A 115343-nucleotide genomic window follows, 5' to 3' on the forward strand; every position below is an offset into this window, starting at 1 on the left:
GGCTTGATCTAGAGTAACAAATCTAACTTGGCTCATTTTGCCAACTCTTTAAGAGCGTTACGATAGCGATTAGAAATTCCTTTAGCAGCTTCCATTACCTCGGCAAATTCTGGGTCATAAGGAGTTATTAGAACCCCTTCGGGAGTTTTTGTAACGTACAAACAGTCTCCTTCGGTAACATTTAACTGATCGAGAAGCTCTTTGGGTATACTCGCACCCAGCGAATTACCTATTCGGCGAATGTTTAATTTCATTATTTACGCTTGTAACTACTTTCGTAACTACAATAGTATCATAATCTACATCGTACTTTAATCATGCAACACCACATTTCATCAATGCGATCGATAATTCCATCTACAGTAAGATGTATTTTTGGTTAAATATCTACAAAATAGAGACGCAGTAAAAAAAGACTTATTTTATCTTAATGAACGACCAAAAACATCAAAAACGTGCTGTAGGGACATTTGCTACCAGCCAAGATGCCGAAGCAGCCTTAATAGAGCTTAGAGATGCAGGTTTTAATATGGATCGAATATCGGCGATCGCTCAAAACCCAGATAAAAAGGAAAAATTAGCCGATGTGGAAGTCAAAGCAACATCCCAAAGAGTCAAGGGAAGTGCGGAAACAGGAGCTTTTATGGGAGCGACAACAGGGGGGATATTAGGCTTAATTGGGAGCTTAGGTATTTTAGCGATACCTGGCGTAGGAGTGGCTACAGAGGTTGCCGTATTGTTGGGTAATGCTCTTTTGGGCAGCGGTATTGGTGCAGCAGGAGGAAGTTTAGTTGGTGCGCTAATTGGCTGGGGAATTCCTGAAGAGCAAGCAGTTTACTACGATCAGCTTTTATCCCAGGGAATTTATCTGGTTTTAGTAGAAGGTACGGAAGCAGAAATAAACGGTGCAGAAGCTATTTTGCTTAATCGTCAAATCAGCAACTGGTATATTTATAATGCTCCTCGCAACAGTGGCGTATTAGGAGTTTGAGAACTGTTTCATGCTTGAATTTATTGTTAATAGTATAAATTCTCTTGGTTACGTAGGAATTGCTTTCTTGATGGCGTTGGAAAACATAATACCGCCTATTCCTTCAGAACTAATTATGCCTTTAGCTGGGTTTGCCGTAACTCAGGGCAAGCTAAACTTAATTAGCGTAATTATAGCAGGGACTATAGGTTCAGTAGCAGGAGCAATTCCCTGGTATTTTCTGGGAAAATATTGGGGCTTAAAACGCACCAAAGCGATCGCTGACAAATATGGCAAATGGTTGAGCGTTTCTGGCGCAGATGTAGAGCAGGCTAAAAACTGGTTTGATAGAAGAGGCTATATTGCAACAGCTATTGGTCGTCTTATACCAGGCATTAGAACTTATATATCTATTCCCGCAGGCATTAGCAAGATGTCTTTACTACCTTTTTTGGCTTATTCAACGGCAGGATCGGTTGTTTGGGTTAGCTTGTTGACTTATGCTGGCTATATTTTGGGGGAAAACTACGAATTGGTAGGAACTTATCTCAAGCCCATAAGCATTTTAGTTGCTATTGCTGTAATTTCTTTAGTGATCTACTGGGTTATAAAAAGAAAAAAACACCACATTTAACTGAAGTTAATCAATTTTCAAAACCCAATCAAAGCGAGAATCGCTACAGCCTAGGTCAATTGATTGGAATGGCTATAAAGTTGCTAACTGTTAGTCTGTTACCTAAGACCGTTTTGATGAAGGATTGCGCCTTCCCTCGGTAACAACTAAGCAGAGGAAGCGATAAAAACTCTGCACCTAGTTAGCTTAACTTCAATTATTACTGTCCAAGAATCTGGCGATCGCTCTCCTTCGATTCTCAGCAATGGGTCACAACGGTACAACCCCCATCCAGTAAAATTTGTTTTTAGTTACATCAATTATATTAAGCGAAATTTAGGCTGGTGGATTCGGTCATAAGTTATACTCTTTCTCTAAACCTTTTACAAAATAAGTAACTTTTGGATTATATCTTTTTAAATACGTAGAAACTCTTAGATTCATTAGGTACAAATTTTTACCCTTTACCTAAACGAAATTAGAGTGTACTTCATCAATACAAAAAGTGCTATCTAAATCTTTTCAAGTCAGCGCAGACACCGCCATCCATAATCAAAATATTAAACTAAGAACAATTGATTAAAATGAGAATTACTAACTACTAACAGTAGCATTTTAGATTTCATTATACTTCTTGCATGAATATATTTTTTCAATACTGGTTTTAAATTCCTGACCTCTGACCTCATTCTCAACTGATATTTCTGACTCGTGCAAGAGGTCTATTTATTAGCTATATTTTGTATCAATGTCTAATAAATTGCTTCTAACTTCTTTTCAAACTTGGCTACCTCACCAAATATCAAATTCTTCTGATGACTTACTAGAAACAATCCAAAAGCGGCGATTTGCTGAGGATTCTTTATTCTTTCTTAGAAAGCTACCTGTTGATATAGAATTAGCTTCTGGGCAAGTTATCGAAAAGATTAAAGCTATCAAGCCTACAGCCATTGTTTGCTGCGGAATGGCAGAATCAAGAGAAAAACTGACGGTAGAGTCTAATGCTGTTTGCAGAGAAAACTGTATTTTTACTATGGTCGATCTCAATAAAATGATTACTTGTTTGGCAGATACTGAGGTAAGTCATAATGCAGGCAAGTTTGTTTGCGAGGGCTTGTATTATGCAATTCTCAAATATACTCAAGCAAATGCTCTGAACATCCCCTGTATTTTTATTCATGTTCCTGTGCTTAACGCTAGAAACATAGATGTTGTTCAAGAAGACCTTACCGCCATTATTAATTTCTTGCTTTGAAGATCTCCTGCATAAATGACGAGGGATTTCTCCACGCACTTCCCTATCAAAGCAAAACTAACAAGTCACGGCTGTTTGTCCATACAAAAATAAAGCCGACATGGACATATTCTTGGCTCGGCGATCGCACTTCAATTAGCAAAAAGCAGTCACAGATTAATCCGCCTCAAGACGACGGAATAATCTGCGACTCTAAAGTAAAAAATTATTCTTTAAATTTAGATTAACCTTCTCTTTGATCTTTTTCAGTCTGAATAAAGAGAATAAGCAAGAAGACAGTAGGAACCAAAACAAATAGGATAGTAGCTACAAATCCCAGGTCATTAACTTCCATATAATAGCAGCCCCTAAATAAGTGATTATAAAAATGATATTCTTATTCTAGAATATCATTACTTAGGCGAATTAGGTGCATCGACCCATGCTTATTTTTTCTTAGAAGGCTTTGGTTTGGTAATAATTTTCACCGGTCCATTAACCATAGTTTGGCAAGCTAATCGGTAATTATCAGGTTTTTTCTTTAGTCTGCGTTTTTCAAAATCCGTTTTAGGAGATAAATTTTCCATTCCTTCGGCAACTTCAACAACACAGGTGGAACATTGACCAGAACCACCGCAGTTTCTTAGTTTTCCTCCAAGGGTATAAATATCAACTCGATTTTGGATCGCTTTTTCGCGCAAATTAGAACCCATTGCTGCGATCACTTCCGTATTTTCCTTTTCAAAGGAAATTGTCGTCATAGAAAATTCCTCTTCTTAAATTCTATTTACTATAATTTTAAGAAATCATAAGAGATCATACATTGATTTCCAAGTTTACTATGTTTTGAAGTGTATACCTAAGCAAATAAGATGCTTCTTTAATTAAACAATAGTCGGACACAGACTATGATGCCAATTCCAGCAATCAACTTGTTGCTGATTAATTTTGGTTTTTATCGCTATGGCTGCAACATAATTAGCTACAGGGAGATAAGAATACATTGACCAATTTGCCGTTGCTTGTTTGTTTCCATGAATGGCTTGTAAGCAGGAACCATTCTGGTCAAGACATATATTTACATCAGCCAATGAGCCTGTTAAACCGATACCAGTCGCTTTTAAATAAGCCTCTTTAGCAGTCCACAACTGAAAAAATGCTTTATGTTGTTCTGTACCATTTAAACTGGCGATCGATTGAGATTCTTGAGCAGAAAAAAAACGCTGGGCAATTTTGGCTACATCTTCCATTGACCGCAGATATTCTAGATCTACTCCAAGAGGATAATCGTAAGTAAAGCCATACAGAGCATATTCGTGAGAATGGGAGATATTGAACTGTAGTGAACTATTGGAAAATGGTATTGCCAAGCTTGGTTTACCGCGATCGCCATAGTTAAAATTTACAGCAACAGGGCTTATTTGCAGATAATTTCCTAATAAATGTCTTAATATGCCTCTGGCTACAGTAAAGCGTCTTTTGTGTCGAGGGAATCGAAATTTGTTTGCTCTTGCTACTTCATCTTTAGATAAAAAACTGGCTAATTGTTCAACTACTGTTGATGATAAATCCAAATTGGCACGCCATAAATGAACGCGATCGCAGTTTAATGGAGGATGATACGGTGGATTTTTCCAGACTGAATTGTTGTTCTGGCTCATTCTTAGGAGATAAAATAGAAATTAATGATTTTGTCTAGGGCATTGCCCTGAAGCATTATCTTAATTTTGTTTACACCTGCGTTTGCGAAGTGAACACAAGACAGAGTTCAATTATCTTCGTTTGCAGTATTGCCAGTGCTTCGGCACCTTGTTTAAGGCTATATTCAAGCTCTAGCAGTAAGGGGGATACTGCTAAAAGTTGCTGGGTACTTACACTGCTAATTTCTTGATTGATAAAATAAAGACGGTTAGGATTATTAATACCCGCAGCAGTTGCAATTACTTTATTATCTTTTTCCCCCGTTGACTGCATCAGCTTAACTATTGTCCAGATGCGAAACTGCCCAACTAAAGTAGCAACTATCTTTAAGGCTGGTTCATTGCGGTTGATTAAATCTGTAACCAGTCCTAAAGAGCGATCGATATCCCCGTCTTTAATGGCTGCTGCTAACTTGAGACTGTTTTGAGTATTGCAGAGAACTAAAGCCGATACGGTGTTTTCATCTAAAACTCGATCGCTATCCCCTTGATAGATTTTTAATTTTTCTAATTCATTCCATAGTTGTCTGGTGTCATTGCCGACGGATTCTGCTAAGGTTGCGATCGCTTTTGGGGTTAATTTAAGCTTTTTTGATTGAGCTACTTGCTTAACTTGAGCAGCAATAAGATCGCTTTTCCAAGGGGGAATTAAACTAAAGTCTTTTACTTGAGCAACTTTTTGAATTAGCTTAGTTGAGCCTAATCTTTTATCCAGTTTTTTATCAGTAGTTAACAGTAAATGAGCGGTGTCGGGAATTACTTCTAAAGTACGTTTTAATTCTGATAAAATCTCTTCAGTCGGTTTTTGATGACAAAGATTGGTATCTGCTAGCCAAACCAAACGTTCTCCCATACCAAATACTGGGGTCATCGCTTGATTTAAACCTTCGATAATTGCTTGGGGACTGTCTGCTGCAATTTTATGGTAGTTAAACTGAAGCCAAGCAGGGTCGAGGACTTGAGCCTGTAGTTTCTTGACTGAATTGGCGATCGCAAAATCATCTTCGCCCCAATATAAATATACAGGCATGATCGTTAAAGCTATGACAAAATGTAACCAAAAAACAATTCTAATCACACTTCTATCTTAATGGTTAGTTCAATTTTTTCCCTAAAACTTATTGGCTGCAAAGCTTCTAGTCAATTATGGGTAGATATCCCTAAACTCAGTGTAACTAGGCAAATGGTAGAATTATTAAAAGTTATTAATATAGCTATCCAACTGGGCAATTAAGACTTAAAAAGCAAATATTAGACAGATAGAAATACGGGTTATTCATAAAAAAATACTATGTTCAAGAAACTGCTAGGCGATCCCAACGCACGTAAACTAAAGAAATTTCAACCGTTGGTGGCAGAAGTCAACCTCATTGAAGAGGATATTAAGGATTTATCTGACGAAGAGTTGAGAGCTAAAACAGCAGAATTTCGCCAGCAAATCAACAAAGCTACTAACGACGAAGAAATTAAAGATATTCTTGATGATATTTTGCCCGAAGCTTTCGCTGTAGTTAGGGAAGCAGCAATTCGCGTTTTGGGAATGCGCCATTATGATGTGCAGATACTTGGAGGCATAGTATTACATAAAGGGCAAATTGCCGAAATGAAAACTGGGGAAGGTAAAACCCTAGTGTGTACTTTGCCTGCATATCTTAATGGTTTGACAGGCAAAGGAGTTCACGTTGTTACGGTCAACGATTACCTAGCCCGCAGAGACGCGGAATGGATGGGGCAGGTTCACCGTTTTCTTGGCTTAAGCGTAGGCTTAATTCAGGCAGGAATGAGTCCAGCAGAAAGAAGAAAAAACTATGCCTGCGATCTTACCTATACCACTAACAGTGAGTTGGGCTTTGATTATCTACGGGATAATATGGCTGTGTCTATGGAAGAAGTTGTCCAGCGTCCTTTCAACTACTGTGTAATTGACGAGGTAGATTCTGTGCTGGTTGATGAAGCCAGAACACCTTTGATCATCTCAGGACAGGTAGAACGCCCAACAGAAAAGTATCTTCAGGCTTCCCAGGTAGCAGCGCAACTAGTCAAGCAAGTAGAAAATTATGACGAAGAGGTCAATGGTGACGAAGGCATTGGTGATTACGAGGTAGACGAAAAAGCCCGTAATATTCTCATGACCGACGAAGGTTTTGCTCATGCAGAAGAAATTATCGGCGTAACGGATTTATACGACCCTGATAACCCTTGGGCGCACTATGTCTCCAATGCTGTTAAAGCTAAAGAACTCTTTACTAAAGACGTTCACTATTTGGTACGCAATGACGAGATTGTAATCGTCGATGAGTTTACTGGACGTGTACTAGCAGGAAGACGCTGGAGTGACGGCCTGCACCAAGCAATTGAAGCCAAAGAAGGTGTACAAATCCAAAAAGAAACACAAACCTTAGCCAGTATTACTTATCAAAACTTTTTCTTGCTTTATCCGACCCTAGCAGGGATGACGGGGACAGCGAAAACCGAGGAAACTGAGTTTGAAAAGGTTTACAATCTTCAGGTAACAATCATTCCTACTAACTTATCTTCAAGAAGAGCCGACCTTTCCGATGTAGTCTTTAAAAAAGAGCTTGGTAAGTGGCAAGCTGTTGCCGAAGACTGCGCTAATATGCACTCTTTAGGTCGTCCTGTTTTAGTCGGTACTACTAGCGTTGAAAAATCAGAAACAATTTCTCAATTGCTACAGCAAAAGGGTATTGAACATAATCTGCTCAATGCCAAACCTGAAAACGTCGAGAGAGAGTCAGAAATCGTGGCTCAAGCTGGTCGTAAAACTGCCGTAACTATCGCGACCAATATGGCTGGTAGAGGAACGGACATTATCTTAGGTGGTAACGCTGACTACATGGCAAGGCTTAAAGTTAGAGAATATTTAATGCCTAAAATAGTTGCCCCTGAAGATGATGATTTTATGGCATCAGTTCCAGGGATAAATATGAGCAAAAATGGTGCTAAGGGTTTTGGTGCTAACGCCAATGGCAAGAAAGCAAAAACCTGGAAAGCATCTCCCCAAATTTTTCCCACAGAACTATCAATAGAAGCGGAAAAGATGCTCAAGGAAACGGTTAAGTTTGCCGTGCAGCAATATGGCGAACAAAGTTTACCTGAGCTTGAAGTAGAAGAAAAAATTGCTGTAGCAGCAGAAAATGCTCCTGTAGATGACCCTGTACTGCAAAAACTGCGGTCAGCTTACCAAGTTATTCGTAAAGAGTACGATAAGTTTACCGATGCAGAGCATAAAGAGGTAATTGCTAACGGTGGGCTACACGTAGTTGGCACAGAACGCCATGATTCTCGTCGGGTAGATAATCAGTTGCGAGGCAGGGCAGGAAGACAGGGTGACCCTGGTTCAACCAGATTTTTCCTTAGTTTAGATGATAACCTGTTGCGGATCTTTGGTGGCGATCGCGTTGAAAAACTGATGAATATGATGCGCGTTGAAGACGATATGCCCATTGAGTCTAAAATGCTGACCAACTCTTTAGAAGGAGCGCAAAAGAAAGTGGAAACTTTCTATTATGATACCCGCAAGCAGGTCTTTGAATATGATGAGGTGATGAATAATCAGCGTCGTGCTATTTATGCCGAACGCCGCCGTGTATTAGAGGGTTTCGACCTCAAAGAACAAGTGATTCAGTATGCAGAGAAAACCATGGGGGAAATTGTCGATGCTTATGTTAACCCCGAATTACCTCCTGAAGAATGGAAACTAGATAAGATGGTGGATAAAGCCAAAGAGTTTATCTATCTGCTCGAAGATGTCGAACCTGCTCATATAGAAGACATGACCGTTAATGAAATGAAAAATTTCTTATGTGAAGAGGTTCGTAAAGCCTATGACATTAAAGAACATCAAATTGACAGTATGCAGCCAGGGTTAATGCGCCAAGCAGAAAGATTTTTTATTCTGCAACAGATTGATACTCTATGGCGGGAACACTTACAGGCGATGGACGCTCTGCGGGAATCTATCGGTTTACGAGGTTATGGACAAAAAGATCCTCTGATTGAATACAAACAAGAGGGCTACGAAATGTTCTTGGAAATGATGATTGATATTCGTCGTAATGTTGTTTATTCTCTCTTCCAATTCCAACCGCAAACTCAGCCTCCTCAGCAAGCAGAAGTACAAGCAGTTTAAGAAAATCCTCACTAGAAATTAAAAAGCCAGCAATATTGCTGGCTTTTTAATTTTTACTATAATCCTTGATACATTTACGCGACGCAATAGGAGAATAGAAAAGGTAGTAACCCCATAACAATTGAAGACTTTAGCGATCGCTAAAGTCTTCAATTTACACCCAAAAAGTATGAAGAGATAAAAAGTACGATCAAGACGTAAAAGTTTACTGTGCCGAAGAATCTTTCTATCAAGCAGATTTTGCTATCTGCATACTTCCTTTTTCTGTACTACGTCAGATCGCGATCAATCCACCTTTAGAAGCAGAACAAAAAGAAGCAGTAGAACAACTTCCCAGTTAGGATTACTAAGAAGCTATGGGAAGTTACCTGATTTTGAACAAGCTTTTTGGTAAAAAGTAAGTAGTGAGCGTAATTCCTAAAAAAATGAATTATATTTTACCTGGGACTCCTTGGTTAATTGCTCACAAGTCAATGTTGGGCATGAATCGACCCAACAAAATTACGCTGAATGGAAGAGACTATGTTTTATGGCAGAACTCAAAAGGAGAAGTTTTTGCTCTCGATAACATTTGTCCTCATATGCAAGCACCTCTTCATGAAGGTTGGGTGTGTGCGGAGCGAGATACGATTACTTGCCCCTTTCATGCACTAGAATTTGATGGTAAGGGAAGGTATCTAGATAGTAATCGGTCTCTATCAACCCTAACCCATCCTTTGGAACTTACCATAATAGACGATTGTGTTTGGACTTATGGCGGGTGCGAGGCTAAACTGCCCATTCCCGATACGATTGAGAGGAGATCTCAAGGATTTCGCTTTGTGGGAGTGACTGGACACCACAGCGTAAGGGGAGATTTTCTAAGTAATCTTTTAATTAATTACGACTACAACCATATTAAAGGAACTCATCGTGAGTTGTTTAAGATTGAAGCTAATGAGATTACTAATTATCAAACAAATGATTACCAAATCAAGCTTGACCAGAAAATTATTAGAGCCAGAAATTCGTTTAAAGAGCTATTAATAAATCCGATCCTGGGACTTTTACCTCAGATTTACCTAAATCGGTTTGAATACTCTTTTCCCTCGTTAAACACTTTGGTAGGGGAATTTCCCGTCGGTAAGGTTCTACAGGTTATTGCGATCTATCCAGAAACCGAAAATCAGACCAAAACTTTTACTTTAGTCTATGCCCAATCGAATCCCGTATTGCTTGCTTTGTCAAAGCCTTTTCTACTGCGTTCAGCAGCCGAAATAGTTAAGCAAGATATCATGGCTGTGGAGAGTCTATATCCAAGGCACCCCCCAAAAATTAAACTGCCTGATGAAAAAATAATGTTTCATGCAGAAAAGCTTTACCGAAACTGGGGGCAATAGCGATAAAACTAAACAAAGTCCGATTCGTTAAGCTGTAGCTAAAGTCAATTAGATTCTTAATAACCATGACTGTTGAAACCAATCTTCAAGACAACCTAGATAATCAAACCGCGCCATTTTTACAGGAAGCGGAATCAACTTTTCAATGGACGAAGCAATGGTATCCAGTAGCCGTAGCTGAATTTCTCGATTCATCACGTCCCCATGCCATACAGTTATTAGGCAAAGATTTAGTGTTATGGCAAGACAATTCTGGTCAATGGCATTGTTTTGAAGATTTTTGTCCTCATAGATTAGCTCCCCTCTCAGAAGGGCGTATAGAATCAGATGGGACGCTATTATGTGCCTATCATGCTTGGCGTTTTGATCGCCTGGGCAACTGCGTTAATATTCCTCAATCTAAAGACAAAGAAACTGAGGCGAGAAACTGCGCTAACCAAAAATCTCGTGCTGTTGTTTATCCCACCCAAAAACTGCAAGATTTAATTTGGGTATGGGCGGAATCTGGTACCGAAGCAGAAGTTGAAAGTCAATTGAGACAACCACGCACTGTTTCAGAACTGGACGATCCTTCAAGTCGAATTGTAAAACCATTTTGGAATATCAGAGATTTACCCTATGGTTGGGATTTCTTTATGGAAAATGTTGCCGATCCTGCCCATGTGCCAGTTTCCCATCATGGAATTATGGGAAGTCGTTATGAAGATACAAAATATTACGATATGCCTCGTCTAAGAGAAATGTCTACTCAAGAAGGCTTTGCGTTTGAAGTTACACCCACTGCGTCTAATATCAAACAAACAATTCATGATTTTCAACCACCCTGTCACATGAGAATTGTTACCAGCTTTGAAGATGGAGGTCAATTAATCTTGGTTTTATATGCTATTCCAACTCGCCCTGGTTGGTGTCGTCATATTGGTAGACAGATTTTAATTAAAAGTGATGCTGGTAAAACACCTCCAGGTTTAGGTTTTTTTGCCCTACCGATGCCGAAATGGTTAAATCATATCTTGGCTTCTTTATTTTTGCACCAAGATTTAATCTTTCTGCACTATCAAGAAAAGATCATAGCTAAACGAGGTAAAAACAAATGGTTGGGTGAAGTTTATACCCCTAATCCTCAAGATAAAGCGGTCATTGCTTTTCGTCAGTGGTTGGCAAAGAGAGCGGGAGGTGGTGTACCTTGGGATGCAGGCTGTAATCTTCAGCTTCTTAATAAGGAAACAGATTCAGAAAAACTATTTGATGTTTGGACAACTCACACTAAAGATTGTCAGGTTTGCCAAGATGCTTTAAAAAATATAAATCGTCTTACAGTATTGAGTTATGCAGGAGCGATCGCCTGTCTATTCTTAGCTTTATTTCTAGATGGACGTTATGTTGCTATGCAAGCCCTCACCGAACCAGCAAGTATATCAATGTGGAATACTTTGCCTCCCTTAGGATTTGGAGTTGCGATCGCAGGTGCTATTATTTTGGCAATAACAGGTTATTTATTGAAAAAACTGAGTCAGCTATTCTATGTTTACAAGTTTAGTCATGCTGATAATAACTAAACTAAATTCTCAAAAAAATAAAGTTTTATTGACGATGATATATATCTTAATAAATCGTATTAAAAGTAATAGTTTTTTGAGTATAAATAAAGCGGAAATAATAACCTGCGTTAGCTATTAGCCTGAATGCAAAAAGGAGACTGCAAAATGCTAGTCTCCTTTTTTACTTTAGTAAGATGTTAAAATACATTTTACCTACTTAAATATGGGATTTTTAACTTCATGGTTTGGCTATTAACGAGTTGCTGTCGTTGCAGCAGCTTTGCTATTATCCCATTCCTGAAGTTCAATAGATTGCAAGCTAGGAAAGAGGAAATGATTTTCTTCTACATATTGCGCTCCAAACAATCCTTTTTCAGCCCAGAAATATCTATCTGTGGTGTGTTCGTTTCTCTTGACCACCAAGACTGCTGGAGGTTGAATACCCATGTTTGCTATATGATTGCGGGCTGCGGTTACTGGTTTTTCTTCGCCACTTTCAATATGATACTGTGAGACCAATTCTAATATTTTGCGACCTTCTTGACGACGACGGCTTTTACGTTTGCGTTTCCTTGCCAACCTTTTTACCTCCTAATATTCACTAAGCGAATATTGTGTCATTAGTTACTTATTATGAGCCAATTGTATCGTAATGAACAATAAAAATCAACTAGCTAGAAAAGATCTTATTAAAAAGATATTTAAATAGAAATACTAAATAAAAAATGTCTTGTTTGGTAATTTATTATGGAAAAAGATAAAGCTATAAAATTAAAATTAGATATACATAGCTTAAGCTGACGGCAATTGTTCTTTAGCTAACATCTAGATTTACCGCAATTTCTGTCTTGGGAGCATTAATGACGAACAACTATTTTTCCAGTACTGAATTTGTCGCTTTGTGTCAGTCCCAGATGACAATACTGTCTAAAAGTTTGGGAGCGGTATGGAGTGTGATTTATTTGACAGAGGAAATGAGCGAAGATGGACAGGCGCAGTTGTTTCCTTTGGCAATTTATCCTCAAAGCAAAAATGAAAATGTTATAAAACTTCCTACTGTTAAATTATCTGAGTTTTGGCAACAGTTGCAGTCTCATTCGGTTGCTCAGTTACTACCTGCTAATTTGACCAACAAAAATACTAAAAATCAATCAACATCTAATCTAAAACCTGGCTCAGAAGAGAGAAAACAGTTAATAGTACCTTTGATTCATCAAGACACTTTTTTTGGTTTGCTAGTGACTGGAAGAGAGGATCGAGAATGGCAATCAACTGAGTTAGAGCAGATTGAAGAAATTACGCGAACTATTGCGATCGCTCGTTTTTTAGAGCTTCAATGCCACTGGACTAAAGAAGAATTAACCGTTCAAAAAAATCTGCAACTTCTTGAGCGCGATCGCCTAGACGATCTGTTACATCAGCTACGTAACCCTTTAACTGCACTGCGGACATTTGGTAAATTATTGATTAAACGCTTGCTGCCAGGAGATAACAATCGTAAAATTGCTCAGAGTATCTTAGAACAAAGCGATCGTTTTCAACAGCTTCTAGAACAGTTTGAAACCGAGTCAAACACCATAGATTCAATTAATCCCCAAGATTTTGAGCGGAGAAAGACCCCTGTATTAGAAGCTAGCGATCTTACGGTGGCACCAAGTAACTTTTTGTTACCAAGCTCTAACAAAGAATTAGATTCTCTAGATTTGCAGCAAATTCTTGAACCTCTCTTAAATGCAGCCAAGGCGATTGCTACAGACAGAAATATTCAGCTAATTACCAACATTCCCTCAATCATCCCCAAGGTGAGAGGAGATATGTCTGCTTTGAGAGAAATCTTCAATAACTTAATTGATAATGCTTTAAAGTATACTCCTGCTGGGGGTAAGATACATCTCGAGCTAAAAACAAAGCAGTTGGCAACTGAGCCGAAAATGTTAGGCATAGCAATTAATGATACTGGTTATGGTATTCCCATAGCCGAACAAGAGCGTATTTTTGAGCGACATTATCGGGGAATACAGGCACAAAGCGATATTCCTGGCACTGGTTTAGGACTGGCGATCGCTCAAGAACTTATTGTCAAAATGCAGGGGGAAATTGAGTTAATTAGTCCCAACAATTTGTCAAAAGATAGTCCTGGTACTACCTTTGTAGTCTGGCTACCTGTTTTCAGTTAACATTGAGCATTAATAAATGTTTAAGGTTAACTGATAAATGTTTAAGGTTAACTGATGCGGAAATTATATTTTTTATTACCAGGGACAACGGGAAAGTTTGGCGGAGGCGGATTATGGGCAGAATTAAAAACCTGTGCTTTGGCAAAGCAAATATGTGCTGCTGAAGTAGTTACCTATCGACAACGAGAAAAAGACTGCGCTTTTTTAACTGATATCTTGCCAATGACTGATGCTCAATCCTCTATTTTTGTTATTGGTTGGGGTTTTGATGTTCCTCAGTTAGTTGCTAAACTTCAGGGGCAAAACCCAAATATTGTCTATCATGCTCATAGTGCAGGCTATGGTTTCGATCTACCGCCAGAAATTCCCATTATTACCGTCAGTCGCAACACGATGGGTTATTGGGGTCAAAAAGCTGCAAACGGCTTGATTTATTATCTTCCTAATCAAATTAGTGATGAATTTTATAATGCAAATCAACCACGAGACATTGAGATAGTGGTGCAGACACGTAAGTCTTCACAATATCTGCTGCAACAATTAATTCCTGCTTTAAAAAACCGTTATCGGGTTGAAGTTATTGACAGTTATGTAGAAGATTTAGCCCGATTGTTTAATCGTAGCCAAGTTTATCTCTATGACTCTGCTGAATACTGGGCTACAAGTGGGGTAAGCGAGGGATTTGGTTTACCACCATTAGAAGCTTTAGCCTGTGGCTGTACAGTTTTTTCTAGCGTTAATCACGGACTGTCAGATTTTTTAGATCCTGGATTTAACTGTCATAAGATTGCGGGATATAGCCTAGAATATGACCTACATCGAATTGCTCAAGCGTTGCAGCAATCACCAGATTTTAAGTTAATCGATTCACTGTTAGCAGAATATCGACAAGAGAATTTGTTAGCTAGATTTAAAGTAATTCTGGCTGAGATTAATGATTTTTTCGAGATGCGATCGCATGAGCTATCCGAAGAATCCCAGCTTGCAACCACTATTAATAGCTTAAATACTAAACGTATCAACAGGTTAAAAATACAGAGAATCTTAGCTAAGTTACAGCAAAGGCTAACCAGAAAATAGGTCTAAAGAATTTGTGATGACGGAAAAGACTCTATTGTAGATGTAGCATGGTCTTTAGTCTTACCAGAAAGTACCAAAATATGCTAGAATTTATTTATAAAATGCGATTATATTGGGCTTTATTGGCTATAAAAGAGAAGTAAGCAGAGTTTATTAGCCATTAATCCAAATTATTGCATATATTTGGAGTTTTTCACAGTATGACCACTTCCCAGGAACGGATTATCCCTATCGATCTGAGTAACGAAATGTCTCGCTCCTATTTGGAGTATGCCATGAGCGTAATTGTCGGCAGGGCATTGCCAGACGCTAGGGATGGTCTAAAACCAGTCCATCGTCGTATTCTTTACGCCATGTACGAATTAGGACTAACCCCAGACCGTCCGTTTCGTAAATGCGCCCGTGTCGTGGGGGAAGTATTAGGTAAATATCATCCCCATGGTGATACCGCCGTTTATGAAGCTTTGGTGCGGATGGCGCAGGATTTCTCCATGAGAAACCCCTTAATCAACGGACACGGTAATTTTGGGTCAATAGATAACGATCCTCCCGCAGCCATGCGTTATACCGAGTGTCGTTTACAGGCACTGGCAACCGATTCACTACTGCAAGATATTGAAGCCGAAACAGTAGACTTCGCCGATAACTTTGACGGTTCAGAGCAAGAACCAGTGGTGCTTCCGGCCAGGATTCCTCAGCTTTTGCTCAACGGTTCATCGGGTATTGCCGTGGGCATGGCAACTAATATTCCTCCTCATAACTTAGGAGAAGTAATTGAAGGTACGATCGCCTTGATTCACAATCCCGAACTTACCGATCTCGAATTGATGCAGTACATCCAAGGTCCTGATTTTCCCACAGGGGGACAAATCATTGGCAGAGCAGGCATTAAAGAGGCATACACTACAGGTCGAGGCTCAATCACTATGCGAGGGGTAGCCGAGATCGAAACCCTACAGCAGCGTGGTAGAGCCAACAAAGAAGCAATCATTATTACCCAACTGCCCTACCAAACCAATAAAGCCTCTTTAATTGAAAAGATTGCCGATTTGGTTAACGATCAAAAAATAGACGGGATTTCTGATATCCGCGACGAGAGCGATCGCACAGGAATGCGGGTAGTCATTGAGCTTAAACGAGATGCCTATCCTCGTGTTGTGCTTAACAACCTTTTTAAGCAAACTGCGGTACAGGCTAACTTTGGGGCAAATATGTTGGCATTGGTCAACAACGATCCTCAGCTACTGACTATTCGCCAGTTTCTCAAGGTCTTTATCGAATTTCGCATTGAGGCAATCACTAGGCGAACCCGCTATCACTTACGCAAAGCTGAAGCCAGAGATCATCTGTTGCAGGGGTTATTAATTGCTCTAGAGAACATTGATGCAATTATCCAGCTATTACGTGGGGCTGCTGATGCTACCACCGCTAAAAATGAATTGGTTGAAAGATTTGGTTTATCTCAAGTCCAGGCTGATGCTATCTTGCAAATGCAGTTGCGTCGTCTAACTGCCTTAGAAGCAGAAAAAATTCAGGCAGAACATGAAGATTTACAGACGCAAATTGCCGACTTAAACGATATTTTAGCGCGCCAAGAACGAATTGAAGAAATCATTGAGTCGGAACTAACTACAATCAAGAATGCTCATGCTACTCCTCGTAAAACTGAGATTGTTCAAGGAGAAGGGGAACTATTAGATAAAGACCTAATTGCCAATGAGCAGTCGGTGATTCTGCTGACTGAGCAAGGATATATCAAGCGGATGCCCGTAAGTACCTTTGAAGCTCAAAGTAGAGCAACTAGAGGCAAGGCTGCTGCCAAAATGAGGGAAAACGACGGCATAGAACACTTCATGACCTGTTGCGATCATGATAAAGTTCTGTTCTTTAGCGATCGCGGGGTGGTATATTCTTTTCATGCCTATCAAATTCCTGCTACCTCGCGCACGGCTAGAGGAATTCCTTTGGTGCAGATGTTGCCCATTTCTCAAGCAGAAAAAATTACCTCGCTGATTGCAGTAAGCGAGTTTACTGAAGATGAATATTTAATCATGCTCACCCGCAAGGGCAATATCAAAAAAACTGCTCTCTCAGCTTTTGCTAATATTCGCTCTAATGGTTTAATCGCTATTTCCCTCCAGCCAGAAGATGAACTACGTTGGGTACGTTTAGCGACGGACGAAGACAGCGTAATCATTGGTACACGGCAAGGAAAAGCAATTCACTTCAAAACTAATAAACAGCAGTTGCGTCCTTTAGGCAGATCCACCAAAGGGGTCAAGTCGATGAAGCTTAGGGGCAAAGATGAATTAATCAGCATGGATATTATTCCTGCACAGATCGTTGCCACTATAGCTGAGACAGGAGATGAAGAAGATGAAGACAACGGCGAAGATCTGATTATTAATGAAGAGATAGATCAAGGGCCTTGGTTACTAGCTATTACCAATAACGGCTATGGCAAAAGAGTTCCTATTGCTAAATTCCGCCTGCAAAATCGTGCGGGTATGGGAGTACGAGCTATTAAATTCAAATCAAAAGATGATTGCCTAGTAGCAATTGATATTGTTAATCCAGATGATGAACTAATGATCGTTACCAATCGAGGTATCATGATTCGTCAGGCGGTAAAAGCAATATCTTTACAGTCTCGTAATGCTACTGGAGTTAGAGTCCAAAGACTAGATAAAGACGATGCGATCGCTGCTGTTGCGCCCGTACCACCTTTAGAAGAGGGGGAAGAAGAATTGTAAAAAGATAATGGATAAGAAATTAAGCTTCTTTACTAATTATTATTTACGTAATGCTTAAAATTGGGAAGACTAAACTAGTACCTTATCAACTTTGAATTGATGGAAGTATTGCAGGTAGAAAGGGTGGAGGAGTATATAACTCCACTACGATCCTACCCCACTACCCCAATTACTCCTCAAAACAATTTTGACGAATTACTAGCTGCCATTTAAACAATTGCGTCGATGGATAACAATCTCGTAGGACAAATTATTCAGGGACGTTATTACGTCGTCAAACAACTGGGAAGAGGTGGTGTTGGAATCACTTTTTTGGCACAAGATCGACAGTGTTTCAATAGCCCTTGCGTAGTCAAGCAGCTAAAACCAAAATTAGCCAATGCTAAAACTTTAGAAATAGCTCGACGGCTGTTTAATCGCGAAGCAGACATCATGAATTGCTTAGGAGACTGCGATCGCATTCCGCGCTTGCTAGCTTATTTTGAACACAACCAGGATTTTTTTCTGGTTCAGGAGCTAGTTGAAGGGCATGATCTAAGTCAGGAAATAATTGCTGGTCAACCTTGGTCAGCAGACAAAGCGATCGCTTTGCTTAAGGATATTCTGGAAGTTTTGCTGTTTGTTCAGCAAAACAATGTCATTCATCGTGATTTAAAGCCCTCAAATTTGATGCGTCGCGATCGAGATCAAAAAATCATCTTGATCGATTTTGGCTCAGTCAAACAAATAAGTACGCAAATTGTTAATCCAGCAGGACAAGTTAATCCTACTGTAGCAGTTGGGACTAGATCCTATATGCCCATAGAGCAAATGACTGGTCATCCTGGGTTTTATAGCGATATTTATGCTGTTGGGATTATTATTATCCAAGCTTTAACAGGAGTTCATCCTCGAAATTTGACTGTTGATGAAGATAATGAAATCATCTGGCGTAATAAACTCGATCATCAGGTAAATTATCAACCACGATTTTTAGAAATTTTAGATACTATGGTGCGCCGTCTTCACCAACAAAGATATACTTCGGCGCAAGCTGTGCTATCAGATTTAGAACAGTTAGACGCACTAACAAACAACGATAAAGCAACAATTTTGGCTGCTAATTCCACTTCATCTCATTCATCGATAAAAGTTCAGGCTGTTCCAAAAATTGAGAGCGAAACAAAAACCACTAGCAGCCAAAGCAATAAATATCAAAATGCCCCTCGCAGTTTACCTACAGGGGCTAAGTCTAAAAAATCAAGGTTTAAAATAATTCTGGCGATCGCCTTTGTTCTGACGTTGCTAGCTGCTGTCTTAGGAAGATGGGTACTGTTCCAAAAATTTAATTCACAGCCAAAGTTTCAACTATCTGTGTATAAAAACATTGACCAGGGTTTTCAAGTAAATTATCCTGAACCATGGCTAAAGCAGAATCGAGACGATTTTTTTGCTACAGGAGTTGTCTTTTTGGCACCTTTAAATGGCGATCGCGATAAATTTAAAGAGCGAGTTAGTGTCTCGGTAGAAAACTTGTCTGGAAAAACTTCTTTAGCAGAATACACCGATGAATCGATCGCCGAAATAAAGAAACTCTCCGATCCTAACGTCAGCAAGGCTCAAGCAGTTAGATTAGGAGGTCGTCAAGGACGACAAGTTATCTATCACGGAGAAGAAAACGGTTATTCCGTAGAGAGAATGCAAGCTTGGTTGGTAAAAGATAATCAGGCTTATATATTTACCTATACGGCTCAACCAGAAAACTACGATAGCTATTTACCTACAGTTGAGAAAATGATTGAATCTTTCGCCATTATTAGCAATTGACAATTTGACCGCGGAAGGCAGTGAACGCAGTAAATAGCTGTAGATATTGGAATGTTAATTTTAATAGCTCAGTTTTGTTGACAATCTCCGAGATGAATATGTTACTATTATTGAGCAAATCTGGGTCATTAGCTCAACTGGATAGAGCAACGCCCTTCTAAGGCGTAGGTTTCAGGTTCGAGTCCTGAATGGCCTGCTGAACTAATATTTATTAAGATACAAGAATTTATTAGATCCGAGAATGATATTTTCATTACTCTTTTGTATCTTTATGTTCTCGATTATATATTTGCAGCAAAAAGTTGATTCTCGAAAAATATTCTTTTCAATTTGAGAGTTATCATAAATTTTCTCTTCATATAAACCTTTCAGTTCAAAAATATGCACACAAATCAATTGCTGTAAAGGATTATTATCACACTTTAACTACCTTTCGCGATCGCAGTTTGTTTTAAACATCAATGCAACTCTTAAAAGAGTTTCTAATGATTTAAAATTATGCTGTTTAAGAAAATATTAGCCATATCAACTTTAGTGATTTTAAGCTGTGGATATTCTCAGGTAGCCCAAGCTTGCCAAGATAGATTGACCCGTGCTGCTTTTGGCAGTCTTGAAAAAGAAAATTTAGACGAATTAAAGAGACAATCTCGTAGTACGTCAGTGAGATTTGAACGTGACAACATTTTAGATCTTGGGGATGTTCAAAGTATCTTAGGATTTTTAGGTGAGCAAACAAAAACTACTAATAATGGCAGAGTTGAACATCGAATTTGGATCGATTACGAAAACTGTAATCGCCAAATTAAAGCATCATTTAGCGATCGCGAATTAGTCAAAATACAAAGTTATGGTTTTTAATTAATTTGCAATTTAAAAATATTTAGTCAGGGCATGAAATAATTTTGTTCTCACGGTATTTGAGATGTGAATCTTTGCGGTTAATTACTATTTCAATTAATAATTAGCCGTCAATATACAGATTGAATTTGTTCCAATACTTGCTCAATATTAGTTGCTGGTTCAAGACAAGACGAACCCTGGCAAACTAAAGCAACTGAATCTTTGGGTAACTCAGTCTCTACTCGAAAGACAGTGGTGGGTAAGTAATAAGAATTTAGTTGGTGTATATCTTCTAGGCTAGTTTTAACGCTTGTGCCATGTAAAAACCAATCTAATGCCGTAAATAAACTAGGACAGGCGGTAGGAGATTTTTCCATCACGGAACTAAAAGCCTGTAGTCCCTTTTGAGCCTGTTCTAGATATTTCAAGTCGTCAGTTAAAAGTGAAAGACGAACTAAGTTAGCGATCGCCACTCCGTTAGCAGATGGTGTAGCATTATCCATGTAGCTACGTTCTCGTATTAGTAACTCTTTTCCCGCATCTGTGGAGTTATTATAATATCCGCCTACTTCAATACTCCAAAGTAATTCATCAAATTCGTTTTGAATTTTGATAGCGTGTTCTAACCACTGTGGATCATCTGGACAAGCAGCCTGTAGGTCTAACAAGGCTTTGATTAAAAAAGCATAGTCTTCTGACTGTGCTGGTACTGTTGCCACTCCATCATAGTTGAGTCGCTGCAATCTACCCTCTAGCCACTGGTTTTGCAGTATAAACTGAATTGCATTAGTGGCTAGGTCTAAATAAGATTGCTCTTTAAATACAGCATAAGCCCTAGCTAATCCTGAAATTGCTAAACTATTCCAGGCTGCGATCGCTTTTGTATCGGTCACAGGGGGAATGCGTCCCAACCAGTTTTTAGTTTTGGCTTCTTGGTTGTTTTTAGCGGGGGCAAAAGTAGCTATGTCCGTTGCAGATTTTCCGTAGCGGATTGTAAATAGCTTATTTAGGGCTTGTTCTAAGTTCGATGATAATATGTCGCTTCCTAAACGCTGTAAAACATTTTTGCCTTCAAAATTGCCTTGAGGTGTAACTACAAATTCTTGCTGTAATTCGGCTAATTCTGTCGCCTTGAGTATAGATTCTAATTCTGCATAACTCCAAACATAAAAATCACCTTCTTCTGGCTCAATTTCCTCGGCAGTAGTAAAGTTATCTGCATCCTGTGCAGCATAGAAATAGCCTTGAGGGCTAATCATTTCCCGTTGTAGCCATTTTACTGTACCTGCGATCGCTCTTTTGATAGCGGGTTGCTGTACGCCATTACTCCATAAATTAGCTAAATATTCTAAAATTTGCCCATTATCATAGAGCATTTTTTCAAAATGGGGTACTGTCCAAGTATGATCTACGGTATAGCGATGGAATCCTCCTCCTACATGATCATAGATGCCACCCAAAGCTAAATCTAATCCGCGCTGTTGAGATAGTGCTTGAGGATCGTATTTAGACTCTTGTTCAAATCTACTAGCCTGCAAAGCGACAATAGAGTAGGGAATCATCGGGAAACTAGGACGACCAGGCTCATCAAACTGTAGCACTGCCGTATTAACATTGATTCCCTGGTGCAGTAGCTCTTTAGTTAAAGTATTTACCTGATTAACTGGCAACAAAGCCGATTGCTGGAGATTACCTAAAATTTCCGTCTTAAAAGCCGCTAATTTCTCTGGTTCATGGTCATAAAAACGCCGTATTGCCTTAAGAATTTCTAGAAACCCAGGACGACCATATTTAGGTTCAACAGGGAAATAAGTCCCACCATAAAACGGCACTAAATCTTCAGGATTGAGAAAAATATTAAGAGGCCAACCACCCTGTCCAGTCATCATCTGTAATGCCTGCATATAGATGCTGTCGATGTCTGGTCTTTCTTCTCTATCTACCTTGATTGGCAGAAAATTAGCGTTTAGGTAATCGGCGATCGCACTATCTGAAAACGCTTCTCCTTCCATTACCGTACACCAGTGGCAGCTTGAGTAACCAATCGAGAGAAATATAGGCTTATTCTCTTGTTTTGCCTCAGCTAATGCCGAGTCACACCAATACCACCAGTTAATCGGATTTTCAACGTGTTTTTGTAAATAAAGGCTTTGAGTTGATTGGAGATGGTTAGCCATAAATAATTAATAATTGATAATTAAGGTTTATTCATTTTGTTATTCTCTTAAAAGCTCTTTGGCTTTATCGTAGATAGATTTTTGTTCTGGAGTTGCAGCAGCCAGACATTCAGCGTGTATTTGTTCTAGACAGGCAATATAATCTTGATTTTTACTCAGAACAGCATTAGCTTTAGATGAAGTTATAGTAACTAACTGCGCTCTTAGGGGGAGTTTACCAAAGACTGCTAAACGTTGTTCAATTGATGCCATAAATTTAAGTAAGTAAGCCAAATTGTGCGTTGGCAAAGTTTATCCAAAAAGCGATCGCCAGATATAAATATAATTTGATTGATAATTAACTTTATTGCTAATAACTTGTGCGGATTTAATGATTTAAGTTTATTATCGCTACAGTAAGATTTAATCATCATTAAATCAAATAAGTTATTCTTACCATGAGGGTCAAAAATGTATGTTTTGCTCTAACTATCAATTTAGTAGCTTGGCTTAAGCCTAGTTTATGTTTTGCTTTACCCCCAGCCCAAGACATTCCCGAAGAAATATTGCGTACAGAAATTATCTTAGAAGGGCGATCGCCAGTAGACGGAAAACCTCTGTCTGCGGCTGAATACGAAGAATTACAGGCACGGTTAGCTCAAAGTGCTTTTCCCCCCGAAATTGCCCCAGATCTTCGCGAACTAATATTTTTGTTACAGCTCAGAAAATTTATTAAAACTATAATTCCTTTTTATTAGTCCTTTTTGTCTAAAAATCAATAAACTTTTTGTATATTGCTTATAAATAGTTAAAGTATGTATACAAATGTTTTAAAAAAAACAACAAAATAAACTCGGCTGTTTTGATTAGCGTCATCTGTCGTCTAGACAACAGACTTTTTTAACAATCTCACTGCTAGTAAATATTTGGATCTTGCTACTTTAATGTCTTCAATCATTGCTCCCGAACAAGTCAATCAGATCGTCCACAATCTTCATAATAATCCTTTTGAAATATTAGGTCGCCATCCTAATGAACAAAACGGCAAAGTAGAAAGTTGGGTGATTCGAGCTTATCTGCCTGATGCTAGTGCTGCTTGGGTAGTTTGTCCAGAAGAAAGAACAGAATATCCCATGGAGTCTATGCACCATCCTCACTTCTTTGTGTGTGTGGTGCAAAATCCGAACCTAGCTAATTATCAGCTACGCATAAAAGAAGGAGAAAACGAAAGAGTTATTTATGATCCTTATGCTTTTTCTTCCCCTAGAGTTACTGATTTAGATATTCATTTGTTTGCTGAAGGCAATCATCATCGTATTTACGAAAAGTTAGGCGCACATCACACCAAAATTGAAGGAGTTGAAGGCGTATATTTTGCCCTCTGGGCTCCCAATGCTCGTAATGCCTCTGTGCTGGGTGATTTTAATAGCTGGGACGGCAGAAAACACCAGATGCGCAAGGGAAGCAGTGGTATTTGGGAATTATTTGTCCCGGAACTGACTATCGGTACGGCATATAAATATGAGGTAAAAAACTGGGATGGACATATTTACGAAAAGTCTGACCCCTATGGCTTTCAACAAGAAGTTAGACCCAAAACCGCTTCTATTGTTGCCGATCTTGATAGCTACAACTGGAATGACGCAGAGTGGATGGAGAAGCGTCGCCATAGTGTGCCATTAGATCAGCCTATTTCTGTCTATGAGCTTCATCTTGGTTCTTGGATGCACGCTTCTGCGGATGAACCCACAAAATTACTATCGGGTACATCAGAAGCTGTAACTGCTTCAGAATCGAAGCAAGGCGCTCGTTTTCTAAGTTATTTTGAATTAGTTGATAAATTGATTCCCTATGTTAAAGATTTAGGCTACACCCATGTTGAGGTTTTGCCGATCGCTGAACATCCTTTTGACGGTTCGTGGGGATATCAGGTTACGGGTTACTATGCTCCTACCTCTCGCTATGGTAATCCCGAAGATTTGATGTATTTTATCGATCAGTGTCACAAAAACGACATTGGAGTAATTGTAGACTGGGTTCCTGGTCATTTCCCCAAAGATGGTCATGGTTTAGCATTTTTTGATGGTACTCATCTTTATGAACACGGAGATCCTCGCAAGGGAGAACATAAAGGCTGGGGAACGCTTGTTTTTAACTACGGTCGTAACGAAGTCCGTAATTTTTTAGTTGCTAATGCTTTATTTTGGTTCGATAAATATCATATCGACGGTATTAGAGTAGACGCTGTGGCTTCCATGCTTTACCTCAATTACTGCCGTGAAGATGGAGAATGGGTTGCTAACGACTACGGCGGTTGTGAAAATATTGAAGCTGCTGAGTTTTTACGTCAGGTTAATAGCCTGTTATTTAGTTATTTCCCTGGAGTACTTTCAATCGCCGAAGAATCAACCTCTTGGCCGATGGTATCTTGGCCTACCTATACTGGCGGTCTAGGCTTCAACATGAAGTGGAATATGGGTTGGATGCACGATATGTTGGATTATTTCCACATGGATCCTTGGTTTCGTCAATTTCATCAAAATAATCTGACCTTCAGTATGTGGTATCACCATACTGAGAACTATATGCTGGCACTGTCTCACGATGAGATTGTTCACGGCAAGAGTAATATTATTGGCAAAATACCAGGGGATGAATGGCAAAAGTTTGCTAACGTCCGTTGTCTATTTGGCTATATGTTTGCTCACCCAGGTAAAAAGACCATGTTCATGAGCATGGAGTTTGGTCAGTGGACTGAGTGGCATGACTGGGTAGATTTAGACTGGGATTTATTACAGTACAGTTCTCATAAAGCCTTAAAACAATTTTTGAGTGACCTCAATAGAATCTACAAGAGCGAACCCGCTTTATATAGTCTCGATTTTGAAGAAGAGGGTTTTAAATGGATCGACTGTAGCGATAATCGTCATAGCGTCGTGGCATTTATTCGTCGTGGCAAAGACGATAACGAGTTTGTAATTGCGGTGTGCAATTTTACTCCTCAACCTCATAGCCACTATCGTATTGGCGTTCCTGAAAAAGGTTTTTATACCGAAATGTTGAACAGCGATGCGGGTAAGTATGGCGGTAGCAACATGGGTAACTATGGTGGTAAGTGGACTGATGACTGGTCTTGTCACAACTATCCCTATTCTTTAGATGTTTGTTTACCTCCTTTGGGTGTTTTGCTCTTTAAGCTAGATCGCCAGAAGACTCAAGCAGCTTTGAAAGGTAATTAGATCCGTAAAATGAATTAATAAAGAATCGTGTTTGGGTAAGGGCGATTCACGAATCGCCCTTACAGGATGTGTCGCCTTCTTTTTTCTATTTGGTATAGAATAGCTATTCGACGATCGCTTTACGCCTTGCACGGATGGATTTGGCTTCAATAAAGATGTTTTGAATTTCTGTGTGTTGCTGACGAATCGAAGTTTCCAGGCGTTCAACGGCGATCGCTAATTCTTCTGTCTCTAAATCTTTGGCAAATTCTATTTCTAGGTTAAGCAATATTTCTTGAGGACCAAAATGCAGAGTCAAAATTTTAATCACTCTATCTACCGCAGGATCTTCATTAGTAATTTTCCTGATGCTGGCTACTGTCTCAGCACTTGCACCTTCGCCAATTAACAAACCCTTGCTTTCAGAAGCCAATAAAATTGATACCCCACATAAAATAACGCCGATCACAATTGAAGCAACTCCGTCTAAATAGACGTTGCCCAGCAAGTGTCCACTCAAGACACCAACAAAAGCAACAAACAAACCAATCAAAGCAGCAGTATCTTCAAATAGAATCGTAAAAACCGTAGGATCCTTACTGGCGCGAATTGCTGTCCAAAAGTTGTCTTCGTTTTTACTGGCTAAAAATGCTTGTAAAGCCACATTCCAGGAATAGCCTTCAAAAATCACCGCTAACCCTAATACTACATAATTCCAAAAAGGATTGGTTAATGGTTCAGGATAGCGAACATGATTTATTCCTTCATAAATCGACATTCCACCACCAATGGCAAAAATAAACAAGGCAACAATCAATGTCCAGAAATAAAGCTCTTGTCCGTAACCAAAGGGGTGACTGTCATCTGCTGGCTTCTTACTAAGGCGAATACCTAATAGCAGCAAAAGTTCATTACCCGTATCAACTACCGAGTGAATCCCTTCAGAGAGCATGGCAGAACTACCTGTAATAGAGGCGGCAATGAATTTGATAATTGCGATCGCAAAATTCGCAGCCATTGCTGCATAGATTGTTTTTTTAGCCGAACCAGACATTTGTTTTTTAAATACTTATTTAAGAATAGAGCTTGCAACTATCTTAAGCCGAAACCCCACAGATATTAATGGGACTTAAACAATTATAAGAGTCTAAATAGGGTAAATTTCTTATAGCTAGTGTTTACGTCACTTGCACAAGCGATCGCCAGCAGAAGAGAAACAACTCTATTAGTCATCTATTTATTGTGTAACGTCATTGTAATACAATAATCGCTCAAAGAATTTTCTAGGAAACCTGTTTACTTGCTCAGTTAATCTCTCTATTCTGTCCTTCATCTTGTTTAATAAAGTGGACTTACTTAAAAAGGAAGTCTAACCACATCAGCAAAAAGGCTTTGTAATCGTTGCAATTGTGCGCCAAACTGATAAAGTAAATCTCCTTTTCCTAATAGATAAGCTCCTTCTGTTTGGTTACCACCTAAAATAATTTTAGAATCAGCTTCGCTAGCTGTACTCAAGGCAATTCTTCCTGGTAAATTAGAACGAATAATAGGAGTCACTACCTTAGCTTCGGGTCGCTGGGTAGCAACAATCAAATGGATGCCCGCCGCTCTTGCCATTGCACCTAAGCGTTTGATACTTTGCTCAAGCGCGTTACGAGTTTCTTTTTCTGTCATAAAGTCTGCATATTCATCAAAAATACAAACAATACGGGGTAAATAATTTTTAGTTGATGTTTGTTTTTGATTGTAGGCATCAAGGTGGGGACATCCTGCTGTTTCAAATAGTTGGTAACGCTTGTCCATTTCTCTAACTAATTCTTCCATTAAAGCGATCGCTTGCTCACTATCTTTAACTACAGGAGAAAACAACCAGGGTTTGGATTCAAATTCAGGAAAAGTAACTCGTTTGGGATCGACTAGGGCAATTTTGAGTTGTTGAGGAGAATAACGGTAAATAAGACTGAGAAGGAGCGATCGCAAAAATTCACTTTTACCGCTTCCTGTAGTTCCTCCTACTAAAAAATGACAGGTATTAGGATCGGATAAATCGGCTTCAATTAATTTTCCTTCTAAGTCTATTCCGAGCGCAATTTTGACAGCAGTATTTATAGAGTCGTGTTCTTGTTTGATATAATCGTAGAAATTGACTATTTGCCTATCTTTACGAGGCACATCGACACTGACATAGCCAGCTTGCGTAGCAATCAATGGAGGTGCGGAGATTCCCAAGTGTACTTTTAAATCTTCTGAACGATTAGCAATAGAGACTACTTTAACTCCTAAGTCTGGTTTTAACTTGATGCGGATAAATGCTGAACCTACTGCTGCACCTTGATAACTAACATTAAGACTATAAGATTGCAGAATCTTTACTAGCCGTTGTCCAATTTTATCTGCATCAATAGAAGGTTGAGGTTGAGGTTGAGGATTAGGTTCTGTTAGCAGTTCGATCTTTATGGGTGGAATGGGTTTGTGTTTCTCGTCAGCCACTTTAAAAAAACTTTGACATTTTTTTTGCTGAGGACAAATTTCACAAAGATTGGAATTACTTGTTGGCGGTGGTGCATCTGGTTGTGATGGTTGCCATTGCAGCCATTTTTGCATCTGTTGTAATTTAAAGGGAATTACTTGATGCACATTGGTTTCGAGTTCTGACCAAGCATAAAAATATTCCTTGAACTCTGGTAGAACACAATAGACAGCGGAGTCCACAGGTACTTTTTTAGTTTTATGAATCATATAGCTATATAGAGCAACCTGTGCCAACTGTGCGGAAGGATCGACAGGAGCATAAGTTTTCAATTCAACGACACGAAGGCTATTTTGGCTGTAATCGTAAATTAAACAATCTAATTTTCCAGCTATCGGCTGTTGTGTACCATTGGGTAAATTAAAATCATGTTGCAATTTGTATTCTGAAGAGATGAAAGTGCGATCAAACAGCTTATCTGCGTCGCAATAGGCGCGATTGTTAATTAATAATTCAGCCCACTTTTTAATTAAATTTCTAATTCCTTGCCAAACTCGATCTAGTGCAGGAGCTAAATTAGGTTTAGTTTGAATTGTTGGCTGTAGATAGTGAGGGAAAAAAACCAGACTGTAGAAGATATTTTGCATCTGAGAAGCGATCGCCTCTACTTTCAATTGTTTGGCTGATGGCTCAAATAAAGCTTTGAATTGAGATTCTTGTTTAATTGTGGTGATAAAATCATTAGCTAGCTTATGAAAAGTATTACCAATACCAAAAGTGCCAGATTTTGGCACAAATAAAGTTTTGCCACCAAAATGCTTACTCACATAAAATAATCGCGGACACTCAAAAGCAACCCGAACATCGGTAACGCTAAAAGAATCTGGTTGTAGTAAAAGCATATTTGGCTTAAATTCTAATAAACGATGATGAACCTTGGCTAAATAAACTGTGTCCATCTTGGCATACTTGATTTGTTCTCTACTAAGAGGTCTTTTTCCCCAGTCGCTTCCCTGTTCATTGGCGATTTCTGCTTGAGGAAAGTTACACAGTTCGACAGCAAGGGTTTTTAGTTTGAGATTGCTAGTTCTCAAAACTTTTTTAGAGATTTGTTGCGCGATTTTATAGGTACAAGTAATATTTTTGGCTTGTTCTTTTCCGCCAAGATATCTTAAATCGAAGCTAGCATTGTGAAAAACTTTTTCAATGCGAACATTGGTCATAATTTGATTGATAAATTCTGACGCTATTTCTGGCTTGTCTAAAACATCAAGGATATAAGTTGATTCTCCTGTCAGATCTTGGGGATCGGCTAATACTTGAATTAAAGATAATCGGGGATGTCTAGTCTGCCAGTCAGCTATTTCCGTATCCAGCCATAAAGTTTCAAAAGCTTTAATGTGGGTAATGAAGGCGCGAATTTCTTCGGCTGTCTCTAGATAGCATGAATTTGCCGAGTCCGAAATAGATTCATCATCTTCTTCATAAACATAAAATTCCATTTCTGCTACTTCGGGGTCAAAATCATCAGGAAATTCTGTGTCTTCGTCGTAGATAGCACCTTCAAACTTTGTACCTTCAAGATTTGCACCTCGTAAATCGGCTTCAATTAGACAAGAATCCCTGAGATCGGCTTCAGCTAAGTTAGCTCTAGTTAGGTTTGCACCTCGCAAGTCCGCAGCAACTAAGCAAGCATGACTGAGATTAATACCCTGTAAATCGGCTTCAAAGAGGTTAGCCTTACTCAAATCTTCTTTACGAAAATTCCTTTCCCCTGCTTCATACTGCTTCAGCAAGTGGATAATTTTAAATCCTCTTCTGCTAGGATGCTTTAGACTCACGGGGTCATTATCTCCAATAATCTCCCAATTGAGAACAGAGCAAGCTTGAATATCTTCTAGCCACAAACGCAGAATTTCTTTGGCTTCTGAGTCGGTTTGAGGCAAAGGAAACCACGATCTGTTGCCATTACATGACCACTCTAACTGGAAGCCACCTGCGGGATAAAAACAAGTATCCCACATCCCTTGAATGTAGTCTTTAGTTTCACTATCTTGGAGGATAAAATACCCTGTAAAACGACTAACCCCTTCTTGGATAATATATTGAGCTTCTTGATACAGTTCATCAATTACTCGTTCGAGATCGGCAATACTAGGATCGCTAATAGTTTCTTCATCGGCAGACTTGGGACGATATATTAAGCTTAATTCTCTGTCTGTATTCTCTTCATCCTCAGTATATATCTCTGTTGCTAATGCAACAGCCACTTCAATTGCTATCTGGGCGTTTTCCCGATCGCCCTGTCTCTCAAATAGTATGGCTGCTTGTTCGTAATCCTTATAAGCAGCTAAAGTTTCCCCTAATTCTCGATATGCCTCTCCTCGCATAAAATAAATAAAAGGATGAGCCGAGTTTTCTTCTTCAATCGCCTCATTTAAGTAAGCGATCGCCTGTTGATAGTCTTTTTGTGCGATCGCTTCTGTTGCGTTTTTAAGATGTTTTTGTGCTTGGGTGAAAGCTGCTGATTCCCTATCTTTGCCCAAAAAGTTACCTAATTTTTTTCCTATTCCTCCTAACCAGGAATTATCTCGCTCTTCTAATAAATTTGATTGATTTTTGGCTGATTCTGCTTCAATTAAATTCAACAGTACTGCCTTAATGGTATTTGCAGATATATCGTCTCGATCTTGAAGAAGTTTTATTCCTTGTTGCCAATCAGCGATCGCCTTATCGCTTTGTTTTATTTCCGAATATGCTTTACCTCGATTTTGGTAGATGGCAATTATTTCGGGATCTAGTTGTATTGCTTCGGTATAATCGGCGATCGCGCTGTCGAGTTTGCCTATTTTAATGTAAGTATTGCCTCGATTTGCATAAGCCTCTAGATACTCAGGTATGAGGCGAATTGCTTCAGTGTAATCTTTGATTGCTTGTTGTTGATCGTCTAGTTTGGCATGAGTATATCCTCGCTCGAAAAAATACTCGCCATCGCTAGAATCAAGCTTGATCGCTAGATTAAAATCAGCTAGTGCGCTTTGATAGTTTTCTAACTGCTGCTTTGCCAAACCTCGTAGAAAATACAGGTATGGTAACTCAGAATCTAAATCGAGTGCCTTGGTATAGTTAGCGATCGCTTCTGAATAATTATTTAAAATCCAATGATAGTAACCTCTGCCAAAATAAATTTCAACCGTTTGGCAACCCAAACTAATAGCGATATTGCAATCAGAAATTGCTCCTTGATAGTTGTTTAACTTGGCTTTAACTTGGCTTCTTAAATCATAGTATTCCGCATCTTCAGAATCAAGCTCGATCGCTCGATCTAAATTTGTCAGTGCTTCGGGGTATAGTTCCAGTTGTCTCAAAGCTTCTCCCCGCAGATAGTAAGCAGCTGCACAATCTGGTTTTAATTCAATAACAGAAGTCAGAGATTCAAAAGCATTGTGGTATTCTTCTTGTTCTAAATAAGATACGCTTTTTTGCATCAGCAGAACAAACTGGATCATTTTTTACCTCCTGCTACTGCTTGAGGAATTAAGCAAATCAATCGCTCTTGTGGTTTGGCGTTAGGATTAACAAAGGATATTTTCTGTTCTTGAGATAACTCTTGAATCAGACGTTCTATTTTTACTTCTTCTATCTCAGTAAACTGACTTTTGGCTTGTTGAATTAATGTTTGTTGTCCTAGTAAAAGATGATGTTTTACTAGATTAAGCAGAAATTTCTTTACTTCTAGCTCTTTTCCTGTTTCTGGATCTAGTTTGATAATAGGAATGGTGGGGACAATTTCTAAATCTTGTAATAAACTACATTGATGTAAAACTTTGGTTTCGCGAACTAATTTTTCTAAATCGGTTAAGCTTAAAGGCTTAAAATTTAAAACCAAATCCCCAGAAACAGCATCGTTTTTTAACTTTTGATAGGTTTTTAAATAATGAACAGATTCTAAACTGAATTTGATGTGAGAGTTTGAGCTATTATTAAATATCTTTTGATAGATTTTATATCCTTGATTATTCTTTTTGCCCAATGATTCGGCTCTAATCATAATTAATGTACTATTTTTATTTGAGCTAATTGCTTTCTCGCAGGCTTTCATAGCATAAGAAAAGCTTTTTAAATTAGAATCTTCATTCCACAATACACCGACCTGTTTAGATTGATTTAAGGGCTGATAACTAAAAGAATAACTAGAATATTTACCGTTTAAAAATCGGGGTTTTATTTGTTGAATTCCCAAAACACTTATGGCTGAAATCAACATTTCAATTAGTTCTTGAGAAGATGATTGACGAATGTGAGAAATTTTATCTTTAGTTTTATTTAATTCATCTTGCCAAAGAAGCTTAAAAGCTGCCAAAGGATCTGATGTTGGTTGTGTTTTATCACCTATTCCTGGTATTTCTCTAGAACTTGTAGATTTATACTTTTCATACAGTATTCCGCCAAAACTGAGAGAGTACCGTAAATTGGCTTTTCCTCCAGGATATTTGACTTCTAATTGTTGCTTATCTAAAGGTGCAATAGATGAATTTGGTTTGGGCTTTGCTTGGAAGTGGATCGGATAAAGGCGGTTTTCCCAAAGAGCTTTTACTTGTTCTAAATTAATTTGTTTTAAAATAATTTCTCGATCAATTCTAGCCAGATCGGACTGAAAAATTGTGTTTTGACAAATTCTCCATTGGTCTTGAGTAATACTAATAATTACTAAAAAGTTTTTTAAATTATTGTTGTGAAAAGCAGTATTAACATTAAAAATTGAACTAATATCTAAAGAACCATCTAAAGATTTAGGAGAAAGTTCTACCTGATCGAAACATAGAGCGATGGGTTTATTATCAGCAGAAATTCGCCCAAAATTGGCAATAACACCTTTAGCAGCCTCCTCTGTATCAATCATGCTGCTGACTCCCAAAAGCTCTAGTTCATCTTCGCTAATACTATAACCCCGTAACCAGTCACAAGCAGAGAAATATAAATCTGGGTTAGCCAACTCATATAAAACAGTAAAAAAGTCTTTAGGCTGATAAATACCCGTTGGATAAATGCTTCTTAGTTCGTGAATAAAGTGATTTTTCGCACCGAGAATCCTTTTTTTGATCCCACCATCACTATAAGCAGATAAACCTTTTAACCACAGAAGCAGTTGAGACTCTTTTTCCCCTTCAGGAATGTGCATCAAACCATCAACAGTATGGCTCAGAGTGTGTCGCCAAATATAATCTTGAGCTAGACAAGGCTCGATATAAGCAAAAAAAGCTCTATTATTTAGGTTTTTTTTGAGACGACTCAATAAATAGCTTTTACCACAACCAGAATCCCCCGTAAGCAAAATACTACGAGTACGACGATCTCGAATAACGTGTTGAAGAGTATCTCGGATTTGAATTATCGCTTCTTGATGAATTGATTCAACCGTTGCGCTTGAGGGTTGTTGGTTTTCTGTCCAAAAGTTACCCGTTCTAAATGTTACCGAATCAAAGGGATTAACTTCCCGTTGAATAATTTCGTTCAAAGTTGCCACACTAATACCTCTATTATCTGTATTTAAAATTGTTTTAAGGTATCGCCCTAATTAACCATGAGGAAAAATAACGAACCACCGACATCTTGAGGAATACCTGCTTCGACTTGTTCTTTGGTGTAGTGAACGGCTTCTACTAGTGAACTAAATTCCAATTTATCTCCTCTTTGCAAACGATATAGCGCATCGTCTAATTCTTTTCTAGACAGAGGTGGTTGTAGTTTATTGCGGAGATGAAAAATTGGTAGGTAATTATCTGTACCTAATTCGCGATCTAGTCCAATAATTGTTTGTAAAATCTCTTCATCAGTAGGCTTTTTACCATTGCTGGTATCTTGTCCGTTTGTCTTTATTTGAGGCTTTTTACCATTACCGTTAACCTCTTTGTTTACTGTAATTTGGGATTGAGATGAACCCGAACAGAGATTTTTACGTAAAAAACGAACATAATTATCTAGTAAATCAAGACTTAAAACTGAACCTGTACCTTTAGCATTGTATTCTTCTAACAGAGTTTTCTTTCCTCTTTCTGTTAGCCTAACTTGTTCTATTTTGGTGGCGGTGGCAGTAATTAAACCCTGTTTGACTAACTTAGTTATTAGTTCTTCTCTTTTCTCGGCAGGAGTAACTTTAGTTTTACCAGGAGTAATTACTTCAGTAGAGCAAGCTTTGAGGATTTTCAGTTCATCGGTAGTGACTGGTAAATTATTTGCATCTAGATTAAGTAATGCTTTACCAGCAGAGTTAATCTTTATTTTGGTAACTGTTTGGCTACAGGCTACCAATTCGCGATCGCACAAGTTCCGACAGATACTTTGTGTCTCTGAAATCTTAGTTTTACTATTCGGCTTGAGTTCGCTTATCTTTCCACAATAATTATTCTTACCAATAAGCTTAAAAAGAAACTTTAATTCTTTGACTTCCATGCTTCGCAGTTTAGGTTCTTCTGTTCCAGCTTATTCTCATAACTTTTGCGATTACACTGATAGAAATACGGATTTTTCTTAATTTAACGTGAGTTCGGGTTAAGCAGAAACAGAGAGAATAAAGTCATCTATTGCTATTGATAGCTTTTTATTATCATGGTTCTTCGGGTTCGGGCGCGTTCCCAAGTGCGGGAAACCCGCACTTGGGAACGCGCCCTCTCAATAGGCGACCAAACCAGCTAATAAATTAACTACAACGGCTCGATTGGTCAGGCAAGCCCCGTCGTTTTACGGCGGGGCTTGTCTGACCGTTGGTCAAAAGTCGCGAAACCGCAGCGTCCCTCTCGCCCAAAATTAGCAGGTGAATGATGACGCGAGTGTTATATCTGACAAAGAATGTTTTAGCTGTTCAATGACAGATTCAACAATGGCTCTTTTACGTAGTAGTTGCGAAACTAATAACTAATAACTAATAACTAATAACTAATAACTAACCGAAGGTTCAACGGAGAACGAGCGATAAAATTAAAAGGAAATATAAATTAAATTGATTTTATGGCGATCGCTTTAAAAAATAAGCAAAAATCCCGTGTGGTAGTTGTGGGTGCAGGTATTGGTGGTTTGACCACAGGGGCATTATTAGCCAAGGATGGTCATCAGGTAACTATTTATGACCAAGCGATCGTTCCAGGTGGATGTGCTTCTACTTTCAAGCGTCGTGGCTTTACTTTTGACGTGGGGGCAACTCAGGTGGCAGGGTTAGAGCCTGGAGGCATACACCACCGCATTTTTCAAGAGTTGGGCATTGAGCTACCTAAAACTACTTACTGCGATCCTGCCTGTGCTGTATTTTTACCAGGAGAAACCGAACCAATCAATGTTTGGCGAGACGCTGCTAAATGGCAAGCAGAAAGACAAAGACAGTTTCCTGGTAGTGAACCATTTTGGCAGCTATTAAATAAACTATTCAAGGCTAGCTGGCGATTTCAAGGCAGAGATCCCGTGTTACCTCCCCGCAATATTTGGGATTTATGGCAGTTAGTCTCGGCAGTTAGACCAGATACTTTAATTACCGTACCCTTTGCTCTGATGACGGTGGCTGATGCCCTCAAGCTATACGGCTTATATGGTGACAAACGGCTAAAGACTTTTCTCGATCTCCAGCTAAAACTTTATTCTCAGGTAGATACAGATGAAACCGCTTTATTATATGCAGCTACAGCCTTAGCGGTTTCCCAAGCACCTCAAGGACTGTTCCATCTTCAGGGCAGTATGCAGGTACTAAGCGATCGCCTGGTGGCAGGTTTAGAAAAATATCAAGGAAGGTTATTGATGCGCCATAGCGTCGAACAAATCCATACTACTTCGGGTAAAGTGACGGGAATAACTGTCCGCAATCAAAAGACTGGTGAAACCTGGATTGAAGAGGCAGATGAGGTGGTGGCAAACGTTACCGCCCAGAATTTAGTTAAGCTAACTTCAGATAAATCCTTGAGCAATTACCAACGACGGCTGGAGAAACTCCCTCAGCCATCAGGGGCATTCGTAGTTTATTTAGGAGTTGAGCGAAAAGCAATTCCCCCAAACTGTTCTCCTCATCTACAGTTTCTTTACAACCAAGATGAAGTAATTGGCGAAAATAACTCCCTTTTTGTTTCCGTAAGCAAGCCTGGAGATGGACGCGCACCTGATGGACAAGCAACCATCATTGCCTCCTCATTTACTGATGCTGATTTATGGTGGCAAGGAGAGGAGAAAGACTATGCACGCATCAAACAACATTATACAGAAGAAGCGATCGCTCGCCTCGGAGGATATTTTCAACTCACCCCTGAAAATATTATTCACACCGAAGCAGCAACCCCCAGAACTTTTGCTCACTATACCGCCAGAGAAAAAGGTACTGTTGGCGGATTGGGACAGCGTTTGGCTAATTTTGGTCCATTTGGCTTTGCCAACCGTACTCCCATCAAACATCTTTGGTTAGTAGGAGATTCAACCCATCCAGGGGAGGGGACGGCAGGAGTCAGCTATTCTGCCTTGACCGTAGTTAGACAAATAGCAGCAGGCTTTATGTTAGACTAAGCCAGGTTGTCACCAACCCGACTCGTCAAATGAACGCAGCATGAGACTTTAACCTCACTGCGCTCCTCTCTTTTCAGACTCATACGTGAGTACCCAATTACAGTAAGGTAGGAATATCGTTGACCCATAGCCAGTCCAAGTTATTGAACCATTTTTGAGTCTTCTCTCCTGACTTTTTCGCTTGATGGAGCTTTATAACCAATTGGTCACTGTACGTTTTGGCATCATGGCAATGTTTGTGTAGTAGCTGGAGATTATCTCTACTATTGCTACCACCCGCCTTTTTGGGGATGATATGGTCAGTTTCTATCAAATCTCCATCAAGGAAGTTAAGATTACACCAATTACATAAACCCATTTGTTTTTTCAACAATTTAGCTGTTGAAGGCTTCAATTCAGGATGCGAACCCTTTCTTTTTGCCCAGTAAATGGTGTCTCCGTCATAGGGGGTTTTATTTCCTCTAACTTTGACATGGCGTACAATTGCTGTTTTAGTATGTCTTTCTAAGGTAATAAAATCATCCTTATATTCCTTACCAAAAACCCAATTATCTTCTCCTATAGTTACCCAGTATTTATCTCCCACCCAGTATTTACTTTTGTTGGGATGTCTTCTATCCGCCCATCTACGTAGCCTTTTGTGAGTTAAATGACCAACTTTTGAGTAAGTTTCTTGACTACACACTGTTCTGTAATAGTTACACCATCCTCTAATAATCGGATTCAACTCACTGATGATTTTTTCTTGGGGTGCAGCTTTTAACCTTCCGATTTTAAGGGAAAGTTTTTCATAGTGCCTCCTAACACTATCGGATGATGGTCTTATAATTGTTTTGAACCCCAATAATTTACCCTGTCCGTTCTTCCCTGACTGGTATTTGCCAACTTTATATTGGCGTATATTGAATCCCAGAAAATCGAATCCTGGTTGATGTTTATCCAGTTCAAGTTGAGTGTGAACAACTTTGGTTTTGCTAAATTTTAATTCAAGGTCGTAGTGGGATAACCATTCACTTATGACATTTTGACAAACCTTGAGAGTATCCAAATTTTTATAAAAGATTACGAAATCGTCAGCATATCTGATTAAAGATGCACCCTTAATTTGTTTAATCCTATTTTCCATTCCGTGTAGGGCTATATTGCTTAAAAGCGGGGAAATTACGCCTCCCTGTGGCGTTCCCTGACGGTTTGGAGTCTTTTGATTCTTCTCAAAGTCACAAATGTCGGCTCTCAACCAGGCTCGGATTTGTCTCCTAATGGTAGGAAATGTATTGAGCTTGGCTAGGAGGTGATGGTGGTTAATTCGGTCAAAACATTTCGCTATATCTGCATCCAACACAAATTTTGATTTATATCTAATCTGGTTGAAGATGGCTTCCACAGCGTCATGTGCGCTTCTTCCAGGTCGAAAGCCATAAGAATTATTTTCAAATCTTGACTCCCATTCTGGTTCTAGAGCAGCTTTAACTAAAGCTTGTGTTGCTCTGTCGCGCATCACAGGAATACCTAGAGGTCGCTTTTCGTTTCTTCCAGGCTTGGGAATCCAAACTCTTCTAATGGGTTGGGATTTATCCTCTAGTTTTAAACCGTTTGCGAGTTGAAATCGCTGCTTTGGGGTCAAGGATTTCACCTGATCCACTCCCGCAGTTTTCTTTCCTGAATTATCCTGTGTGACCAGTCTTACGGATAAAAGTCGGTTGTAATAGGATTTGATGAGGGTTTTTTGTAGCCTTCTTCCTTGTTTGACATCACCATTGATGTAGGCTCGGTAGATTCTCTTTTGCAACTTCCAAACAGCCTTCTGGATTTTACGCCAATCAAGCTGTTTCCATTCCACAGTATTCTGATTTGAATCTGTTTTAGACATATCTATTGCTACTTAATCACTACTTGACTGAAAACAGTGAGGACGTGGGCATATCTTATTCATTACAAATAAGCCTTAGCTTTTTCCTCAATCCTTCGCCCTCTATAGCCTCCTGATATCGGAGAGTTTACGTCTTGGTTGATTACTCAGGTATTTCGACCAATAGCCTGAGAGCTATAGAGGGATTTCCTCGTTCCGAATATTTCGTTGGTATGAATCTTTAGGATGTGTCTGTCCACCGAGCGCGGTTAGTGTTGTGATTGTCATATTCACACTGACAATTAACCAGATGCGCTGATGCCTTTTGGCACAGGGCGAATGCCCAGATCGTCGTCTAACGACGACTGGCGACGCTACCGCGTCGCGTGCCTGTCAGACCTGATTTGGCTGTTTACCCTTAACGATGGTTATGACGGGAAGATTATTCCTTTTACTTCAGAATTAATCTTATCCATAGACTTCTTGCTAGCAGAGAACCAGTTCAGACTACCAGTTAGAGCTACATTTAACCCCGCTTTACGGATTGATGACCAGTCGCTACCGTAGGGGTTATGCTTTTACTCCCAACACCGAGAGAGTAGGACTTGATGATTTGAGCTTTTGTTAATATTTAGCACCTTATTACAGGCTCTCTCACCTACACGAAATATTCAGTTGTCATGGTTCAGATACTCATGATTGAGTCTTATCCAAGCTAGTCATACCAAGGGTTTTTACTCCTTGTTTCAACTAAACGAGTCGCACTTAAATATAGGGTTCGTGTCAACTACTCTTAATAAAAATGCGATCGCCAATATCAATTTTCAACTCTAGTTTTTCTAGCTGTAGATATAATATTGTCAATTCGCTCTGCAATTATTTGAGCTAAGTCTGCTTGAGACAAAATACTAGCGTGATCGCCTGGAATTTCATAGGTGTCAACACCTCCTAAAGCCATACCTTTCCAGCCACCATCAGCATCAAAATAAGCCTTTGCATCTCTAATTTTGGCACGAAATAAAGTTAATTTACCTCCATAAGTTTGAGGAGTGTATTTCCTAAGTATTTGATAATTTAGGTTGTTAATTTTAAACGCAAGCTTTTGTTGAGGAGATAAAAACAATTCAACAAATTTAAAGTATCTTTGTTGAGTCGAGCGGAGAACTTTTGCTTTTAGTCGATATTTGATTTTTGATTTAACATAATCTAATGCTTGAAATGTTGATAGCTGGGTAAAATTGCTAAAATGAATGTATGTTTTCTGCAAGGCATTTTTATCAGTAATTTTGGGTCCTAAACAATCAAATAAAGCTAAAAGTGCAATACTTTCTCCTTGCTGCTCAAGTTGACAAGCTATTTCGTAAGCTACAAAACCGCCAAAGGAATGTCCGCCTAAATAATATGGCCCTTGTGGCTGAACCAATCTAATTTCTTGAAGATAGTCGGCAGCCATTTCTTCTAAGCAAATTAATAATGGTTCTCTGCCGTCCCAGCCTCGTGATTGTAAACCATAAAATGGCTGCTCGTTTCCTAAAGCTTTGGCTAAAGAATAATAAGTTAGCACATTACCGCCAACAGGGTGGATACAGAACAAAGGAGGCTTCGTACCATGAGGTTGAATATTAACCAGTGAAGAACGGCGTGATGCTGACCAGCCTCGATCGAGAATAATGCTGGCTAGTTGAGAGATGGTTGGTGCTTCAAATAAAGTTGCTAAAGGTAAATTAGCCCCAAAAGATTTATGGATTCGTTCAAATAAACGCAACGCCAACAGGGAATTACCGCCAAGGGAGAAAAAATCATCATCTCTGGCAATTGGTTGAACATTTAAAACCTCTGACCAAATCTGGCTTAATTTAAATTCTAAAGGGCTTTGTAGTGGCAAAGACTTGCTCATTATCGATGCTCTTTTGGTCGGAGTAGTTAGTAACGCCTTAAGGTCTACCTTGCCGTTGGGAGTTAAAGGAAAAGCATCTGTAAAGATAAAATCAGCAGGAATTGCATACTCAGGCAATTGAGTTGCCAGAAAGCTCCGCAATTGTTGGCTAGTCAGGGCCGAGTTGGGTTTTAAAATCGAGTAAGCGACCAAACTTTTTTGCTCTGCATTAGGATCGTTAACGCTAACTAACGTTTCTTGAATTTCTGGACATTGCAATAGGGCGGTTTCAATTTCTCCTAGTTCAATTCTGATACCACGAATTTTGACCTGGTTGTCAATACGACCTAAAAATTCTATATTACCGTCTTCAAGATAGCGTCCTAAATCTCCTGTTTTGTAAAGACGGGCGGTAGGGTCGCTACTAAAAGGATCGACAATAAATCTGGCGGTGGTTAATTCTGGACGATGAAGATAGCCTCTAGCTACACCAACTCCGCCTATGTAAAGTTCCCCCGTAACACCGATGGGTGCTAACTGTTGTTGAGAGTCTAAAATATAGAAGGATTGATTATGGAGAGGACGACCATAGGGAATAGCTTTGTCAGCAGTCCATTTTGAGGCGATAGGATAACAAATAGACCAAATTGAGGCTTCAGTTGCTCCTCCTAAACTAACAATCTGTAGCTGCGGGTTTAAGTTTTGCAGTTGAATTACCAAATTAGGATTAAGGCGATCGCCACTGAGCATAACTAAACGTAGTGATGATGGTAATTGTCGCTCAAAGCCAACGATATAATTAACTAGCAACTCTAAAAGAGCGGGGGCTGAGTTCCAGATAGTGACTTGTTCTTGGGCTATCAATTCCAGCCATTGTTCGGGATTAGGGCGAGTGGTACTAGGGGGCAAAATCGCTGTTCCCCCAGAACCCAAACTGCCGAAGATATCATAAACCGATAGATCGAAGCTCAAGGAAGAAACAGCCAATACACGGTCTTGAGGCTGCACCGCAAAACGCTGCTCGATATCCCATAAGGTGTTGACCGCACTATGGTGTTCTATGGCTACCCCTTTCGGATTTCCCGTTGAACCAGAAGTATAGATTACATAAGCTAGGTTATGGCTGTTTACTTGGCTTAGGGGATTTGTATTCTGTAAATTAGGTAGTTCCCCATCTCGATCGAGACAGATAATTTGAGTAGCAGTTTTGGGTAATCGCTCAAGCTGCTTTGTTTGAGTTAGCAGTATATTTAAACTAGCATCTTCAAGGATATAGCTAAGTCTAGCGGGAGGATAATTGGGGTCGATCGGTAAGTATGCTCCTCCTGCTTTGAGAATAGCAAATAAGGCGATCGCCATTTCTAAAGAGCGTTCTAAACAAATACCAACTAAACTTTCTGGCTGCACTCCTAGCTGCTGTAGATGATTCGCCAGCTTGTTGGCTTGCCGATTTAATTCACCTCTAGTCAAAGACTGACCTTGATAGACAACGGCGATCGCCTCACTATCTTCTATTACTCTAGCTTCAAATAATTGATGCAGACATAAATCCGCTCGATAGTTCGTGGTAGTTTGATTCCAAGCCAACAGCCGTTTTTTTTCTGAGTCAGAGATTAAAGGCAGGTGGGCGATGGGGTAGTTGGGATTTTGGCTGACAATTCCTGCTGTTAGAGTTTGCCATTGCTCTAACATAGTGGCAATTAATTCCTCAGAGAAGACATTAACGTTATACAACCAATAGTATTCTGCTGATTCGATACTTAACGTTAAATGACCAGAAGGATGCTCTACGTTTTGCCCCACACTTACCGTAAAATCATCTAGTTTGTTGGCTAATTGCGGAGATCTAGCGATTAAATCCGTGGCATAGCTTTGATATTTTTGATTGAGTTTTCGCCTTTTAGTAACTGTGGCGATCGCTGTGGCTAAATTATCTTCAGAGGAAATTCTTAAATTTGCAGGTACACAAGTAGCAAACCAAGGAGCGATCGCGCCATTTTCAGTAAATCCTTCAAATCCCAAAGTGATTTGTTGGTTGACGCTTAAACGAGCGATGTAAATGGCGAAGATAGCCATGACCACATCTGAAGCGTTTGTCATCCCATAGGTCTGCTGAATGAAATCAATAACTATATTGCTTAAAGGTAATTTAACCCGTCGATAACTATTGGCAGCAACAAAGGTTGCTAATTTTTTGATTCTAGGCAGGGTTAGAGGTTCCCACTTGATTAACTGCTTGCGCCAATAGCCTTCTGCTGGTGATAGTTTCGTTGCTAAGGTGGTTATTTTAGAGCTTAATTCTGAATCAATCTGAGGCAACTGTTGTTTATACTCAAGCTGATAATCTGTAACCAATTTTTCAATTGAGCTTGCTTTCCCCTGCTTAGTGGTAACATCCTGTAGCGCAATGTCTTGACTAGCCGTGGTCACAATTAATCGATCGCTTTCAATTCTGACAATTGTGCCTGGTGTGTATTGAGATTTAGCTGTAAGTTTGGCTACCCGATTAATAATTACGTAGTCTAAATTATCACTGGAGTTTAATATTAGTTTGGCTGTGGTTAAAGAATTTGTATAATTCCCAAAGCTCAATCCCCGCACTAGATTATCAATCACTGCTGCTGGCTGATTAAAATCAATAATGCCTAATGCTTGAGGTTTTTGATGACGAGGGTAGTAGCTTCGCTGCTGTAAATCTTGGAAAGTTGAATTTACTCGATCGCTAGCAAGTTCTTTGATTAATTCGCTAAAAGCGGCGATCGCTGCCTGATAGCATTTAGTATTTAGGGTTAAAGTAGTTTCTGAAGCTTCTAAGTCTATTTTGACCTGCTTGAGTATATTACCTGTATCAATTTCTGCTGTAATCTCGTGCCAGGTAATACCGTGTCGCACTTCGCCATTGATAATTGCCCAAGCTGTTGCGTTTACTCCAGCATAGCTTGGTAGTAAAGCGTCGTGGTAATTAATTGCTTGACTAACTTGAGCAATAGTTTCAGGAAGCAAAATAGCGTGATTAACAATGCTAAAAAGATAATCACACTGATCTGCTTTTAACAGTTTAAGTAACTGTTGCTGATCTTTTAAGTTAATAATTTTGTTAGTATCTGCCCACCGTTTAACGATTAAATCTGGAGATACAATACCTTTGATTCGATACTTTTGTTGCAGCAGCAGTTCGGCACACTTTATTAATAGACTTCCTTCTCCGATTAAATAACAATCAAATGAATAGTTTTTGGGGAGAACTTCTTGATTATTTTTAGACTGTGAAGTATCCAACTTATGTACTTAAATAAAATCTAAAACATATTTTCTTTAATATAATAATATCCTCTTAAGTGTATTTCGCTCTGCCTTTTAGCGTATCTTTACTGACAAACCCTCTAAATTGAGTTGCTAGAAAATATTAATATCTACACAGTGTTCTTAAAATATTTGTAATTTCATCCCATGAGCGATATTCCCCAAGTTGGACAAGCAGCACCTGATTTTATTGCTCAAGATCAAAATGGCGATCGCCTTAGCCTAAATGACAAAAAGGAGCGCTGGGTAATAAGGTATTGCAGGAGTTGAAAGTGGGTTAACTGAGACTATGCCAAATATCGTCGTTAAATTCTGCGAGAGATTTTAAGATGGTATCGGCGATCGCAAATTTAGGATTATCATATTCTAATGGTTCAGGAATAGCAATACACTTCATTTGAGCAGCCTTGGCAGCTAGCACTCCATTGAGAGAATCTTCTAAAGCCAAACATTCTGAAGGAGAGACGTTTAGTTTGTTAGCGGTAGTCAAATATACTCCTGGATGGGGTTTGCCTAAAACTTCCGATTCTGCCGAATAAACTTCAGCAAATACATTTGTCAATTCCAGCTTTTGTAATACAGCCTGAATAATCTTAGATGCAGAAGAAGAAGCCAGAGCAATTTTGACTTGTTTTTGCTGAACAAAAGATATGGCTCGATCTACTCCTGGTAAAGGTTCGCCTCGAAGATGAATCAACTCAATTACTTTAGCGATAATCAACTCCTCAACTTTCTGTTTAGCCAGATTTGTCCAAGGATGCCTTTGATACCAATAATCCACAACTTCATCGATTCTTAAGCCTTTTGTTTGCAGACATAGCTCAGAAGTGAGAAGAATATTAACCTGTTTAAAAATAAGTATTTCTGCCTCTTGCCAGAGAGGCTCGGAATCGATCAGCAACCCATCCATATCGAAAATTACAGCTTTAATCACCATGTAGTTTTAGTTATTGATTAATATTTAACTTTTCTTTTATTTCGGCTTCAGAAGCTTGAGCGCCAACTAATACCGCCTGATTATCTTTAACAAACAATGGTCGCTTAAGCAGCATAGCATTCTGTGAAAAAGCATCAATCCACTGACTTTGATTGACATTGCTTGTATTGTTGATTGCTATCGGCATTTCATACTTTGCTCAAAATAAGATACGTTACTAATCATTGCTTTGACTATTAACTTCAATTTCGTCCAACTACTTAATATATAGATGGTTTGTCAAATTTGCCCCAAAAACCCAGGCTAGAAAATAAGTTAGGTCTGGCTTTAAATTTAAAATATCATTCCTTGAGGAAGATAGTTAAGGGTAAAAAAGCCATCCTAGGCATACTATTCAAAGCAACAAGAAAGTTGTATCGTGAATTAGTTGAACAACTAAGCGCGTAGATAGAACATACACCTTAGTAAATCTGGTTCGTTTTATATTCGCGCCTCAATCAAACTAAAATTTATGAACACTAAAAAAAATATACTTTTTAAATGGTTTCAGTCTTGGTCAACTAAGTTAGTTTTGAGCAGCGTCCTAACTTTCACTGTTTTTGGTGCTAGCTTAATGGGCTGGCAACCTGAAGCATCGGCTATTTTGGCTCAGGGAGATGCAGTAACCGATCCTCAAGCTATTCTTCGCTATTCCTTACCGATAGAAAATGATTCTGTACGCAAACTGCAAAAAAGTTTGGAAGATATTTCTAATCAACTACGAGCTAAGCGTTGGAGTAATATTAGTCGGGATCTTAAAGATGCTAGCCGTGTATTATCGGCTCGTCGCGACAAGCTTTTGGCAACTATTCCTGAAGAACGCCAACCCCAAGCGAAATCTGTGATCGAGCAGTTGGCTAGTGGAACAGAAGAATTAAAAGAAATTGTGGCAGCCAAAGATCGTGAAGGAACTTACCTTAAAAGAAGGGAGTTACTCGACCTTGTTACTGATTTAGAGCAGTCGATGGTAGTAGGCTATCCTTTTGAAGTCCCAGAAGAATATGCTAACCTGCCACAGCTTTTGGGTCGTGCCACTGTAGAGATGGAAACTAACAAAGGTAATTTGAAAGTTGTAGTTGATGGCTATAGTGCGCCTGTAAACGGTGGAAACTTCATCGATTTGGTCGAGCGTGGATTTTATGATGGTTTAGACTTTAACCGCGCCGAAGATTTCTATATCCTCCAGGCAGGCGATCCACCTGGAGATGCTGATGGTTTTATCGATCCCAAAACAAATGAGTACCGCGCTATTCCGATGGAGGTATTGGTAAAGGGAGATGAATTACCTGTTTACGGGGATACTTTAGAAGAGTTAGGACGTTATTTAGATCAGCCAGCAATTCCTTTTAATGCTTATGGCGCGATCGCTTTGGCTCGTCCTGCTAATGACCCTAACGGTGGCTCTTCACAGTTTTTCTTCTTTAAGTTTGATACTGAAATTACTCCTCCTGGTTACAACCTGATGGATGGACGTTATTCTGTCTTTGGTTATTTGGTAGAAGGTAAAGAAGTCCTAGAAGAACTAACCGAAGGAGATAAAATTATTTCTGCCAAGGTTATTGATGGTATTGATAACTTGAAAGAACCAGTTTAGTGATTAATATTTTAGTTAGGGGCGAACGGCCGTTCGCCCGTACTTGGGTGGAGCGAAAGCGAAACCCAACAAAACTAAACAACATTTAATAATCAACAATCAAGGAAAATGATTGATGAACCGCTACTAGTTAAAGATTTAGGTGAGCATGGTTTATTAAAAAAGCTTCAGAGTTATTGTCCCAGGGAGATCATCGGCGATGATGGGGCAGTTTTAGGGATTACTCCTGGTAAATCTTTGGTGGTGACTACGGATGTTTTAGTAGATGGGGTTCATTTTAGCGATCGCACTACCACCGCTTTTGATGTGGGTTGGCGTGCTGCTGCTGCTAATTTGTCGGATTTGGCAGCTATGGGAGCAAATCCTCTGGGAATTACCGTTGGCTTGTCTTTACCAGGCGAGAAAGCTGTAGATTGGGTGGAAAAGCTCTATCAGGGAATGAAGGCTTGTTTAGAAGTTTATGGAACTTCTATAGTGGGGGGAGATATTTGTCGTTCTGCCGTGACTAGTATTGCCATTACTGCTTTTGGTGAAGTTCTTCCTACTAGGATAATTCGTCGTTCTAACGCCAAGCCAGGAGACGTTATTGTAATTACTGGTTTGCACGGACTTTCCAGAGGCGGACTAGAAATACTGCTCGATTCAAGTAAAAGTAAAAATCTCGAATTTCAAGAGCGAGAAAGATTAATTGAGGCTCATCAAAGACCAAAGCCAAGACTAGATGTTTTGCCGTATTTAGCCCAAATTCCTGAAAATATTGCGATCTCAGGTATGGACAGCAGCGATGGGCTAGCAGATGCGATTAAGCAAATTTGTAGCTATAGTGGTGTTGGAGCGACCATTAACGGGGAAAATCTGCACATTTTTTCAGGATTAACTAAGTTGGCAGGATTAGCAAAAGCTGGAGAATGGCTGCTTTATGGCGGAGAAGATTTTGAATTGGTTTTATCTCTTCCTTTGAATTTTGCTCTTAGCTTGGTAGAAAATCTTAGTTTTGATGCAGCAATCATTGGTGAAATTACTCAAGGGTGCGAAATTAAAATAATTAACGGCAAAAGCCATAGTTTTCAATTAACTTTAAATGAAGCTCAAGGATTTCAACATTTTTAGATATAGTAGTTCTAATGTACTAAAGTGTTGGCTATATTTTTCAGACAAGAAAAGCACAACATATTTTAAGAAAAATAGTTACCCTGGTATAAATTTCCTCGAAATGGGAATGTTAATTTTGTGAAGGAAAGTCATGGGCTGTATTATTAATTCTCATCTCTATTCAGAGGATAAATTAAGTGAGATCTAAGATAGGATAGTCAACCCAATCGACAATCATAAAAATTATTATCCTGTGTATCACACCTGATTATGGAGCAGCGAGATTTGCCTAAAACTATGCAGCAAGCATCAGGGATCGATCATATTGTCAGTAATATTTTCCAATTTATTCAAGCAAGCTTAAATAGTCCGAATATTCTGTCAAATTTGGCTGGTAAATTTGCTAATTTGCTGCTTGTCGAAACCTGTATTGTAGTCTCTATTGATGCTTATGGCAGCACTAACCAAGTAGGTTATTGGCAAAAAGATCATCTTTTGTTGACAACTCAAAAAATTACTCAGCTACTATCTAGTTTGTCTCTGGCTCAGAGTGATTTTACTCCATCCCAAGTGCTAATCCAAAAAGATTCCCATCTATTTAAAACGATCGATCATTTAGTCAAAGAAGTTCTGCCTGGAAAATCTTGGCTAGGTATAATCACTCGATATCAACAAAAGGTTAACGGTTTAGTTTTACTTTTTAAGCCAGACTCTTGTAAATGGAGTAGCTCAGAGCAGAAACTATTGCCAGAAATTTCCGACTCAATGGCGATCGCAATTTCTCAAATACAGCTTCAGCAACAGGTTCACACTAAAGCTCAATATCAATCCTTATTCAAAAAGATCAGCAGAGAAATTAGCCAAAGTTCCCATCTTCAATCACTATTTAATACCTGTTTAGCAGAACTATGCACCACTTTGGAGGCAGATCGAGGCATAATTTTGATGTTGAAGTATCAAAATCCTTTAAAAGCCAAAAATCGACAACATAATTCAGTCAAAGGAACAGTCAGAATTACTTCTCACTGGAGTGACTCAGATCGAGGCAAATCCTCTGAAGATGAACCATTTTTTAGTCTAAGTGATTCGGACTTATGCCAAAAAGCTTGGCGTAATGCTCCAAAATATTTGTGTTTTCCAGCAGATACTCCTTTTCCTGATTTAGCCCCAGAATCAGCTATTGATTCTTTTGCCACCGATGGTTCTGCTTTATTGATGATGCCTTTAATGGGTAAAAAAAGTAGCGGTACAGACTCAGCAGGAGTTCTTGGTTTTTTGGTACTGCAATATAACGAAAAACATCATTGGTTGGAAGATCAATTAGATTTAATTGATTGGGTGTGTGTACAGCTTAGTACGGCTCTAGTTCATCATCAAACTTTAAATCAGGTACAGTCCATTGTTGAAGAACGTACCGCTAAACTTAAATGGAGTTCAGATGTTCAGGCAAAACTATCAGCAAAAATGCGCCAGCACATCGATCAGCTACAAAAGTTAAATCAGTTAAAAGATGACTTTATGAACAGCATGAGTCATGAGCTAAAAACGCCTTTAACCAGCATGAAAATAGCAATTAAGATGCTGCGCCACACGGAATTATCTCCTGAAATGCACGAAAAATATCTTAATATCTTAGAGCAAGAATGGGATCGAGAATATAGCTTAATTAAAGATTTGCTGACTTTACAGCAGGTAGAGTCAGGCAAACTAACCTATAGCCCTCAAGAGCTTAATTTAACCCAAGCGATTGCTAATTTGGCTCAGTCTTTTAATACCAAGTGGCAAATGGAAAAGGGTCTTGAACTGAAGATAAATGTATCTAAACCCGATCTTAAAATTAATACTGATGTTGAAAGCCTAGAGCATATTTTAAGCGAACTATTGTTAAATGCAGCCAAATACAGTGATGAAAATACGGTGGTAGAATTGTTGGCACAAAGCCAAACTACCCTCAAAGGCAAAGACATAGTAATTTCTGTCGCCAATAGTGGTGCGGAAATTACCCCTGAAGAATTGCCCTATATCTTTGATAAATTTAGACGGGGTAAAGGGGTAACTGACCGTGCAGTGCCTGGAACAGGCTTAGGGCTTACTCTGGTACAGTATTTAGTTGAACATCTAAACGGTACGATTGAAGTTACCAATGAGCCGACAAAATGCGATCGCGAAAGCTCATTTCTGACTACCTTTGTGCTTAAATTACCTCAATTTCAACCATCTATTAGCTAGGTTAGTAAGAGATTATTTAAGATTTAAAGAATAACTATAGTCGATCGCCTTTAATTATATCTCAACTCTAAATCGGTCGATTGTCAGAAATTCCTATGAAATGGCACAGAAGTAAAAAGCTCACCAATCCAAAACTATCCCGCTTGTCTTTAGGAACTTATCCTTATTCACCATTTTTTCGCCAGATCAAAATTTTCGGCATCGCTACTAAACTTTTATTTTCTCTGTGGTGGAACAAAGTAACGGGCAATAATTCTTCTGGGCGTAGATATCGTTTGGCACAGTGGTTAGTCAAAAATATTCTGGAATTAGGACCAACCTTTATCAAAATTGGGCAGGCTTTATCAACTCGTGCAGATCTAATTCCCATTGAATATATTCAGGAATTTAGCCAACTACAGGATCGAGTACCACCCTTTAGTTCTGATTTGGCGATCGCTGTAATTGAACAGGAATTAGGCAAATCAGTTTCTGTATTGTTTGCCGAGTTTAACCCTACTCCCCTAGCTGCTGCTAGTTTGGGACAGGTACACAAAGCCAGACTCTACACGGGGGAAGACGTAGTAGTCAAGGTGCAGCGTCCTGGTTTAGCAAAATTATTTAACTTAGATTTTGAAATTCTGCATCGCTTAGTAAGATGGATGAATCGTTTAATTAAAAATTCCCGAAAATTTAATTTAGAAGCAGTTTATCGTGAATTTTTTGAGCTTCTTTACATGGAAATTGACTATGTTCACGAAGGTAAAAATGCCGATCGCTTTCGAGCCAATTTTCAAGGCTATCATCGAGTGGCAGTACCGCAGGTTTATTGGCAATATACTACTCCTAAAATTTTAACTTTAGAATATTTACCTGGCATTAAAATAGACGACCGCCTAGCTTTAGAAGCTAATCGAATTGATACACAAGAAGTAATTCAACTGGGCATCACCTGCTATTTAAAACAGCTTTTAGAAGACGGTTTTTTTCAGTCCGATCCTCACCCTGGCAACATGGCAGTTAGCCAACGGGGAGATATTATTTTTTATGATTTTGGCACCATGGCAGAAGTAAAAACCATTGCCAAAGATCAGATGGTTAAAACTTTTTTTGCCGTCTTAAAAAAGGATACGGATGAGGTAGTAGAAACTCTAATCTATATGGGTTTAATTGAGCCTGTAGCGGATATGACTCCTGTTAAACGGATGATTGCCTTTATGATCGAAGAGTTTCGCGATAAGCCCGTTGACGTGAGAGCTTTTGAACAAATAACCGAAGAAGTCTACTCAATTTTTGAGCAGCAGCCATTTCGGTTACCGCCCCAGATGACTTTTATTGTTAAGTCTTTAACTACTTTAGATGGTATTGCTCGCGCCCTCGATCCTCAATATAATTTACTGGCAGCAGCCCAACCCTTTTTAAAACAGGTGGCATTTTCCCAACAACAGGGCAGTATGTTGAGTATTTTAGCCAGACAAACCAAAGACTTTATTCAATATAAATTTAGGCAGCCAAACCGTACTCAACTATCAATCATGCGCTTAGAATCTCGCCTGGATTTAGGAGAGTTACAGGTAAAGGTCAAGAGCATAGAAAGTGAACGATCCCTTAAGCAAATTCAGTTAGGAATCAAAAGCTTAATTTATACCTGCTTTTCGGGATTTTGCTTATTATCTGGTTCAGTATTGTTGGTCGGTCACTTAAAAGGAATGGCGATCGCTTTATTCTGTTTTGCTACCTTTTGGTTTATTTTACTCATGCGATCGATGATGAGCATGGCAATGAAGGAGAAAATGTATCGCATGGCTCAGAAGTAACTAATCTAAAATCTTTAGTTGCTAATTCAATTGATTTTTGATGATGGCAAATAAATAATTTTAGATTGAGAATTAGTGGAGTGATAATTTGCTAGGCACAAAACTAGTAATAATCTACACATTAACATCATATTTTATTTGGAATATTTTCGGAGATAAACAGAAACAAGTGCTTTTTTGTGGGAGCTGATTGTTTTCCGATGCTATCATGTAGGCTACAGCTTTAGCATTTTACGACTTCAATCAATACTGATTTTTTTATGGATAGTCCAGATACTCCTCAATGCAGTCAATTCAATGATCATCTTTTAACAGCTAGATTAAAAAGAGTTTCGCAAAAAAACCTTGAAAACTTTTATAAAGATGCAGTTAATAAAGATAGTGAGCCAAAGAACAAAGCAAAATTAGTCGAAGAAATAGTTGTTCACTACAAAATAATGCTAAACAATTCTGAATTTCAAGAGAAATTAGGTGTTTTTATTAGGGACTATGTACTTAGTGCCAGGGAATCAGAATATTTAATTGAAATTAACGATAAACAAGCTTTTATCAAATGGGTAGCTAATTGGTCAAACAACGCTTATGTTGGTAATAATTTTAACTTTTACAAACATATTTATTTTGAATTGCCAGAACAACATCTATGTTTGAATAAATTAGATGCTTTAAAAACTACTATCCAATCAGAAAATAAGAAAGAAGACTATAGTTGCTTATCCTTTCCTAATAAAGTTTTTTTACTAGTTGCATATAGAAAAGAAAAAAATTAATTTTTAGTCGCAATCAATTGTTGACTATTCATGATACACGCGAGTTTGAAATTGTTTTTAGAGCGAATAGTTCTTTAGTTAGCGTCAGAGGAGAAAATTCAGTTGTTCGAGATTTTTTTAATTCTATAGTGGAAAATGCCAATCAGCAATTATCTTCAATAAGATCACTTTTTATTGGTGACGAACAAGGAAAAAGCTATAGACCTATAGTAAAACCAAGAGTGTTCATTAAAATTGAGAATTTGAAACAATCTTTTAATGGTACATATCTTGATATTGATGCCCCAGTTACAGGAGATCAAGCTACGAGAATAAAAATATCTCTAAAAGGAATGCAAAATGTTGCAGAAGAGACTCACCCCATACTAGCCGCCGCTGTAGCGGAAGTTTGGAGAGAACAAGAAAAAAGCCGTATCGCTTTCTTGTATAATAACAATACTTATTCTTTCACTGTGACCAACAATGGAGGATTGTACTTTAAACAGTATGCTCCTGAAGAAGTAGTAACTTATGTTCTATTAAAAATTCTTCTTCTGCAAAATTGCGATAATGGATACTCAAGCAATTAAATGTATAAGAAAATACATTGAAGATAAATATATTGGAGGCGGTGTCGTTAAAGTCTCTGATGTATCAGCTTACTGCGGGTGTTCAGATGGAATTATTCTTAAAGGATTAGTACGGCTTGAGGAATTAGGTGAAGTAAAAATTGAAAAAAGATATTCTTGTCCTGATTTTCACTACATAAGAGAGAATGAATTTCCTTTTTGTTCTGAATGCGATCAAAAATATCCTGAAGAGCTAATCAATGTCTACTTTTACTTTAAGCCTCTAGCCACAGTCAGAATGTGAGTAAGAAGAAACGCGAGGCTATTGATCCTATATACAAAGAAAAGTTCATTGAAGATTTAAATAGGTTCATCAGCAAAGTTCAGTCAGCAGAAATTAATAATCCTACTACTTGTGCAACTATATTTAGTAACTCTGACCAGTATGCAGATGAAAAAGCATATCTTGAAGAGTTAGCAACAGAAAATTTTTCAACTGCAAAAGATAGAGGTGATGCTCTAGAGAAGTTGATTATAAAAATATTCAACAGAATAGATTTATTAGATGGTATTTCTATAACTCGAAAGGAAACTGTCTTAGGTCAACTCGATTTGCAACTCGTTACTGTTAGAGATTTTATATATGACGTATGGGGCATGACTAGAGATAAGCCAACTGTTGAATATATGATTGGTGAGTGTAAAAATTATACTAATCCTGTTGGAAGACCAGAAATTGAACGTATATGCTGGCGTGCAACCAAAGGAGCTTGTTTGGCTTTTTTCATAGCAACTGAATATACTAAAGATGCACTAGATGAAATAGCATATTTCAATCAAAACAAACAAAATCTTCTGCTCAATTCCAATGGAGTTTATGTTATTCCTATTTCAATTTCAATGATAGAAGCTATTGTTAATAATAATATAAACTTTTGTTATTTCATTAAGTGGGCAATAAAAAACTCTAAAATAATGAGTATAGTCAATTACTTAAAACTTACTTAAATAGTTGAAATAAATGCTAACTTCTATTTTTTGAACACTTTTCAAGGTATTAAGGCGATCGCTTTATTCTGTTTTGCTACTTTTTGGTTTATTTTACTAATGCGATCGATGATGAGTATGGCAATGAAGAAGAAAATGTATCGCCTGGCGCAAAAGTAAATCATTGAGCATTTAACATCTAATGATGACATATCATGAAAACCAGGAAAGAGAAGCCTTTGAACCTCTTCGCCTTAAGGCTGAACAATTACTATCGGCAGCACTAGACAACAAAATTCACATTAATAAGGTTGAATGCCTAACCGAGAAGGGAAGACGGAATTTGCTGCTGCGATGCTTTATTAATCCAGTTGGCGATTTACCCTCAAGCTTCATTATTTAAAAGGTGGAAACAGAAAACTATAACCCTGATGATGCTGACTCTAAAGATACAAGGCGTTTATTCAATGATTGGACGGGTTCTCAATTTTTAAACACCATACCCAGCAAGTTTAAACATAGTCCTGAATTTTATGGAGGCGATCGCCATTTAGGTATGATTGTTTTGGAAGATGTGCAGCATCTTCACAGTTTAGTTGAACCATTGCTAGGAAGCGATCGCTCTCATGCGGAATGGGCATTACTTCAATATGCAACTTGTTTGAGTCAACTAAATACGGATACCCTTGGTAAAGAAGCACAATTCCAGGAACTATACAAGACTCTCTCAACCGATATGAAATTTACCAGAACAGGTGTGAATATTCCCCAGCATCAGTCTCGGTTAGAGAACCTAAAGATTTATCCTGAAAGCGTTTGGTTACGTGACTTAGAAGCTATTAATAAAACAGTGACTCATCCTGGTAAATTTCTAGCATATATTCATACCGATGCTTGTCCAGATAACGTTTTGGATACAGGTAAAGAGTTACGATTAATAGACTTTGAAACGGGTTCTTTTGGTCATGCCTTTATTGATGCTGCTTGTGGCAGAATGATGTTTCCTAGCTGTTGGTGTTCTAAACGCTTACCTCCGACTATGGTTCAGCAAATGGAGGATACTTATCGGTCAATACTTATTCAATATTGTCCAATTGCAGAAGATGATGAGATCTTTGAGACAGCTTTGGTCAATAGTTGTGGCTTTTGGCTTTTGTACACATTATCGCGACATTTTGAAGCTGCTTTAGTTAAAGATTTAGATTTTGGAATTTCTACCATTCGTCAGCGCATCATAGCTCGGCTGGAGGCTTTTATTGCCATATCGCAAGAATTTAATCAGCTTCGGGGTTTGCGAGATACTTCTAGTCGGCTTTTAGATTTGTTGCGCCAGCGTTGGTCAGATGCCCCTGAACTGCCACTTTACCCAGCATTTAACATTTATTATTAATCATTGGGATTACTAATCTGACTTATTTTTCAGACTTAAAATAATCTGGAAGACTGATTATACTTGCTTTTTGTCCTTCAAAAATGACTATAGGGATTACTTTATTCAGTACAGCGTTAGTAATACCATCTCGCATTTGTTTAAAGAATTTGTTGTCAGGTAATTTATCGGTAAATTCCTCAACCGTACTTACTTTATGAACGTAGTCTCCGCTATTGTCTTTGACGGTAATAATCGCGTTTGAGCCACTACCCGCAATAGTTTTACACTGTTCTGTAATTGATTCCTGGTTGAGACTTAAATATTCTTCAGCTTTCATTTTATGACGAGAAGTTTTCCTTCTAATTGTACGGTAAGCTAATTTAGCTTACAATTGCGATCGCTATTAATAAAATACATTGGTTGCTAATAAATAGGGAAGTTACTGAGAAATTGTATAAAATGGCGCATAAATAGCTATGTACTTAGCACTTTTGCTTAAGAAAAATAGGAAAAAATCCAAAACGTTGTATAAAGCAAAGATGCTTCCATTAAACTTACAGGTAGAATTCGCGCTGAGGTAAAAACTTATGGACAAACTTGCACTTTGGCAACGCTATCAAGACTGGCTTTATTACAACGAAGATTTAGAATTGTATTTAGATATTAGTCGTATTACCTTTGATGATGCCCTAATCAAAGAACTAGAACCCAAATTTGCTAAAGCATTTAAAGACATTGAAGCTTTAGAAGGTGGCGCGATCGCCAATCCTGATGAAAACCGCATGGTTGGTCATTATTGGCTCAGAGATCCCGATCTTGCTCCTACTGATGAATTAAGACAGGATATCATCGACACCAATAACAGAATACTTGACTTTCAAAAGAAAGTTCACAGCGGTGAGATTCATCCTCCCCAAGGTGGCAAATTTACCGATATTCTCTCTATTGGTATAGGTGGTTCGGCTTTAGGCCCGCAATTTGTAGCTCAGGCTTTAGCACCTGCTGATGCACCTTTAGATATTCACTTCATTGATAATACCGATCCTGCGGGTATTGATAAAGTCCTAGCAAGTATTGGCAATCGCTTAGAAACTACCTTAGTTTCGGTTATCTCCAAGTCTGGGGGGACTCCTGAGACTCGTAACGGCATGATTGAGGTGAAAAAATTCTATCAAGATTGTAATCTCGATTTTGCTGCTCACGCCTTTGCCATTACAGGCAAAAGCAGTAAACTAGAGGCGATCGCCGAACGGGAAGGCTGGTTAGCTATCTTCCCGATGCGTGATTGGGTTGGCGGACGTACTTCAGAATTATCTCCCGTGGGTTTAGTCGCTGCTGCTCTCCAGGGAATCGACATCAAAGCTATGCTAGAAGGGGCAAAAACTATGGATGCCCTAACTCGCAAACCTAATCTCAAGGAAAATCCCGCAGCATTATTAGCAATGGGCTGGTATTGTGCTGGTCATGGTAGAGGCGAAAAAGATATGGTAATTCTCCCTTACAAAGATAGTCTCTTGCTTTTTAGTCGCTATCTTCAACAGCTAATCATGGAATCTTTAGGTAAAGAAAAAGATTTAGATGGCAAAGTAGTCAACCAGGGTATTGCAGTTTATGGCAACAAAGGGTCAACTGACCAACACGCCTATGTTCAACAGCTACGGGAAGGGGTAAATAACTTTTTTCTTACCTTTATTGAAGTCCTAGAGGATAGAACCAGAGATTTTGTCGAAATTGAACCAGGTATTACTTCTGGTGATTATCTCAAAGGATTTTTGCTAGGAACTCGTACAGCTTTAAACGATAAGCAAAGAGATTCGATTACTATCACTATCCCTAAAGTAAATGAGCGTCTTGTTGGTGCTTTGATTGCCCTTTACGAACGGGGAGTTAGTATTTATGCGTCTTTAGTTAATATCAATGCTTATCATCAGCCTGGTGTGGAAGCAGGTAAAAAAGCTGCTGCATCAGTTTTAGATCTGCAAAAAAAGGTAGTAGAAGCTTTGAAACAAAGTTCATCTCCTTTATCTCTGGCAGAATTAGCAGATCAAGCTCATGTAAGTGACGAGATTGAAACCGTTTACCAAATTCTGCGTCATTTAAATGCTAATAAGCGGGGTGTTGTGATAGTTGAAGGCAATATTGGTCAACCAGACACCATTAAAGTTGCTTTGCAGGCTTAAGCTTATAAAAGTTAAGTACTGAGTCATGTTAACAAGAAGCGTTATTTGTTTTAACAACAGGTAACGCTTTTTGTGTACGTAAGCATAAAATGAATTCGAGTTGGTGTTTGTATGTTGCTTTGACTCTCTATCAGCATCGAACTGTTTCGGGTGTAAATCTTGATCGCTATACTAAACTCATCATTGAACAGTATGTCAGGCAACTAATACAGTTAGTGATTACTAATCTACTATTCAAAATATGGCTACTTTCCACACTAGGTTGGCAGCCATTTGCTAACTATTGAAGAAAGTTTCCTTCAATAGTTAGCGATTTGTTTTCCTGCAAATTTAGATTGAGCTTGATTACCTGAGATAGCTTTATTCATGAGATGCTGGAAGTTATGGGTCTAATTCGGATGTTTTACCAGCAAAATACTCGACTAACTTCTCTGGTGCTAAAGCAGTGGTGTATTGTTGTGTTAATTCTGGAGTTGCTAGTTCGAGTAATACGGCATTTTCCACCCAAAACTCAATCACATCGAAGTAACCGCGACTACAGCGTAAACACCGCCAGTTTTCACGCTTAGCAATAGAATCGATTTGCGACTGCTCAAGCATTATAGAAATGGCAGCGTGAGTAGCAATAAAATGGTTTTCAGTATTTGGGTTTTGGTACTGTATCGGTTTATCGTCCTCTCCTGGAATCATTTCAGTGCCAAGAGGATAAACTTCAATTAGAGTCCCGTATTTATCGGCGGCAAATGCTACATAGCTGCCTGGATGGGATGGAAAAGGAGCAGAATAGCCATTGAATAGTTCAGCTAAAACCTCAGCAACGTGAAGTGGATTTTTAGCAGGGATGGAAATGTGATGAATCATTAGTTCTTTGACTCCTATGACTTTAGGTAATTCCACCAATAGTCGGCAGGTTATTGTTTATCTTATCAAGATGGGAAACCATTAAAGGGAAGTAAAGCAGGAATCTGGCTAATCTGGGTTGATGATTATCGAATCCTTTGCCATATTAAAAATTAAACTTGCATTATACTGGTTCTTGCTGTTGGACATCGAAAAGACATCTACTCATAGAAAAGGTTATTCCATTTATTTTGCGTAGACGCACAGTAAAATTTAAGTTAGTTCATTATTAATAACTCTTCAGCATCTAAAATAGACCAGACTTCTTGCATCAAAGTATCTAATCCTGAACGTGTTACTGCCGAGACATGGAAAATTGGCACAGAAGTAAGTTCTTGTAGTTCAGTGGTAAGAAGCTCCAAAGTTTTGGGATCTAGCGCATCTATTTTATTAAAAGCAATAATTTGGGGGCGTTCAGGTAGTCCATGTCCATAGGCTTCTAGTTCTTGTTGAATTGTTTGATAATCAGCTATAGGATCTTCGGTGGTGGCATCAATTAGATGTAGCAGAACACGGGTTCGTTCGATGTGGCGCAAAAACTCATGACCTAAACCTATACCTTCTGAAGCACCAGAGATTAATCCAGGAATATCGGCAAATACTGTCCCGTCTCCTGTCGGCTTGCGCACCACTCCTAGATTGGGTACAAGGGTTGTAAAAGGATAGTCTGCTACCTTGGGTTTAGCTGAGGACAAAGAAGAAATTAAGGTAGATTTTCCAGCATTGGGTAAGCCGATAATGCCTACTTCAGCGATCAGCTTTAATTCTAAGCGTAAGTTTTTTACTTCTCCTTCTAATCCTGGTAATGCGTGTTCTGGAGCGCGATTACGATTGCTCAAGAAATGTTTATTACCTAGACCTCCTTTCCCGCCTTGAGCAACGCAAATAGTTTCGCCGTTGGTGGTCAAGTCGCCAACAACTTCTCCCGTCTCAACATCGGTAATCAAAGTACCACAGGGAACTTCAATCAGGCGATCGCTTCCTTTAGCTCCAGTACAGTTATTGGGTCCTCCTTTTTTCCCGTCTTCAGCTTTGAATATTCTGGCATAACGAAAATCCAAGAGGGTTTGCAGGCGATCTGAGGCAACAAAAATTACTGAACCACCCCAGCCACCGTTTCCTCCAGCAGGGCCCCCCGCAGGGACATATTTCTCGCGCCTGAATGCCACCATGCCATCGCCACCGTTGCCCGCTACTACTTCTATTTCTGCTAAATCGATAAATTGCATCTGGCAAATGTTGAGTTTGATTATTTAATATACTTTGTCACATCTTCGCCACAGTCATCAGCTAAATAAGACAGGGAACGAAAACGCAACATGGTGAACTGCTCGTATAAAGGATTTAGCTTGCAAAGAGGGGGAATGTGAGCTACTTTGCGTCCAAATAAATTGATATCCCGTTCAAAAGGACACTGGGGTGGAATCACTTTACAGACAAATTTAGCCAAACGATGATCTTTGACCTCCATGCCTTCTAGCCAATCTTTAACGGGATGCAGTACGTCTACACCAGATTTAGATTTTTTAGGCGGTGTCAGGGTTGAAGCAGCACCTGCGTTAGTTTCTTGTGGCTCTGGTTTATATAGAGTATGCTCTAAAGATTTGAGAGCTTCTACTTCAATTTCTAAAGTATTACTAAACTGCTGCATTAGATCGTATTCAGGCTGAGAACAGACTCCATCGGCTACAGCTACTAATACGCAAGTACGCAAGAAGTTTTCGGCTGTTTCGGGGTCTTTGCCTAAACTAGCAGCCAGTTCTTCAGGAGTAATAGTTTCTAAACTTTTAACATCATCAAAATCAGCCAAATCATTGGTAAGTTGGCTAATAAGTTCCTGTTCTTCGGGGTCATAGTGTCCGTCTGCCAAAGCAACAGTGTATAAGCCTCTGAACCAAGCCACGATTTGGCGATCGCTATAGGCGGATTTAGTAATACTAGTCATCAGGAGTTATGCTTAAAATACGCTACTAAGAAGCTATTTGCAATCTTCAATATACGAGGCAAGAAGATAGATAAAGGTTAGAATCTCATGCCATCTAAATGATAGCGAAAACTAGTGCCAAAACTATTTAAAATTAAAGAGCGTAGTCTTAATCAAACAATAATATTATTCAAGAATTTACACTACAGGTAACGCAAGCAGGATCTCGCTTGGATCGCTGGCTATCAAAGAATTTAACTGATATTTCTCGTTCTCGCATTCAAAAGTTAATTGAAGATGGCAATGTTCAGCTAAATAGCCAAATTTGCACTAGCAAAAAAGTTAAAGTTGCTCCTGGTGATTTTCTTTATGTGGTTATTCCTGAACCTGAAAAACTAAATTTGACCCCAGAAAATATTCCCCTAAATATTCTTTATGAAGACGAACATCTAATTATTGTGAATAAACCCGCGGGGATGGTGGTTCATCCTGCACCAGGACATTATACTGGCACACTAGTTCATGCTTTGCTTTATCATTGTGATACTTTAGCGGGGATTGGCGGTGTAGAACGTCCAGGCATTGTTCACCGTCTTGATAAAGATACTACGGGAGCTATTGTGGTCGCCAAAAGCGATCGCGCTCATCAAGACTTGCAGGCACAAATTAAAGCCAAAACTGCCAGAAGAGAATATTGGGGAGTGATCTATGGTTCTTTTGCCACAGAATCTGGAAGAGTTGATTTACCTATTGGTCGTCATAAGGGCGATCGCCAAAAAATGGCAGTTATTCCTGTAGACCGAGGCGGAAGAGAGGCCGTTACCCATTGGAAAACCCTGGAACGAATTGGCAACTATAGCTTGATGCAGTTTCTCTTGGAAACAGGACGTACTCACCAAATTAGGGTTCATTGCGCTCACCAGGGACATCCCTTGCTGGGAGATTCTACTTACGGCTCAAATCGCTCACTCAAGGTCAATTTATCTGGTCAGGCTCTTCATGCACGGCAACTGTCTTTATTACATCCTATTTCAGGAGAATTGATTAAGGCGATCGCGCCTTTACCCGCAGAATTTACTAAACTTTTACAGGTCTTACGGAATCGAATTAATTAGGCAAGGGCGAACGACCGTTCGCCCCTACTGCAAAAAGAGGGAGATCATCAATTAACAACATAATTTCTCTCGAAACTATTCCGCTAATTAACAATTCCCTCTTTAGGTGTCCTATTTCAAATCTTGAAAACCAAACTTAAATTAGATTTCTCTAGATTAATTGGTTTTGCGATAAGGAACTTTAGACATATAGTTGATATTTGACACAGACGTAGAACTTGGAGTATTTGCTCTGCTAGGTAAGCTGCGAGCCATATCCATATACAAAGCTGGACTACCTGCTTGAGCTTTTTGCTCTTGAGGACGATAGGAACGAACTTCGGTTTGCCAAATAATTTGGGGGAATCCCAAAATAGCACGATAGTATTCGTCGTAACGAGGAGAGGTAATGTTAAAAGGACGTTCTCCTTGTTCACGACCAGCAAGTACCCGACGACGACGGTAAGGTACAACATCGTAACCAAAGTTTTCCATGTATTCGTCAGTGTCTAGCAGTTCGTCAATGAATCCCGCTAAACCTTTGGTGGCTATTTTAATCGACCACGCAATTTTCTCTCTTTCGTTATAGACATCACGCCCTAAAACTCGTTGAATACACTGCTCAACAAAGCGATAGTTGCTGTTTTTCTCATAGAAACTATTGTAAAAAGTTTCAGAAAGCAAAAGTCCACGAATGAAGTCTCTGACTGTAATCTGACGATTACGCAATTGCGATTCTAGGAATATTTCGCGATCAGAGCGAAAAGCATGGAAAAATATCTGGCGATATGCTGCTTGGATCAGGTTATTCATCTCAGACAAAGAAAATGTATTCTCTGCTGAGAAAATTTTGGGTTGGTCATCACCCCCAATATCGTATCCATCGACACGGGCATTTTGGGAGCTAGGCTTATAGCCTAATAAGGGAATAGACAAGTCAAAACCTCCGTCTATTGTTTTGTATATTAAAATTTCTTAGTCCCAATCATACGGTAGTTAGGGGGTCGAAATAAATAACAGTAACAAAATATTACAGAGTATCAAGCATTAAACATTCAACATCGTAGGCTGGGCAATACAAGCTTATAAGTATGTGAATTACAAAACTATTTTTTGCCCACCAAATAGAAATAGTCCTAATTAGTAATCTGTTACCAGCCTGAAATAGCGAAAGCTTTAGTATCAACATTTTCTGTAGTTTTTGCTGGTTTGTCTTCTACTACCCTAGACTCAGCACAGAAGGTAGCAGTATTAAATCCACCAAATCTTTTTACCGTACTGCTTCGCAAGCGCAAATCAGGGTTAACAAACCAAAAACGTTCGATGATGCTCATGGTTTCGTATTCGGTGATTAAAACTAATCCATCTTCTGTGTCCATTTCGTATTCTCCAGCTACAGGAACAATTTCTGCATAGCCTCTTTCTCTGAGTAGCTTGCCTTTTCTAGGGTTTTCTAGGTCGGGAATTAAGGCGAACACGGTTGTACCCTTATGGTCTTCGTTCTCTTTATCCCACGCCATTGAACCATCCCAGCTAACAAAAGCACCGCCAATTGAGCTTTGCGGATCTACGTCGTGCATTTGACAGATGGCAGCTATTTTTTCATCACCAGCGTCGAGAAACTCCACATTAATGTCGGAATTTCCGCTTTCTGCTCTTCTAAATGGTAGGTGGTGAGTAGTGCGTTGCGATCGCCATTTTCCTGAACTCTGTTGAAAAAACTCTTTGGCATCTTTTATAGAATTCATGTCTATAATTATTATTTTTTATTTTTTATATTTTCACTATATCTAGAATTGGTCAATCTCGGCACGAGCAAAATTGTTCATGGCAAGCTTTTAGGTTTTTTTTGCATCGAAATACACCAAAAAGCTGCTTCTTTGATAAGTATTTTATAACTTTTTGTTGCTTTTATTAATTAATACTTGACATCGTAGACATCTTATAGAGGGAGTGTTAGATTTATTAAAAATTCAGCCATAGTTAGGTAGAAAGATATTGTTCTACTAGCTAAATATTTTTAGATGTAAGGAGTAAAGCTGATGGATTTATCTGGACAGTTAAGCCTAGAGCAAAAGTTCAAGTTAAAGGTTCTCCAAGAACAGGTGCAAAATCTTAGTAAAGAGGAGGCACAAGAATACTTGTTAGAAATGTTCCGTCAGACGATGGTAAAAGATAATCTGGTTAAAAATCTACTCAAAAACGCTTAGTATTTATTTTTGCTCAAGCTAGTAGATTAGTTTATATACTCTAACAATGGAATGTAGGGTGAAGTGTGCTATTTATATCTTGAGAGATTTAGGAGTAAAACGATCTTTTTAGGTTATGAAGTATTTACGACTCTTAGATAAGGGAATGATCCTTATAGAATTTGTTATGTAATGACTTTAAGGTCAAACGCTTGGCACCTACAAAAAAGCAATAGATATTTACTAGTTCAGTAGCTCAAACTATTATTTAAACTAGATACTTGTTACGAAAATATTGGCAATAATAGCAATTAATTAAGCAAAGAATTAAGAAAAGCAAAAGACGTAAAAATTGATACTGAGGTCAATACCGACCTTTATAGATGATCTGTCTTTAATCTAAACCTATACCTAGCAATAGTTTACAGTTTTATAAAATTGTAAACTATTAATTCAAATATTAGTTTGTAGGCAATTAGCTAGAAACATTACCTTATAAGATAGATAAAGTAATAAGTAAATATACTAGGTAATACCAATGGAAGCTGAAAAGCTTAGTCACGAAGCATTATTGTCGACGCGAGAATTAGAGATTGTGGAGCTAGTGGTGACTGGTTTGAGTAACCACAAGATTGCTCAACAATTGGATATCAGTAAAAGAACAGTTGATAACCACATCAGCAATATTCTCAAAAAAACTGGTGCTATCAACCGTGTTGAACTAGTACGTTGGTCTTTGCAGTGGGGAAAAGTATGTCTTGATAACGTCAACTGCTGTTCGTTACCTGAAGTCAGCCAAACTATTGACTGTAATGAAATGGTTTCTTAAACTGCTTCTAGTTAAATTAGCTATAACGTTAATGTTGGTATTGAGTGGCTGTAGAGATTCAGGGTATATCACTCCTCCCACTCAAACCTTTAACGCTACGCTAAACTCTACTTCAGCAGAAGGAGATGCTAATTTTTCCCACGATGGTCGTTATCTAATTTTTACTAGCGATCGCGCTAACAAACGCAGTATATTTTTATTTGATATGCAGCGTCGTCGTTCAATAGCTTTGCCTGGATTAAATCAGCTAGGTAGTATGCAGTATGAAGGAGATATCAGTGCTGATGGACGCTATCTTGTTTATGTATCCGAACAGTTAGGTAAAACTGATATCTTTTTTTATGATCGTCAAACAAACAAGAGCCAAAATCTAACTAAAAATTTTTTAGGGGAGGTTCGTCAACCTAGTATTAGCGGTAATGGACGTTTTATTGCTTTTGAGGGTAATCGCTCTGGTCAATGGGATATTGAGATTTACGATCGGGGATTTGGAGCAGATCTTTCCTTACCTAGCAACCTTCGGGTTACCCCCAATGCTGAATAAAGTTGGCAAACGATAGTTTTTATTGTCGATTAACAATTGCTAATTGACCTTTAGGTGAAAGAGCAAAACCCAAAAATGTTTCCACTTCGGTATTAGCTGGTTGACGATAAATATAGTAATAAGAAAATAAAAGTTTATACATAATTGAGTGTACAGTTACACTAATAAGTATGATTTAATTTCCATTTTTATATTAGCTCTAGCTCGTTCTTCTAACTTGTGATGAAAATAATCGGTATAGTAAATTCTATTTCTGGATAAAAAGTTTTTTAAAACCTTAGCTCTACCCTGACAATAATCGCGATCGCCTAAGTGTTTGTATTCTCGACGAATATCAAAAGCGTACTGCCAGTATTTTTCAGTTGACGCGCCTAGAATAGATAAATCAGCATCAATAAAAGTCATACAGTCCCAGTCATCAATAAGTAGTTGATGTTGTTGAGTACTAAGAATAAACTTTTCTACTAACCCAATAAGGTTTTCAGCAATATTTAACTGCCCTAAAAATTTAACTGCATACCGCGCGCTTTCGATCTCATTATCTTTAAATTGAGGATCATAAACATAATCATGAAACCAGACTGCTAATAAAATCGCTGTATAATTATTAGTATTTTGTTTCACTTCTTCTACTGTTTTTAGAAGCTGTTGAACATGAGCTAAATTATGATAATGTCGCTCAAAACTACTATATTCTAGAATCAACTTTTCAAAAAACTGTCTATTGTCATCTGTTTGAGAATCTAATTGCCACAATAAACTTTGCCAATTTTCTCTGAGGAAATCAACTTCCATAAAATATACAAATTCTAAAATTTCCTAAATCTAAATATATAATTTCCTAAAACTGCTTTTCATGGTGTAATTAATGATCGAGAATATGGCAAAATTTAATAGATAGCAATCAAAAACTATTATTTATTAATTGGCAAAAGCTACTAAATTTGTACTTTAACTTTACATAAAGAAAGCCAGAGATTGCTCGACTTTAAAATGTGATGCAGTAAAACTTCTAATAGGATTTTGTGCTTTGCTCGATAGCTACTGGTATTAAGAGATCGATTAATAGAGCAAATTAAATGTCAACGCTTCCCCAAAAAATGTACATGGCGTAATTGTAGTGTTGTAAACTAGGCTGGCGACACAAATTTTATAATTTGCTCTGTTTGAGTCGTCGAGCAAGCATCCACCCTGTATGTTTAGTAAATCTAGGTAAAGTAAAGTAATGCCATTGCCAAACAACCCACGTCGGACGAAAATTGTCGCCACGGTAGGTCCCGCAACGCTACAACCTGATGTTCTTCGCCAGCTAATCAAAGCAGGAGCAACAACTCTAAGAATTAATTTTTCCCATGGTACGCAACAAGACCATCAAAAGGCAATACGTTTAATTCGACAAACAGCTTTTGAATTAGATCAGCCAGTCGGCATTTTGCAAGATTTACAGGGACCAAAAATTCGTTTAGGTAAGTTTGCTAGTGGCAAGATTAACCTTAAAAATGGTGATCCCTATATTTTGACTAGTCGCCAAGTCGAATGTAACCAAGCAATAGGCTACATCAGCTATGACAAGTTAGCTCAAGAAGTTCCTGAAAATGCCACAATCTTGCTGGACGATGGCAAGGTAGAAATGAAGGTAGAAAAAATTGATGTAGCTAATCAAGATTTACACTGTCGAGTGATTGTCGGGGGAGATCTTTCTAGTAATAAAGGAGTAAACTTTCCCAATGTATTTCTTTCAGTTAAAGCCTTAACTCAAAAAGATCGTGAAGACTTAATGTTTGGCTTAGATCAAGGAGTTGACTGGATTGCTCTAAGTTTTGTGCGTAATCCTCAAGATATTTTAGAAATCAAGGATTTAATATCTAGTTCAGGTAAGTCTATTCCTGTGATTGCCAAAATTGAAAAACACGAAGCGATCGAGCAAATGGATGCTATTCTTTCTCTTTGTGATGGTGTAATGGTAGCAAGAGGAGATTTGGGTGTAGAACTACCCGCAGAAGATGTGCCAATCCTGCAAAAACGCTTAATTATTACAGCCAATAGATTAGGTATACCAATTATTACTGCTACCCAAATGCTCGACAGTATGGTCAATAGTCCGCGACCAACTCGTGCCGAAGTATCTGATGTGGCTAACGCTATCTTAGACGGCACGGATGCAGTAATGCTATCAAATGAAACGGCAGTTGGTAACTATCCAGTCCAGGCTGTAGAGACAATGGCAACTATTGCCTGTCGTATTGAGCAAGAACAGCCAACAAATAATCTCAAACTGAAACGAACTAGACGTTCAATTACCCATGCTATATCCGCTGCGGTAGGTCAAATTTCGTCTCAACTAGATGCAGCAGCAATTATGACCTTAACAAAAACAGGTGCAACTGCTCGCAATGTCTCTAAATTTAGACCAAAAACGCCTATCTTAGCGATAACTCCTCATGTTTATGTTGCCCGTAGGTTGCAGTTAGTTTGGGGAGTAAAGCCTTTGTTGGTTTTAGATTTGGCTTCGGCGACGCAAACTTTTGAAGCAGCAATTAATGTGGCTCAAGAAAAAAGCTGGCTATTTGCTGGAGATTTAGTAGTGATGACGGCGGGGACTCTCCAGGGTGTAGCTGGTTCAACGGATTTGATTAAAGTAGAGCTAGTTAAAGCTATTTTGGGGAAAGGTTCAGGCATTGGACAGGGAGCTATTAGCGGTAGAGCTAGAGTAGCTCATAGTGCCAGAGATATTCATGATTTTAATCCTGGGGAGATTTTGGTTGCGCCTGCAACTAACGCTCAATTTGTTGATATTATTCGTCAAGCATCAGGGATTATCACAGAAGAGGATGACTTAACTAGTCATGCTGCTGTAATTGGCTTGCGTTTGGGTATACCCGTAATTGTTGGTTTTAAAAATGCCACGGAAGTTATCCGCGAAGGGGCAATTTTAACAGTTGATGCTAAACGGGGCATAGTCTATTCAGGTACATTGACCTCCTCCCCAACTTGACACGAGAAAAGCCTCCTAAAATAATAAATTCATTTTGATCCAGCTAATTTAAAAGCGTACAGGTTACTGAACCAAGCTGTATTTTAAAGCCAGTCTAATCAATTCAATACGGTTACTCGTATCTGATTTACGTAGTAAGCTACTGACGTATTTTTCAATCGTGCGGTGGGACAAATGAAGTTTTAAACCAATGTCAATATTTGAATAGCCATCTAGCGGAAATTTAAGAACTTCTTCTTCTCTAGGGGTTAGCTCTAGCTGTTTCTGTAGTTTCTGCTGATTTAATTGAGTTTCTTGAGCGTTGCTGGGCAAATTTTGTGATGATTCGAGGGTTTTGCCACCTTGAGAAAATCTTAGCTCAGAATGAACAATTTGCGATCGCTCTAATAAATTACGAATTATTGCCCTCAATTCTTCCATTTCAAACGGCTTAGGTAGGTACATATCGCATCCTACTTGATACCCATGAATCCGCTCGCTTGTCTCTATTACATTCGGTCAGTAATATCACTGGTAAAAGACGATATTGAGGCAATTGACGGATATTTTTGACTAATTCATAGCCGTCTTTTTCGGGCATTTTAATATCAGAAATTAGCAGGTGAGGATGATACTTATTTAACTTAGATAGTGCCTCTTCACCATTTTCTGCTGTGATAACTGAATATCCCCATAGCTCTAAATAATCGCTTACAGATAAGCGTATTCCTGGGTCATCTTCGGCGATTAAGATTAATAATGGCATTAATTCTAGCGTGATTTATTAAGCTCATTCACTGTTTTTATATTATATATAAATCTCTTCTTTCTATGTCCTTTTACGTACACAACGTTTCCTGACATTGGCTTTTAATAGTCCTTAGACTGAATATCCCGCCTTCATGATGCAGAACTAGCATACTTATAAAGGCGGGATAAATTATTTATTAAAAGCTAACTTCAAGATGTATATCTCAAATGCAGTTTAAGAACGACGAGCGATAACAGGGGCTGGGGTAGCTGTAGAGCTTGAACGTTTTCTTGTTCTTGTGGTTTTTACAGGCTGGTGTTCGGGAGTCTGTAATAGGAAGACTACTGAAGGACGACTACGTAATTCTCGCTTAATTAAACGCTGCAAGCCACCTTCTATTTCTAAGCGTACTTCTGTCCAGTCAACTTGCGTTTCGCCATTTTCTGTGTAGCTAAAGTCACTCCAGCGATCGCTTACAATCCTTTCTATGGTTCTGGCTACTAGCTGCTGTAGTAAAGATTGTTCTACTGATGTTACCACACCTCGCAGATGTAAAGCGGGAGATGCCACCAATTTACCAGATAGATCGATTGCCGTAGCGACAGTAATTACTCCATCTTCAGCTAGCTGTTGTCTTTCCTTCATAACATCGTCTTGAACAATTCCAGCGCGGTCTACTAGCTCAATACCAGAGGGAACTTCACCATTCATACAAATGCTATTTTCGGTAAGCTCAATGATATTACCGTTTTTGATAATTACGATATTTTCTTCGGGAATACCCATTGCTTTTGCCATGCCAGCGTGTTCAACCAGCATTCTATGCTCACCGTGAACAGGCACAAAGAATTTGGGTCTGGTTAAATTAAGCATAAACTTATGGTCTTCTCTAGCACCATGACCTGAAACGTGAACTCCTTGAGCGCGACCATAAATTACATTTGCCCCCTGCATCATCAGGCGGTCAATGGTATTAACTACGCCAATCGTATTTCCAGGAATAGGATTAGCCGAAAAGATGATTGTATCTCCTTGTCTAACTCTAACTTGCCGATGTTCGCCTTTAGAGATGCGGGTCATGGCTGCTAAAGTTTCTCCCTGAGAACCAGTACAAAGAACCAAGACCTTGTTGTCTGGTAAACGATTGACTGTGCGAATCTGCTCAAAAATATCGTCGCGACACTGGATATATCCTAGCTTGCGTGCATGGGCGATAACGTTGAGCATGGAACGACCAACTACTGCAACTTTGCGACCATGTTTTTGCGCCAAATCGAGAATCATATTTACCCGATGCACCGAAGAGGAAAAGGTTGTGACCATTAAGCGTCCTTCAGCTTGTCCAAAGATACGATCTAGATTGGGGTATACAGAACGTTCTGAGGGGGTATGCCCTGGTACTTCGGCATTAGTAGAATCACTCAGCAAGCACAATACGCCTTTTTCACCGTGTTCGGCTAATTTTTGCAGGTCAAAATGTTCTCCATCTACAGGCGTATGGTCAAATTTGAAGTCTCCTGAATGAATAATTACGCCAATAGGAGTATGAATTGCAACGGTAAAGCTATCGGCGATCGAATGAGTATTGCGAATATATTCAGCCCGAAAATGCTTGCCGATTTGCACAATTTCTCTGGGGACAACGCTTTTAAGAGTAGTGCGATCGCTGACTCCAGCCTCTTCAAGTTTATCACTTAACAAAGACATTGCTAGTCTAGGACCATAAATCACGGGAATGTCAAATTGCTTTAGGTGATAAGCAATTCCACCTATATGATCTTCATGACCGTGGGTCACAATCATGCCTTTGATTCGCTGAGAATTCTCTCTGAGGTACGTCATATCGGGCAAAACGATATTAACGCCGTGCATCTGGTCTGAAGGAAAACCTAATCCTGCATCCAGCAGAATAATCTCGTCTTCATATTCAAAAACACAGGTATTTTTGCCAATCTCATGTAACCCTCCCAGAGGAATAATTTTCACGGTTGGCTTGTTTGCTTTTTTAATTACTTTGGTCATTGATGTTTCTAGTTTATGTTAGTTATTTGGACTTTTTTATTTAATCAATAAAAACTGCAAAAATACCTTAGAAGCTGTCGTTTGAAGCGTTTTCTAAGCGTTTTAAAAAACTGTTTGTCACAGTAATTTTCCTAAAATTACTATTAATAATTGCTGGAATTGCTTGCTTTAGCGATTATTCATATTGATGATGGCATCGAATAAATCGAAATGGTAGTTTAACCTTATTTTTGTTAATAGTGGTTTATTTTTATTAATGTTGAAGAATCTAAAGTAGCTTGTTTACTTATATGCAGGTCTGATTTTAACAGTAGCTTAGGCAATAATAAAATTAAACTAAATTTAATTCTTTTAAAACTATTTTTAAACTTTCTAATAAATCTAATTGTAGCTCACATAAAGGTGTACGCAAATTACCCACCTTCCAACCCTGCAAATTTAAAGCTGCCTTAACAGGAATTGGGCTAGTAGTCATAAATAAAGCCTGAAATAGAGGAAAAAGCTCCATCTGGATTTTAGTAGCTTGCTGATTATTTCCTTGATTAAATGCCTGAATCATTGACTGCATTTGCTTGCCTACTAAATGAGAGGCGACGCTGACTACGCCGACACTCCCTACCGTCATCATCGGCAAAGCCAAAGCGTCTTCTCCTGAATAAATAGCAAAATTAGCAGGAGTCAAACATTTAATTTTACAAGCCTGTTCTAAATTGCCACTAGCTTCTTTAATTGCTACTATATTAGCAATTTGTGCCAGATTTGCCACTGTTTCTGGCTCTAGATTGCTGCTAGTTCTTCCTGGTACATTATACAACATCATCGGCAGATCGGGGCAGGCTTGGGCGATCGCTTTAAAATGCTGATATTGCCCCGCTTGGGGCGGCTTATTGTAATACGGCACTACCTGTAATGAACCATCTAAATCTAGTTTAGCTGCTTTTTGCGTAGCTGCGATCGCTTCGGAGGTAGAATTAGAACCTGTCCCCGCAATTATTTTAGCTTTAGTTCCAACAGCTTGCTTTACTACTTTAAATAGCTCGTATTCTTCTGACCAGCTTAAGGTGGGGGATTCTCCTGTTGTACCACAGATTACTAAGCCATCACTACCATTTTCTACCAAATGGTTTGCCAGCTTTTCGGCTACTCTATAGTCAACGCTACCATCCTCGGCAAACGGCGTTACCATTGCCGTAATTACCCTACCAAAGTATTCTCCACTCATTAAACCTAGACCCAAATAATTAATTTATCGATCAAGAAAAGCGACTAGACGCTCACTGCTGAATCAGATGTTGTTAACAGATTTTTGGCTAAGAGTAACTCTGCTATTTGAATGGCATTAAGAGCAGCACCCTTGCGAATTTGATCTCCACACAGCCATAGTTCCAAACCGCAATCTTGAGAGATATCTTGGCGAATTCTGCCTACCAATACAGGATCTTGTCCCGTTGCATCGATGGGCATGGGAAAATAATTACTCTGCCAGTCTTCAACTACTTTAACTCCTGGTGCAGCAGCAATTAGTTCTTTTGCCTTGGCTACCTCAAAAGGTTGAGCAAACTCTAGATTAATAGCCTCAGAATGAGCGCGTAAAATAGGCACTCGAACACAGGTAGCAGTAATCTTTAATTCAGGAGCGTCAAAAATTTTCCGTGTCTCGTTAACCATTTTCATCTCCTCTTCGCAGTATCCCTGCTCGTTTAAAGGAGAATTGTGAGGAAATAAATTAAAGGCAATAGGATAAGGCAATATTTCCGCCTGGGGCTGTTTGCCATCTAAAATATCTCTAGCTTGGCTCTTAGCTTCTTCCATTGCTCTTGCACCAGCACCAGAAGCAGACTGATAGGTAGATACGACTATTCGCTTGATTGGCTGCACCTGATGTAGGGGATAAATAGCCACTCCCATTAAGATAGTTGTGCAGTTGGGGTTGGCAATGATTCCCTGATGTTTGGCTGCTGCTTCGGGATTAATTTCAGGAACTACTAGAGGCACATCATCATCCATCCGAAAAGCACTGGAGTTATCAATAACTACCGCTCCAGCCTCTACAGCCCTTTTAGCCCAAGCTTTGGAAGTAGAGCCACCAGCAGAAGCTAGAACAATATCCACCCCTTCAAAAGACTTTTCGTTAACTGCTTCTACAGTTATTTCTTGACCATTAAATACAATCTTGCTACCAGCAGAACGAGGTGAGGCTAATAACTTTAATTCCTTGAGCGGAAACTTACGCTCTGCCAATAATTCTAATAGTTCTTGACCAACTGCTCCAGTCGCTCCCAAAATAGCTACACTTAAATCTTTAGACAATGAAACTGACCTCCATAAATTGTTTTAACGTAACTTAAATTAAACTGACAGACTTAAAATTCTTCTTCTGTATGTATCGCTTGTTTTTGATAACTAGTACTAATTAGCTGCAATTAATAATTAATATTGATCTTATTAAAGTTTTGTTTATGCAGGATGAGTAACCTAAGTACCGAATAATCCTATCATAATGTTTCAATCATGATGAGCTAAGGTTTACAGTCTGCAATAAGTATTTGTCTAAAGCTTCTTAAAATAGAAAGCTAAAGAAGAAAAAATGTAGCTCTGGCGATAGATATACTATTATGACTATTGACTGATAGGGAAAAGCTGTTAAAAATCATTCTAATGAGCAACAATACAGTACAAAAAAACTAATTTTGTTCTCAAACATCAATTAAGTATTGCATTTTTTAACCGCTAAAGGCGGTCAACGGCAAGCGCTGCATCGGAGCGCGTTCCCTTGCTAGGTGAGCATTCCCTTGCGTCTTACGCCGACGCGGGGTCTCACCTCTGTCGGCGACGCGGTGAAGCAGTGCGGTCTTGGGGGTTTCCCTCAATGAGCAACTGCTGAACCCTTTAGGGGGTCGCTCCTCCTTTGCAAGGCGGTGTAACGCTGACTTTACTTTAAGCTAGTCCCTATAAAGATCCACAATAGAATCAATATCAATTAAATAGTTTTGGGATAGAAGCAGGAAATGAAAGTAACCCAGGAAAGACTTCCTGAAAGTCAATTAGGTTTAAATATAGAAATCGCACCTGAAGCATCTCGCAGTGCCTATGAGAAAACGGTGCAAAACCTTTCCCGTTCCAGCAATATTCCTGGGTTTCGGAAAGGGAAAGTCCCCCGTCAGGTTTTGTTACAGAGAATTGGCAATGAGCGGATCAAAGCTGCTGCTTTAGAAGAATTAATTCAAAAGTCTTTACAGGATGCTATTGAACAAGAGTCTATAGAAGCTCTTGGTCAACCAAATTTACGTTCTAATTTTGAAGAACTACTAGGGCAGTATAATCCTGGAGATACATTTACTTTTTCTATAGCGGTAGATGTGCCACCATCTGTAGAACTTGCTGATTACAGCAGTTTAAATGTCAAGGCTGAGGAAATAGTTTATCAGCCAGAGAAAGTAGATGAGTTTATAGAACAACGCCGTGAGCAAAAAGCTGACTTAGTTCCCGTAGAAGATCGTACAGCAGTTATGGGAGATGTTGCTTTTGTCGATTTTAAAGGCACGCTAACTGCCGAGGGAGAAGAAGGTCAAGAAATTGAAGGTGGTAGTGCTACCAACTTCGAGGTAGAACTAGTAGAAGGAAAATTAATTCCTGGCATGATTGAAGGAATTGTGGGCATGAAGCCTGAAGAAACCAAAGAGGTGGCGGTAACTTTTCCTGAAGATTATCCCCAGGAGGATTTGGCGGGTAAACCAGCAGTCTTTAGTATTACTTTGAATGAATTGAAAACTAAAGAATTGCCTGAGTTAGATGATGACTTTGCTCAGGAGGTAAGCGACGAAGAGTTTGAAACCATGACTGCCTATAAAGAATCTTTAGAGAAACGGTTCAAAGAGCAGGCAGCCGACCAAACCAATAATAAGATAAATGATGCGATCGCGGCTGTTTTATTAGAACAGAATACTATAGACTTACCAGAATCTTTGGTTCAAGAAGAAGTAACTAATGTTCTTACGAAAACTCTAATGCAGATGCAGCAGATGGGATTAGACGTAAGACAGCTATTCAATTCTGACAATGTTCCCATGTTACGGGACAATGCTCGCCCAGAAGCTTTAACTAATCTCAAAAAGTCTTTAATAATTAAGGAAATAGCAAAAAAAGAAGGATTAGAACCCGAGCAAGCAGCAATTGAAGCCAAAATAGCGGAAATTAGACCACAATTGACTGGGCAAGAAGTTGATGAAGACCGTTTAAACGAAATGGTTACTCAAGACTTGTTGAGCGAAAACACCTTTAAGTGGTTACGGGATAAAGCTCAAGTAGAGCTTGTCCCCGAAGGTTCTTTATCTGAAGAAGCTGATACTGAAGAAGCGGATGCTGATGAGGAGGTAGAAACGGCTGAAGTGGAAGTAGTAGAAGATTCTGAATAAGCCATAAATAAGGAAAATAAGTTTTAAGTAACAATTACCTGGGAAAAACAGAAATGCTGATGATTATTCTCTTTCTTTGGCTTTGATCTTACCCAGGTAACCTCACCTTAATTCGGCAACTGATCGTAATTTAGTTAAGGCATAATAAATAAAAGAGTTAAATACATCTTTTAGCTGAGCATAGTTGTGCAAGCTTAATTTAAGAACATATTTCATTAGTGAAAAATTTTTGGCAAAAACCTATGCTGGACTCGTTTTCAAATTACGGCTTTCAAGTTAATAATAATATTCCTGAGATTCAGTCTTCTCAACCCACTGGTAACGTAGTGCCAATGGTTGTAGAGCAGTCTGGAATTGGCGAACGTGCCTTTGATATCTATTCTCGTCTTTTGCGAGAACGCATTATCTTCTTGGGTACAGCTATCGATGATAAGGTAGCCGATTCGGTTGTAGCTCAGTTATTGTATTTAGAAGCTGAAGATCCTGAAAAGGATATTCAAATTTATATCAATTCCCCTGGTGGTTCGGTCTATTCAGGATTGGCAATATACGATACTATGCAGCAAATTCAGCCAGATGTTGTAACAATTTGTTATGGAATTGCTGCCAGTATGGGTGCTTTTTTACTATCTGGTGGTACAAAAGGAAAGCGCATGGCGTTGCCTAGTTCGCGAATTATGATTCACCAACCTTTAGGAGGCGCTCAAGGACAGGCATCAGATATCGAAATCCAGGCAAAAGAAATTCTTTATATCAAACAAAGACTTAATGAACTGATTGCAGGACATACTGATCAACCTTTCGATAAGATAGCCGCCGATACAGAAAGAGATTTCTATATGTCTTCAGAGGATGCTGTGGAATATGGCTTAATTGATAAAGTCATTATCAAGCCAGAAGCGTTAAGCTCACCTACCTAAAATTGCTCTATATAGTACGAGGTACATATGTCTAAATACGACTCCCATCTAAAATGTTCATTTTGCGGAAAATCACAAGAACAAGTCAGAAAATTAATTGCAGGACCTGGGGTTTATATTTGTGATGAATGTGTTGAACTGTGTAACGAAATTTTAGATGAGGAGTTGATTGAAGAAGGGGCTGTCGTATCTTCGGCTGCCGTATCTGGAAATCCTGAAACTAAACCAGCCAAAAGGAAAAAGTCAAAATCGGGTGGCATTTCTTTTGGAGACATTCCTAAGCCAATTGATATCAAAAGCTGTTTAGACGAACACGTAATTGGTCAAGAAGAAGCAAAAAAAGTTCTTTCTGTTGGGGTATATAATCATTATAAACGTCTCAGCTTGGCTAATAAGGCAAAGGATGCTGATGACCCCGTAGAGCTACAAAAGTCTAATGTCCTCTTAATTGGTCCTACAGGCTGTGGCAAAACCCTTTTGGCTCAAACTCTAGCTAAAGTTTTACAAGTACCTTTTGCTGTTGCCGATGCCACTACCCTTACAGAGGCGGGATATGTGGGCGAAGATGTGGAAAATATTCTACTCCGTTTGTTACAGGTAGCTGACTTAGATGTAGAAGAGGCACAGCGAGGTATTATTTATATTGACGAAATTGATAAAATAGCTCGTAAAAGCGAAAATGCTTCGATTACCCGCGATGTTTCAGGTGAAGGGGTACAGCAAGCATTACTTAAAATGTTAGAAGGGACAGTAGCTAATGTACCGCCTCAAGGTGGTCGTAAGCATCCATATCAAGACTGTATTCAAATTGATACTAAGAATATTTTATTTATTTGCGGTGGTGCATTTGTTGGCTTAGATAAAGTAGTAGAACGTCGTCTGGGTAAAAAGTCAATGGGCTTTATCCAGAAGGGAGAAAATCCTCCTTCCAAGGAAAAACGTAGCGCCGACGTATTACAGAAGTTGGAGTTAGACGACCTAGTTAAGTTCGGCATGATTCCTGAGTTTGTGGGTAGAATTCCCGTTACCGCAGCGTTAGAACCTTTAGACGAAGCTACGTTAGTCCAGATATTGACTAAGCCGAAAAACGCTATTGTCAAACAGTATAAAAAGCTATTGGGAATGGATAATATTGAGCTTGAGTTTACCGAAGGTGCAATCAAAGCCTTAGCTAAAGAAGCTTATCGTCGTAAAACTGGTGCGAGAGCTTTACGAGGTATCGTCGAAGAATTGATGCTAGATATGATGTACGAAATTCCCTCTCGTGAAGATTTGGGTAAATGCGTTATTACCGAAGAAATGGTAGAAAAACGCTCTACTGCTGAATTGATTATCCATCCAACTTCTTATCGCAAGCCTGAATCGGCATAACTTGAGCAAATAAAGTCAAAATAAATACTTTAAAAAATTTAAAAGCGATCGCCACTAAAATAATTTTAGCAGGCGATCGCACTTTGCATCATAGTAAATTGAGTAGTCAAGACTTTTACTAATCTATTCAATTAAAACTTTTTCCATGGTTACCCATGATTTTTATTGAGGTTGAAGTTGGTTAGCCTGACGCAGAGATTTAATTGTAGCGATCGCAACTTCTCCAGCGGTCTTAATTTCCTCGGTCGTATTAAACCTACCAATACCAAAGCGCAAGGAGGCATGGGCAAGTTTTTCGTCCCGTCCCAAAGCAGTTAAAACATGGGAAGGGGCAGTAGAAGTAGAAGAACAGGCTGAACCAGAGGATACAGCGATCGCTGATTGTATTGCCAATAATAAAGCTGAACCATCGACTCCCTCAATACTCAAATTAAGATTACCAGTCAAACTATCGGTAAAGCTGCCATTAAGATGAATACCCTCCAGGGTTTCAAACATTGACCATAGTTGCTTTTTTAACTGTAGTAAACGATCAGACTCCAATTCCCTAGACGCCATGGCAATTTCTAAGGCTTGAGCAAAGCCAACTATCTGCGGTGTATACAGCGTGCCTGAACGCCGACCTCTTTCTTGTCCTCCGCCTTGGATTTGGGAGGCAAGCTTGACTCTGGGGTCACGGCGACGCACATACAAAGCTCCAATTCCTTTTGGTCCATATACTTTGTGAGCAGTCAAAGACATCAAATCAATGTTCATTGCTGCCACATCTAGAGGTATTTTGGCGATCGCTTGTGCCGCATCAGTATGAAATAACACCCCGTGACTATGACATATCTCGCCGATTTTGGTTAATGGTTGCAATACACCAATTTCGTTATTGGCTGCCATCACCGATACCAAAATAGTATCCTCGCGAATTGCTGCTTTTAGCTGTTCTATATCTAGCAAACCATCAGGCTGCACAGGGAGGTACGTAACTTCAAAGCCCAAAGTTTCTAGATAAGCACAGGGATCTAATACGGCGCGGTGTTCTGTCGCTACGGTAATAATATGCTTACCCTGATTGAAATAGGCTTCGGCGACCCCTTTGATTGCCAGGTTATTGGCTTCGGTTGCGCCACTGGTAAAGACGATTTCTTCGGGGGTAGCGTTGATTATAGCAGCGATCGCTTCTCTAGCACTTTTTACTGCTGCGCTAGCCTCCCAACCATAAACGTGAGTGTTCGTCGAAGGGTTGCCAAAATGCTCGGTAAAGTAGGGCAACATCGCTGCTAACACTCTTTCATCCATGGGTGTAGTTGCATGAGCATCAAGATATATGGGTCGTTGAGACATGGGAACAAAACCTATCCGAACTTTACAACTAGGGTGAACAGCGTCAGCCCTTTTTCTGAGATCAGTCTAGCAATTAAACGGTTTTTGAGGCATTGATTTGAGTAATGAGGTGACGTACAAAATACTTTTGTTTATAGCTATAGCTCTCTCAGTTTACCGAGTTTATCCACCTTCTGCCTTAAAACGATTTACCTTGTACCTGACTAGTTTGAAAAGGGCTATATCATCTCCAGGTTACTAAAATTACGCCAAAAATAATAAATCCTAAGCCTAAACCTCTACTTATGGGAATAGTTTCTTTAAACAAAAAGTAACCTAATAAAACCGAAAACACATACACCAAAGAAACCGCAGGTGCAGCCATACTCAAGTCTACTTTAGTTAATAGTAAAATATAGGCGATCGCGCCTAACCCATAGCAACCTAAACCGATAATAAGTTCTGGAGTTAAGAATATTTCTATGATCCTACCAATAATACTTGAAGCGGATATTTTGGCTAATTTAATTGCACCCAATTTTAAGAATATTTGTCCAGCAACGCTAAATAAAATCGATAAAAAAAGATAGCCAAATTCTCTTAAACCCATACTATGTAAAATATTATATAAAATTATTGATGATGAACATAAGCTCAACAAGCTGCCAAGTTATAATAGCGTGAATTCGTATTAAAGCTACAATCCTTACTATAAGCTAATCATACAAATGTCTTTTATCTTCTTCCGCGACCAAGTTGCTTCAGTCAACCTGACTTATTACCTATTACCTGCCTAAACCATTTTCTAATTAATTTTACCCACCTACTTAAATAAGCTCTACTGGGACGGCTGGCATTAATATTTTAAAGGTTGTGCCTTTGCCAACTTTGCTGATGACAGAAATAGAACCTCCGCAGCGTTGAATTAGCTGTTGCACCAAAGTTAAGCCCAAACCTGCACCCGTAACCTTTTGATTGGTAATTGGTTTAGTACGATAAAAACCATCAAAAATTTTACTAATTTCTTGGGTGGCAATACCTACTCCTGTATCAGTAACTAAAATTTCTATATCTTCATCGTCGTTTTTTAGAGATGCCTGGACAAACACCCTCCCTTGAGGAGGAGTAAATTGCAGACTGTTATTGAGTAAATTAATAATAATCTGTCTAAACCAGGCACTAGGACAAGAAATAGGCGGAAGATCGGCAGGAATAGTATATCCCAGCAATATCTCCTTTTCTTCGGCTAAAGGCTGATAGGTGCTAACGATTCCTGGGACGATATCATCTAAGCATAGGTATTCGGCTTCGGCAGGAGTATCGAGCTGTAATAATTCCAGTAAGCCACCTACCAAAGAATTTTGGCGATCGCATTCGTCACTGACTACCTTTAAATAACGTTGACGCTGTTCTCCCTTTATTTGTTTTGATTCTAACAAACTGAGAGCAGTTTTCATGTGGGTAATAGGCGATCGCAATTCTTGAACTAAATTATTGAGAAAATCTTCTTGTAATCCCAGTACAGTTGAGCTTTTTTCGGGAATATGACTGATTTTAGCTAAAGAATCTAGCTTGTTTTGAATAGATTCACTATAGCTAATCTGTTTGAGCATAAGATTGTTTAATAACTCATGGTGAGGATTTGAATTAAACTCAACTTTAAAATCTTCTTCTGTTAAGAAACTATCTTCTGAAGCTATATTTTGTCTAATACCTGTCAATATAAAAGCAATTGTTTGAGGATCGAAACTGGAAACCATCTCTAGATATGGTTGCTGTAATCTTTTTCCTGAAGACTCAATTTTGATTTGACTTTTCTGCCACTGAGCTAATACCAAACTACAAAAATCAGCCGATATAATAATTAGAAAAGATTCTTTTTGTAGAATAGGGTTTTTATTTAGATTAACGGGGATAACTGGAGTTAACTCCGAATTTTGTTCTAATAAAGTTAGAGCAGGATTGTTTTGTTTACTACTGCATAAATAAATTCGCTTAACATTCCCCTCTTTCTGTAATTTTTGCACTTGCTTGAGCCAGCTTTTGGTCTGGGGTAGTTTTACCCAAACTGTTGCTGAAAGTTGCTTTTCAATTACTAGATCGATAATAGAGCTAACATAGGATTTGAGGGTTTCTGCACCAGTAGAAATGTTAATCAGAGGCTCACCTAGGTTCTGAGTCAACTGATACAAAGATGATCCCGAAGTAGCAATATTCATATTTATAATAGTCGCGATATTGTATCTAGTAATGATACGGATTAAGAAGACGATATAGATTTACGTTTCTAAATAAGAAATATTTTTCAGTAAGAATAACGAGAAATAATTAACAACTATTACAGACAACTACTTAAAGTGGCAACTACAGATTTAGCTAAAGCATCTAAATGATAACCTCCTTCTAAACCAAATAGAGGGGTTTTTGTAATTTTTAAAACATATTTGGTTAACAAATTGTAATCAGCAGGTTCTAAAGAAATTCCTGCTAAGGGATCTAGATGATTGGCATCATAGCCAGCACTAACTATTAAAATATCGGGCTGCCAGTTTTGCCAAAAAGGAACTATTTTGGTTTCAAAAGCTAGTTGATAATCCGTAATTTTGCTGCCCGCCATCATGGGCAAATTGAGAATATTTTGATGTTGACCGCGATCGCTTTGATTGCTGCCTGTACCTGGATAACAAGGGTGCTGATGAAGAGAACAGTATGCCAGATGAGGATTATCGCGGACGATCGCCTCTGTGCCGTTACCATGATGTACATCCCAGTCGAGAATGCCTACACGTTCGACTCCTGGTTTAGTCAAAGCATATTCAGCGGCGATCGCTGCATTAGAAAACAGACAAAACCCCATTGCCCTATCCCTGGTGGCATGATGTCCTGGGGGACGAGATAAAACAAAAGTAGTTTGTTGATGATCTAACACCCGATCTACCCCATCTAGCCAAGCACTAACCGCCAGCAAGGCAACATCATAGCTACGGGCAGAAATGGGTGTATCTCCATCCAAATATCCTCCTGCTGCTGCTGCTGCCGTCTGAATACGATTGATATGTTCTGGGGTATGAACTTTTTGAATGTATGACAGTACCTGTTTTTGTTCTGGAGGAGTAGGTAACTGCCAGTCTATTTGTTCGTGCCAAGCAACTTTTTGTAAAGCTTGGGCGATCGCTGTCAGCCGTTTAGCTTTTTCAGGATGTCCGTAGCCCGTATCGTGTTCTAAAAATTCTGGGGAATAAATAACCGAAATCATTGTTTACAATAAAGCTATTAATCTAACGGATGTTGCTGAATTGTAATGCTATATAAGTTTTTTGTTTACTTATTCGCAACTTAAATAATACTCAAAAGCTTAGAGCGCAGCGCATACGCGCAGTTCGTCCGCCAAGGGCGAACTTCACAGCTTTGCTGTGTGCAGCTTAAAGCTTTTAAATTAATCTAACGATATTTTTCGACCGTATCAGGACTATCCATACGGGGTAAGCCCATACTATAGTTGCGTACTCTCGCACCCAAGTTATAGTTAATTTCTCCCGTCTGTAGCAAAGAACGAATAAAGTGTTCTAGATCTGAACCAATACGACGGAGATTGTATTCACTCAAATCTTCGCCATTACTCTGTTCTACCAAGTCATCAAATTGACGATAAACTTTTTGCAGAGTATCTTCGCTCCAGTTAAACTCATTATCGGGATCGATATCCAAAGTGAGAACATTATCACTAGGAATTAGTTCATTATTTTGGACTTCTGCACTGTAAATGCGAACGTGGCGGGTAGTTGATTTGACAAGCATATTAATACTTTTTTAGAGATTATTCGAGCGGGATTTTTGGTAGGCAAGCAAAATGTCATAACCTACCAAATATAACTATGCTAATTACTTATAAGCTTTAATGCACTCTTCTACTAAAGGTTTAACTGCATCTACATCTTTCCAGCCCTGAATTTCAGTAACTTTTTTTTCTAGATTTTTGTAAGTTCTAAAAAACTCGGCAATTTCTTCTAAACGGTGAGGAGCAATATCTTTAAGAGACTTGACCTCTTTGTAACGAGGATCTTCGACTGGTACACAGAGAATTTTTTCATCGCGATCGCCACCATCAATCATTTCTAGCATACCAATGGGTCGAGCAGCAATTACACAGCCAGGAAAAGTAGGCTCATCCATAATTACCATTCCATCTAGAGGATCGCCATCATCAGCTAGGGTATTAGGCACAAAACCATAGTCATAAGGATATTTTACTGAAGCGAAAAGGACGCGATCCAAGGCAAAAGCGTTCATGTCTTTATCAAATTCGTATTTGTTTTTGCTACCGCCAGCAATTTCGATTAAAACGTTAATTACGCCAGGTTCAGGCTGGGCTGGGATAAGAGATAAGTCCATGAAATCCTCCGAATGTTATTAATTAGCTTAAAACAATGATTTATACCCAGAAGAATGCTACTTCTAAGGCTAGTGATTAATTGAGTCCATACAAGACTTAATACAACCGCCATGAAGCATTTTACCTGATCGTTGAACGTTGAACATCAAGCATTAAACAGCTAATCTAAAAATTTATATGTTTTTTGTGTTTAAAATCCTTGAAGTAGTGCGATCGCCCAAATTAAATAAGCAACGATTAAAACACCAGACTGAGCTACTTGTGTTTAAGTAATACCTTTTATTCCTCACAATATGGCAAAAAATGCACGATCTCCATGCCGATAATTACCCCGTACCGAAATGGAAGAAATTTCAGAGCGATCTCTCTGAAATTAGAGTTCTATCAATTCTGAACGCTCTTGGCAATTTGTGGGTTTATTTATGCCCAACTCTACCACTAACTAAGATTTAAAAATCTCTCTAACGCTTGAACCATTGTTGGAGGCCAACGACGAATGTTTTTAATCCATTCAAGATCTTGATAGCGGTTATCCAGACCCACTGCTGCAACCCAATTACTTTCGGCTTCTCCTTGTTGCCCTTCTACCCACAAAGCAGCAGCCAAAGCTGCACGCATATCTGAATACATCGGATACTTGCGAACCAAGTTACGCATATTGCGAATAGCTTCAGGGCGATCGCCTATTTGATACATAACAAGAGAAGCATTACCCCGCGCCATAGGAAAAGTGGGCGCAAGATCGGCAGCTTCTTGATAATCTTCTAAGGCATTTTCCCACTTTTGTTGACCAGCTTCGGCATTCCCCCTATTATTTAACGCCACTGGATCTTGAGGACTAATTTTTAGGACATGATTGTAGTCAGCGATCGCTTTTTCCCAGAGTCTTTTTCCTTCGTAGGCAATACCCCGATTGAGATAAGCATCAGGATATTCAGGGGCAATTTTAATTGAACGATCAAAGTCGGCGATCGCTTCAGTAAGTTTGTACTGACCGATGCGGACATTACCCCGATTACTCCAGACCGCAGGATTGTCAGGAAATTGGTTAATTAACTCTGTCCAGTAAATTTCTGATAGAGAAAAATCCCCTTTCTCAGCAGCACGAACGGCTTTCTTGGCAATTTTTTCTCCCTGATTGATTTGTTGAGCAGTAAAATTAGCAGTCTGATTGCCTACAGCGATCGCAACCTCAGTAAAACCACTGCCTATCCAAAAAGAAAATATTAAAAATAAACTTATTAACCAAAGGCTCATTATGACCACACTGTTTTAAGACTTTATACCTAAAGATAATAATACTGGGATCGCTAGTCAAAAAGTAGCCAAAATAATACCCAATTCATATAGAAAATATATTTTAGAAACTAGAATTACATAATCCAAGAATAGTATTAATCCAATACAAATCGGTTTTTCGATCTCTTTGTAAAGAAAATTGGTCATGAAGTTGAATGATCTGAGATTGATAAGCTTTTAATAATTGCTCTAAAGACCGAAGTATCGATTGTTGCTCTAGTGAAGTATATGAAAACCGCATAATCTCAATCAAAGCTTTACTACCTCTTTCTTCAAAATGAGATGGTGAACCAAAACCTGATGATGGGAGACTGTGGTGAAGATAATCATCAAATTGGATCAAAACACATCGAAAACTATCTAGTTGAGATTGAGCATAAAAAAGCTCACCGCGCATAACCCTACGATATATCTCTTCAGCATAAGCTAAACCTTTACTTATCAGCCTATCTAAATCTTCAATATTTAATAATGTAAACTCTAATGCTTGAGAAGCTTGAATAACTTGCTGTATTAAATTTTGGGGATCGTAAATCACTTTAGTTGGTAGCGTAAACCAAGGTGATGGTTTAAGTTCTGTCGGTTTAAAATAAAGTACATCAACCTTATTGAAGGGTTTGAAGTGAGAGACACATACCCAGGAGCTTCCTGCCCATTCGTTGTAAAGCCATTCTCCCCACTTTTTGGGAGCGTCAAAACGCTCGGAGATGAACTGTTGGTAGACATTTGGCTTAACTAAAACCCGAAAATCAATATCGGAAAATTCATCTGTCGAACCTTCTGCAATTGAACCCTGAATATATAGAGCTTCAACTCCTTTGTGATCGAGAAAATACTCAACAACCTTGTTTTGTATATGTTGACGGGCTGCGTTTAGCTCCTCTGAACTAAATTTCATGGTTAGCAATAATTTTAAATTCTTACTTTATTCATAGCTTAATACCACAAAAATTTTTGGTTAACAAAGTCAAAATTTTCTGAGATACATAAGATTTGTCTACAATTAATATGTTTGCCAATTTTAATTTTTAGCAACTTATTATTTAAATGACTTTGATTCGTATTCCTGAATCGTGGGAAATATCAGAAAACCAAATTACGTCTCCCAAACTTTATTACAATCGGCGTAGCTTTATTAAAACTCTTATTGGTGCAGGTATTGGTGCTAGCCTTTTACCTCTAACAGGATGCCAATCTGGCTTAAATTTAGGCAAGTCTGCATCTGAAGCTGCCCTTGAAAAAAGTCTCAATCAACCAGAAATAGAATCATTCACTAAGAATCCTAATTTTGCCAAAGTTGATCGACCAATAGCTGACCAAAAAGTCGCGGGGCAATATAATAATTTCTATGAGTTTGGTGGTACGAAGAAAATTTGGCTAGACGCTCAAAAGCTGCCTACAGAAAACTGGAAAGTTGAGGTTGCAGGACTTGTCAAAAATCCCCGTACCTATGACATTGATGAGCTTAAACAAAAGTTTCCCTTAGAAGAGAGGGTATACAGATTTCGCTGTGTAGAGGCTTGGTCTATGGTCTTGCCTTGGATAGGATTTCCTATGAAAGCTTTATTGCAAGATGTTGAACCGACTTCTAAGGCAAAGTATGTGCGTTTTACATCTTTTTATGATCCTGAGATAACTAAAGGACCAGGATTTCATATTGGCTCTTTACCTTGGCCATATACAGAAGGTTTAAAAATCGAAGAAATGGCTAATGACCTTGCTTTTTTCGCTGTGGGTATTTATGGTCATGATTTGCCCAAGCAGCATGGCGCACCATTACGGATGGTCACTCCTTGGAAATATGGTTTTAAAGGTGCAAAATCGATAGTCAAAATTGAATTTGTGGAGGATCAGCCAGCTACCTACTGGAATACCCTCGATTCCAATGAGTATAAGTTTGAAGCCAATGTAAATCCTAGCGTGCCTCACCCTCGCTGGTCACAGGCAACAGAGAAGTTTATTAGCACTGGTCCTGGTCTATCTTGGGAAATTAAAGAGACTCTTCCCTACAACGGTTACGGAGAATATGTGGGCAATTTATATGCCTAGAGATTTTGTTTAACTGATAATCAAGGAAAATTAATTTCTACTTTAGGTCTAGATAATTATTAGACATTTTAGCGATCGCTTGTCTAGGCGTAAGCCTAAACGCTATTAATAGCGTTTAGGATACTTACTTCTTGGCAATAATCCAGACCGCATGAATTATTCCAGGAAAATAACCAAGCAAAGTTAAAAGAATATTAATCCAAAAGTCTTTACCTAAACCAACCTGTAAGAATACTCCTAGCGGTGGCAAAAGAATAGCGATGACGATGCGAATTAAGTCCATCTGGGTATTTCCTTGAAATTGATATTTATATCTTAACTATTAATAGTGACCAAGTTAAGTAATTGAAATAAATTATTATACTTAGTTGTTTAATTTATTTTGACGGCTAATTAGGTAATCTTTGTCAAATTCTTCTGCTTCTTGAATGTAGCATCCAGAAACTTCGGGGAATTAATATGTTAAATTGTGCCAACTGTTGAGACACAAAAATTATATTAGGCGATCGCTATAAATTCTATTTGAGTTCAAGCTCTAACAATAAGTGAACTGTTTACTATTTAAGGGGTTGATCAATAAAATCTGAAGTTTGACAGAGAAATTTTACTGCTTCAACATCTCTACTATCAAGCTAATTTTTGAAGATGGCAAAATCAATAGCTGTATATCAAAAGCAATAATGAGAAAAACAATTTCTACTTTGTGTTTAGGTTTAGGCTTCGTCTTGGTTACTGCTTGGGGACAAATTGCTAATGCCAATCCCCTGCGACCTGTACCTTTGGAAAAGCTCAAATTTGTTGGCTTAGATAGTCAATTAAACAATACCGTTGATTCAGGGAAAAAAATTATTCATTGCTGGCAGACCAATTTCAACTGTCTTACTAAACCTAAAACAGAGAAAAATATTGGTTGGAATCGATCTCAACGCCAGGCTTTAGTACAGGCAGTAGATCACAGTCTTTATTATTTGAGTACTCCTAAAGCTGCTCAAAGCTATCGCCAGTATGCTAATTCTATATTTAGCTTAGAGCATACAAAGCGATCGCTCTCTCGATTTAAAGAACTTTTATTAACTACTGAATCTCCCGCAGCTTTAGAAAAGGCAGTCAAGCAGGAATTTACTTTTTATCAATCTGTGGGCAACGATCGCCGTGGTAAGGTTGACTTTACAGGCTACTTTGAACCTACCTATACTGCAAGCCGAGTTCGTACTGCTGAGTACCGCTATCCTTTATACCGTCAGCCTGCTAGTTTTGGGAGTTGGTCAACCCCTTATCCTACCCGCGCCCAGCTAGAGGGAAAAGATGGTTTAGGCAGCAGCAAAAGCATTTTAAAGGGTCAAGAGCTAGTTTGGTTAAGCGATCGCCTAGAAGCCTTTTTAGTTCAGGTACAGGGATCTGCTAGGCTCAAAATGACCGATGGCACGACTATGAGCGTTGGTTACGACGGCACAACTAATTATCCCTACGTGAGTGTAGGTGGAGAATTAGTTAAGGATGGAGTGTTTGATAAGGATCAGTTAAGCCTGCCTAAGCTACTAGATTTTTTTGCTGCTAACCCCAACCAGCTAGATGAATATCTACCCCGTAACAATCGCTTTGTCTTCTTTAAAGAAACCGATGGCAAACCCCCTACTGGTAGTTTAGGTGTTCCCGTTACAGGCGATCGCTCTATTGCTACAGACAAATCGATTATGCCTCCAGGAGCATTGGCTTTGATTGTTGCGCCCATTCCCGATCTAGAATCTACGGGCAAGATTGAGACTAGGGTAGTAAGTCGCTATGTACTAGATCAAGATACGGGTAGTGCAATTAAAGGCGCAGGCAGAGTAGATATTTTCTTGGGTAGCGGTGAAGTTGCAGGCAAAAGAGCAGGACTGTTAAACGGAAGCGGTAGTTTGTTTTATTTACTGCTCAAAGAATAGAGATCTAATAATTTTTGCTTAGTAAGGCGATCTCTACGTGTTATGTCGTCTATTTCGTTGGCGTAAACAGCAGCCCGCATTATTGAATGGCGATTCAACCTTGCTCGATACACCAGAATCATTGCTAGGCTTTAGCCGTAAATGTGACGAACAACACTTAATTTGTTTATTTAATTTAAGCTCCAAGCCCCTACACTATAATCTAATCTGTCAAATTATCCAGAATGTATCGAAGCTGACGAATCTGATTTTATCAATCGCAGATATGATAATACTGTTGAAATTCCTGCTTATGGAGTGTTTTTTGGTAATTGTTTGGAGGTTTAACTCTATTTTTAAGATAAATCTAATTTTTATCCTTAGTAAACTTTGTTTGTCGTTAGTTATCAAATAAAATCTATTAGTAAAGATAAAAACTTAATTTTGCTCATTCATCAATACTTCTTTAGTTGTAAGTATCAACATTAAAGTATTATAACCTAAGAATGATGGTTGCTAATTTTTTATTGGCTTTAATGATAATTAAGAAGTTAATTTTTGAGTATTAATTATGGCTTATCAACAATTAGAAGATTTACCTAGTGAAGTAACAGAAAAGCTGCCTAAACATGGACAGCAACTATTTATGGCTGCTTTTAATGCTGTTTCTGATAATGGTATGAATGAAGAAAACGCTACTAAAGTTGCTTGGGACTCAGTTAAAAATAGCTATCAACAAGACAAAGAGGGTAATTGGGTATCAGTAGAAAACTCTAATACCGATCGCGGTAATATTATTGGTACAGATAAAGATACTAGCGACCCCATTGGCAACCGCGAAAATAATGCAGGTACTATGCGCGGTGGTTAAGTAAGCTAATTATAAACTGTTAGCCTAAACAATAAAAAAGCCAACTTGCTGATAGTTAATAAGACGAGCTTATCTTCGTGAAGCAATTACGCTTATGTGCTTTATAGGAGTATAAAATAAATTATGCTCCTGATTCTTATTGATAATTTTAAACACCAAAATGATTTACTTTTTCAAAATAGTGAAATTAAATTAATTTAGCGAACAATACCCTGTTAATTATTGAGTTGTAGAAAATATTAGATACGCAAAAAGAAGTAGACGAAGATTTTGCAGATAGAGTAAATCGGCAAAAGCAATCTGTATTGCAAGCTGAAAAGAGTATAAATTTTTGTTAAGTAATAAAAGCGATCGCACGCTCGCTTTTTTGATTTATCCTAATTATTATGCTCAAATGAAAGTTAGTATTGCCGATAAACAATTACAAATTGTAAAAGCCAATCTGAAAAACGAACACCCAAAACAATGATCTGGCTAACTAATTATGGTTAATTTTAGTTCATCTACCGTTTCTGCTGCTGCCCAAGATAGTTTTTCAATTACCATCGCCCCTTTATCTTTAGATGAAACCTACAGCTTGGCGGATGATGCCGCTAATGGTGCAATAGTAGTTATGAGTGGCACAGTGCGTAATCAAACCGAAGGTAAGCCTGTAGAATATTTAGAATATCAGGCTTATCAGCCAATGGCGATCGCCGTTTTTAACTCTATTGCTACTGAGATACGCCAGAAATGGCAAGATGCTAACCGAATTGTCATCCATCACCGCGTAGGCAAGCTAAAAATAGGCGAAATTAGCGTGATCGTTGCCGTTGGCTGTCCCCATCGCGCAGAAGCTTTTGATGCTTGTCGTTATGCGATCGATACTTTGAAACATAATGCCCCCATTTGGAAAAAGGAATTTTTTCAGGAGGCAAACGGAACATCTCACAGTACTTGGGTTTCGATTGGTGCGTGCGAACAGAATGACGAATCTAATTGTTAGCACTATTAGCACAAAATCAAAAAACTAACTTCTAAGAAGCACCTGGAACTTTTTCTATTTGAGCATATCCGCTAAACAATAACACCTGTCCCTCTGTTTGCAAACGATTTAAGCGCAGCTTGACACCATCTAGGTTGAATTTGTCTAAATCCACCATTTCATTAAGAATTTCACCTAAAGCAACAGTCAATTCTTGAGAGACATTTTGCAACTCTTGAGGTATGTCTTCTTGCTCAAACTGAATATCTTCAAATTTAACTCTTCTACGTTTGCTAATTCCCAAAATACAGCTTAGGCTTACAGGCACAACCTTATCTTCCCAGCTAGCTTGTGCTTCTAGCTTTACCCTGTTGTCTGGCAAGAGTTTGACTGTAACATCATTAAAAGATACAGGTTTACCTTCAGATATAGCAGTTAAGCCATCGGGGGTTAAATTTTCTAAACGCTTTCTAACCAAATCTGCTTCAAAAGATTTGTTAATATCGGCCTCAGATAATCTTACCTGAGCGATCGCCTGAGTGGGCTGTTTAAGGGCAATTTTCCCTTGAACTGCCGAACTAAAATCAATCGCCACAGCGTCAGTCTCAAAAGACATTTCTGCCGTCCGAAACTGCTTTTTGATCACCAAGCCACAGCCATTCATTTTGAAGCTATCGATTGTACCCTGTAATAGCTTGCTAGAAGGATTGCATTTTACCGCTACTTCTACCGAATCGCTACTAGTGAATAAATGACGGATTGTGTTGCTTGCAACAGTATTAATAAGTTTTTCGCCCCAATCTCCGCCTTTATTATTACCAAAACCAACAAATCCACCAAACATAGAGTTATAGATTGAGTTACTCTTACCTTGTAACAAATTATTAAGAAGTCAGCAAATACGATTATAGCCGACTAATGGATGAAACCCAGTCTGCTATAAGGCTGTTGACTTGTTCGGGAATTTCGTCGTGAGGACAATGACCTGCATCTAAATAATACTCTTTTAATTGAGGATAATACTGGCGAAATTTAATTCCTTGATTTCTAGCATTGATCCAGGGATCTTTTTCACCCCACAAAATTAGCAAGGGACACTGCATTTGAGCGAGCAGTATATCTACCTTTTCTCCTTGAGGGGTTTTAAATACAGCATTGAACACTTCGGCTGCGCCAACATCGCACGAAGGACGATAAATGTCTTCTACTAATTGATCGGTAACAGCAGAGGGATCGAAGTAAACCTTGTTTAAAGTTTGACGAATGACAAAGCGACGGCGCACATATTGAAATAATAAAAAGCTTGCCCACGACTGCAATAAAATTGAACGTATTAGCTTACCAGCTAAGTTAGGTTTTGTTGTTTGTTTGTCATCTGTTAAGGTATCGGTGAAAGGACCTGCGCTATTAAGTAAAATTAAACCAGCAATAGATTGAGGATAGGCTGCTGCTACACAAAGAGAAGCATAACCTCCAAGAGAATTGCCCGCTAAAACTGTAGGCTGCTTAATTACCTCTTGAATAAAGTCATGTAGCTGTTCTTGCCAAAGGCTGCCGCCATATTCTTGTTTAGGTTTAGCCGAACGCCCAAAACCAAGTAAATCGATCGCCCAAACCTGAAACTGTTCTTGTAGCTGGGCTATATTCTTACGCCAATGATCTGTAGATGCTCCAAAGCCATGTACTAATAGTAAAGCTGGTTTACTAGACTGCTTTTCGCCAGCACAAACATAATAAATTGAATTTCCACGCCACTGCCAGTATGTACCAGGAAATTGTCCTGTAAGGGGAGAAATTAAAGACATTTTCAGCTAAAATATTGTATCATTAAGTTATGTTAATTATTTTATATTGTACAGTTTTTTTAGAGTCCAAGTTAGTTTTACAGCCATTAATTTAGTTCCCTTTTTTGATGAGCGCAGTAAAATTAATTAGTCAGATAAGTAATTTACTTAGATTGTGATTACTTAGTAGTGACATTTTCAACTTAGCGTAGCTTAGATAAAAGCGATCACAGTTCGTTTAGTTCCTAAATAAATCAGCAAATTTAGGAATATTTAATAATTCATAAAGTAGATTGAGATTTCAAAGGAGAAAAGTTGTGTCCCTAGGAACTTCTGTAATTGATAAAAAGTCAACTTCAACAGTACGTAAACTTGCACCCCGCTATAAAGTTTTACTCCACAATGACGATTTCAACTCAATGGAGTTTGTAGTTGAGGTGTTGATGCAGACTATTGCGGGAATGACTCAGCCTCAAGCAGTAAACATTATGATGGAAACTCATAATAGCGGTGTTGGTTTAGTTATTACCTGTGCTTTAGAACACGCAGAGTTTTATTGCGAAACTCTTTGTAATCATGGTTTGACCTGCACTATTGAGCCTGATGAATAATTAACAAACTGGGATAATGTTATGGTGATGCTTGTTGATTGTTAATGGTTGAGCGTTAATTGTCCACTGTCATTAATTTACGAAAAATAGCAAAATTCAAAGCACCAATGAGATTGTTGTTTTTCATTGGTGTTTTGTCTATTTTATGGTTACCAATAGCAATCCCTATATATCTATTACTTAAGCACGATCGCAATTTAGCCAGCATCTTGAACTATGTTCTGTTGTTTATAAATTTATTGTTTCTATGGCGATTGTGGGGCAAACTAGTCCATCAAGAAACAAATATTTTTAACCGCTATGGTTTGGTAAAAAGCAAAAAAAATGGTAAAGAATTATTTCAAGGTTTAGCTATAGGCTTTTGGTTTTGCCTAAGCTTATTTATCACCGAAGCACTACTAGGCTGGATTGATATTATTCCTCCTCCACCTAGCCTGATAAAAATTGTCGTTGAAGGTTTGCTTAGTGCTACTGGGATTGCATTAGTAGAAGAGTTACTATTCCGTGGTTGGTTACTGGATGAGTTACAGCGAGACTATAGTCAAAAAATTTCTCTATGGATTGGTGCTACAGTATTTGCCTTGGCTCACTTTATTAAGCCTATTGAGGAAATAATTAGGACTGCGGTAACTTTTCCTGCACTGATATTACTAGGAATGATTTTGATCTTAGCTAAATATCGCCAGGGCGATCGCCTGGGAATCTGTATCGGGATTCATGCAGGTTTGGTCTGGGGTTACTATATCGTTAATGTAGGAGAATTAATCAGCTATACAAACCAAGTTCCCCCTTGGGTTACAGGTATCGATGGCAACCCCCTGGCAGGACTTATGGGATTAATCTTTTTAACTGCTTTGTTGTGGCTTGAACAATTATCAGTGAACTATTATCAGTGAACCAGTTTGACTATTCATGACGTTTCATGGGGATGAAACATCATGAACCTACTACTTTCTATCTAAAATTGAAGAACTTAAATTTAGAGATTAGCAACAGCCTCAGGAGGATTGCTAGCAGAAGGACGACGAGCAATTACCTGATCGATTAGACCATACTCTTTGCATTCTTCGGCAGACATAAAAAAGTCTCTTTCAGTGTCCTCTTCAATTTTAGATAATGGCTGTCCTGTATGATCTGCTAAGTGTCCATTAAGTTTCTGCTTAAGATACAAAATTTCTCTAGCCTGAATTTCAATATCTGTTGCCTGTCCTTGCGCGCCACCCAAAGGTTGATGAATCATAATCCGAGAATTAGGCAGACTCATGCGTTTACCTTTCTGCCCTGCACTAAGCAAGAAAGCACCCATACTGGCAGCTAGACCAATACAGATGGTGCAGACATCAGGGCGAATTTGATTCATGGTGTCAAACATACCCATCCCAGCCGATACAGAGCCACCAGGAGAGTTGATATAAAGGTAAATATCTTTTTCTGGATCTTCGGCTTCTAAAAATAAGAGTTGAGCAACGACTAAGTTGGCTATTTCATCTGTAACTTGCTGTCCCAAAAAAACGATTCTTTCTCTAAGTAAGCGAGAATAAATGTCAAAGGCGCGATCGCCACGACCTGAACTTTCAATAACGGTAGGAATCATGAAGCTATGCCTTATCAATATTTTGTTCTAATTGTAGCTATTTTAAAGGATGAAGAGTAGGTGGAAAACCTAACCCGATTAATTCTGCAAGGTGGGCAAGTTTTGTCTTTTATGCTACATAAATTTTACTTTTGTATATAAAGCGATCGCTCTGATGGAATAGCAGCAATAATGGCATCAATCACTTTAGAGATAGGAATAATTTCTAAACCCAGATCGTCAGGAAGACTTTGACCCCTGGCTGCCTGACACATTTATTTGAGGACAGTTAAACTCTTAAGCACTTTAATTCCGAAATTTTGATAAACGAAATGGCATCATAGTATTTTCTTCTAGCCTTTGAAGATGCAAAACAGGGCAAAGTATTTTGAGAAAATAAAGGTGTAGGGTCAAACAAACTACGACCTTTATGTAAAACTCCTTTGAGCCATCTGATCCCAATTTTGAGATAACTTAAACCTCTCTCCCAATGCCGATCTACTTGACTTCTAAGTCCCTTCAATTGAACTGTCATGCCATGAGTAGTCGCAAATAAAAGTGCTAAGGCTACCACCAAATATAAACGTTCCAATGCCTTGCGATCGCGACCTCGACAGTCCCTTCAACGCGGGAAACCCGCGCAACGGGCTGTCTGGCAATTTTAGATTCTTCCAATTGAAAAGCTCCAGATTTAGAATCTAAAAATAATTCTTCAATACGAAATCTTAGAGCCTACTGCCATAAAGCTTGTAGAGTCGGGTCTTCATCAGTAATAACAGCCCAAGGTTCTTTTGTCCCCTTGACATTGGCTAAGACAAAGTTGCTTCGGCATTCTCCATCGAGCCATAGTCCAACATTGTGATACAAAATCGCCTCTGACTTTGGCGGATAAAGATATTTCAGTTCAATAGGATGTCTCCTTGCCCCCTGAATAGTTACGTCACAGGGTAAGCGTAGACAATAGTGCCATTGACTAGTGGTGAGCCAATTCATCAACTGATGGTTGGCAAAACCTCGGTCAGCTAGAAGCATCTCATCAGGATACTTGCGGAGTAATCTACGTGAAAATTTCAGCATGGTTTTGTATTCTTTGAATGCTACTGTTGAACTTTTATGTTCCATTACTTTCCATAAGAAAGGAATTGCCCTACCACCACAAATCACAGAAAGATGAATCATGCAGTATCGATTCCATAAAACTGTTGTATCCAGTGCCAGATAGAGGCGTTGTCCACTCCAGTTACTAATTGCCGCCATTACTAGAGGTACATACAGAGATTTGACTTTAATTCGACTGTTATGAACGAATCTTTGCCATCTTCGCTCAATACTCTGTGCTTGGTTCGCCCTACTTATCACGTAAGATTCCCACTCACTAAGGTTAATTTTGCTGCTACATATCAGCGCGTTGATCATCCAAGCTAACGCTTTGATCTGCCTGAAATCTCTGTATGTGGAATCTTGACTCAGTAGACTCAGCAGTTGATGATAAAGAGGGGTAGATCTTGACATGGAATATAAGGCTAAAACTATTCATTTTCAGCTTCCCATAATTGCTCTACCTTTTCTTTTTTCTGACCGCATTTCGACTCTTTTAGCTACTTGTGTCAGGCAGCCAGGGGTTTCCCTTGGGAACGATCGCTTTTTTAAATCTCAGCTTGGCAGCTTCCTTTAGACGCAATTCCATAATAATTATTTTGTCGCTAAAATGATTTGAACGTCTGAATGTTGTCCCAGCACTTCTATTCGAGAGAACTGTTTAGTTTTTGCTAAAGAATCTAATAGAGATTCATGAAAATTAATCATATAGTTATTATCATGATGAGTCTCTTTAACCACATATCCAGAAACAACTAATCTATTAATTGTTTTTTGGGCTAGAAAATTAATTACTTTTTGGTAGTCTGGCAAATTTTGCTGATGAATTAAAACTTCTAGACAGATTACTAGGTCGGCTTTGGATATATGATTGTTATTGCTATAATCGAGCAAAATAAAATCTAAATCTGGTCTTTTTTGTTTAGCTATGTTAACTGCTTCAGAGGAAATATCAACACCAATGTAATTAGGTAAATTGAAGTTTTTAATTACTTCTAAATCACCACAGCCAACATCTAAGATACTTTGACTAGTTTCAATTCCTAATGTTTTTAAAAGCTTCCGCTTATACAATAAATTTTCTCCTCGACTACCTATTCCAGAGCCTAATTGAGGAAATTCGTGATATCTAAAAGACCAAAAAATCTGATTATTAAAGCTCTTACCTAATACATGATTAGCATTTTGAACTGCACGTTTAAATTCTACATCTTGCTCTCCACCAACTACCAACATTCCAGTTGGGGAAATATTACGATGGTAATGCAATACTTTAGGGTTACCTGTTTTATAATTGGATAAATGAATAGGATAGTTATATTGCCGATCGATATTTTGAGTTACCAGGGACAATTCATGGGTAGCTAAAGCAAAAGATATCTGGTCTACATGATTTTGTTTATTGACTTTTTCTAATATTTCTAGATTAGCCAACAACCACAAAGCCCAATGCTGCCATCGTTTACCCAGGGATGGAATCAATACCCCAGGAACAACATATAGCCCGCCATTAAAATTATTCTCAAAAGTAGAGTTTTTTTCACAATCTGCGTTGCAAATAGAGGGAGTGTCACTAAATCCAGCCCGCTTAAATATGGCTTGTAAAACTGATAACTCAGGATTTGCCAAATCTACTACTTTACCTCGTATAACTTTGGGAATGTAAAGTTCTTCAAGTTCATCCAAGACAACCATATCAGTATCGAGAAAAAAGACGCATTTTGCCTTAGCAAATTCACGGGTGTCTAATTGAACAATTTTGTTGCAATATTTGCCGTCTCCAAAACGAGAAATTGACTTGAGGTTAACACCCAAAATATTTAACTGTTGTAGAAAAGTCTGGTCTACTTCTAATGTATAGTGAACAAATATTTGAGTAGGTGAAACTTTAGCTATTTGGATTAAAGAATTTACTAGTCCCCAAGTTTGCCAATAAAATAAGGAAGAAGCATCGACAACGCAGGAGTAGTAAATTTTATGGCGCTTAAGATGATTGTCTGACAAAGAGTGGGATATTTTGCTGATTATTTTTTGCCACATATTTTAATAAATCTCAATCTTTAATTTAATTTTCTTCAGCTACTACTACGGGAAAATCAGTTGAACGTTCAGAAGGAATAGCAGCAATAATGGCATCAATCACTTTAGAGATGGGAATAATTTCTAAACCCAGATCGTCAGGAAGACTTTGACCCTTGGGAACGATCGCTTTTTTAAATCCTAGTTTGGCAGCCTCTTTTAGACGCAATTCCATCTGGGAAACCAAACGCACCTGTCCACCTAAACCTACTTCCCCAATTAATACAGTACGAGAATCGACGATACGATCGCGAAAACTAGCCACAATAGCGATCGCTACACCTAAATCCGCAGCAGGTTCGCCTACACCCAAACCACCTACCGAGGCGACATAAGCATCAAGTTTAGATAAGGGGACACCAACTCGCTTTTCTAACACTGCCAATATTTGCTGAAGACGATTGTAATCAATGCCTGTAGTCGAGCGACGGGGAGATGTATAGCTAGTGGGACTAACCAACGCCTGAATTTCGACTACCAGAGGACGAGTTCCTTCACAGGCGACGACAATTGATGTTCCTGGAGAAGCTTCGTCTCGATTGCCGAGAAACAGCTTAGAAGGGTTATCTACCTCGACCAAACCATGCTCTGCCATTTCAAAGATACCGATTTCGTGGGTAGCACCAAAACGATTTTTAACCGAACGTAATAAACGATGGGAAGCATAGCGATCTCCTTCAAAATAGAGTACTGTATCTACGAGGTGTTCTAATACCCTTGGTCCAGCGATCGCCCCTTCTTTGGTAACATGACCTACAATCAGCAGGCTAATATTCTCTCTTTTAGCTACCTGCATCAAAGCCGAAGTACATTCCCGTACTTGTGCTACCGAACCAGGAGAAGAATTTAAAGCTGCAAAGTGCAGGGTTTGAATACTATCGATAACGGCTACTTGAGGCTTTAAGGACTCTAATTCTCGCAAAATCTCTTCTAAATCTGTCTCAGGCATCACGTAGAGATTATTCTCTTTTTTAGGAGCAGATTTGCCGTTTTTACCGTTACCGTTGCTAGTTTCTTCAGCTTCAGGCTCATTTTCTCCCACATCCAAACGAGATGCGCGTAACTTTACCTGTTGTCCCGATTCTTCTGCCGATACATAGAGAATACGAGGCAGGTTATAAGAAAGCTTATTTGCCACCTGCAATAATAAAGTTGATTTCCCAATACCAGGATCTCCCCCGATCAACACCAAAGATCCAGGCACAATTCCCCCGCCTAAAACGCGATCGAGTTCTCCGTAACCAGAAGGAAATCTTTGCTGTGCGTCGTTATTAATCTCGGAGAACTTACGAGAAACTCTAGGCTGTGCTGTGCTGGGTATTTTGTTACCAGAATGAGTATTAGATTGCCATCCTCCTCGATTATATCCAGCACTCCCAGAAGAGACTTCTACTGGTTCTTCTGAAATAGTGCCAAACTCATTGCATTCTTTACATAGCCCAAACCACTGACTGTATTCGGCAGCGCATTCGTTGCAGATATATATTTGTTTAGATTTAGCCATTTTCTTAAGAAAAATTAGAGATTTGAAGAAATGAAAAGATAAATTTAGTAAGCTTAATAAATGATGCAGCCTTAATCCTAAGAAATATTAAAAACCGCAAAGATAAATTAAATCGGAAAAAAATACGGAAATTATCCAAATTGTCACATAAATTCTCTTAAAATAGACAGTTGGCTAAACTAAATCAACGTCAAGAAGATAATCTAGATCTAAAGATAAAGAAATTTAACTTAAATATCGGTAATTTAACTTAAACAAGGAGTGTATAGTAGCTTGGAAACTAATAAAGAGAAAATTTTAGTAGTAGATGATGAAGCCAGCATTCGTCGTATTTTAGAAACTCGTCTATCCATGATCGGTTATGACGTAGTGACTGCTGCCGATGGCGAAGAAGCGTTAGAGACTTTTCGCCTTACCGAACCTAGCCTTGTAGTTCTAGACGTAATGATGCCTAAGCTTGACGGTTATGGCGTTTGCCAAGAATTACGCAAAGAATCAGACATTCCTATTATTATGTTAACGGCTTTGGGAGATGTTGCCGATCGCATCACGGGTTTAGAATTAGGTGCAGACGATTACGTGGTTAAACCTTTTTCCCCTAAAGAATTAGAGGCGAGAATCCGTTCTGTACTGCGTAGGGTTGATAAAAACGGCGCGCCTGGAATTCCTAGTTCAGGGGTAATTCACGTTGGCTCAATTAAAATTGATACCAATAAACGTCAAGTTTATAAAGGTGATGAACGTATTCGCCTTACAGGCATGGAATTTAGCTTATTAGAGTTACTGGTTAGTCGTTCTGGTGAACCTTTTTCCCGTTCAGAAATTTTACAAGAAGTTTGGGGTTATACTCCCGAACGTCATGTAGATACCCGCGTAGTAGATGTACATATTTCTCGTTTACGTGCCAAGTTAGAAGACGATCCTAGCAATCCTGAATTAATCTTGACTGCAAGAGGTACTGGCTATTTGTTTCAGCGTATTTTAGAAGCGGGAGAAGAGTAGTTAAAAGTCAAAAGTGATTTCAACTGAGATTATTAGACTTTATACAGTTTGGCTAAGAGCTTTGAAAATGAATAAATATGATGCCAATCGTATATTAAGACTGCTACCTTTTTTTGCAGGAGGATTAGGTGGCTTTCTACTCTTGGTCAATCGTTTATTAACAGCACAAATAACCGATTCTCAAGCACGTTCGGATGCTTTAGGGGTGATCGAGGCAGCAGTTTTAATTTTAGTCGGTTTACTGTGGCAGCAAATTCAAGCAAGAACTCCTGACACCGTGGATTTAGTTGGCGAAACAGGTTTAGAATTTGCTCCAGAATTATCAGATGCAGCTAAAACCGAATTGGCTTGGGCTTCTCACCTATTATTAACTAATACGGTAACGCGATCGCTTGTTGTCTATTATGACCAGAAAACTTTGCTTAGACGCGGTGTTTTAGGAGCAAAACCAGAGGTAACCCCAGGCGCGATTCTAGAGCGGGTATTGGCTAAAGAAAAGCCCGTATATCTGGTAAATCTCAGTTTGTATCCAGGTAAAGTAGAGTTTGATTATTTGCCAGCCAATACCCAAGGAGTAATCTGTCAGCCTATTGGCAACAAGGGAGTTCTGATTTTGGGTGCAAACGCACCCCGTAGCTACACAAAAAAGGACGAGCAGTGGATCGAAGGCATTGCTGATAAATTAGCGGTTACTTTGGAATCCATCTAGAATTTTTGCCAACCAACGCCCATGACGAAGCGACTTTTTTGAGATGCCAAGTCGCTGTTTTCCCCAAGTTAAGCCTAATAGCCTTATAAAACTTTGTGAGTATGAGAATGTTGTTTGACATTATCTTCAGTACTTACCACATTAGAATTATTCAAGACTCTTTTTCTTTCTAAAGAATAATTGAAATCCTGTTTTATTGTTCCTAAAGCGATATGCTTTTTGGCTTCGGGACGACTTTTGTAGGTACGGGTTGCTGCTGCAACTCTTTCAGCAAAGCGATCGCATAAATTTATTTTTGCCTCAGTCTGTAGCTCTTGAGGTATTTGCACCGTATCTTCTTGAAAAATCTCCCCCAGAGTTTTGGCACAGGCTAACTGATAAGAAGTAGGAATACCTTTAATCAGTGCTTCTAAAGCAGCCGAGGGAATAGGTTCTAAAACCGTAAGCTGTTCTATTTCACCCTCTTCTCGTACAAAACAGGTTGCTAAACCCAAAACACAATAGTCTTCAGGAGATAAATCAGATGCCTGAGCAAATAAAGTAGTAGTTGTCATATTATTAAATGTCAATTATAAAAGTACTCAATAGCAATTCTAAACTAGTAGACCTGGGCTTAAGTAAACAAATTATTTAAATAGCCTCAAAGCCTTAAAACTTTTGACTAAGCCACAGCGTTACTAAAGTTGGTAGTCGATATTTAGAGAATGTAATCTAAAATGGGAATATTTCCGCAAGTACAACCGCAAATTGTCACGAAAACACATACTTTGTTGTCAAATTGATATTAATCTCAACATTTATCTAAGTAAATTTTGGGAGGACATTTGGATGTTTTTTGGTCATCATTAGCTGAGTATAAAGAATTTAGAATTTTAATCTTACCAATTTACGGTTTGCATGAGACAGTTCGATTGGTGACACATTGAACTGATATTAGTCATGAAACGGGATAGTAAAGTGGCATACAAGCAAGGTTTAATTGATGCTATGAAAACCGATTTCGATCAGTACAATTTATTTCAATCATCCAAACGAGAATTATCTGACTCTTTTGAGATAGAATCGGCATTAATCTTATCTTCTGCTTCATCAATATTAAAAGACTCGAATATCGAAGAACAGTTAAGAATTAGCGTCAAAGAAAAAGCATTTCAAGGAGACTATACAGCAGCGATTACCCTTTTGGATCGATTAATTGCTTTGTGTCCCGATAATGCCACAGATTATAATAATCGTGGTTTAATGCACTTTCGTAACAATCAGATTATTGAGGCTCTTTGTGATTTATCCCAAGCATTAGAAATTAATCCTTATCTTGACAGTGCTTATAATAATAGGGCAAACTGCTATGCTGCTCAAGGGGCATTAACAGAAGCGATCGCTGACTATGATATTGCTTTAGATCTAAACCCTGGTAATTTTCGCGCTTGGATTAATCAAGGCATTGCTTTTAGAGAATTAGAAATGTATGATTTGGCGATCGAGAATTTTGGTATTGCTCAGATTATTGGCGACACTTTGCAAGAGAGAATTTATCTCGAACGAGGTAGAACTTATCATCTGCGAGGAGACTGGAATTGTGCTGTTGGTGACTATCAGAATGCCTTGAGAGTTTTAGAGCAGAAACCAGAACTAGCTAGACACAGAAGAAAAGTATTAGGTTGGCTAGATGAACTGCTGTCGCCTTTATTTATTAATTACCGATCTCGATCTTTTTTTAACCAATAGATACGGCTTTGATGGGGAGAAGTCAACGAGCTATACTGTTCCATCAAGCTTTGGGTTCTTTGAGGATCGAAGTTGCGGTTTAGTTCCTCTTTTAATTTAGTAACTCTAGCATCTGTTTCTTGCACCTGAATTTTCAACTCTTTAAGCTTTGCCCTTTGAGAAAGGTGATATGGCAAAAGCTTAAACACAGAAGAGATTGCGCCAAGAGCAATTATCCAGCTTAAAATTAACTTGAGGCTAATTTCCATAGCCATTCCTCTGTGAGACTTGGGACGTTTATGAGGATGACGACGGACTTTCTTTGGTAGTCGCTGCTTAGATTTCATATTTAATCGTAGCCAAGAATTAGGACTCCAGATTAACAATATTAAGTCATTATTGCCAATCTGAAATTCCTAATTTATGTCATTAAACTAAGAATAGTTTTGTAAGACAAACTTATTTATATAGCTCTAGAGATAAGCGTACTGCCATCACTCCAGGAATCAAAGCCACAAGCAAAGCTATAAAAATTTGGGTATCTGAAAGAGACATGGTATTCTAACTCCTTACTAATTCGATCAAAAGATATTCCATCCTTAATTTGCGTCATAATTGACCCCAAGAGAAACATCTTGTAACAAGATGCAACATAATTAAGAAGGAAACTTAAGAAAAAACTGGATGAAACTAGGAGAAAATTACACAATTGACAGATTCTTAAATCGACGATTGATAATTTAACCTAAATAAATATAGACGAGCGACCCCCTAAAGGGTTCGACAGTTCCTTCAACAGCGCGATTATTCAAGCGGAACTAAATTCCGCGAATCTCGCGCTCAAGTCGGTAAAACCGCCCAACGGACTGTCTCACCGCGTCGCCGACAGAGGTCAGACCCCGCGCCGACGCAAGGCGCAAGGGAATGCTGACCTAGCAAACGCCAGTTCCTTCAACGGGTTACAGACCCGCAACGGACTGGCTTGGGAACGCGCGAGGAATGTGCTAAGACTTTCATCCTTGTTTAATTCAAAAATATATAGTAAATGTTGTCAAACATAGTTAACTACTTTACCAATGCTGGGGCTGAAACCTATCTAATACTGCTGGTTTTGATTTTGTTAGAGGCTGTTTTGTCTGCTGATAATGCGATCGCCCTAGCTGCGATCGCCAAAAGCATCAAAGATCCTCAAAGACAGCGTCAGGCTCTCGATATTGGGTTAATCGGCGCATATATACTGAGAATTGCCCTGATTTTGGCTGCTACTTGGGTAATTAAATACTGGCAGTTTGAGCTATTAGGGGCGATGTATCTCCTGTGGCTAGTTATTAATTACTTTTTCTTTAGTGATGAAGATAATGCGGACGAAAATCGCAGCTTAAGTTTGAAATCTCTTTGGCAAGTAATTCCGACTATTGCCATTACTGATCTGGCTTTCTCTCTAGATAGCGTCACTTCGGCGATCGCCATCACCGAAGATACTTGGCTGATTATTGCTGGTGGAACGATCGGCATCATTGTTTTACGCTTCTTGACAAGTTTGTTTATCAAATGGCTACAGGAATATACTTACTTAGAAGACGCAGGATTTATTACAGTTGGCTTTGTTGGCTTGCGTCTGCTCTTAAAAGTTTGGCTACCAGATTACTTCATTCCAGAATGGTTAACTGTAGCAGTAGTAGCTATATTCTTTACCTGGGGTTTCTCTAAGCGAGAAGCAGTGGAATCTGAGAGCCAAGAGTAATAAAGCTTATAGCCCTATCTTTTGGCAATAAAAGGTAGGTAAGGGTGCAAATACACTAGATTTTTAGGACGTTGGATATAATGGGTAGCTGAGGGTTGATTACTCGCCCTTAACTTACTATTTAAGGCATTGGTAACAAGTTAAGGAAATCAGAAAAAAGTCAAGTAAAAAACCAAATCGTGTCAAACTCATAGAGAATAAGCAATTGAACGATTTTATTTCTCTATGGGTAAGAGTAAAAGACTGAATCGAGATCACGCCAAAAAAACGCAACGACCAATGGTAGAAGATCGAGTCATTGCTGAACACTTAACCGCTTTATTAACTCCAATCATTACATCTCAGTCGCGGTTTTTTCGAGAATTGGGACTTAGAGATAGGATTTTGACACTGCCTTTAATGGTAGCTGCGGTGTTAACTTTGTTGTGGAGAGACGTTCCATCCGTTACTGAATTAGCGCGGTTACTCGAAACGTGAGATGATTTTTATGGTGCGGGAAAACAAAGGTTAGTCAACAAGCCTTATCTCAAAGATTTTTAACCTTTCCTGCTATTTTATTGGAGAGCATTTTCACCGAACTTTTGCCCAGCCTGAAAGCCAGATGGTCGGGTCGTCACAATCGACCATTACCCGAAAGTGTTCAATTTACCTTGTCTAAATTTGACAAGATTTGGATAGCTGACGGTTCAACTAAGAAGGCATTATTTCGCAAGCTCAAGAGTTTGTCAGAGGTAAAGTCGGGAAAATTAGCTGGAAAGATGGGTGTGGTCATTGATTTGGTCACACGATTGCCCGTAGAAATCTGGTTTCAGGAAAATCCCAGTGCTTCCGATACTCGTTTTGAAGATAATTTATTAGAGTTAGTTTCAGCCAAGACCTTGTTGTTACTAGATCGAGGATTTTATCATTTTCAGTTTTGGCAAAAATTAATCGATAAAGGAATTCACTTTATTACCCGCATTAAGATTAATGCTGCCATTGAGTATCAACAAGTTTTTACTGATAGTTATACTTTACGCGATCGCTCTTGTCAAGATCGGCTCGGGGACAAAAAAGACTCCATTTGTTACCAATGGCGGTTGATTGAAGTCAGAGTCGGTAAAGAAGGCGCGTTCCTATTTAACTTCAGTGCTTGAGCCAGAAATATTACCTCCCTATGTTGTCATTGATTTATATCAAAAACGCTGGCGGGCGCGAAGATGCTTTTAATACAGTCAAACGACTTTTAGGATTAAGTTACCTTTGGACGGGTTCAATTAATGGCATTAAGCTACAGATTTGGGCAACTTGGCTATTTTACGCCGTTTTAGTCGATTTAGGTGATGCTGTGGCTGATGAAATCGCACTTCCTTTTGACTGCATCTCCTTAGAAATGATTTATCGTGGCCTTTATTATTTTCATGGTGCTTCAAAGCGTGGAGAAGCTCAAGATCCAGTTAAGTATTTTTCTAATCCCGATATTCAGAAATGTTTAGGCATTGTGAAAAGACAGCGAAAACCTAAGCAAAAGCTCATCATTGCTCCTTTTCCAGATAAACAGCGTGGTTCTGACCAGTTTTTCTATCAATTTCCTTCTAAACCTTCTTTGACAGTTAGCTTACAAGCTTAACTTGTGACCAATGATTTAAGGAGATTTCCTAATATGACTAAACAGAAAAAGACTGGAGCAAAAGCTGAACCAACTTCAAAAGCGGCAGGCAGCAAAAACCCCAGTAATGCAGCAAAAACTGCTGGTTCTACACCATTAAAAACCACCCCTAAGAAGAAAAAGTAAAACAAACTTAGGTTGGTCTTAATTTTCTTTGGCTTGTTAGCGGCAACTAGCAAGCCATTCATTTTTGTTATTCTACGATAATTTGTTTAAAAAGCAAATTAAGGAGACACAAAAAAGGGTTGCATTAAAAGTAACTACAAATATACTGTTAATTGATGACCTAACCCCAAATACTACCAAGAAAAAACCTAATAAGTACGTACGAGTGTAATGAGTACTTATGTTTTTACTATAGTTAATTTTGAGTAAATATTTAAGCAAGATTGCGATCGCAGCGTTCACAGGCGTTAAGTAAATACCTTAAGTCGTGAACCACTGCGAACAATGCGGATGAAAGGACTTGAACCTTCACGTCCGAAAACACTAGAACCTAAATCTAGCGCGTCTACCAATTCCGCCACATCCGCTTTTATATGCGACGCTAACTATCATAACAGATGCACAGAATAAATAAAACTTTTAAAGCAAATTACATGAATTTCGTTGGCGATCTTGACTTGGTTCTTGCCAGGAATAGCCAAAATGACTAATAGAATTAACTTCTGGAGTTGCCTTGCGTAATGCTTCCATCTGAGCTTCTAAGGGGGGATGGTTGCGATAAACTTTACCCCAAGCACCAGCTAAAGAAGGAACAACTGTTGTTGTCTTGGGGGCTATCTTTAAAACACTTTCTACCTGTTTAGCAATACAGTCTGTCTTTTCTTCACATAGAGCGTAAGCCATAGGATGCCACTCTAAGTCTGGAGGAAATTTATCCCAAGCTTGGAGACGAGAATCAAAGCTATTTTTGCCTATTAAACGATTACCCTCAGGAAAAAAGACTGCTCCTGCGGGAATGCCTCGATCTTGAACAGGTTTAACAGCAAAAGACAGAAAATCAAGCACACCTTGTGCTGCATGAGCTACAGATAAGAACCAAAGTTGTTGGCTTAGGCTAAGATAGCGTGACTGAAGAGTTGCTTTAGAGTCAGGCACATTACGACTACCCTGCCAGCTTGGATCTTTTTCTTGGGGGTATTGCTGATCGATATTTTTAAGATCTTGAGCGGTAAAATTACCAGTTTCTACATATTTTTTAATTACGGCTAAACCTTTTTTGTTGGTGGCTCTATTGTATAGAGCATTAAGGGAGGATTTACCATAAATCCATAAATCTCGAACGTTATCAACATAGGCCTGTCCGCCTATACCTTGAGGGTAACGAACGTAATCAAATAAAACACCGTCTGGCTGGCGTTTGAGGACTGCCTGCAACAAATTATAGTAATCTGCTTGTGCTTGAGGGGAATAAGGATCGACAAATGCCTGAGCGCGATCGTTAACAAAAGTAAGACTATTTGAACCCTGTCCATTGCGAGCCAATGCTTCCTGGCGATCGCCAAGCTGGGCATAGGTATAGCCATAGTTCATGGTAAATAACCAAGCGTAGACCTTTATACCTCGTTGATGTGCTTTATCAATAGTTTGCTTTAGTAAATCAGCATTTTCTGCTCCAGGCGATCGCACTACTGGTATCCAAGGAGTAGGATTATCTCCAGGCGGTAAAAGAACTTGACTATCGTAGAAAACTTCTAAATGTATTTTGTTGTAGCCGAGATTGACAATACGGTCTAGTACAGAATCTATTGAACCAGCAGTTACGTCACAGGGATAAAGACGCAACCAAATTGCCTGTTCTGCTGGCCAAGTTTGACTACGGCATAGCTGTAGCATTTGAGCGTGCTTTTGCACAATTCCTTGATACTCTTTGATAGCGGTTGAACTTCCTTCTAAAGAGGCTTTTAGCAGCTTTTCTTTTGCCTCAACTTTGTCGGGGGTAAAATGACAATAAGGGCCAGAAGCAGCTTGAGCAGGTTTCACGCCTAACGGCTGGAAGCTAGCTAAAATAGTTACAAAGCTAACAATTAAACTTGAAGTGATTTTGGGAATTGTTTTACCTAGAGCAATTGGCTCAATAGAGGCAGGCTTATTAATTAATTTCTGATTTAGTGGAGGTTGAAAACTGCTCCACAATCGAAAATGTTTGGTAATTTTACCCATATTTGATAATACTCCGTATTTCTACGACAGAATTAAATAAAAAGCTGAATAATAGAGCCTTTTCTGGCTTCAGCTTGGTTTTTATTTCAATTTTCTGCCTTTATTTAATAAATATATATATGACCCAATATTTTAACAGGATTGTTTAAAAGATGAATTTTTTTGTCCCTGGTCGTCTTTGTCTATTTGGTGAACATAGTGATTGGGCAGCAGAATATCGCCAGATCAATCCTAATATTGAACCAGGCTACGCGATCGTGGTTGGCACCAATCAAGGCATTTATGCTCAGGTCAAAACCCATAGTGATTTAGTTTTTAAAACGGCAAATCAGCCTCAGATATTAAAGCTAGCTATGGATAAGAATTTGTTGTTAGAAATGGCTCAAACAGAAAATTTCTATAGTTACATAGCGGGTGTCGCCTATCAAGCTTTGACTCGTTATGGAGTGGGTGGTTTAGAAATTGATAATTATTTAACGAATTTACCTATGAAAAAAGGTTTATCTTCTAGTGCAGCAATTTGTGTGTTGGTTGCCAGAGCATTTAATTATTTTTATCAGCTAAATTTGACTATTGAAGAAGAGATGAATCTAGCTTATTGGGGAGAAAAAACAACCCCTAGCCAGTGTGGCAGACTAGATCAAGCCTGTGCTTTTGGTAACCAGCCAATTTTAATGATTTTTGATGGCGATCGCCATCAGCTAAAACCTTTGACTATAGGTCAAGACCTGTATTTTATTGTGGTTGACTTAGCTGGTTCAAAAAATACTCAAGAAATACTGACTCAGCTTAATCAATGCTATCCTGTCGCTAAAAATGCTCTAGAAGCTCAGGTGCAAGACTATTTGGGCAGAATTAATGCTCAGATAGTTCAAGAAGCTATTTTGGCTTTAGAGCGAGGAGATGCAGCTATACTTGGTAGTTTAATGTCACAGGCGCAAACTGAATTTGACCGCAATCTGATTCCTGCTTGTCCTCAACAACTAAACGCACCTATATTACATCAGCTACTTAAGCACAAACCTTTGCAAGCTTATGTTTATGGTGGAAAGGGAGTAGGATCCCAAGGAGACGGTACAGCACAGTTTATTGCTGACGATCGCCATAGCCAACAAAAAGCGATCGCCATAATTCAGCAAGATTTTCCGCAGATGCAGTGCTACGAGTTAAATATTCCTCAGTCAAATTTATAAAGATCAAAGGGCGATCGCTTTATGGCGATCGCCCTTTGAATATTCAGTCTAAATAACTGAGGTTAAAAGTATACTTAAAACTTAAAGTGATGTATTAATTTATTGATTTGTAGCTATTGTTTCGGCATCAACATCAACAACATTAGTCTCGCTACCTATATCTTCGGTTGTTACATTGTTCTTTTCTTGGCGACTTTGCAATTTAGCAAAAGCCATTTGCGATAATTCTGTAAATAATAAACCAGCTAAAACCACATCATCAATTTGCCCGACAATTGGAAAGATATCGGGTATGACATCGATAGGACTAACAAGATAGATTGCTGTCCCAAGCATTACCCACCAGCGATACTTTGGATGACGAATTGCGCTGCGATACCATTCATATAGGGAAGAGAGGGAAAAATTCATCTTTGTTTTCGTGTCCTCGATTAAGTTATTTTTATTATGACACTTCCTAGTTGCTAGCTTAGTGTGGATAACCTCATTCAGATAATTCGGTAAGTACTATGATCTAGTGATTAATTATGACAAAGCACTTATAGTATTCCAGGCAATTTGATGATTTTTAGTGCCATTTGACCAAAAACCATTAATTAAACTATGCAAAATCAAGATTTTAAACTTGTTTTTGATTGTTTTTTTGAAGCATTTTGTAAATAAATAAACAGAAAAACTAATTATTAATATTTTAAATAAAATGTATATTGGTAAATAAATCCATAGACAGATGCTAAACATAATTAAAGTAGTAAACCATAAAACTTTAAATAGCCTTGTAAGGGAATTATTAACTTTTAAAGGTAGTTGAGCTAGTATTTGCAGAATCAACCAGTGATGAGCCTTAATAACTTTTGCTAATAATTGAGGATTTTGACACAAATCTTGCTGAACTTGTTGGAATATTTGTCCTTCTGAATTAATAATGCTCCGAACTACTTTTTTTGACTGGCTATGAGAGAATAAATAATTACTGGTAAAGATTAGTGGCGATCGCTCGATAGACATCAAATTTGCTCGATGTAGCCACTCGTTAAAATTTAATTGTTCTGCTGAAAAATAATTTAGTAGAGCATAATAGCGTAAATCAGCAAGATTATCAGGAGAAAGAGTAAACCTATAGTTATTTTCTTTTGCTTGTTCTATTTGGCTTAAAATCTCTGGATCAAAACGAAAAACAATTTGATACGGAATAGATAATTTATGGCTAATTCTAGCTCGATCTATTTGAATACAAGAATTAAAAATATTGGTGGCTATTGGCTGTTGACTTTTCACTAAGTTGCGGATACTAGATTTAAATTAAAACAAAGAGAGCATAAATTTAAGCAAACCTCGCCATTGTTGTTCTCCTGCGGTGATAGATTGTTCGTGCAGTTGTAACAATAAATCGCGATCGCTTCGTTCTAAAATAGACTGAGCATAGCGGTTCACAATTTTGCCATCCAATTGCAAAGATGTCTGAGCATAGGTAGTATCAGAGATGTTGTCATAACCCGATGAACTACGTAAAATGCGATCGCGACGATCTAAAGCAGCTTTTCTTTTGCTTAACTGCTGTAGGATATTAATAAAAGTGCGATCGCGCAACAGCTTATTGACCTCAGACATACTTTGCTGACCACTATGGGGAATAGCTTCGGGTAACCTAGTCGGGATGGTTTCCCACTCGGAGTTATTCTGACTGAGAATTGGCAAATCTCGTTTAATTTCAGATACTAGGGTGCGATTGTATAAGGTCGATTTAGGATCGATTACTTGTAAACAATATGCTAGTTCCAACTGACGACGTAATTGCAAATAACGATCGTCTAAAGATGAGTCAATTGTCGAGCGTTCCAAATAAGAACGAGAAAGATAATATATGCCTTGATAAACTTCCCAAGGAATAAACATCTCGTCCACAATCTCCTCGACTATAACGGTGCTAATTTCTACGGCAGTAATACTATCGAGCAAATTATGATTCATTAATTGCGTATTGTATGGACTTTCTTTGTTTTGATTTATAGGTTTTTAGCTCTTAGCTTCTACGAAACAGGGATGATTTTGGATAATCAGCTACGTAAACTGCAATTCATACTTGGAAAATAAATTTTTTTACATCTAGATTAAGCAATTAAGCATGAGTTGCGTTAAAAGCGATTCTTAATTTATCTCTTACTCCCTGCGGGGAGTATACCCCTTGGCTACTCATTACTTCTTTAATGTTGCTCCTCTGGAGATTCCGAAGAATTCCCCTCTCCTTCCCAATTTTGCCAATTTTGAGCAGCCTCTCGGATATTGAGAGACTTAAGATCGAATACCTCGCACTTTACTTTCTCATCGTCGGCATCTTCTTTTAGCCAATCACCCCAATCACCTTGTCCTGGCTGAGGATTTTCTTCTGAGCGATCGCTATCATGATCATCATCAAGATCGGCTAAAGACATTAAATCGTCTACCACGTCATCTTCTTCTGAAACAAAAGAAAGCAGGTTCGGCTCTGGGTTATTAGTTTTTATCCTTGAATTAAAGTCTGATGAAACCGCCTTGGTCATGTTGGCAGATAGTTGATTTGTCTCACGCTTTGGGGGTAGAGGCTCTCTAGTTACATCGGCAGCAATATCAACCCAGTTAGAATCTTCAGAAGTCTGTTGTTGAAAAGCGGACATTAACTGGAACATCTTTTGGAGACTAATTAGATTATGTTGAATGGTTTGATGTCCTTGAGTTACTTGCTCAATATGGAACTGTTTAATCTCCGAATAGCGATCGCCAGTTAGCTTTTCGCCAATTTCATTCTCGACTTTGCCTTCAATTAGACTGATGTGGGTGCGTAAACTACTATCTCCCTGAGACTGATTAGTATCTGCCTGATGCTGATTGCCTTCGGAGGTAATAATCTTAGTAGTAATATTTAGTTCAGGTGCATTACTCATGGCAACTAGGAAAGCTTCCTGGATATTGCCTGCTCGGATTGCCTGTTTAAAATCTTCGCTGGATGTCATCTGTTTCAAGCTTAAATAAAGAACAACTGTTTAATTGAGTGAGCAGTATAGACTTGATTATTTATTCAAACGACTTGGACTTAAAAGACGACGCATTTCTTCTAAGCTAGCCAGGTTTTTGATTAAGAAGCCTTGTTTTTGTTTTACTTGCTCAATATGCCATTGTTGTAATTCCCCATAGGCAGGATTGTCAATCAATTCAAGATCGACTTCATGTTCTACCGTGCCGTTTAACAAATTGATTCGTGTCGCAAATCTCTCTGTTGATGGGGATTGAGTAGCTCTATCTAGATCATTTTCAATGCAGGTAGTAACGTTTATTTCTACCGTCTTACTCATCGCTATAGTCAAAGCTGCAAAAATTTCTTGAGCCTGAATTTTGCCTTGCATTTTTTAAGTTCTAGAGTTTACCAACAGTAGCAGTTCATCACTGCCAAAAGTTGGTGATATTGTAGCCCAAGTTTTCTAACATTTGATGTAATAGAGGAAGGCTTAAGCCGATGACGTTGCTATGGCAGCCTTCAATTTTCTCCACAAACATACCTCCTTTTCCTTCTAAGGCAAAGCTACCAGCACATTTGAGAGGTTCACCCGTGGCAACATAAGCCTCGATAGTGCGATCGCTGATATTAGCAAAATAAACCTGAGTAATACCGCAGCGAATTATTTTTCTTTGTTGCTCCAGGTCTAGCAAGGCATGACCTGTATAGATCTTGCCCATTTTACCGCGCATTTCTTGCCAGCGAGCGATCGCCTGTTGAGATGAGTCTGGTTTACCATAGATGCGATTATTAATTGTCAATATTGAATCACATCCCAAAACTAAAGCATCACTAAATTGAGGTGCGACGGTTTCCGCTTTACATCTAGCCAAGGTTGTGACCAATTCAGCAGGATCTTCTATTTGCACCCGATCTTCATCAAAATCGCTTTTACATACCAAAGGTGCTATTCCTACCATCCGCAGCAACTTCAAACGCGCCGTAGAAGCAGAAGCCAAAACAAAACGAGGAGATGATTTATTTGCATTCATAAGCACCTATATATTTAAACTGCATATTGTACGCTCTGGTATCAGATTAAAATCGGGCAGATTGTAACTGTTTATGCGGATGATGAGACTCTAGTTAATTAGGCAAAAAATTAAGGTTAATGTTTACGGAAGGGGCGTGGGGAGGGACGTAACGTCCCCACCAGGACGGCGCTTATAAAGGGGGAACTTTCCCCCAGGAATAAACTTTGATTCTTACAGATAAGCTACTACCTACTACCTACTACCCACTACCCATTATTAAGACTGGTTGCTCCTTCATGAACTGTTTTCACCCACTTTAATCTTTTGGGGCGAATAGACATTCTGGCAGTAATACTTAGCATCACAACTTGCCAGTGAGCCATATAGATTAATCCTCTGATAGACTGTCCAACAATATCTAATAGTACGGGCAAAGTTAGAGCTTTGTTTTCGGCGACATGAATACGCACTAAGCCTTTAAATATACCGATAAAACCCCAAACGAATAACAGAATAGTTATCGGACTAAGAATAGGCAAACGGTGACGAGCGATCGCCAGAATACCATCAGGTACATTGGCAGCGGGAAGAATGTATTGCAACAGCATCCAGCACAGTAGATCGATTCTTTTGCCAAAGCCCATGGGCTTACTAAAGATATAACGCCAATAATCGAGATAGCGTTGATAACCCCCTTCCGCCCAACGGTTGCGCTGATGCCAAAGTGAGCTGGCTTTGGTTACTCCTTCTTCTAACACTCCAGGAGTCAACAAAAAGTCGATGCGCCAATTATCTAGATGCAGACGAATAGTTAGATCGAGATCGTCGGTAATGGTTTCCTCATTCCAGCCACCACAGCTATTTAAGGCAACACGACTAACAAACTGACCATTGCCCCGTAACTCGCCGATACCATCGACAGCAATACGCTGTTGTTGGACATAGCTATCCAATGCCATCTCTGCTGCTTGTCCCTTTGTCCAAAAGTTTTCTGACCTATTGGCGATCGCTTTTCGCACCTGTACTGCCCCTGTGTCTTGACTGTCAAATAAAGGCACAACTCTTTTTAGTAAATCTGGACTTACCTTGGCATCAGCATCAAAAACGCCAATAATATCACCAAAGGTTTTTGGTAATACCTGATTTAATGCCCCAGATTTTCCGCCACCTGCATTGGCTGCACGATGAACTACTCTTAATTGGGAATATTCCTTGGCTAATTTATCTAAAATAATTGGCGTATTGTCGGTACTGCGATCGTCTATTGCCCAAACTTCGTATTTATCAGTAGGGTAATCGAGACTACAGAGCATAGCTACCAAATTACTAATTACCGTCTCTTCGTTTTTGGCTGCTACTAAAAGAGAAACTTTGGGGACAGATTCTGACTCATCTATAGTCAAGGGCGGAGGCGTATTTTCAGGTCGAGTAAATAAATAGCGCAGTATTTGCATTCCTACCAAAACAACTATAGCCAAAACGACCCATTTTCCCCAACTTACAAAATGCAGAGAAATAGTAACTATCCAAATTACCATCAACAAAAAAGCGGCTTTTTGCCTGCGTCCCGCTAGACCTTGAAAGAAATCTTCTCGAAATTCTGCTTCGGCTGCTTCTGGGTCGGCTAATTCGCTTAGGAGAGAGTTAATGGGGTCGGATTCTAGATCTGATTCCTTTTTGCGCCAATAATTCTCTGCCATAGTTGTTACATTTGCTCGCTGCTTGTATTTAAAGCGATTATGGCTGTTGTAATATCAGCTTAAAATAATCGCACTGGCTCAATTGTAACCAAAAATGTAAACTTTCTTAGCTAAAATTTAATAAATGCCTAATGTAGATTAACGACCTTCAGAATTATTGGTTTTCAGCTATCAGCTATCAGCTTTTAGCTCTAAGCTACTACGTATAGAGCTAAATCAAGTTATTTAGCTACTAAGAAGTTTAATCACGACGAGATAAAGATTAGCTTGTCTATAATCTCAAGCTAGTTTGAAAGCAATTTTTAATTCACACTAAACATTAATAATATTTTTTTCGATGATGAACAGTTTGGCTACAGGGTTAGCGATCGCTTTATGCTCGGTACTATGGGTAGAGTTTGTCAGAGATTTTTATCATGTTTTGTCCCATCTCTGGCAGCCTTTATATCGTCTTCACATATGGCATCATAAGGTTTTTCGCCGCGACCTCTCCGTTGTTAGCGACACCATTTATCGTCAGGCGCATTGGTACAATGATGTGCCTGAATCTTTAGTGATGCTGCTGTTGAGTATTTTGCCTTGGAGTCTGGTTTCTGCTTGGGATCTTGCTCCTCAATGGGCAGCTTGGGCTGGATCTTTCTATACTCTGAGCTTTTTAATAGGCGCGATCGCTCGTGGTTTAGGTATTCCCTTTGTTGACGAGCTTACGGACATTACCCATCGTCCAGGAGAATTTACTACTCTGCCTTCTCGCTGGCTGGTAAATCGTCCTTACCATTGGCGACATCATTTTGATAACCAGAATGCCTATTTTTCTGGCACGTTAACGCTTGTAGATAAACTGTTAGGGACAGCACTGTCCTTGAAAAATAAGCGGATAGCGGTTACTGGTGCAT

General features: G+C 38.8%; 108 protein-coding genes, 2 tRNA genes and 2 pseudogenes (2 of these 112 running past the window's edge). 54 read left to right on the plus strand and 58 right to left on the minus strand.

What is annotated here, in order from left to right:
- Together SLP02_RS07270 and SLP02_RS07275 are read right to left on the minus strand one after the other, a co-directional pair.
- A protein-coding gene (locus SLP02_RS07270) for a type II toxin-antitoxin system death-on-curing family toxin (RefSeq protein WP_319419991.1) crosses the window boundary here: on the minus strand, positions 1-36 show its beginning. It extends 348 nt beyond the left edge of the window; 36 of the gene's 384 nt are visible here — the first part of the coding sequence; it begins with the start codon at positions 34-36; the stop codon falls past the left edge of the window.
- Positions 33-254, minus strand: coding sequence for an AbrB/MazE/SpoVT family DNA-binding domain-containing protein (locus tag SLP02_RS07275; RefSeq protein ID WP_319419992.1), 222 nt, complete (start codon positions 252-254; stop codon positions 33-35). The genes SLP02_RS07270 and SLP02_RS07275 overlap by 4 nt, the downstream gene beginning before the upstream one ends.
- Positions 255-430: 176 nt before the next feature.
- On the opposite strand from SLP02_RS07275, the gene SLP02_RS07280 reads away from it, so the two are divergent.
- From SLP02_RS07280 to SLP02_RS07295, 4 genes are all read left to right on the plus strand, one after another.
- Positions 431-991 carry a general stress protein gene (locus SLP02_RS07280; protein ID WP_319419993.1) on the plus strand — a complete coding sequence of 187 codons (561 nt, stop codon included), beginning with the start codon at positions 431-433 and terminating at the stop codon, positions 989-991.
- A gap of 10 nt (positions 992-1001) precedes the next feature.
- Positions 1002-1604 carry a DedA family protein gene (locus tag SLP02_RS07285; protein ID WP_319419994.1) on the plus strand — a complete coding sequence of 201 codons (603 nt, stop codon included), beginning with the start codon at positions 1002-1004 and terminating at the stop codon, positions 1602-1604.
- 727 nt (positions 1605-2331) lie between these two features.
- Positions 2332-2838 carry a pyroglutamyl-peptidase I family protein gene (locus tag SLP02_RS07290; RefSeq protein ID WP_319419995.1) on the plus strand — a complete coding sequence of 169 codons (507 nt, stop codon included), beginning with the start codon at positions 2332-2334 and terminating at the stop codon, positions 2836-2838.
- The gene (locus SLP02_RS07295; protein ID WP_319419996.1) at positions 2835-3065 is read left to right on the plus strand and encodes a hypothetical protein; all 231 of its coding nucleotides are present in this window, start codon (positions 2835-2837) and stop codon (positions 3063-3065) included. The genes SLP02_RS07290 and SLP02_RS07295 overlap by 4 nt, the downstream gene beginning before the upstream one ends.
- On the opposite strand, the gene psbM is transcribed toward SLP02_RS07295, so the two are convergent.
- From psbM to holA, 4 genes are all read right to left on the minus strand, one after another.
- Positions 3062-3172, minus strand: coding sequence for a photosystem II reaction center protein PsbM (psbM, locus tag SLP02_RS07300; protein ID WP_319419997.1), 111 nt, complete (start codon positions 3170-3172; stop codon positions 3062-3064). The genes SLP02_RS07295 and psbM overlap by 4 nt on opposite strands.
- A 91-nt stretch (positions 3173-3263) precedes the next feature.
- Positions 3264-3578, minus strand: a complete 315-nt coding sequence (locus tag SLP02_RS07305) for a 2Fe-2S iron-sulfur cluster-binding protein (RefSeq protein WP_319419998.1) — start codon at positions 3576-3578, stop codon at positions 3264-3266.
- Between the two features lie 123 nt (positions 3579-3701).
- Positions 3702-4478, minus strand: a complete 777-nt coding sequence (locus tag SLP02_RS07310) for a 4'-phosphopantetheinyl transferase family protein (protein WP_319419999.1) — start codon at positions 4476-4478, stop codon at positions 3702-3704.
- A 70-nt stretch (positions 4479-4548) separates the two neighbouring features.
- Positions 4549-5547, minus strand: a complete 999-nt coding sequence (gene holA, locus SLP02_RS07315) for a DNA polymerase III subunit delta (protein ID WP_319420000.1) — start codon at positions 5545-5547, stop codon at positions 4549-4551.
- Positions 5548-5808: 261 nt separating this feature from the next.
- Between holA and secA the strand changes: the two genes are divergently transcribed.
- The 3 genes from secA to SLP02_RS07330 all read left to right on the plus strand — a co-directional run bounded on the left by secA (position 5809) and on the right by SLP02_RS07330 (position 11605).
- Entirely contained in the window at positions 5809-8667 is a 2859-nt protein-coding gene (gene secA, locus SLP02_RS07320) for a preprotein translocase subunit SecA (RefSeq protein ID WP_319420001.1), read from the plus strand.
- Positions 8668-9092: 425 nt separating this feature from the next.
- Entirely contained in the window at positions 9093-10046 is a 954-nt protein-coding gene (locus tag SLP02_RS07325; RefSeq protein WP_319420002.1) for a Rieske (2Fe-2S) protein, read from the plus strand.
- Between the two features lie 65 nt (positions 10047-10111).
- Positions 10112-11605, plus strand: coding sequence for an aromatic ring-hydroxylating dioxygenase subunit alpha (locus SLP02_RS07330; RefSeq protein ID WP_319420003.1), 1494 nt, complete (start codon positions 10112-10114; stop codon positions 11603-11605).
- A gap of 234 nt (positions 11606-11839) precedes the next feature.
- On the opposite strand, the gene SLP02_RS07335 is transcribed toward SLP02_RS07330, so the two are convergent.
- Entirely contained in the window at positions 11840-12166 is a 327-nt protein-coding gene (locus SLP02_RS07335) for a DUF3155 domain-containing protein (RefSeq protein WP_319420004.1), read from the minus strand.
- A gap of 281 nt (positions 12167-12447) precedes the next feature.
- Here SLP02_RS07335 and SLP02_RS07340 point away from each other — a divergent pair, with 281 nt between their 5' ends.
- From SLP02_RS07340 to SLP02_RS07365, 6 genes are all read left to right on the plus strand, one after another.
- Positions 12448-13764, plus strand: coding sequence for a GAF domain-containing sensor histidine kinase (locus tag SLP02_RS07340; protein WP_319420005.1), 1317 nt, complete (start codon positions 12448-12450; stop codon positions 13762-13764).
- Between the two features lie 54 nt (positions 13765-13818).
- Entirely contained in the window at positions 13819-14844 is a 1026-nt protein-coding gene (locus tag SLP02_RS07345) for a glycosyltransferase family 4 protein (protein WP_319420006.1), read from the plus strand.
- A gap of 200 nt (positions 14845-15044) precedes the next feature.
- Positions 15045-17597: a DNA gyrase subunit A gene (gene gyrA, locus SLP02_RS07350; RefSeq protein ID WP_319420007.1), complete on the plus strand. Its 2553-nt coding sequence runs from the start codon at positions 15045-15047 to the stop codon at positions 17595-17597.
- A gap of 225 nt (positions 17598-17822) precedes the next feature.
- Entirely contained in the window at positions 17823-19403 is a 1581-nt protein-coding gene (locus SLP02_RS07355) for a serine/threonine-protein kinase (protein WP_319420008.1), read from the plus strand.
- A gap of 122 nt (positions 19404-19525) precedes the next feature.
- Positions 19526-19599, plus strand: a tRNA-Arg gene (locus tag SLP02_RS07360).
- A gap of 302 nt (positions 19600-19901) precedes the next feature.
- On the plus strand, positions 19902-20261 hold the full coding sequence (locus tag SLP02_RS07365) for a hypothetical protein (protein WP_319420009.1): 360 nt from the start codon (positions 19902-19904) through the stop codon (positions 20259-20261).
- Positions 20262-20371: 110 nt separating this feature from the next.
- Here the strand turns inward: SLP02_RS07365 and SLP02_RS07370 are convergent, their stop codons facing one another.
- Positions 20372-22420: a thioredoxin domain-containing protein gene (locus tag SLP02_RS07370; RefSeq protein WP_319420010.1), complete on the minus strand. Its 2049-nt coding sequence runs from the start codon at positions 22418-22420 to the stop codon at positions 20372-20374.
- 39 nt (positions 22421-22459) lie between these two features.
- Complete coding sequence (locus SLP02_RS07375) at positions 22460-22672, minus strand: hypothetical protein (protein WP_319420011.1); 213 nt, start codon at positions 22670-22672, stop codon at positions 22460-22462.
- Between the two features lie 185 nt (positions 22673-22857).
- Here SLP02_RS07375 and SLP02_RS07380 point away from each other — a divergent pair, with 185 nt between their 5' ends.
- Together SLP02_RS07380 and glgB are read left to right on the plus strand one after the other, a co-directional pair.
- Positions 22858-23157 (plus strand): hypothetical protein, encoded by a 300-nt coding sequence (locus SLP02_RS07380; protein ID WP_319420012.1) that lies wholly within the window; start codon positions 22858-22860, stop codon positions 23155-23157.
- Positions 23158-23343: 186 nt separating this feature from the next.
- A complete protein-coding gene (glgB, locus tag SLP02_RS07385) occupies positions 23344-25638 on the plus strand; it encodes a 1,4-alpha-glucan branching enzyme (protein ID WP_319420013.1) in 2295 nt (764 codons plus the stop codon).
- Between the two features lie 103 nt (positions 25639-25741).
- Here glgB and SLP02_RS07390 read toward each other — a convergent pair whose 3' ends face one another.
- The 4 genes from SLP02_RS07390 to SLP02_RS07405 all read right to left on the minus strand — a co-directional run bounded on the left by SLP02_RS07390 (position 25742) and on the right by SLP02_RS07405 (position 34540).
- Complete coding sequence (locus tag SLP02_RS07390) at positions 25742-26671, minus strand: cation diffusion facilitator family transporter (RefSeq protein WP_319420014.1); 930 nt, start codon at positions 26669-26671, stop codon at positions 25742-25744.
- Between the two features lie 302 nt (positions 26672-26973).
- Positions 26974-31596 carry a DNA translocase FtsK gene (locus SLP02_RS07395; RefSeq protein ID WP_319420015.1) on the minus strand — a complete coding sequence of 1541 codons (4623 nt, stop codon included), beginning with the start codon at positions 31594-31596 and terminating at the stop codon, positions 26974-26976.
- Positions 31593-33614 (minus strand): ATP-binding protein, encoded by a 2022-nt coding sequence (locus tag SLP02_RS07400; protein WP_319420016.1) that lies wholly within the window; start codon positions 33612-33614, stop codon positions 31593-31595. Before SLP02_RS07400 ends, SLP02_RS07395 begins: the two co-directional genes overlap by 4 nt.
- Before the next feature lie 47 nt (positions 33615-33661).
- Positions 33662-34540, minus strand: coding sequence for a hypothetical protein (locus SLP02_RS07405; RefSeq protein WP_319420017.1), 879 nt, complete (start codon positions 34538-34540; stop codon positions 33662-33664).
- 555 nt (positions 34541-35095) lie between these two features.
- Here SLP02_RS07405 and crtD point away from each other — a divergent pair.
- The gene (gene crtD, locus SLP02_RS07410; RefSeq protein WP_319420018.1) at positions 35096-36625 is read left to right on the plus strand and encodes a C-3',4' desaturase CrtD; all 1530 of its coding nucleotides are present in this window, start codon (positions 35096-35098) and stop codon (positions 36623-36625) included.
- 97 nt (positions 36626-36722) lie between these two features.
- On the opposite strand, the gene ltrA is transcribed toward crtD, so the two are convergent.
- Entirely contained in the window at positions 36723-38495 is a 1773-nt protein-coding gene (gene ltrA / locus SLP02_RS07415; protein WP_319420019.1) for a group II intron reverse transcriptase/maturase, read from the minus strand.
- A gap of 318 nt (positions 38496-38813) precedes the next feature.
- On the opposite strand from ltrA, the gene SLP02_RS07420 reads away from it, so the two are divergent.
- Positions 38814-39041 carry a hypothetical protein gene (locus tag SLP02_RS07420; protein ID WP_319420020.1) on the plus strand — a complete coding sequence of 76 codons (228 nt, stop codon included), beginning with the start codon at positions 38814-38816 and terminating at the stop codon, positions 39039-39041.
- Between the two features lie 250 nt (positions 39042-39291).
- On the opposite strand, the gene SLP02_RS07425 is transcribed toward SLP02_RS07420, so the two are convergent.
- The 3 genes from SLP02_RS07425 to SLP02_RS07435 all read right to left on the minus strand — a co-directional run bounded on the left by SLP02_RS07425 (position 39292) and on the right by SLP02_RS07435 (position 44777).
- Positions 39292-43629, minus strand: coding sequence for an amino acid adenylation domain-containing protein (locus SLP02_RS07425; protein ID WP_319420021.1), 4338 nt, complete (start codon positions 43627-43629; stop codon positions 39292-39294).
- A 301-nt stretch (positions 43630-43930) separates the two neighbouring features.
- Complete coding sequence (gene hxpB, locus SLP02_RS07430; RefSeq protein WP_319420022.1) at positions 43931-44590, minus strand: hexitol phosphatase HxpB; 660 nt, start codon at positions 44588-44590, stop codon at positions 43931-43933.
- A 10-nt stretch (positions 44591-44600) separates the two neighbouring features.
- Complete coding sequence (locus tag SLP02_RS07435) at positions 44601-44777, minus strand: thioredoxin domain-containing protein (RefSeq protein WP_319420023.1); 177 nt, start codon at positions 44775-44777, stop codon at positions 44601-44603.
- A gap of 324 nt (positions 44778-45101) precedes the next feature.
- Here SLP02_RS07435 and SLP02_RS07440 point away from each other — a divergent pair, with 324 nt between their 5' ends.
- From SLP02_RS07440 to SLP02_RS07490, 11 genes are all read left to right on the plus strand, one after another.
- On the plus strand, positions 45102-46223 hold the full coding sequence (locus tag SLP02_RS07440; protein WP_319420024.1) for a peptidylprolyl isomerase: 1122 nt from the start codon (positions 45102-45104) through the stop codon (positions 46221-46223).
- A 108-nt stretch (positions 46224-46331) separates the two neighbouring features.
- The gene (gene thiL / locus SLP02_RS07445) at positions 46332-47333 is read left to right on the plus strand and encodes a thiamine-phosphate kinase (RefSeq protein ID WP_319420025.1); all 1002 of its coding nucleotides are present in this window, start codon (positions 46332-46334) and stop codon (positions 47331-47333) included.
- A 252-nt stretch (positions 47334-47585) separates the two neighbouring features.
- Complete coding sequence (locus SLP02_RS07450; RefSeq protein ID WP_319420026.1) at positions 47586-49544, plus strand: sensor histidine kinase; 1959 nt, start codon at positions 47586-47588, stop codon at positions 49542-49544.
- A gap of 95 nt (positions 49545-49639) precedes the next feature.
- On the plus strand, positions 49640-51340 hold the full coding sequence (locus SLP02_RS07455; protein ID WP_319420027.1) for an ABC1 kinase family protein: 1701 nt from the start codon (positions 49640-49642) through the stop codon (positions 51338-51340).
- A gap of 260 nt (positions 51341-51600) precedes the next feature.
- Positions 51601-52110: a hypothetical protein gene (locus SLP02_RS07460; protein ID WP_319420028.1), complete on the plus strand. Its 510-nt coding sequence runs from the start codon at positions 51601-51603 to the stop codon at positions 52108-52110.
- 20 nt (positions 52111-52130) lie between these two features.
- Entirely contained in the window at positions 52131-52679 is a 549-nt protein-coding gene (locus SLP02_RS07465; protein WP_319420029.1) for a hypothetical protein, read from the plus strand.
- Positions 52660-52962 (plus strand): hypothetical protein, encoded by a 303-nt coding sequence (locus SLP02_RS07470; protein ID WP_319420030.1) that lies wholly within the window; start codon positions 52660-52662, stop codon positions 52960-52962. The genes SLP02_RS07465 and SLP02_RS07470 overlap by 20 nt, the downstream gene beginning before the upstream one ends.
- Positions 52959-53666 carry a hypothetical protein gene (locus SLP02_RS07475; RefSeq protein ID WP_319420031.1) on the plus strand — a complete coding sequence of 236 codons (708 nt, stop codon included), beginning with the start codon at positions 52959-52961 and terminating at the stop codon, positions 53664-53666. Before SLP02_RS07470 ends, SLP02_RS07475 begins: the two co-directional genes overlap by 4 nt.
- A 30-nt stretch (positions 53667-53696) precedes the next feature.
- Positions 53697-53825: a hypothetical protein gene (locus tag SLP02_RS07480; protein ID WP_319420032.1), complete on the plus strand. Its 129-nt coding sequence runs from the start codon at positions 53697-53699 to the stop codon at positions 53823-53825.
- Between the two features lie 22 nt (positions 53826-53847).
- Complete coding sequence (locus SLP02_RS07485) at positions 53848-54048, plus strand: hypothetical protein (RefSeq protein WP_319420033.1); 201 nt, start codon at positions 53848-53850, stop codon at positions 54046-54048.
- Positions 54049-54051: 3 nt separating this feature from the next.
- Positions 54052-55035, plus strand: a complete 984-nt coding sequence (locus SLP02_RS07490) for a phosphotransferase family protein (protein ID WP_319420034.1) — start codon at positions 54052-54054, stop codon at positions 55033-55035.
- A 22-nt stretch (positions 55036-55057) separates the two neighbouring features.
- Here the strand turns inward: SLP02_RS07490 and SLP02_RS07495 are convergent, their stop codons facing one another.
- Positions 55058-55354: a hypothetical protein gene (locus SLP02_RS07495; RefSeq protein WP_319420035.1), complete on the minus strand. Its 297-nt coding sequence runs from the start codon at positions 55352-55354 to the stop codon at positions 55058-55060.
- Positions 55355-55604: 250 nt separating this feature from the next.
- On the opposite strand from SLP02_RS07495, the gene SLP02_RS07500 reads away from it, so the two are divergent.
- Together SLP02_RS07500 and SLP02_RS07505 are read left to right on the plus strand one after the other, a co-directional pair.
- Positions 55605-57197: a glucose-6-phosphate isomerase gene (locus SLP02_RS07500; protein WP_319420036.1), complete on the plus strand. Its 1593-nt coding sequence runs from the start codon at positions 55605-55607 to the stop codon at positions 57195-57197.
- Positions 57198-57286: 89 nt separating this feature from the next.
- Positions 57287-57484, plus strand: a complete 198-nt coding sequence (locus SLP02_RS07505) for a hypothetical protein (RefSeq protein ID WP_319420037.1) — start codon at positions 57287-57289, stop codon at positions 57482-57484.
- 94 nt (positions 57485-57578) lie between these two features.
- Here the strand turns inward: SLP02_RS07505 and SLP02_RS07510 are convergent, their stop codons facing one another.
- The 3 genes from SLP02_RS07510 to SLP02_RS07520 form a co-directional block, all read right to left on the minus strand.
- Positions 57579-58058 carry a hypothetical protein gene (locus SLP02_RS07510; protein ID WP_319420038.1) on the minus strand — a complete coding sequence of 160 codons (480 nt, stop codon included), beginning with the start codon at positions 58056-58058 and terminating at the stop codon, positions 57579-57581.
- A 257-nt stretch (positions 58059-58315) separates the two neighbouring features.
- Complete coding sequence (obgE, locus tag SLP02_RS07515; protein ID WP_319420039.1) at positions 58316-59326, minus strand: GTPase ObgE; 1011 nt, start codon at positions 59324-59326, stop codon at positions 58316-58318.
- A 20-nt stretch (positions 59327-59346) separates the two neighbouring features.
- Positions 59347-60042: a Mo-dependent nitrogenase C-terminal domain-containing protein gene (locus tag SLP02_RS07520; RefSeq protein WP_319420040.1), complete on the minus strand. Its 696-nt coding sequence runs from the start codon at positions 60040-60042 to the stop codon at positions 59347-59349.
- 167 nt (positions 60043-60209) lie between these two features.
- Here SLP02_RS07520 and SLP02_RS07525 point away from each other — a divergent pair, with 167 nt between their 5' ends.
- Positions 60210-61136, plus strand: a complete 927-nt coding sequence (locus SLP02_RS07525; RefSeq protein ID WP_319423661.1) for an RluA family pseudouridine synthase — start codon at positions 60210-60212, stop codon at positions 61134-61136.
- 156 nt (positions 61137-61292) lie between these two features.
- On the opposite strand, the gene SLP02_RS07530 is transcribed toward SLP02_RS07525, so the two are convergent.
- A complete protein-coding gene (locus tag SLP02_RS07530) occupies positions 61293-62051 on the minus strand; it encodes a phycobilisome rod-core linker polypeptide (protein WP_319420041.1) in 759 nt (252 codons plus the stop codon).
- Positions 62052-62266: 215 nt separating this feature from the next.
- A complete protein-coding gene (locus SLP02_RS07535) occupies positions 62267-62863 on the minus strand; it encodes a phycobiliprotein lyase (RefSeq protein WP_319420042.1) in 597 nt (198 codons plus the stop codon).
- A gap of 294 nt (positions 62864-63157) precedes the next feature.
- Here SLP02_RS07535 and SLP02_RS07540 point away from each other — a divergent pair, with 294 nt between their 5' ends.
- The 3 genes from SLP02_RS07540 (at position 63158) to SLP02_RS07550 (ending at position 64677) form a co-directional block, all read left to right on the plus strand.
- Positions 63158-63325, plus strand: coding sequence for an NblA/ycf18 family protein (locus tag SLP02_RS07540; protein ID WP_319420043.1), 168 nt, complete (start codon positions 63158-63160; stop codon positions 63323-63325).
- Positions 63326-63842: 517 nt separating this feature from the next.
- Positions 63843-64133, plus strand: coding sequence for a photosynthetic electron transport-dependent transcriptional regulator PedR (locus SLP02_RS07545; RefSeq protein WP_319420044.1), 291 nt, complete (start codon positions 63843-63845; stop codon positions 64131-64133).
- The gene (locus SLP02_RS07550; RefSeq protein ID WP_413467137.1) at positions 64117-64677 is read left to right on the plus strand and encodes a TolB family protein; all 561 of its coding nucleotides are present in this window, start codon (positions 64117-64119) and stop codon (positions 64675-64677) included. Before SLP02_RS07545 ends, SLP02_RS07550 begins: the two co-directional genes overlap by 17 nt.
- 19 nt (positions 64678-64696) lie before the next feature.
- On the opposite strand, the gene SLP02_RS07555 is transcribed toward SLP02_RS07550, so the two are convergent.
- Together SLP02_RS07555 and SLP02_RS07560 are read right to left on the minus strand one after the other, a co-directional pair.
- Entirely contained in the window at positions 64697-64819 is a 123-nt protein-coding gene (locus tag SLP02_RS07555) for a hypothetical protein (protein ID WP_319420046.1), read from the minus strand.
- 14 nt (positions 64820-64833) lie between these two features.
- Positions 64834-65472, minus strand: a complete 639-nt coding sequence (locus SLP02_RS07560) for an HD domain-containing protein (RefSeq protein WP_319420047.1) — start codon at positions 65470-65472, stop codon at positions 64834-64836.
- 430 nt (positions 65473-65902) lie between these two features.
- Here SLP02_RS07560 and pyk point away from each other — a divergent pair, with 430 nt between their 5' ends.
- Positions 65903-67672, plus strand: coding sequence for a pyruvate kinase (gene pyk, locus SLP02_RS07565; RefSeq protein ID WP_319420048.1), 1770 nt, complete (start codon positions 65903-65905; stop codon positions 67670-67672).
- 63 nt (positions 67673-67735) lie between these two features.
- Here pyk and SLP02_RS26555 read toward each other — a convergent pair.
- From SLP02_RS26555 to SLP02_RS07590, 4 genes and pseudogenes are all read right to left on the minus strand, one after another.
- Positions 67736-68417, minus strand: a pseudogene (locus tag SLP02_RS26555) (response regulator).
- Between the two features lie 219 nt (positions 68418-68636).
- On the minus strand, positions 68637-70424 hold the full coding sequence (locus tag SLP02_RS07580; RefSeq protein WP_319420051.1) for a ribonuclease J: 1788 nt from the start codon (positions 70422-70424) through the stop codon (positions 68637-68639).
- A gap of 331 nt (positions 70425-70755) precedes the next feature.
- A complete protein-coding gene (gene dapA / locus SLP02_RS07585) occupies positions 70756-71646 on the minus strand; it encodes a 4-hydroxy-tetrahydrodipicolinate synthase (RefSeq protein ID WP_319420052.1) in 891 nt (296 codons plus the stop codon).
- Positions 71647-71690: 44 nt separating this feature from the next.
- Positions 71691-72734, minus strand: a complete 1044-nt coding sequence (locus SLP02_RS07590) for an aspartate-semialdehyde dehydrogenase (protein WP_319420053.1) — start codon at positions 72732-72734, stop codon at positions 71691-71693.
- A 698-nt stretch (positions 72735-73432) separates the two neighbouring features.
- Between SLP02_RS07590 and tig the strand changes: the two genes are divergently transcribed.
- The 3 genes from tig to clpX all read left to right on the plus strand — a co-directional run bounded on the left by tig (position 73433) and on the right by clpX (position 77130).
- A complete protein-coding gene (gene tig, locus SLP02_RS07595) occupies positions 73433-74839 on the plus strand; it encodes a trigger factor (RefSeq protein WP_319420054.1) in 1407 nt (468 codons plus the stop codon).
- 242 nt (positions 74840-75081) lie between these two features.
- Positions 75082-75759, plus strand: a complete 678-nt coding sequence (gene clpP / locus SLP02_RS07600) for an ATP-dependent Clp endopeptidase proteolytic subunit ClpP (RefSeq protein WP_319420055.1) — start codon at positions 75082-75084, stop codon at positions 75757-75759.
- A 27-nt stretch (positions 75760-75786) separates the two neighbouring features.
- Entirely contained in the window at positions 75787-77130 is a 1344-nt protein-coding gene (gene clpX, locus SLP02_RS07605) for an ATP-dependent protease ATP-binding subunit ClpX (RefSeq protein WP_319420056.1), read from the plus strand.
- 162 nt (positions 77131-77292) lie between these two features.
- On the opposite strand, the gene SLP02_RS07610 is transcribed toward clpX, so the two are convergent.
- The 8 genes from SLP02_RS07610 to SLP02_RS07645 form a co-directional block, all read right to left on the minus strand.
- Positions 77293-78465 carry a cysteine desulfurase family protein gene (locus SLP02_RS07610; RefSeq protein ID WP_319420057.1) on the minus strand — a complete coding sequence of 391 codons (1173 nt, stop codon included), beginning with the start codon at positions 78463-78465 and terminating at the stop codon, positions 77293-77295.
- A gap of 223 nt (positions 78466-78688) precedes the next feature.
- A complete protein-coding gene (locus SLP02_RS07615; RefSeq protein ID WP_319420058.1) occupies positions 78689-79054 on the minus strand; it encodes a DMT family transporter in 366 nt (121 codons plus the stop codon).
- A gap of 217 nt (positions 79055-79271) precedes the next feature.
- On the minus strand, positions 79272-80663 hold the full coding sequence (locus tag SLP02_RS07620; RefSeq protein WP_319420059.1) for an ATP-binding protein: 1392 nt from the start codon (positions 80661-80663) through the stop codon (positions 79272-79274).
- Between the two features lie 119 nt (positions 80664-80782).
- Entirely contained in the window at positions 80783-81700 is a 918-nt protein-coding gene (locus SLP02_RS07625) for a histone deacetylase family protein (protein ID WP_319420060.1), read from the minus strand.
- Positions 81701-81885: 185 nt separating this feature from the next.
- Positions 81886-82242, minus strand: coding sequence for an NAD(P)H-quinone oxidoreductase subunit M (locus SLP02_RS07630; RefSeq protein ID WP_319420061.1), 357 nt, complete (start codon positions 82240-82242; stop codon positions 81886-81888).
- Positions 82243-82326: 84 nt separating this feature from the next.
- Entirely contained in the window at positions 82327-82836 is a 510-nt protein-coding gene (locus tag SLP02_RS07635) for an inorganic diphosphatase (protein ID WP_319420062.1), read from the minus strand.
- 439 nt (positions 82837-83275) lie between these two features.
- Entirely contained in the window at positions 83276-84094 is an 819-nt protein-coding gene (locus SLP02_RS07640) for a tetratricopeptide repeat protein (RefSeq protein WP_319420063.1), read from the minus strand.
- 103 nt (positions 84095-84197) lie between these two features.
- Positions 84198-85034: a nucleotidyltransferase domain-containing protein gene (locus SLP02_RS07645; RefSeq protein WP_319420064.1), complete on the minus strand. Its 837-nt coding sequence runs from the start codon at positions 85032-85034 to the stop codon at positions 84198-84200.
- Between the two features lie 149 nt (positions 85035-85183).
- Between SLP02_RS07645 and msrP the strand changes: the two genes are divergently transcribed.
- Positions 85184-86185, plus strand: coding sequence for a protein-methionine-sulfoxide reductase catalytic subunit MsrP (gene msrP, locus SLP02_RS07650; RefSeq protein ID WP_319420065.1), 1002 nt, complete (start codon positions 85184-85186; stop codon positions 86183-86185).
- A 124-nt stretch (positions 86186-86309) separates the two neighbouring features.
- On the opposite strand, the gene SLP02_RS07655 is transcribed toward msrP, so the two are convergent.
- Positions 86310-86468 (minus strand): YqaE/Pmp3 family membrane protein, encoded by a 159-nt coding sequence (locus SLP02_RS07655; RefSeq protein ID WP_319420066.1) that lies wholly within the window; start codon positions 86466-86468, stop codon positions 86310-86312.
- Between the two features lie 397 nt (positions 86469-86865).
- Here SLP02_RS07655 and SLP02_RS07660 point away from each other — a divergent pair, with 397 nt between their 5' ends.
- The 4 genes from SLP02_RS07660 (at position 86866) to SLP02_RS07675 (ending at position 89945) form a co-directional block, all read left to right on the plus strand.
- Positions 86866-88110: a murein transglycosylase A gene (locus SLP02_RS07660; protein ID WP_319420067.1), complete on the plus strand. Its 1245-nt coding sequence runs from the start codon at positions 86866-86868 to the stop codon at positions 88108-88110.
- Between the two features lie 550 nt (positions 88111-88660).
- Positions 88661-88960 (plus strand): ChaB family protein, encoded by a 300-nt coding sequence (locus SLP02_RS07665; RefSeq protein WP_319420068.1) that lies wholly within the window; start codon positions 88661-88663, stop codon positions 88958-88960.
- A gap of 331 nt (positions 88961-89291) precedes the next feature.
- Positions 89292-89429: a hypothetical protein gene (locus SLP02_RS07670; protein ID WP_319420069.1), complete on the plus strand. Its 138-nt coding sequence runs from the start codon at positions 89292-89294 to the stop codon at positions 89427-89429.
- Positions 89430-89444: 15 nt separating this feature from the next.
- Positions 89445-89945, plus strand: a complete 501-nt coding sequence (locus tag SLP02_RS07675; protein ID WP_319420070.1) for a molybdenum cofactor biosynthesis protein MoaE — start codon at positions 89445-89447, stop codon at positions 89943-89945.
- Between the two features lie 31 nt (positions 89946-89976).
- On the opposite strand, the gene SLP02_RS07680 is transcribed toward SLP02_RS07675, so the two are convergent.
- A complete protein-coding gene (locus SLP02_RS07680) occupies positions 89977-90768 on the minus strand; it encodes an LmeA family phospholipid-binding protein (protein WP_319420071.1) in 792 nt (263 codons plus the stop codon).
- 61 nt (positions 90769-90829) lie between these two features.
- Positions 90830-91729, minus strand: coding sequence for an alpha/beta fold hydrolase (locus tag SLP02_RS07685; RefSeq protein WP_319420072.1), 900 nt, complete (start codon positions 91727-91729; stop codon positions 90830-90832).
- Between the two features lie 296 nt (positions 91730-92025).
- Here SLP02_RS07685 and clpS point away from each other — a divergent pair, with 296 nt between their 5' ends.
- The gene (clpS, locus tag SLP02_RS07690) at positions 92026-92319 is read left to right on the plus strand and encodes an ATP-dependent Clp protease adapter ClpS (RefSeq protein ID WP_319420073.1); all 294 of its coding nucleotides are present in this window, start codon (positions 92026-92028) and stop codon (positions 92317-92319) included.
- A 107-nt stretch (positions 92320-92426) separates the two neighbouring features.
- Positions 92427-93215, plus strand: a complete 789-nt coding sequence (locus SLP02_RS07695; RefSeq protein WP_319420074.1) for a CPBP family intramembrane glutamic endopeptidase — start codon at positions 92427-92429, stop codon at positions 93213-93215.
- Positions 93216-93298: 83 nt separating this feature from the next.
- On the opposite strand, the gene clpP (SLP02_RS07700) is transcribed toward SLP02_RS07695, so the two are convergent.
- The 4 genes from clpP (SLP02_RS07700) to SLP02_RS07715 all read right to left on the minus strand — a co-directional run bounded on the left by clpP (SLP02_RS07700) (position 93299) and on the right by SLP02_RS07715 (position 95404).
- Positions 93299-93913 carry an ATP-dependent Clp endopeptidase proteolytic subunit ClpP gene (clpP, locus tag SLP02_RS07700; RefSeq protein WP_319420075.1) on the minus strand — a complete coding sequence of 205 codons (615 nt, stop codon included), beginning with the start codon at positions 93911-93913 and terminating at the stop codon, positions 93299-93301.
- A 125-nt stretch (positions 93914-94038) separates the two neighbouring features.
- Positions 94039-94167 carry a hypothetical protein gene (locus tag SLP02_RS07705; RefSeq protein WP_319420076.1) on the minus strand — a complete coding sequence of 43 codons (129 nt, stop codon included), beginning with the start codon at positions 94165-94167 and terminating at the stop codon, positions 94039-94041.
- A 14-nt stretch (positions 94168-94181) separates the two neighbouring features.
- Complete coding sequence (locus SLP02_RS07710) at positions 94182-94466, minus strand: hypothetical protein (RefSeq protein ID WP_319420077.1); 285 nt, start codon at positions 94464-94466, stop codon at positions 94182-94184.
- Positions 94467-94624: 158 nt separating this feature from the next.
- Positions 94625-95404, minus strand: a complete 780-nt coding sequence (locus tag SLP02_RS07715; RefSeq protein ID WP_319420078.1) for a hypothetical protein — start codon at positions 95402-95404, stop codon at positions 94625-94627.
- Between SLP02_RS07715 and SLP02_RS07720 the strand changes: the two genes are divergently transcribed.
- Complete coding sequence (locus SLP02_RS07720; RefSeq protein ID WP_319420079.1) at positions 95403-95567, plus strand: hypothetical protein; 165 nt, start codon at positions 95403-95405, stop codon at positions 95565-95567. The genes SLP02_RS07715 and SLP02_RS07720 overlap by 2 nt on opposite strands.
- 17 nt (positions 95568-95584) lie before the next feature.
- Here the strand turns inward: SLP02_RS07720 and SLP02_RS07725 are convergent, their stop codons facing one another.
- Both SLP02_RS07725 and radA read right to left on the minus strand, forming a co-directional pair.
- A complete protein-coding gene (locus SLP02_RS07725) occupies positions 95585-97030 on the minus strand; it encodes a class I SAM-dependent methyltransferase (protein WP_319420080.1) in 1446 nt (481 codons plus the stop codon).
- Positions 97031-97055: 25 nt separating this feature from the next.
- Positions 97056-98573, minus strand: coding sequence for a DNA repair protein RadA (radA, locus tag SLP02_RS07730; RefSeq protein ID WP_319420081.1), 1518 nt, complete (start codon positions 98571-98573; stop codon positions 97056-97058).
- A gap of 273 nt (positions 98574-98846) precedes the next feature.
- Between radA and rpaB the strand changes: the two genes are divergently transcribed.
- Both rpaB and SLP02_RS07740 read left to right on the plus strand, forming a co-directional pair.
- Positions 98847-99575 (plus strand): response regulator transcription factor RpaB, encoded by a 729-nt coding sequence (gene rpaB / locus SLP02_RS07735; RefSeq protein ID WP_319420082.1) that lies wholly within the window; start codon positions 98847-98849, stop codon positions 99573-99575.
- A gap of 67 nt (positions 99576-99642) precedes the next feature.
- Positions 99643-100284, plus strand: a complete 642-nt coding sequence (locus tag SLP02_RS07740) for a cofactor assembly of complex C subunit B (RefSeq protein ID WP_319420083.1) — start codon at positions 99643-99645, stop codon at positions 100282-100284.
- 83 nt (positions 100285-100367) lie between these two features.
- On the opposite strand, the gene SLP02_RS07745 is transcribed toward SLP02_RS07740, so the two are convergent.
- Positions 100368-100838, minus strand: a complete 471-nt coding sequence (locus SLP02_RS07745) for a hypothetical protein (protein WP_319420084.1) — start codon at positions 100836-100838, stop codon at positions 100368-100370.
- A gap of 385 nt (positions 100839-101223) precedes the next feature.
- On the opposite strand from SLP02_RS07745, the gene SLP02_RS07750 reads away from it, so the two are divergent.
- The gene (locus tag SLP02_RS07750) at positions 101224-102012 is read left to right on the plus strand and encodes a tetratricopeptide repeat protein (protein ID WP_319420085.1); all 789 of its coding nucleotides are present in this window, start codon (positions 101224-101226) and stop codon (positions 102010-102012) included.
- Here the strand turns inward: SLP02_RS07750 and SLP02_RS07755 are convergent.
- Entirely contained in the window at positions 101982-102338 is a 357-nt protein-coding gene (locus SLP02_RS07755; RefSeq protein ID WP_319420086.1) for a slr1601 family putative cell division protein, read from the minus strand. The genes SLP02_RS07750 and SLP02_RS07755 overlap by 31 nt on opposite strands.
- 112 nt (positions 102339-102450) lie before the next feature.
- Positions 102451-102546: a photosystem I reaction center subunit XII gene (psaM, locus tag SLP02_RS07760; protein WP_319420087.1), complete on the minus strand. Its 96-nt coding sequence runs from the start codon at positions 102544-102546 to the stop codon at positions 102451-102453.
- Positions 102547-103036: 490 nt separating this feature from the next.
- On the opposite strand from psaM, the gene SLP02_RS07765 reads away from it, so the two are divergent.
- The 3 genes and pseudogenes from SLP02_RS07765 to SLP02_RS07775 all read left to right on the plus strand — a co-directional run bounded on the left by SLP02_RS07765 (position 103037) and on the right by SLP02_RS07775 (position 105509).
- On the plus strand, positions 103037-103735 hold the full coding sequence (locus SLP02_RS07765) for a TerC family protein (protein ID WP_319420088.1): 699 nt from the start codon (positions 103037-103039) through the stop codon (positions 103733-103735).
- Between the two features lie 279 nt (positions 103736-104014).
- Positions 104015-105344, plus strand: a pseudogene (locus tag SLP02_RS07770) (IS4 family transposase).
- A 33-nt stretch (positions 105345-105377) separates the two neighbouring features.
- The gene (locus SLP02_RS07775) at positions 105378-105509 is read left to right on the plus strand and encodes a hypothetical protein (protein ID WP_319420089.1); all 132 of its coding nucleotides are present in this window, start codon (positions 105378-105380) and stop codon (positions 105507-105509) included.
- A gap of 325 nt (positions 105510-105834) precedes the next feature.
- Here SLP02_RS07775 and SLP02_RS07780 read toward each other — a convergent pair.
- Both SLP02_RS07780 and SLP02_RS07785 read right to left on the minus strand, forming a co-directional pair.
- A tRNA-Leu gene (locus SLP02_RS07780) sits at positions 105835-105916 on the minus strand.
- 52 nt (positions 105917-105968) lie between these two features.
- The gene (locus SLP02_RS07785; protein WP_319420090.1) at positions 105969-107549 is read right to left on the minus strand and encodes a family 10 glycosylhydrolase; all 1581 of its coding nucleotides are present in this window, start codon (positions 107547-107549) and stop codon (positions 105969-105971) included.
- Between the two features lie 152 nt (positions 107550-107701).
- Between SLP02_RS07785 and SLP02_RS07790 the strand changes: the two genes are divergently transcribed.
- Complete coding sequence (locus SLP02_RS07790) at positions 107702-108742, plus strand: mevalonate kinase family protein (protein ID WP_319420091.1); 1041 nt, start codon at positions 107702-107704, stop codon at positions 108740-108742.
- A 99-nt stretch (positions 108743-108841) separates the two neighbouring features.
- On the opposite strand, the gene SLP02_RS07795 is transcribed toward SLP02_RS07790, so the two are convergent.
- From SLP02_RS07795 to SLP02_RS07825, 7 genes are all read right to left on the minus strand, one after another.
- Positions 108842-109153 (minus strand): YkvA family protein, encoded by a 312-nt coding sequence (locus SLP02_RS07795; protein WP_319420092.1) that lies wholly within the window; start codon positions 109151-109153, stop codon positions 108842-108844.
- Positions 109154-109267: 114 nt separating this feature from the next.
- Entirely contained in the window at positions 109268-110020 is a 753-nt protein-coding gene (locus SLP02_RS07800; RefSeq protein ID WP_319420093.1) for a hypothetical protein, read from the minus strand.
- A gap of 24 nt (positions 110021-110044) precedes the next feature.
- On the minus strand, positions 110045-110713 hold the full coding sequence (locus tag SLP02_RS07805) for a hypothetical protein (RefSeq protein WP_319420094.1): 669 nt from the start codon (positions 110711-110713) through the stop codon (positions 110045-110047).
- Positions 110714-110946: 233 nt separating this feature from the next.
- Positions 110947-111732 (minus strand): hypothetical protein, encoded by a 786-nt coding sequence (locus tag SLP02_RS07810; protein ID WP_319420095.1) that lies wholly within the window; start codon positions 111730-111732, stop codon positions 110947-110949.
- A gap of 57 nt (positions 111733-111789) precedes the next feature.
- Positions 111790-112122, minus strand: coding sequence for a hypothetical protein (locus tag SLP02_RS07815; protein WP_319420096.1), 333 nt, complete (start codon positions 112120-112122; stop codon positions 111790-111792).
- Positions 112123-112159: 37 nt separating this feature from the next.
- Positions 112160-112765 (minus strand): Maf family protein, encoded by a 606-nt coding sequence (locus SLP02_RS07820; protein WP_319420097.1) that lies wholly within the window; start codon positions 112763-112765, stop codon positions 112160-112162.
- Positions 112766-113013: 248 nt separating this feature from the next.
- Positions 113014-114447 (minus strand): glycosyltransferase, encoded by a 1434-nt coding sequence (locus tag SLP02_RS07825; protein WP_319420098.1) that lies wholly within the window; start codon positions 114445-114447, stop codon positions 113014-113016.
- 337 nt (positions 114448-114784) lie between these two features.
- Here SLP02_RS07825 and SLP02_RS07830 point away from each other — a divergent pair, with 337 nt between their 5' ends.
- Positions 114785-115343 carry the 5' end (the start) of a bifunctional sterol desaturase/short chain dehydrogenase gene (locus SLP02_RS07830; protein ID WP_319420099.1) on the plus strand. Its footprint extends 731 nt past the window's final position, so the window shows 559 of its 1290 coding nt (coding positions 1-559); its start codon is at positions 114785-114787; its stop codon lies beyond the right edge, outside the window.

The organism is Pleurocapsa sp. FMAR1 (genome assembly GCF_963665995.1).
GTDB lineage: Bacteria > Cyanobacteriota > Cyanobacteriia > Cyanobacteriales > Xenococcaceae > Waterburya.

What these genes read in the sequence shown, in the direction of transcription:
- SLP02_RS07390 (WP_319420014.1), bottom strand. Translation starts at nt 26,671, where the DNA reads ATGTCTGGTTCGGCTAAAAAAACAATCTATGCAGCAATGGCTGCGAAT.
- thiL (WP_319420025.1), top strand. Translation starts at nt 46,332, where the DNA reads ATGATTGATGAACCGCTACTAGTTAAAGATTTAGGTGAGCATGGTTTA.
- clpP (WP_319420075.1), bottom strand. Translation starts at nt 93,913, where the DNA reads ATGATTCCTACCGTTATTGAAAGTTCAGGTCGTGGCGATCGCGCCTTT.
- secA (WP_319420001.1), top strand. Translation starts at nt 5,809, where the DNA reads ATGTTCAAGAAACTGCTAGGCGATCCCAACGCACGTAAACTAAAGAAA.
- SLP02_RS07815 (WP_319420096.1), bottom strand. Translation starts at nt 112,122, where the DNA reads ATGCAAGGCAAAATTCAGGCTCAAGAAATTTTTGCAGCTTTGACTATA.
- SLP02_RS07305 (WP_319419998.1), bottom strand. Translation starts at nt 3,578, where the DNA reads ATGACGACAATTTCCTTTGAAAAGGAAAATACGGAAGTGATCGCAGCA.
- SLP02_RS07545 (WP_319420044.1), top strand. Translation starts at nt 63,843, where the DNA reads ATGGAAGCTGAAAAGCTTAGTCACGAAGCATTATTGTCGACGCGAGAA.
- SLP02_RS07310 (WP_319419999.1), bottom strand. Translation starts at nt 4,478, where the DNA reads ATGAGCCAGAACAACAATTCAGTCTGGAAAAATCCACCGTATCATCCT.
- radA (WP_319420081.1), bottom strand. Translation starts at nt 98,573, where the DNA reads ATGGCTAAATCTAAACAAATATATATCTGCAACGAATGCGCTGCCGAA.
- SLP02_RS07420 (WP_319420020.1), top strand. Translation starts at nt 38,814, where the DNA reads ATGCCCAGATCGTCGTCTAACGACGACTGGCGACGCTACCGCGTCGCG.
- SLP02_RS07750 (WP_319420085.1), top strand. Translation starts at nt 101,224, where the DNA reads ATGAAACGGGATAGTAAAGTGGCATACAAGCAAGGTTTAATTGATGCT.
- crtD (WP_319420018.1), top strand. Translation starts at nt 35,096, where the DNA reads ATGGCGATCGCTTTAAAAAATAAGCAAAAATCCCGTGTGGTAGTTGTG.
- SLP02_RS07470 (WP_319420030.1), top strand. Translation starts at nt 52,660, where the DNA reads ATGGATACTCAAGCAATTAAATGTATAAGAAAATACATTGAAGATAAA.
- tig (WP_319420054.1), top strand. Translation starts at nt 73,433, where the DNA reads ATGAAAGTAACCCAGGAAAGACTTCCTGAAAGTCAATTAGGTTTAAAT.
- holA (WP_319420000.1), bottom strand. Translation starts at nt 5,547, where the DNA reads ATGCCTGTATATTTATATTGGGGCGAAGATGATTTTGCGATCGCCAAT.
- msrP (WP_319420065.1), top strand. Translation starts at nt 85,184, where the DNA reads ATGACTTTGATTCGTATTCCTGAATCGTGGGAAATATCAGAAAACCAA.
- SLP02_RS07500 (WP_319420036.1), top strand. Translation starts at nt 55,605, where the DNA reads ATGGACAAACTTGCACTTTGGCAACGCTATCAAGACTGGCTTTATTAC.
- SLP02_RS07405 (WP_319420017.1), bottom strand. Translation starts at nt 34,540, where the DNA reads ATGGAAGTCAAAGAATTAAAGTTTCTTTTTAAGCTTATTGGTAAGAAT.
- SLP02_RS07825 (WP_319420098.1), bottom strand. Translation starts at nt 114,447, where the DNA reads ATGGCAGAGAATTATTGGCGCAAAAAGGAATCAGATCTAGAATCCGAC.
- SLP02_RS07675 (WP_319420070.1), top strand. Translation starts at nt 89,445, where the DNA reads ATGGTTAATTTTAGTTCATCTACCGTTTCTGCTGCTGCCCAAGATAGT.
- SLP02_RS07715 (WP_319420078.1), bottom strand. Translation starts at nt 95,404, where the DNA reads ATGTCAAGATCTACCCCTCTTTATCATCAACTGCTGAGTCTACTGAGT.
- SLP02_RS07680 (WP_319420071.1), bottom strand. Translation starts at nt 90,768, where the DNA reads ATGTTTGGTGGATTTGTTGGTTTTGGTAATAATAAAGGCGGAGATTGG.
- SLP02_RS07345 (WP_319420006.1), top strand. Translation starts at nt 13,819, where the DNA reads ATGCGGAAATTATATTTTTTATTACCAGGGACAACGGGAAAGTTTGGC.
- SLP02_RS07555 (WP_319420046.1), bottom strand. Translation starts at nt 64,819, where the DNA reads ATGTATAAACTTTTATTTTCTTATTACTATATTTATCGTCAACCAGCT.
- SLP02_RS07440 (WP_319420024.1), top strand. Translation starts at nt 45,102, where the DNA reads ATGAACACTAAAAAAAATATACTTTTTAAATGGTTTCAGTCTTGGTCA.
- SLP02_RS07685 (WP_319420072.1), bottom strand. Translation starts at nt 91,729, where the DNA reads ATGTCTTTAATTTCTCCCCTTACAGGACAATTTCCTGGTACATACTGG.
- SLP02_RS07625 (WP_319420060.1), bottom strand. Translation starts at nt 81,700, where the DNA reads ATGATTTCGGTTATTTATTCCCCAGAATTTTTAGAACACGATACGGGC.
- SLP02_RS07775 (WP_319420089.1), top strand. Translation starts at nt 105,378, where the DNA reads ATGACTAAACAGAAAAAGACTGGAGCAAAAGCTGAACCAACTTCAAAA.
- SLP02_RS07505 (WP_319420037.1), top strand. Translation starts at nt 57,287, where the DNA reads ATGAATTCGAGTTGGTGTTTGTATGTTGCTTTGACTCTCTATCAGCAT.
- psbM (WP_319419997.1), bottom strand. Translation starts at nt 3,172, where the DNA reads ATGGAAGTTAATGACCTGGGATTTGTAGCTACTATCCTATTTGTTTTG.
- pyk (WP_319420048.1), top strand. Translation starts at nt 65,903, where the DNA reads ATGCCATTGCCAAACAACCCACGTCGGACGAAAATTGTCGCCACGGTA.
- clpX (WP_319420056.1), top strand. Translation starts at nt 75,787, where the DNA reads ATGTCTAAATACGACTCCCATCTAAAATGTTCATTTTGCGGAAAATCA.
- SLP02_RS07655 (WP_319420066.1), bottom strand. Translation starts at nt 86,468, where the DNA reads ATGGACTTAATTCGCATCGTCATCGCTATTCTTTTGCCACCGCTAGGA.
- SLP02_RS07790 (WP_319420091.1), top strand. Translation starts at nt 107,702, where the DNA reads ATGAATTTTTTTGTCCCTGGTCGTCTTTGTCTATTTGGTGAACATAGT.
- SLP02_RS07805 (WP_319420094.1), bottom strand. Translation starts at nt 110,713, where the DNA reads ATGAATCATAATTTGCTCGATAGTATTACTGCCGTAGAAATTAGCACC.
- SLP02_RS07510 (WP_319420038.1), bottom strand. Translation starts at nt 58,058, where the DNA reads ATGATTCATCACATTTCCATCCCTGCTAAAAATCCACTTCACGTTGCT.
- SLP02_RS07395 (WP_319420015.1), bottom strand. Translation starts at nt 31,596, where the DNA reads ATGATCCAGTTTGTTCTGCTGATGCAAAAAAGCGTATCTTATTTAGAA.
- SLP02_RS07280 (WP_319419993.1), top strand. Translation starts at nt 431, where the DNA reads ATGAACGACCAAAAACATCAAAAACGTGCTGTAGGGACATTTGCTACC.
- SLP02_RS07495 (WP_319420035.1), bottom strand. Translation starts at nt 55,354, where the DNA reads ATGAAAGCTGAAGAATATTTAAGTCTCAACCAGGAATCAATTACAGAA.
- SLP02_RS07665 (WP_319420068.1), top strand. Translation starts at nt 88,661, where the DNA reads ATGGCTTATCAACAATTAGAAGATTTACCTAGTGAAGTAACAGAAAAG.
- SLP02_RS07630 (WP_319420061.1), bottom strand. Translation starts at nt 82,242, where the DNA reads ATGCTTGTCAAATCAACTACCCGCCACGTTCGCATTTACAGTGCAGAA.
- SLP02_RS07285 (WP_319419994.1), top strand. Translation starts at nt 1,002, where the DNA reads ATGCTTGAATTTATTGTTAATAGTATAAATTCTCTTGGTTACGTAGGA.
- SLP02_RS07795 (WP_319420092.1), bottom strand. Translation starts at nt 109,153, where the DNA reads ATGAATTTTTCCCTCTCTTCCCTATATGAATGGTATCGCAGCGCAATT.
- SLP02_RS07765 (WP_319420088.1), top strand. Translation starts at nt 103,037, where the DNA reads ATGTTGTCAAACATAGTTAACTACTTTACCAATGCTGGGGCTGAAACC.
- SLP02_RS07740 (WP_319420083.1), top strand. Translation starts at nt 99,643, where the DNA reads ATGAATAAATATGATGCCAATCGTATATTAAGACTGCTACCTTTTTTT.
- SLP02_RS07450 (WP_319420026.1), top strand. Translation starts at nt 47,586, where the DNA reads ATGGAGCAGCGAGATTTGCCTAAAACTATGCAGCAAGCATCAGGGATC.
- SLP02_RS07340 (WP_319420005.1), top strand. Translation starts at nt 12,448, where the DNA reads ATGACGAACAACTATTTTTCCAGTACTGAATTTGTCGCTTTGTGTCAG.
- SLP02_RS07695 (WP_319420074.1), top strand. Translation starts at nt 92,427, where the DNA reads ATGAGATTGTTGTTTTTCATTGGTGTTTTGTCTATTTTATGGTTACCA.
- SLP02_RS07705 (WP_319420076.1), bottom strand. Translation starts at nt 94,167, where the DNA reads ATGTGTCAGGCAGCCAGGGGTCAAAGTCTTCCTGACGATCTGGGTTTA.
- SLP02_RS07325 (WP_319420002.1), top strand. Translation starts at nt 9,093, where the DNA reads ATGAATTATATTTTACCTGGGACTCCTTGGTTAATTGCTCACAAGTCA.
- SLP02_RS07380 (WP_319420012.1), top strand. Translation starts at nt 22,858, where the DNA reads ATGAGGGTCAAAAATGTATGTTTTGCTCTAACTATCAATTTAGTAGCT.
- SLP02_RS07820 (WP_319420097.1), bottom strand. Translation starts at nt 112,765, where the DNA reads ATGAATGCAAATAAATCATCTCCTCGTTTTGTTTTGGCTTCTGCTTCT.
- SLP02_RS07540 (WP_319420043.1), top strand. Translation starts at nt 63,158, where the DNA reads ATGGATTTATCTGGACAGTTAAGCCTAGAGCAAAAGTTCAAGTTAAAG.
- SLP02_RS07485 (WP_319420033.1), top strand. Translation starts at nt 53,848, where the DNA reads ATGATGACATATCATGAAAACCAGGAAAGAGAAGCCTTTGAACCTCTT.
- SLP02_RS07560 (WP_319420047.1), bottom strand. Translation starts at nt 65,472, where the DNA reads ATGGAAGTTGATTTCCTCAGAGAAAATTGGCAAAGTTTATTGTGGCAA.
- gyrA (WP_319420007.1), top strand. Translation starts at nt 15,045, where the DNA reads ATGACCACTTCCCAGGAACGGATTATCCCTATCGATCTGAGTAACGAA.
- SLP02_RS07635 (WP_319420062.1), bottom strand. Translation starts at nt 82,836, where the DNA reads ATGGACTTATCTCTTATCCCAGCCCAGCCTGAACCTGGCGTAATTAAC.
- SLP02_RS07460 (WP_319420028.1), top strand. Translation starts at nt 51,601, where the DNA reads ATGGATAGTCCAGATACTCCTCAATGCAGTCAATTCAATGATCATCTT.
- psaM (WP_319420087.1), bottom strand. Translation starts at nt 102,546, where the DNA reads ATGTCTCTTTCAGATACCCAAATTTTTATAGCTTTGCTTGTGGCTTTG.
- hxpB (WP_319420022.1), bottom strand. Translation starts at nt 44,590, where the DNA reads ATGGTGATTAAAGCTGTAATTTTCGATATGGATGGGTTGCTGATCGAT.
- glgB (WP_319420013.1), top strand. Translation starts at nt 23,344, where the DNA reads ATGTCTTCAATCATTGCTCCCGAACAAGTCAATCAGATCGTCCACAAT.
- SLP02_RS07550 (WP_413467137.1), top strand. Translation starts at nt 64,117, where the DNA reads ATGAAATGGTTTCTTAAACTGCTTCTAGTTAAATTAGCTATAACGTTA.
- obgE (WP_319420039.1), bottom strand. Translation starts at nt 59,326, where the DNA reads ATGCAATTTATCGATTTAGCAGAAATAGAAGTAGTAGCGGGCAACGGT.
- SLP02_RS07640 (WP_319420063.1), bottom strand. Translation starts at nt 84,094, where the DNA reads ATGAGCCTTTGGTTAATAAGTTTATTTTTAATATTTTCTTTTTGGATA.
- SLP02_RS07615 (WP_319420058.1), bottom strand. Translation starts at nt 79,054, where the DNA reads ATGGGTTTAAGAGAATTTGGCTATCTTTTTTTATCGATTTTATTTAGC.
- ltrA (WP_319420019.1), bottom strand. Translation starts at nt 38,495, where the DNA reads ATGTCTAAAACAGATTCAAATCAGAATACTGTGGAATGGAAACAGCTT.
- SLP02_RS07620 (WP_319420059.1), bottom strand. Translation starts at nt 80,663, where the DNA reads ATGAATATTGCTACTTCGGGATCATCTTTGTATCAGTTGACTCAGAAC.
- SLP02_RS07275 (WP_319419992.1), bottom strand. Translation starts at nt 254, where the DNA reads ATGAAATTAAACATTCGCCGAATAGGTAATTCGCTGGGTGCGAGTATA.
- SLP02_RS07645 (WP_319420064.1), bottom strand. Translation starts at nt 85,034, where the DNA reads ATGAAATTTAGTTCAGAGGAGCTAAACGCAGCCCGTCAACATATACAA.
- SLP02_RS07610 (WP_319420057.1), bottom strand. Translation starts at nt 78,465, where the DNA reads ATGTCTCAACGACCCATATATCTTGATGCTCATGCAACTACACCCATG.
- SLP02_RS07375 (WP_319420011.1), bottom strand. Translation starts at nt 22,672, where the DNA reads ATGGCATCAATTGAACAACGTTTAGCAGTCTTTGGTAAACTCCCCCTA.
- SLP02_RS07435 (WP_319420023.1), bottom strand. Translation starts at nt 44,777, where the DNA reads ATGCCGATAGCAATCAACAATACAAGCAATGTCAATCAAAGTCAGTGG.
- SLP02_RS07330 (WP_319420003.1), top strand. Translation starts at nt 10,112, where the DNA reads ATGACTGTTGAAACCAATCTTCAAGACAACCTAGATAATCAAACCGCG.
- SLP02_RS07370 (WP_319420010.1), bottom strand. Translation starts at nt 22,420, where the DNA reads ATGGCTAACCATCTCCAATCAACTCAAAGCCTTTATTTACAAAAACAC.
- SLP02_RS07810 (WP_319420095.1), bottom strand. Translation starts at nt 111,732, where the DNA reads ATGACATCCAGCGAAGATTTTAAACAGGCAATCCGAGCAGGCAATATC.
- SLP02_RS07785 (WP_319420090.1), bottom strand. Translation starts at nt 107,549, where the DNA reads ATGGGTAAAATTACCAAACATTTTCGATTGTGGAGCAGTTTTCAACCT.
- dapA (WP_319420052.1), bottom strand. Translation starts at nt 71,646, where the DNA reads ATGAGTGGAGAATACTTTGGTAGGGTAATTACGGCAATGGTAACGCCG.
- SLP02_RS07745 (WP_319420084.1), bottom strand. Translation starts at nt 100,838, where the DNA reads ATGACAACTACTACTTTATTTGCTCAGGCATCTGATTTATCTCCTGAA.
- SLP02_RS07720 (WP_319420079.1), top strand. Translation starts at nt 95,403, where the DNA reads ATGGAATATAAGGCTAAAACTATTCATTTTCAGCTTCCCATAATTGCT.
- SLP02_RS07365 (WP_319420009.1), top strand. Translation starts at nt 19,902, where the DNA reads ATGCTGTTTAAGAAAATATTAGCCATATCAACTTTAGTGATTTTAAGC.
- SLP02_RS07290 (WP_319419995.1), top strand. Translation starts at nt 2,332, where the DNA reads ATGTCTAATAAATTGCTTCTAACTTCTTTTCAAACTTGGCTACCTCAC.
- SLP02_RS07755 (WP_319420086.1), bottom strand. Translation starts at nt 102,338, where the DNA reads ATGAAATCTAAGCAGCGACTACCAAAGAAAGTCCGTCGTCATCCTCAT.
- clpP (WP_319420055.1), top strand. Translation starts at nt 75,082, where the DNA reads ATGCTGGACTCGTTTTCAAATTACGGCTTTCAAGTTAATAATAATATT.
- SLP02_RS07660 (WP_319420067.1), top strand. Translation starts at nt 86,866, where the DNA reads ATGAGAAAAACAATTTCTACTTTGTGTTTAGGTTTAGGCTTCGTCTTG.
- SLP02_RS07580 (WP_319420051.1), bottom strand. Translation starts at nt 70,424, where the DNA reads ATGACCAAAGTAATTAAAAAAGCAAACAAGCCAACCGTGAAAATTATT.
- SLP02_RS07725 (WP_319420080.1), bottom strand. Translation starts at nt 97,030, where the DNA reads ATGTGGCAAAAAATAATCAGCAAAATATCCCACTCTTTGTCAGACAAT.
- SLP02_RS07535 (WP_319420042.1), bottom strand. Translation starts at nt 62,863, where the DNA reads ATGAATTCTATAAAAGATGCCAAAGAGTTTTTTCAACAGAGTTCAGGA.
- SLP02_RS07455 (WP_319420027.1), top strand. Translation starts at nt 49,640, where the DNA reads ATGAAATGGCACAGAAGTAAAAAGCTCACCAATCCAAAACTATCCCGC.
- SLP02_RS07520 (WP_319420040.1), bottom strand. Translation starts at nt 60,042, where the DNA reads ATGACTAGTATTACTAAATCCGCCTATAGCGATCGCCAAATCGTGGCT.
- SLP02_RS07355 (WP_319420008.1), top strand. Translation starts at nt 17,823, where the DNA reads ATGGATAACAATCTCGTAGGACAAATTATTCAGGGACGTTATTACGTC.